Genomic DNA, 112,471 nt, shown 5'->3' with positions numbered 1-112,471 from the left:
CATCCGGGCACCGGCCTCGTCGATCAGGTCGATCGCCTTGTCCGGCAGGAACCGGTCGGAGATGTACCGGTCGGCCAGCGTCGCGGCCGCCACCAAAGCGGCGTCAGTGATCGAGACGCGGTGGTGCGCCTCGTAACGGTCCCGCAGGCCCTTGAGGATCTCGATGGTGTGCGCCAGCGACGGCTCACCCACCTGGATCGGCTGGAAGCGGCGCTCCAACGCGGCGTCCTTCTCCAGGTGCTTGCGGTACTCATCGAGGGTCGTCGCACCGATGGTCTGCAACTCACCACGCGCCAACATCGGCTTGAGAATGCTGGCGGCGTCGATCGCGCCCTCGGCGGCACCCGCACCCACCAGAGTGTGGATCTCGTCGATGAACAGGATGATGTCACCCCGGGTGCGGATCTCCTTGAGCACCTTCTTCAGGCGCTCCTCGAAGTCACCCCGGTAGCGGGAACCAGCGACCAGTGCACCAAGGTCGAGGGTGTAGAGCTGCTTGTCCTTCAGCGTCTCCGGCACCTCACCCTTGATGATCTTCTGGGACAGGCCCTCCACCACAGCCGTCTTACCGACGCCGGGCTCACCGATCAACACCGGGTTGTTCTTCGTACGGCGGGACAGCACCTGCATGACCCGCTCGATTTCCTTCTCCCGCCCGATCACCGGGTCGAGCTTGCCCTCCCGGGCGGCCTGGGTCAGGTTCCGGCCGAACTGATCCAGCACCAGACTGGTCGACGGCGCGGCCTCACCCGGCGCGGTACCCGCCGCAGCCGGCTCCTTGCCCTGGTAACCCGACAGCAACTGGATCACCTGCTGACGGACCCGGTTCAGGTCCGCACCGAGCTTCACCAGCACCTGGGCGGCAACGCCCTCACCCTCACGGATCAGACCCAGCAGGATGTGCTCCGTGCCGATGTAGTTGTGGCCGAGCTGCAACGCCTCACGCAGCGACAGCTCCAACACCTTCTTGGCCCGCGGCGTGAACGGAATATGCCCGCTCGGCGCCTGCTGACCCTGGCCGATGATCTCCTCGACCTGCTGACGGACGCCCTCGAGGGAGATACCGAGGCTCTCCAGGGCCTTTGCCGCGACACCCTCACCCTCATGGATCAGGCCCAGCAGGATGTGCTCCGTACCGATGTAGTTGTGGTTGAGCATCCGGGCCTCTTCCTGGGCCAGGACGACAACCCGTCGCGCTCGGTCGGTGAACCGCTCGAACATGCCCTCGTGCTCCTCACGTGCCGTGCGCCTTGATGGTCAAGATCTTGGCGGGGCCGGTGCGCGGACGTCCGGGACGGGCGTCCGTGCCTACTTACTCTATCGCCGCAGACCGACTCCGCTGAGGTCGTGTGTCCCCGCCGGAGGCCGCGTACGCGTCGTTTTACTCAACCGTCCGCGCTCAGGGGGTGTTCCGCGACCCCCGCCTGTACGCGCAGAGCGAAATTCGGCCACCGCCCGGACCGCGTCCGCAGGCCGGTGCCGGCGCCGACGCGGCCTGCGAACCCGGGCCGCCCAGGAGTCGTCCACAGGCTGTGGACAAATTCTCCACCGGCTGTGGACAACCTCCGTCGGGGCGGAATTCTTCCCGGTCCGGGCGCACCTGTGGGCGGATACGGCGACGCCGGCCCGGAGTCGTGCTCCGGCCCGGCGTCTGTCGCCCGTCGGCGGTCGGGTCAGTGACCGGCCTTGGAGTGGTACTCGTCGACGATCTCCTGCGGGATCCGGCCCCGGTCGGAGATGTCCTTGCCGGCCTTCTTGGCCCAGGCCCGGATCGCCTTGTTCTGCTCCCGGTCGGCGGTGGCGCCGCCCCGGCCGCGCGCGGCCCGGCCACCCACGACGACACCGCCCCGGCCCACCTTGGTGCCGTGGGCGATGTAGGGAGCGAATACGTCACGCAATTTCTCGGCGTTCGAGCTCGACAGGTCGATCTCGTACTGAACGCCGTCGAGCGCGAACTTGACGGTCTCGTCAGCGTCCCCGCCGTCCAGGTCATCGACCAGCTTATGAATGATCTGCTTGGCCACGTCCCACATTCCTTTCAAGCAGGGTGCTCCTGCAAACTTGAGAGCACAATAACCTGTGCGACGCTTGTCGCGTCAATAGGATGCGGTAACGACCCGGTGCGAGTACGCGACTACTCCGGCCGCACGAGGGGGAAGAGGATGGTTTCCCGAATTCCCAGGCCCGTCAGCGCCATCAAGAGCCGGTCGATTCCCATTCCCATACCCCCGGCCGGCGGCATTCCGTACTCCATCGACCGGAGAAAGTCCTCGTCCAGCCGCATCGCCTCGTCGTCGCCGCGGGCCGCGAGCTGCGCCTGGGCCAGCAGCCGCTCCCGCTGCACCACCGGGTCCACCAGCTCCGAGTACGCCGTGCCCAGCTCGAAACCGAGCACGTAGAGGTCCCACTTCTCGGCCAGCCCCGGCTCGCTGCGGTGCGCCCGGGTGAGCGGGCTGGTCTCCTCCGGGTAGTCGCGGACGAAGGTGGGTGCCTGGAGGCCGGGGACGACCAGTTCCTCGAACAGCTCCTCGGCCAGCTTGCCCGGCCCCCACTTCGGGTCGACCGCCAATCCGACCTTGTCGGCGTACTCGACGAGGCGGGCGTGCTCGGTGCGTACCGTGACCTCCTCGCCGAGCGCCTCGGAAAGCACCCCGAAGAGGGTCACCGAGCGCCACTCGCCGCCCAGATCGAACTCCCGGCCGTCGGCGTGGGTCACCACGGTCGAGCCGGCGACCGCGATCGCCGCCTGCTGCACGAGATTGCGGGTCAGCTCCGCCATCGTGTCGTAGTCGCCGTACGCCTGGTATGCCTCGAGCATCGCGAACTCCGGGGAGTGCGAGGAGTCGATGCCCTCATTACGGAAGTTGCGGTTGATCTCGAAGACCCGGTCGACGCCGCCGACGACGGCCCGCTTGAGAAACAGTTCCGGCGCGATTCGCAGATACAGATCGGTGCTCAGCGCATTGCTGTGGGTCACGAATGGCCGGGCCGCCGCGCCGCCGTGCAGCAACTGCAGCATCGGGGTCTCCACCTCGACGAAGTCCCGGTCGTGCAGCGAGTCGCGCAGGCTGCGGACGGTCGCGGCCCGGGTGCGCACCATCTGGCGGGCCTGCGGCCGGACGATCAGGTCGACGTACCGCTGCCGGACCCGCGCCTCCTCGCTCAGCGGCTTGTGCGCCACCGGCAGCGGGCGCAGCGCCTTCGCCGTGACCGCCCACTCGTCGGCCAACACGGACAGCTCGCCCCGGCGGCTGGTGATCACTTCGCCGGTCACCCCGACGTGGTCGCCGAGGTCGACGAGGCGCTTCCAGTCGTCCAGCCGCTCGGCGCCGACCCGGTCCAGCGAGAGCATCGCCTGCAACTCGGTGCCGTCGCCGTCCCTGAGGGTGGCGAAGCAGAGCTTGCCGGTGTTGCGTACGAAGATCACCCGGCCGGTGACCGAGGCGCGGTCGCCGGTGGCGGTGTCGGTGGGGAGCTCGGCGTACTTCTCGCGGATCTCGGCCAGCGTGCTGGTCCGGGGGAATCCGACCGGGTACGGCTCGACGCCCTCGGCGAGCATCCGGTCCCGCTTCTCCCGGCGGACCTTCATCTGCTCGGGAAGGTCGTCGGCGGGATCGACTGGCACGGGAGTCTGCTCGGTCACGGCACGCTTCCTCAGAAGGAGATTTCGGGCGGGGTCAGGCCCCGAGCGTACTCAAGGCGCCAGGGAGGCGTTACGGGATAACCTGCCCGCCATGACCGACCCCACTCACGCCCTGTCGTTCGGTGCGGCGGCGGGCGAATACGACCGGTTCCGGCCCCGCTATCCGGAGGAGGCGGTGCGCTGGGCGCTCGACGGGCTGGGCGCGCCCGCCCGCGTCGTCGACCTGGGCGCCGGGACCGGCATCCTCACCCGCGGGGTGCTCGCCCTCGGACACGAGGTGGTGCCCGTCGAGCCGGACCCCGGGATGCGGGCCCGCCTGGACGCCGTCACGCCGGGCACCACGGCCGTGGCGGGCAGCGCCGAGTCGGCGCCGCTGCCGGACGGCGCGGCCGACGCGGTGCTGGCGGGGCAGGCGTACCACTGGTTCGACCGGGAGCGGGCGCACGCCGAGATCGCCCGGCTGCTCCGGCCCGGTGGCGTCCTCGCGCCGATCTGGAACCTGCGGGACGAGCGGACCGGCTGGGTGGCGGAGCTGACGAAGATCGCCCGGATGGGCGGCAGCGCCGACGACCTGGCCAGCCGGGTCGGCGACTTCGGGCCGGCGTTCGCGCCGGCCGAGCAGGCCGTTTTCGCGCACCGCACCACGCTCACCCCGGACGAGCTGGTCGGGATGGTCCGGACCCGCTCGTACTACCTGACGGCCGACCCGCAACGGCGGCGGGACCTCGACCGGGAACTGCGCGACCTGCTGGACACCCACCCCGACCTGGCCGGGCGGGAGCGCTTCGACCTGCCGTACCGCACGCTCGTCTGCCGCGCCCGGCGGCGCTGAGGCCGGCGGCGGCGCCGGCCCCGGCGGCGCGGGACCGGGGCCGGCGGGTTCAGACGTTGCGCTCGTAGACCATTCGCAGGCCGATCAGAGTGATCATCGGCTCGTGGTGGGTGATCGCGCGGCACTCGTTGATCACCAGGCCGGCGAGCCCGCCGGTGGCGATGACGGCCCGCACCTCGCCCAGCTCCTCGGTCATCCGCTCGACGATCCGGTCGACCTGGCCGGCGAAGCCGAAGTAGAGGCCGGACTGGAGGCACTCGACCGTGTTCTTGCCGATCACCGAGCGCGGCCGGGTGGCCTCCACCTTGCGCAGCTGGGCGGCTCGGGCGGCGAGCGCGTCGAAGGAGATCTCGATGCCCGGCGCGAAGGCGCCGCCGAGGAACTCGCCCCGGTCGCTGATCACGTCGAAGTTGGTGGTGGTGCCGAAGTCCACCACGATCGACGGCCCGCCGTAGAGGGTGTACGCGGCCAGGGTGTTGACCACCCGGTCGGCGCCCACCTCCTTCGGGTTGTCGATGGCGAGCTGCACGCCGGTGCGCACCCCGGGCTCGACGATCACGCTCGGCAGGTCAGCGTAGTAGCGGGACAGCATGGTGCGCAGCGAGCGCAGCGCGGCCGGCACGGTGGAGCAGGCCGCGACCCCGGTGATCTCGACCGCGTCCCCGGCGAGCAGGCCCCGGAACTTCAGGCCCAGCTCGTCCGCCGTCGACCGCGCATCGGTCTTGATCCGCCAGGAGTGCACCAGCTTGTCGCCGTCGAAGGTCGCCAGCACGGTGTTGGTGTTTCCGATGTCGATGCAGAGCAGCACGCACGAAGCCTAGACAACGACCAGCCGCCGGTTCACTCGGTGCGCAGGTCCATGGCGATGTCGAGGATCGGCGAGGAGTGGGTCAAGGCGCCCACCGACAGGAAGTCGACGCCGGTCGCCGCGTACCGCGCCGCGACGTCGAGGGTCAGCCCGCCGGTCGCCTCCAGCTCCGCCCGGTCCCCCACGGCGGCAACCACCTCGGTGAGCATCTCCGGGGTCATGTTGTCCAGCAGCAGGAAGTCCGCCCCGGCCTCGACGGCCTCCACCGCCTCGGCCACCGTGTCCACCTCGACTTGCACCGGCACGTCCGGGAAGGTCTCCCGGACCCGGCGGAAGGCCGCCGTGATCCCGCCCGCCGCCAGCTTGTGGTTGTCCTTGATCATCGCGACGTCGTGCAGGCCCATCCGCTTGTTCGTGCCGCCCCCGGCGCGGACCGCGTACTTCTCCAGGGCGCGCAGGCCGGGGGTGGTCTTGCGGGTGTCCAGCACCAGCGCCTTCGTGCCGGCCAGCGCGTCCGCCCAGGCCCGGGTGTGGGTGGCCACCCCGGACATCCGGCAGAGCAGGTTGAGCGCCGTCCGCTCGGCGGTCAGCAGCAGCCGGGTCGGGCCGGTCATCGTGGCCAGCACGTCGCCGCGCGCCACCCGCGCGCCGTCGTGGGCGACCACCGACACCTCGACCGTACGGCCGGCGCCGGTCACCTCGCCGACCAACTCGAACACGGCCGCTGCCACGGCCAGCCCGGCCACCACGCCGTCGGCGCGGGCCACCAGGGCGGCCGTGTCGGTCTGCCCGGCGGGGATGGTGGCAACACTCGTGACGTCGAGGTAGTCGGGCCCCAGGTCCTCGGCGAGCGCGTTCCCGATCACCCGCCGCACCTGCGCCGGGTCCAGGCCGGCGTCCCGCAACGCCCGCTCCGTCGACTCCGTCATCGAATCCCCTCCCACTGAGACGTCAACCGGCCCTGCGCCCCGACCGCGCCGACGAGGTGGCCGAGCCACCGCTCGTCGGCCGTCGGGAAGTCCTCCCGCCAGTGGCAGCCCCGGGTCTCCCGGCGTGCGTACGCGGCGGCGACCAGCGCCGACGCCACGGTGATCAGGTTCGTCGCCTCCCAGTCGGCCGTCCGGGGCCGGCCCCGGCCCGTGCCGAGCCCGGTCAGCGCGTCGGCGGTCCCCGCGAGGGTCTGCGCCGAGCGGAGCACGCCCGCGCCCCGGGTCATCGCCCGTTGCATGGTCGGCGTCGCCTCGGCCGGCACCACCCAGCCCTCGCCGCCGACCCAGGCGCCGGTCGATGCCGGCTGGGCCTGCTCCGGCAGCCCGACGGCGACGTCCTCGGCGATCCGCCGGGAGAACACCAGCCCCTCCAGCAGGGAGTTGCTGGCCAGCCGGTTCGCGCCGTGCACGCCCGTGCAGGCGACCTCGCCGCAGGCGTACAGGCCGGGGATGGAGGTGCGGCCGCGCAGGTCGGTGCGGACGCCGCCGGAGGCGTAGTGGGCGGCCGGGGCCACCGGGATCAGGTCGGCCGCCGGGTCGACCCCGATGGCCAGGCAGGACGCGACGATGGTCGGGAAGCGCCGGGCCAGGAAGTCGCCGCCCAGGTGCCGGGCGTCGAGGAAGACGTGGTCCGCGCCGGTGGCCAGCAGCACCCGGTGGATGCCCTTGGCCACCACGTCCCGGGGTGCCAGCTCGGCCAGCTCGTGCTGCCCGACCATGAACCGCTTGCCGTCGCCGTCGACCAGGTGGGCGCCCTCGCCGCGCAGGGCCTCGGAGACGAGCGGCTGCTGGGCGTGCCCGGCGCCCGGCACGCCCGCACCGGCCGGGGTGATCAGCGCGGTCGGGTGGAACTGGACGAACTCCACGTCGGTCACCGCCGCGCCGGCGCGCATCGCCAGCGCCACCCCGTCCCCGGTCGAGACGGCCGGGTTGGTGGTGGCCGCGTAGATCTGGCCCATCCCGCCGGTGGCCAGGACGACCGCCCGGGCCAGGATGGCCCCCACCCCGTCCTCGCTGCCCTCGCCGAGCACGTGCAGGGTGATGCCGCAGGCCGCGCCGAGCCCGCCCGGGCCGTCGCCGGGCGCGCGCAGCAGGTCCAGCACCAGGGCGTGCTCGACCAGCCGGATCCACGGGTCGCGGCGGACGGCGGCGTGCAGGGCCCGCTGGACCTCGGCCCCGGTGGCGTCGCCGCCGGCGTGCACGATCCGGTCCGCCCGGTGCCCGCCCTCGCGGGTGAGCATCAGCGAGCCGTCCGGGTTGCGGTCGAACTCCGCCCCGATCCGCATCAGCTCGCGCAGCCGGGTCGGGCCCTCCTCGACCAGCACCCGCACCGCCGCCGGGTCGCAGAGCCCGACGCCGGCGATCTCCGTGTCCGAGGCGTGCGCGGCCGGGGTGTCGTGCGGGTCGAGCACGGCGGCGATGCCGCCCTGCGCCCAGCGGGTCGAACCCTCGTCGATGTTGACCTTCGTGACCACGGTGACGTGCAGGCCCGCCTCCCGCAGGTGCAGCGCGGCGGTGAGCCCCGCCACCCCGGAGCCGACCACGATCACGTCGGTGGTCTCCACCCAGCCGGGCGCGGGGGCGGCCAGCAGTCGGGGCAGCGCCGGCAGGTCCACGGTCGGAAGGTCCATGCCCACAGTCAACCCGAAGGGCCCTCGCGGGGGGCGGCGGGGGCGGGACGAGTGGTTCGGACCATCGCGTCCCCACTCCGGGTCGCCGTCGCTTCCGGCAGGCCCGGCGAAGGCCCCACCCGTCCGGAACCCGGGCGCTACCTCGTCCGGACCGGCAGGGCGGCCGGGCCCGCGCCCCTCAGGGAGCCGGTCACCGTACGGTCGTCGAGCCACAGGTAGCAGCGGACGCCGCGGTCGCCGACGCGCCAGCGCCCCGCCCCCGGCGGTCGCACCACCACCCCGCTGCGGAAGCGCAGGTCCGCGTCGTCGGGCACCCCCACGTAGCGGCCCAACACAGAGCGGCAGCCGGCGTAGAGCGGGGCCCAGTCGGCGGCCCGGGTCGGGTACGGGCGGTCCGGTGCCCGCCACACCCCGACGAACTCGGCGTCGTGCCGGGTGGCGCAGTCGACGGAAAGCAGCGTCCGCACCGCCCCGCCGCCGGCCCGCGTCTGCTGGCAGGCCAGCCGTAGCGGCGACGGCCCGCGCAGCGCGTCCCGCAGGCTGCCGGAGCGGGTGACCACCGTGGCGGCGGCCTCGACGCTGCTCACCTCGGTCAGGTCGCACCGGTACCAGCGGGAGCCGGCCGCCCAGCCGGGCCCGGACGGCAGGGCCACCGCCAGCCGGAGCCGCCCGGCCCGCCAGTCGTCGCCGACGTGCCCGGTGGCGCGGGCGTCGCAGTCGGCGAACGCGCCCCGCAGTTCGGCCGAGCCGCCCGGCGGCGGGGTGGCCCGCTCGGCCGGGAAGGCGCCCACGTGCACGGTCTCGACCCGGTGCGGCGCGGCACAGTCCACCGGCGCGTACGCCGCCAGGGTCACCACGTCGGTGAAGTCGGCGGCCTGGCAGACGCCGGCGGCCGGGGTGAACGGGCCGGGCGCGGGCAGGGCCGCCCAGTCGTCGGCCAGGTCACCGTCCAGCCCGGCGGAGCCGGCGCAGCCGACCAGGAGGACTGCCGCGCTCACGGCCGCGAGCAGGGTGGTGATCGAACGGCGCATCGCGGCCTCCCCCAGCCACCGCGTCTCCCCGACGGGCACCCAGACTACCCAGCGCCACCCCCCGGCAACAGACCGCGCTCCCACCCCTCCTCACCCCTTGTGCGCCGCGATCTTGCAGTTACCGCCCCGACAAATGGGACTGACGGCGACAAAAGCCGGGCCGAAAGTGCAAGATCGCGGGGCGGAGGGCGGGGAGGGCGGGAGGGGGCGGGTCAGACGGTGGCGTAGGGGTTGGGGATGGGGGTGCCGGCGGTGCCGGGGGCGGCGGTGGTGGGGTCGGTGTTCAGCTCGACGATCCGGTTGTCGGCGTCGACGTGCACGACCCTCGGCCGATAGGCCCGGGACTCGGCGTCGTCCATCTGCCCGTACGAGATGAGGATGACCAGGTCACCCGGGTGCACCAGGTGAGCGGCGGCACCGTTGATGCCGATCACGCCGCTGCCCCGCTCGCCCGGGATCACGTACGTCTCCAACCGGGCCCCGTTGGTGATGTCCACGATCGCCACCTGCTCGCCCGGGATCAGGTCGGCGGCGTCGAGCAGGTCCTCGTCGACGGTCACCGAACCGACGTAGTGCAGGTCGGCCTGGGTCACCGTGGCCCGGTGGATCTTCGACTTGAGCATGGTGCGCAGCATCGGGATGCCTTTCGCGGAAGCGTGGTGGGATCGGGTTCAGGAGCGGGGGGCGAGCCGGATCGCCGCGTTGTCGATCAGCCGGGTGCCGCCCACCCAGGCGGCGACGAGCAGCCGTGCCGGACCGGACACCGGCCCCGGCTCCAGGTCCGGGTCGGTGAGCACCAGGTAGTCGAGCCGCGCGCCGGGCGTACCGGCACCGAAGGCGGCGTGCGCGGCGGCGAGCACGGCCCCCGCGTCACCGCCCGCGTCGGCGGCCTCGGCACCGGCCCGCAGCGCCGCCGACAGGCTCAACGCGGCCTCCCGCTCGGCCGGGGAGAGGTAGCGGTTGCGGCTGGACAGGGCGAGCCCGTCGGGCTCCCGCACGGTGGGCACACCGACCACCTCGACCGGCACGTCGAGATCCCGGGCCATCCGCCGCACCAGGGTGAGCTGCTGGTAGTCCTTCTCGCCGAAGAACGCCAGGTCGGGGCGGGTGAGCTGAAGCAGCTTCAGCACCACCGTCAGCACCCCGTGGAAAAACCCGGGGCGGCTCTGCCCCTCCAGGTCCTCGCCGAGCGGACCCGGGTTGACCCGGACGCGGGGCTGGCCGTCCGGGTACATGTCCGCCACCGACGGGGCGAACACCACGTCGGCACCCGCCCGCCGGCAGATCTCCAGGTCGGCGTCGAGGGTGCGCGGGTAACGGTCGAAGTCCTCGTTCGGCCCGAACTGGAGCGGGTTGACGAAGATCGTGACGAGCACGTGGTCGGCCCGCTCCCGGGCCGCCCGCAGCAGCGTCTCGTGCCCGGAGTGCAGAGCACCCATGGTCATCACGACGCCGACGGTGCCCTTGAGCCCGTCCCGCGCCGCGGCCAGCTCGGCGCGGGTGTGCACCAACTCCGTCACGCGGTCCCCTCCGTCCACCGTCGGCCCGTTCACGCGGCCACCTCCCGCCGGGTCCCGGCCAGCACGCCGAGCAGCGACTCCGCGTCGACCGGGCGGAGCCGGCCGGCGGCGATGGCCCGGTCGGCCGTACGCCGGGCCAGGGCCAGGTAGGGCGCGACCGACTCGGGTGCGGTGGCGGCGAGCCGGGCCAGGTGCCGCTCGACCGTGCCGGCGTCGCCCCGGGACACCGGCCCGGTCAGCGCGTCGTCGCCGAGGCGCAGCGCGTTCTCCAGGGCGGCCCGCAGCAGCGGGGCGAGCACCTTCTCCGGCTGGGCCACCCCGGCGTCGCGCAGCCGGTCGGCCGCCTCGTTGACCAGGGTCACCAGGTGGTTGGCGCCGTGCGCCAGCGCCGCGTGGTAGAGCGGCCGGTCGGCCTCGCCGACCCACTCCGGCACGCCACCGAGGTCGGCGACCAGCCGGGCGGCCAGGGGGCGCAGCTCCGCCGGGGCCGTCACGCCGTACGAGATGCCGGCCAGCCGGGCGAGGTCGTCCGGCGTACCGGTGAAGGTCATGGCGGGGTGCAGGGCGAGCGGCCGGGCGCCCGCCGCGACGGCGGGGGCGAGCACGGCCAACCCGTGCGCGCCGGAGACGTGCGCCACGACCTGGCCGGGACGCAGCGCGCCGCTGTCGGCCAGGTCGGTGACGACCCCGGCGAGCGCGTCGTCCGGCACGGCGAGCAGCAGCAGGTCGGTGGCCGCGCGGGCCACGGCGGCGGCGGAGCGGCGGGGCACCCGGGGCAGCAGCAGCGCCAGCCGGGCCCGGGAGGCGCCGGAGCCGCCGGAGGCGGCGGCCACCCGGTGGCCGGCGGCGACGAGCGCGGCGCCCAGCGCCGTGCCGACCCGGCCGGCGCCGACGACGCCGACGGTGAGCGTGCGCGGGAAGGAGAGCGGGGCGCCGGATGTGGCGCCGCCCGACGGTACGGCGGCCGTACGCGGGGTGGCCGCCTGCGGGCGCAGCGGTGCGCTCATGGCAACGATCCAGTCCTCGGAGGGGGTACCGGTCGATCGCAAGTATGCGCCGCCGTGACGGAGCCGAAACAGGGTCTGTGAAAACCTTCACCGGGTGGTGCGCGGGGGCGTTCCCGGCGGCGCGGGCGGCCGGCTGCGGCTACAGTGCCGCCTGTGACGGAGCGGGTCGTGGTGGACGAAATCGGGATCCGGACGGAGGACGCCCGGCACAGCTTCGGCTGGCCCTGGTCGGAGATCCAACACGTCTCGGTCGCCGCCCTGCCCCCCGAGGAGCACCGGTTCCTGTACTTCGAGGTCACCCACGTGTCGGGCGAGTTCATGGAGGTCGGCGAGACGGTCGACGGGTTCCGGGAGGCGGTGGGCGTCATCTCCGCCCGCGCCGGGCGGGCGGCCCCCGACCTCGACGCGCTCCGACCGTCCGACCCCGTGCTGGAGATCTGGTCGTCCACGCGGGACGAGGGATGAACTGATGCCGGTCCGCTGGCGGGACGCCATGGACCGGGCGCTCTACGGGCCGGGCGGGTTCTTCGTCTCCGGCTCCGGCCCGGCCGACCACTTCCGCACCAGCGTGCACGCGTCCCCCGCCTTCGCCGCCGCGCTGCTGCGGCTCGTCGAGCAGGTCGACGCCGCCCTCGACCACCCCCCTGTCCTCTCCGTCGTCGACGTGGGAGCCGGCCGGGGCGAGTTGCTGCGCGCGCTCTCCGCCGCCCTGGGGGTTGCCGGGGAGCCCGCCGGCTCCGGGCGGTCAGGCTTGATCCCTCCGCGGGCGGGCTCCCCGGCAACCCCGACTCCCTCGGCCGCCGCCCGGCCCTCGCCCTCGTCCGGCCCGCCGTCCGCCGGTCCCGCCCCGTCCGCGCCGGTTGCGCTCGCCCGTCGGGTACGCCTCACCGCCGTCGAACTTGCCCCGCGCCCCGAGGACCTGCCCGGACAGATCGACTGGAGGAGCGACATCCCTGAGGGCATCACCGGGGTGCTCGTGGCAACCGAGTGGCTGGACAACGTCCCCTTGGACGTTGCCGTCCCCGCCGACGACGGATGGCGCTACCTCCTGGTTGACCCCACCTCCGGTGCGGAGGCCCTGGGTGATCCGGTCAGCCCGGACGACGCCGCCTGGCTGACCACGTGGTGGCCGCTGCCGGCGGAAGATGCCCCGGGCTTCCTGCCTCGGACCGTGACGGACGGTCGGGGCTCGACCGGGTCGGGGTTCCGGGCAGCCCGATCGGCGGAGGGATCAAGCCTGACCGCCCGGAGCCGGTCGGGCCGCCCGGAACCCCCTACGGCAGGGAGAGCCGAGATCGGCCGGACGCGTGACGAGGCCTGGGCGGACGCCGTGCGCCACGTCGGCCGGGGGCTGGCGTTGGCCGTGGACTACGGACACCTGCGAGGCGGCCGGCCCGTGGACGGGACGTTGACCGGGTACCGGGCTGGGCGGCAGGTGCCGCCGGTGCCCGACGGGACCTGCGACATCACCGCACACGTCGCCGTCGACTCCGTCGCCTCCGCCGGTGAGCGGGTCGCCCGGTGCGCGTACGACCTGGTGTCGCAGCGGGAGGCGCTGCGGGCGCTCGGGGCCGACGGCGGGCGACCGGCACTGAGCCTGGCCGCCAGCGACCCGGTCGGGTACGTGCGGGCACTCGCGGCCGCCTCGGCCGTGACGGAGCTGACCGACCCGGCCGGGCTGGGCGGGCACTGGTGGCTGCGGCAACCGGTCGGCGTCGACCCCGAGCGGTTCATGGCACGATGACGGACATGACCACGGACGCCGGCGACCTCCGCGAGCTGACCGTCGGCACCGGAGCGGGCCTGGTGGCGGGCACCGGCGGGGAGCAGCTCGGCACCGACATGGTGCTCAACATCGGGCCGCAGCACCCCTCCACCCACGGCGTGCTCCGGCTGAGGCTGGTGCTCGACGGCGAGCGCGTGGTGGCCTGCGAGCCGATCGTCGGCTACATGCACCGGGGCGCGGAGAAGCTCTTCGAGGTCCGCGACTACCGGCAGATCATCGTGCTGGCCAACCGGCACGACTGGCTCTCGGCCTTCTCCAACGAGCTGGGCGTGGTGCTCGCCGTGGAGCGGCTGATGGGCATGGAGGTGCCGGAACGGGCCACCTGGCTGCGGATGGCCCTCGCGGAGCTGAACCGGGTGCTCAACCACCTGATGTTCCTCGGCTCCTACCCACTGGAGATCGGCGCGATCACGCCGATGTTCTACGCGTTCCGCGAGCGGGAGACCATCCAGGCGGTGATGGAGGAGGTCTCCGGCGGCCGGATCCACTACATGTTCAACCGGGTGGGCGGCCTCAAGGAGGAGGTGCCGTCCGGCTGGACCGGCCGGGCGCGGGCCGCCATCGCCGAGGTCCGCGGGCGCATGCCGGACCTGGACAACCTGATCCGGCGCAACGAGATCTTCCTGGCCCGCACGGTCGGCGTCGGCGTGCTCACGGCGGCGGACGCCGCCGCGTTCGGCGCGTCCGGGCCGGTCGCCCGGGCCTCCGGCCTCGACCTCGACCTGCGCCGCGACGAGCCCTACCTGGCCTACGGCCAGTTGGACGTGCCGGTGGTGACGAAGACCGCCGGGGACTGCCACGCCCGCTTCGAGGTGCTGCTCGACCAGGTGTACGCCTCGCTCGACCTCGCCGAGCAGTGCCTGGACCGGGTGGACCGGCTCACCGGGCCGGTCAACACCCGGCTGCCGAAGGTGCTCAAGGCGCCCGAGGGGCACACCTACGCGTGGACCGAGAACCCGCTCGGCATCAACGGCTACTACCTGGTCTCCCGGGGCGAGAAGACCCCGTGGCGGCTCAAGCTGCGCACCGCGTCGTACGCGAACGTGCAGGCACTGGCCACCCTGCTCCCCGGCTGCCTGGTGTCGGACCTGATCGCCATCCTCGGCTCGATGTTCTTCGTGGTCGGCGACATCGACAAGTGACCGGCGCGGCCCGGTCGCCGGTCAGCGCCAGCGGTCGGCCGAACGCGAGCCGCCCGCGCGTGGGGCGTCGTCCTGCGGCGGGTAGCCGTAGCGCTCCTCCTGCCGCCGGCCGTACCGCTCCGGCTCGGGCTCCGGCTGGCGGGCGCGGTGCGACTCGGGCTGGTGCCCGCGCTGGCGGGGCGGGCGCCACTCCTCGGGCACCGGCACCCCGCCGGCCGGCAGCGCCGGCGCGTCCCCCGGCTCCGCCCAGCCGCCCCGCCATCCGTCGTCCGCCCGTTCCCGACGCGGCTCGTCCCGGCGGACCGTCGCCCAGCGGTCCGCGACCCGGTACTCGGTGCCGGTGGCGTCCGCGTGCACCTCGGCACGCCGCTCCCCGACCCGCAGTTCCCGGCCCCGGTCGTCGTCCCGCACGGCCGCCCACCGGTCACCGGCGCGCAGCTCCGACCAGTACTCACCGCTCTCCGGCCCCGCCTCGTCGGGCTGGTGCGGCCGGCCCCGCCCCGGCTGCTCGGCCGGCGCGGCCGAGGCCGCCGGCCCGCCCGTGCCGTCCCAGCCTTGGGCGTCCCACTGCTGCCCGCGCTCCTGCCGCTGCCCGCGTTCGTCCCGTCGGCCCGGCCACTCGCGGTCGGTTCCCTGCCCGGACCACTCGCCCCCGTCGCGCGACCGCGACCGGTCGTCGTCCCGGGGCACGCCCGCCGTCGCCCACGACCGGTCGTCGTTCCGCCGGGACCGGTCGTCGCCGCGCCGGGGCTGGTCGTCGCCGCGCCGGGGCCGGTCCGCCGGGTCGCCGTGGCCGGCCCGGGACCGGTCGTCCGACTCGCCGGACCACGGCCGCTCCTCCGGCGCCGGCGACCACTGTCCCGCGTACCCGTCGCCGTACCGGGTGCCGAGGTCGCCGGGCACGGACGCGCCACCGTCCACGATGGTGTGCCGCGTGGTGACGTGCACGGTCTCGGTGTGCCGCACCACCCCGAGCGGGCGCGCGGCGGGCTGGCTCTCGGGCTCCGCCGGCCGGGCCGCCCCGTACACCCCGGCCGCTCCGCCGGCGGGTCGGTCCCCGCCGTAGACCCCGGCGGACCCGGTGGTGGCGGGCCGCTCCCCGCCGTACCCGCCGGTGGGCCGGTCCGCGCCGTACGCCCCGGCCTGGGCCGCCGGACGCTCGGCGCGCGGGCCCGGCTGGGGCCGGCGGGCGGGCTCCTCGTCGTCCCGGTCGGCGCGTCCCCAGCGGGGCGCCGGATCGTCCTGGCCCGGCGCCCGCCCCCGGCCGGAGAACCCGTCGTCGGCGGCTCCCGGGCCCCGGCCGGCATCGGCCTGGTCGTCGATTCCGGCCAGCGCGGCGCTGCTGGCGTCCAGCCGCTGGCGCAGCGCGACGACCGCCTCCTGGGCCCGCTGGGCCTGGTCGAGCGCCTGGTTGCCGCGCTGGGCGGCCGCCACGATCTCCCCGCGCAGCTCGTGGCGGAGCTGCTCCATCTCGTCCAGCAGCTCCTCGGGCCGGGCCGGGCCGGCGCCGTCGGCGCGCAACGCGATCGACAGGCCGATCAGGACCACGGCCAGGATGGCGAGCACCGCGGCGACCCGCAGCGGACCGTTGCCGTCGGCGACGAGCAGGATCAGCGCCGCCACCGGCGCCAGCGCGACGCCGATCCAGAAGAGCACGGTGAGCAGCGGTGGATTGCGCTTGTCAGCGGGGGCGACCGGGGCTGGCATGGGTCCGCAGCCTACCGAGAGTTCCCCCGCCTGAAAACGGCTGGAGAGACCCGGCGGGACGGGACGGCGCAGCCGGTCGCCGGCGGCGCGGGGCCGCCGGCGACCGGCTGGGATCAGCTGGCGGCCAGCGCGCCGTCCGAGGAGAAGACCAGGCCCACGCTGGCGGCGCCGGTCTTCAGGGCGTTCTTGGTCTGCGGGCCGCCCTGGTCCAGCGAGCTGAACGAGCCGGCCTTGAAGTCGTAGACCTGGACCAGCCCGGCCTGGCACTTCGGCCGCTGCGGGCACTCCGGCGGCCCGGCCAGCACGGTGGCCTGGCCCGAGCACTTGGCCGCCAGGTCCGAGAGCGTGCGGACGCCGTACTTGTCGGCGAAGGCCTTCGTCACGGCGAAGGCGTTCTGGTCCTGGGCGGCGGCGGGGGCGCCGAAGACGAGGCCCACCTTGTCGCCGGCGGCCTTCAGCGCGGCGACGGTCTTCTCCAGCTCGGGCGAGGACACCGGCTGGGCGTCCTTGCCGTTGGCCTTGGTGTTGAGGAACTCGGCCATGGTCGCCGCGTACTCCGGGACCACCTGGATCTCGCCCCGCTCCAGGGCCGGCTCGTAGAGCTCGCGGTTGCCGATCTGCTGCACCTTGGCCTCGTAGCCGGCGGCGGTCAGCGCGATCTTGTAGAGCTCCGCCAGGATCTCGTTCTCCGTGAAGTTGGCCGCGCCGATCACGATCTGGCCGCCGGGCCCCTTGGCGATGCCCGTGGTGACGCCGTTGGCCGCGGCGAACTCCTCGGCCGCCTTCTGCGCCGTCTTGCGGTCCACGTCGACAGCCTTGTTGAGCTGGATCAGCTTCGGCGTGTCGAGCGCCACCGAGACCTTGTCCAGCGCCGCGAGCAGCTGCGGGTTGGCCGCCTTGGCGTTGACCGCCGGGATGACGTTGTCGGTGTTCTGGAGCTTCTTGTCGTCGTCGAGGACGACGAGCTGGTCACCGGCGACCGGGGCGCAGCCGGCCCCGGAGGCCGCCTGCTCCGGGGCGTCCGTGCCGGAGGAGCCGGCGTCGCCGCATCCGGTCAGCAGCCCCGCCGCGGCGAGGGCTCCCACCGCACCGACCGCCAGTCGTGTACGTGCGCGCATCAGTGCCCGCCTTCCGTGTCCCGGCGCGACCCGTCCGGGCCGGCCGCGTGTCCGACGGGCGATCCCTGTCCGGCCGCCCGCTGTGTCCGCCAGGCGACCCCCCTTTCCGGCCGCCCGCGATTTTCCACCCAACATCTTCCACACGCGTCCGACAACCCGAGGAAAGCTTTGTCACCGGATCGTCACCCGCCGACGACCACCAGGCGGCAGCGGGCGTCGGTGAGTGGCAGCGCGAGTCGGCGCGCACTCCCGGGTGTGGCGTCCCGCCCGGGGCGGACCGAAGCTCAGCCGCCGGCGAGCGCGTCCGCCGCGCGGCGGCGGGCCCGGCGGCGGGTGGCGCGCAGCGGGCGCGGGGTGACCAGCCGCTCGACCAGGGCCAGCACCAGCTCGACCAGGACGGCGAGCCCGGCCACCAGCACGCCGCCGGCGAGGATCTGGCCGCCGCCGGCGGCGATGTCCAGCCCGAACCCGGCGCGGATGATCTGCCCGAGGCCGCCGCCGTTGACGAAGGAGGCCAGCGCGGCGGTCGCCACCACCTGCACCGCCGCCGTGCGGAACCCGGCCGCCAGGTAGGGCACCGCCAGCGGCAGCTCGACCCGGCGGAGCAACTGCCACCCGGAGAAGCCCATGCCGCGCGCCGCGTCCCGGGCCTCCGGATCGACCTGCCGCACCCCCGTGTACGCGTTGGCCAGCAGCGGCGGCACCGCGAAGACGGCCAGCGCGACCACCACCGACGGCTGACCGAAACCGAGGAAGGTCAGCGGCAGGATGGTGAGCAGGGCCAGCGTCGGCACGGCGAGCGTGACATTCGACACCAGCACCACCAGGCCCCCGCCCCGACCCGTGTGCCCGAGCCAGAGCCCGATCGGCCAGGCGATCAGACAGCCCAGGGCTACCGCCGCCGCCGACATCGACAGGTGCTCGCCGAGCCGCTCCAGGATCCCGCCCGGATTGGTCCAGTTCAGCGGGTCGTTGAGCCAGACCAGCGCCGCCTCGACGGGGTTCATCGGGCCCGCCCTCCGTTCGCGACCAAGAAACTGCGCCGCGCGGCGTTCCGAGCGCTCACGCCGCCCTGCTCCGCAGCCAGGGGGTCAGCAGCCGGCCCACGCCGGCCAGGATCAGGTCGAGCACCAGGGCGAGCAGGACGCAGAGCAGCGTCCCCGTCATGATCTGCGCCTTGTAGAAGTTGTTCTGGAAGCCGGCGAAGATCAGCTGCCCGAGACCACCCCGCCCGATCACCACGCCCACGGTCACCAGAGCCACCGTGGAGACCGTGGCCAGCCGCAGGCCGGTGAGGATGCCCGGCAGGGCCAGCGGCAGCTCGACCCGGAACAGCCGGCCCCAGCGGCCGTACCCCATCCCCTCGGCCGCCTCACGCACCTCGGGAGGCACCTGGTTGAGCCCGGCGAGGGCGTTGCGGACGATCACCAGCAGCGCGTAGAGGACCACCACGCTCAGCGCCGTCACCGCCCCGATGCCCAGGTAGGGCGCGATGAACGCGAACAGCGCCAGCGACGGCACCGTGTAGAGCACCCCGGTGACGGCCAGCACCGGCCCGGCCAGCGAACGGAACCAGTACGCGGCCACGGCCAGCGGCACGGCGACCAAGGCGGCGATCAACACCGCGCGCACCGTCAGCGAGACGTGCTCCCGCACGGCGGCGAGGATCGTGTCAGAGTTGTCCCGCACGTACTGCCAGGAGAACCACGGGTTACCCGGGTCGGCCCGGTAGCTCAGGCGGAAGGACATGTGTGGACGTTACCCCGGCAACCACGGATCACGGCGGGCCGCGTGCGGCGTCCATCGCACTGGAGGGCATCCACAAGCGCTACCCGGACGGCACCGAGGCCGTACGCGAGCTGAGCCTCGACATCGCCGCCGGCGAGCTGGTGGTGCTCATCGGACCGTCGGGCTGCGGCAAGTCGACGGTGCTGCGGATGGTCAACCGGCTGATCGAGCCGACCGGTGGCCGCATCCTGCTCGACGGCGAGGACGTCACCCGGGTGGACCCGGTCCGGCTGCGCCGCCGGATCGGCTACGTGATCCAGAACGTCGGGCTCTTCCCGCACCAGACGGTCAGCGCCAACGTCGCCACCGTGCCCCGGCTGCTCGGCTGGCCCCGCGAGCGCAGCCGCCGCCGGGTCGACGAGCTGCTGGAGCTGGTGGGGCTCGACCCGGCGACGTTCGGCCGCCGCTACCCGCACGAGCTGTCCGGCGGCCAGCGGCAGCGGGTCGGGGTGGCGAGGGCCCTCGCCGCCGACCCGGTGGTGCTGCTGATGGACGAGCCGTTCTCGGCCGTCGACCCGATCGCCCGGACCCGGTTGCAGGAGGAGTTCCTGCGGTTGCAGGCCGAGGTGCGCAAGACGATCGTGCTGGTCACCCACGACCTCGACGAGGCGGTCCGGCTGGGCGACCGGATCGCGGTGCTCTCCCAGGGCGGTCGCCTGGAGCAGTACGACACCCCGGCCGCCGTGCTCGGGGCGCCCGCCACGCCCTTCGTCCGCGAGTTCGTCGGCACCGACCGGGGCATCCGCCGGCTGGCGGTCACCCCGCTGACCGGCGCGGCCGTCGAGCCGCTGCCGACGACCGGGGTGGCCGAGCTGCCGACGGTGTCGCGGGGCGGCTCGGCGTACGACGCGCTGGGGGCGCTGCTGACCTCGGCCGCGGACCGGGTGGTGGTGACCGACGAGGGGCGGCCGGTGGGCGTGCTCAGCCGGACGCGACTGCTCGAACTGGGCCGGCCCGACCGGTGACCGGCCCGGCCGCCCCGACGCCGGCCGGGAAGGGTCGCGGGCAGCGGGGCCGGGTCGGACGACAGGGGGATCGCGGGCCCGCGGGTCAGGCCCGGCCGCCGAGGCTGGCCGTGCCGACGATCCAGCCGGAGAGGAAACCGTACGTCGCGCCGGTGCCGGCCGACTGGATGGCGGTGAGCAGCGACGGATCGGGGCCGAGGAAGGCGGCGAGCAGCGAGGCGAAGCCGCCGGCCAGGACGTAGGCGGCCCAGCCGGAGAAGAACTGGCTCGCCGACCCCTGCACCCGGGCCACCTGCGTGGCGGGCAGCAGGTAGAGGAAGACCACCGCGAGGACCACCAGCAGGACGGCCCGCAGGTTCGCGACGAGCAGGCCGCCGGAGGCGTCACCGCCGTCGAACCGCCAGGCCGGCCAGGCGAGCAGTTGCAGGAACCAGCCGCCGGCGGAGTTGGGGTCGGTGCCGGCGGCCCAGCCGACGTACGCCGGGCTGCCGCAGACCGCGACCAGCAGGAACGCGGCGAGCGCGCCGGTGCCCGCCGCCGTCCCGTAGCGGGCGGCCCGGGGCGGGTTGGTGAGCGCCATGATCGGATCAGTTCCCGGCGGACCCCGGGGAGCAAACCTGCCGGGGCCCGTCGGCCACCGTCACTTCTGCGGGTGCGTCATCAGGTAGTCGATGAAGGCGGCCCGCAGCAGCGGCGCGGACTCCTCGTAGCCGTGCCCGGTCAGCTCCCGCCACAGCGCCACGGCCTCGTCGATCGTCGGCCCCACCGAGTTGGGCGCGCCGTCCAGTGCGGCTGCCTCGTCCGCGTTCGGCAGGTGCCGCAGCACCGACCAGAAGAAGCCCACGTCGCGGCGCTGCCGAGCGACCGCGAAGGCCCGCTCCCGCAGCTCCTCAGTGGACAGCGCGTCGAGCTCCCCGAACGACTGGCCGGCGGAGGTCGATGGTGTGTCGGTCATGCCGCCGAGCCTAACCGCCGAGATCACCGCCGGCAGGGTGGACGCGACACCGGCCCGCCCCGCGGCCGGTCAGGGGTGGCCGCTCAGCGGTCGTCGCTCTCCCACCGGCGGGGCCCGCTCTCCCACCGCGGCACGCTCCAGGGGTCCGCCGGGCTCTCGGTGGACTGCGCCGGCAGGGCGGGCGGCCAGTCGCCGACCGGGTCGGGCCGGGGCGCCGCCCAACCCGTGCCGATCCGGCCGTCCCCGACCGGGACCGGTTCCGCCGCCGCGCCGACCGCCGGCCGCCCGTACGCCTCGACCAGGCGGGTGACCAGCAGCCCCACGCCGAGCGCCGCCGCGCCGACCGCCCACCGGCTCACCGTCCAGCCCCGGGCCTGGGCGTACGCGACGAAGACCGCGACCAGGCACACCGCCAGCAGGGTGCCGAACACGCCGCCCCGCCGGCCGTAGGCGCTGGTGCCGGCGAGCAGCGCCATGCCGACCGCCAGCACCGTCCAGTCCAGCCCGGCGTCGGGCGCGACCGGCCCGGTGGCGTGGGTGGCGGTGAGCATGCCGGCGAGGGCGGCCAGCACGGTCGAGCAGACGAGCGCGCCGGAGACGACCACCGCCGCCACCACGCCGCGGCGGCGGGCCGGGTCGACGACCGGGCGGAAGCGGCCGACCAGCCGGCGGACCGCCCGCACCGCCCCTAACAAGCCGCCGAGCACGGCGACGGCCGCGAGCCCGGCGAAGAGGTGCAGCGCGCCGCGCCCCGGGTCGTAGTCACCCTGCGGGACGACCGGCGCGGAGCGCTGCTCGATATACACGACGACCCCCGCCGCACCGGCGAGGCTGGCGGCCCAGCCGGGGACGTGCAGCACCACCACGGCCAGCGCCAGGGCGAGCCCGCCCAGCGCGGCGACCGCCAGGGCTGGCCCGGTGGCCGCCGTGACGCCCCGGTCGCCCTGCTCGGCCATGTGCAGCGCGGCGGCGACCGCCACCGGGCCCACCGCCAGGTTCACCGCGGCGGTACGCAGGCTCAGCCCGGCGGCCAGGGCAAGCAGCCCGAGCACGACCGCGTCCAGCAGCAGCGAGCGCAGCCCGGCGCCACGCAGCGCGTCCGGGTTCTCCCGCCAGAGCAGGAACGTCCCGACGCCCAGCGTGACGAGGAGCAGCAACTCCCAGACGATGTGGACCGCGAACCGGTCTCGGCCGGGTTCCCCGTGCGCGGGGTCGTCGAAGACGTTCTCCAGGACGGCGGCCGGGATGCCGGACGACGGCTCGGTGGACGCGTCGCGCCCCGGTTCGTCGTACCCCATAGCCGCCGCCTCCCACGTGGCCGCTCGTCCAGGTCCGACGCGCGGGCGGGCCGGGGCGGCCGTTGCTCTCCGGTCGCAGGCACGCTACCCGTGCGGGAGGCCGGGCGTAACCCCCCGGATCAGCGCGGGCCGGAGCGGTTCTCCCGGTCGCCGGGCTCGCGGTCCTCGTCGTCCTCCTGCTCGGGGACGCGGCAGGCTCGCTCCAGCCAGAGCGCCGCCGCCACCAGGGCCAACCCGGCGAGCAGGCCGGCGCCGGCGACCGGCCGGTCGTCCATCGCGGCGTCCGTGCGCTCCACGAAGAGCCAGCCGGTCAGCCCGGCGTAGAAGCCGGCGAAGATCGCACCGGCCAGCGAGGACGCCTTGGCCAGCACCACGAACCGGGCGACCAGCAGCGGGTTGACCGGCTCGCGGCCCGGCCGGCGCTCGATCCGCCCCCGGGTGTTGACCGCGGCGTACCCCTCCAGCACGGCGAGCGCGGCCAGGGTGACCACCGGCAGCCACGGCAGGTCGGGCAGGTAGTCGTAGTAGAGGGTGCTGATCAGCAGCCAGGCCACCGCGGCGGCGCCGAGGCCGGCCACCACCAGGGTGGAGATCCGGGTGGGGCCCATCCGGAACCGGTCCGGACCCGTCCCGCCCGGGCGTGGGGATCGCGCCTGCGTCATGCCGGCCGGCTCCACTGGGTCATGCCGTCGACTCTATCGCCAGATCCGGCCGGGGGCGCAGATCCAGGGCGTCGGCGGCGGCCGGGCCGGTGTTGAGCAGGTCGGTCAGCCAGCCGTGCCCGGGCAGCCGCCCGTACGGCTGGATGTCGATCCACGGCCGCAGCACGAACGCCCGCAGGTGCGCCCGGGGGTGCGGCAGGGTCAGCTCCGGGTCGTCGCTGACCACCGGCTCGTCGTCGGCCCAGACGGCGATGACGTCGACGTCCAGGGTGCGCGGCCCGAAGCGCCGCTGCGGGTCGCGGGTCCGACCCGCGGCGCGCTCCGCCGCCCGGGCCCGCTCCAGCCAGTCGCGCGGCGTCGCGGCCGGGTCCTCGGCGAGCAGCACCGCGTTCAGGTACGCGGGCTGGTCCTGGTCCCCCCACGGTGGAGTCTCGTAGACGCCGGAGACCAGGAGCACGTCGTCGCCGAACGCCGACACGGCGGAGCGCAGGTGCGCCAGCCGGTCGCCGAGGTTGCTGCCGAGGGAGAGGACGGCCCGGGTCACCGGTCGCGCCGCCGGGTCATGGTGACGGCCACGTCGGTGAAGGCGTGCGGGACGGGCGCCTCCGGCTTGTGCACGGTGACCGTGGCGACCTCGACCCTGGGGTCGGCCAGGCAGACGGTCAACAGCCGGTCGGCGAGCGTCTCGATCAGGTTGACCGGCTCGCCGGTGACGACGGCGACCAGCCGCTCGGCCAGCTCGCCGTAGTGGACGGTGTCGCCCACCTCGTCGGAGCGCGCCGCCGGGGTCAGGTCCATCTCCAGGACGGCGTCGACGACGAAGTCCTGCCCCTGGGCGCGTTCGAAGTCGTACACCCCGTGCCGGCCGTGCGCCCGCAGGCCGGTCAGTTGGATGCGGTCGGTCATCGGTCTCCTCCGTGGTCGGCGGTGCCGCCCGCCCGGCCGGCGCCCGCGTGGGCCGCGCCGGTGGTCGGGGGCGTCAGGCGGGGCGCGCCGGTGGCCCGCCAGACGGCGAGCGCGTCCACGGTGGCGCGGACGTCGTGCACGCGGACGCCCCAGGCGCCGGCCGCCACCGCGAGCAGGCTGGTGGCGACGGTGGCCGCGTCCCGGCCGTCCGTGGGGCGGGGGGCGTCGTCGGGGCCGGCCAGCAGCCGGCCCAGGTACGCCTTGCGGCTGGACGCGAAGAGCAGCGGGAAGCCCAACTCCAGCAGCTCGGGCAGGCGGGCGCTCAGCTCCCAGTTGTGCGCGGCCGTCTTGGCGAAGCCGAGCCCCGGGTCGATCACGATGCGGTCGGCGGCGACACCGGCCCGCAACGCCTCGTCGACACGCCGGCCCAGCTCGGCGCGGACGTCGGCGACCACGTCGGTGTAGCGGGCCAGCTCGCCCATCTCGCGGGCGTGGCCGCGCCAGTGCATCAGCACCCAGGGGCAGCCGGCGTCCCGGACCACCCGGGCCATGTCGGGGTCGGCGAGACCGCCGGAGACGTCGTTGACCACCGCCGCGCCGGCGGCGAGGGCCGCCTCGGCGACCCGTGCGCGGGTGGTGTCGATGCTGATCGGCACGCCGGCGGCGGCCAGCTCCCGGACGACCGGCAGCACCCGGGCCGTCTCGGTGTCGGCGTCGACCCGGTCGGAGCCGGGCCGGGTGGACTCCCCGCCCACGTCCACCAGGTGGGCGCCGTCGGCCCGCAGCCGCACGCCGTGTCCGACGGCGGCGTCGAGGTCGGCGTACCGTCCGCCGTCGGAGAACGAGTCGGGCGTGACGTTGAGGACGCCCATCACCACCGGGGCCGAGGCCCGTACCAGATCGGTCACGACTAGACGGTACCGGTCGGCCGGAGCACCCCGGGCGGGCCGGGTCGAGGGCGGTGACATGCGCATTCGAACGGGTGTACGATCGGTCGTCCGGGCCGAATCGGGCAGACTCTTCGCGGCTTGTCGCATTGAGGGCCTGCCCGTACGCTTTGGAATTGCCCGGCATCGAGATGGCGAAGCCTGGAGGGAGGGCCGAAGCGGGAAAATCCGCCCAAAGCTCACCACCCTCCGTGGTGGGTAACGAACGCAGGGTCATCGACGCTGCGGCTAGTGAGCACCGTTCCCGCCAGGCATGCCTACTGCACCACCGCGGCGCCGCCGGCCGCGATTTGGGGAGGTTCCAGTGATCGCCATCGAGCTGATGGAGACGGTGACGTCCGCCGCCGCCCACACGCTCTCCACCCTGGCGTCGACTCCACTCGCCGAGCCCGCGCCCAAAGGCATCGACACCGAGGGTGTCGTCACGTTCTTCGCCAGCAAGATCGCGCCGATCCTGCTGGCCGTGCTGGGCGTCATCTTCATCGGGCGGGCCAGCCGGGGCGAGATCTCCAAGGTGCTGACCAGCTCGGCCATCGCGATCGTCGGGCTCGCCTTCATCGCCGGAGCCGCCACACTGTTCTTCATCGGCGACTACCTGATCGACCTGATCTTCGAATAGGCGCGGGCACGACATGCGGCTGCGCACCGACGACGACATCTACCGGGCTCGCCTGGTCTACCTCGGGCCGCCCGGCTACACCCTTCCGGTCCACCTGCCCTACGCCCAGTACGGGCTCTTCATGCTGCTCGTCCCCCTCTACATGTTCATCCACTGGTTGTTCACGCTGCGGGTCGAGCTCTTCCCGGCCTGGGAGATCGCGCTTGCCATCGTGACCACCTCGTTCATCTTCCGGTACGTCGACCCGGACCGGCCGGCGCGCATGGTGATCCGCACCGCGCTGACCGACTGGCGGCGGACCCGGGAGCCGGCCGCCGAGCAGCGGGACCCCCGCCTGGTCGGCAGCCGGATCAGGATCCGGGAGGAGCTGGCATGACCGGGCGTACGCCGATCAGGCAGTCGCACGACGCGGGTGAGGCGGTCGCATGAGTCGCTCTTCCACGCCGGGTTCCCCGGCCGGGCGCCCGATCGCCTCGCACGGTAACCGTGCGCGGTCGTTCGACTACCCGGACGAGCCCGAGCGGGACGAGGTCGCCCTCGACCCGGCCCTCGTGACCACCCCCGGGCACGGCGGCGTCGGCGTCTTCCAGGCGCCCCGCCCGGTGCAGCGCCGGACGCCGCCGGTCGACCCGGGGCCACCGGCCGACAGCGCCGACATCGACTCGCCCTTCCTCGACCTGTTCGGGGGGACGCGCCCCGGCACGCGGCCGGCCACGCCGCCGCGGGTCGGCGGGCGGGAGCACGCGGCCATCCCGCAGCAGCCGGCCGCCGTCGAGCCGGCCCCCGCCGCCCCGGCCCCGCCGCGTGCCGCCGCCCGGCCGCCCGCCCGTTCCACCGGCACGGCCGGCCGGGCGCCCGCCGTGGAGCCGCCGCCGGCGGACGCCGACGACGAACCCCCGGCCGTCGCGTACGAACCCCCGGCCGTCGCGTACGAACCCCCGGCCGTCGCGTACGAACCCCCGGCCGTCGCGTACGAGCAGCCGGCCGTCGCGTACGAGCCACCCGCCGTCGCGTACGAGCCCCCAGCGGTCGCCCACGAGCCGCCGGCCCGGTCGGCCCGGGTGCCGCACCAGCCCGGGGACCGGCTGCCGACGCTCCGCCCACCGGCCGACGAGGCGGCGGCCGACGTAACCCCGCCGCCGCCCGCACCGGCACCACTCGACCCGGCGCCCCCGGAGCGGCCGTCGCGGCGGGCCGGTGAGCGGCTGCCGGAGCGCACGGGGCGGGACGTGACGCCGCCGCGCCAGCGCTCCGCCGGCCGGCGCAACCAGCCCACCAAGCCGGTCCGCGTCAAGCCGCCAAAGATCAAGTTCGGCGACCGGGACCCGGCGGTCGAACTGGCCATCACCGAGATCGCCGGCCACCTCACCTTCACCCCGAACACCGTCACAGCCTGGTACTGGCTTCCGGAGGTGCGCTGGGCGTTCCGGCCGGACGCGGAGCGGGAGGCGCTGCTCTCGGCGATCTCCGAGCAGTACGCCGGCCTGGCCGGCTTCCGGCTGCACCTGCGGCGCACCACCCGACCCTTCCCGGCCGACGAGTGGGCCCGCACCATCGACGGGCACACCCGGTCCCCGCTGCCCGACGTCCCCGGCACCGCCGGCTGGGCCGACCACCTGGTGGCCGCGCAGCGGCACCTGCTCTCGGTCAACCACGCCGAGGGGCAGACCTACCTCGGCGTCACCTTCGCCCGGCGGTCCCTCGGCGACTCGTTCACCGAGCGGGTGCTGCGCACCTTCGGTCGCGGCGTGGCCGAGGGCGAGCGCCGCAAGCTCGGGCGCACCGTCGAGCAGTTCGACGAGGTGCTGGGCGCGTTCGGCATGCGCGGGCGGCGGGTCACCGCGCAGGAGCTGGAATGGCTGCTCTACCGCTCCGTGGCGCTCTGCATGGCGCCCCCCGGCCGGCTCTCCCCGATCACCGACGGCCGGTGGGAACGCGGCGACCTGCTCGCCCTCACCGAGCAGGTGGAGCGCTACCGCACCCCGTACGGTTCCACCGTCAAGCTGGTCAACCGCATGACCGGCGAGGAGCGGCACGTCGCCGTGCTGGCGGTGGGCCGGATGGAACCACTGGAGATCCCCGAGCGGCACGAGCCCTGGCTGCACTTCCACGAGCGGTTGCCCTGGCCGATGGAGCTCTCCACCCGGGTCGACATCCTCGGCTCCGGCGACTCCTTCCGTAACCTCGAGCACCGGCTCCGGATGATCCGCTCCCAGCAGCTCGACTACGCCGAACACGGCATCGACGCCCCGCCGGAGCTGGAGCGGCTGGCCAAGCGGGCCCTGGTGATCGGCGACGAGATGACGACCGGCCTGCCGGTCGACTCCGCCCGGGCGCACGGCTGGCACCGGATCGCCGTCGGCGGGCGGACCCGCGAGGAGTGCCTGGAGCGGGCCAGGCGGCTGATCCAGCTCTACTCCCGGGAGCTGCGCATCTCGCTGCAACACCCGAAGAACCAGGACTGGCTGGCCCGCGAGTTCATCCCCGGCGAGCCGATCGCCAACACCGGCTACGTCCGGCGGATGCCGGTCAACCTGCTCGCCGCCGCCCTTCCGCAGGCCGCCTCCACGGTCGGTGACCGGCGCGGCGACCTGATCGGGCGGACGGCGGGCACCTGCCGCCGGCCCGTCTTCCTCGACCTGCACTTCCCGATGGAGGTGCGCGAACGCTCCGGCCTCGCCGTCTTCGTCGCCGAACCGGGCGGCGGCAAGTCCACCCTGCTCGGCGCCCTCGGCTACCTCGCGGCCCGGCGCGGCGTCCAGGTGACGCTGCTCGACCCGTCCGGCCCGCTGGCCCGGCTGTGCGCCATGCCCGAGCTGCGGCCGTACTCGCGGGTGCTGAACCTGACCGGCTCCGAGCACGGCACCCTGGCGCCGTACTCGCTGATCCCGACCCCGCTGCGCACCGAGTTCAGCAGCGGGGCGGCGGGCGACCGGGAGTTCGAGATCGCCGTCTCCAACGCCCGCGCCGAGCGGCGGATGCTCGTACAGGACATCTGCATGATGCTGGTGCCGCCGCAGGTGGCCCGCGAGGCGTCCACCGCCACCCTGTTCCGGCACGCCGTACGCCAGGTGCCGGCGGAGGAGACCTCCACCCTGGACGACGTGGTCGCCTGCCTCAGCCAACTCGACGACGACGCCGGCAGGGAACTGGCCAACCTGCTGCTGGACACCGCCGAGATGCCGCTGGCCATGCTCTTCTTCGGCCGGCCGCCGGAGGGGCTGCTCGGCGCGGACGCGGCGCTCACCGTGATCACCATGGCCGGGCTGCGGCTGCCCGACCTGAAGATCGAGCGGGAGTACTGGTCGGCCGAGGAGGCACTCGCCCTGCCGATGCTGCACACCGCGCACCGGCTGGCCGTACGCCGCTGCTACGGCGGGTCGATGTCGTCCCGCAAGCTCGTCGGCCTGGACGAGGCGCACTTCATGGAGGGGTGGCGCTCCGGCCGCTCCTTCCTGGTCCGGCTCGCCCGCGACTCCCGCAAGTGGAACCTCGCCGCGCTGGTGGCCTCGCAGAACCCGCGCGACATCCTCGGCCTCGACGTGCAGAACCTGGTCTCGACCGTCTTCGTCGGCCGGATCGCCGAGGACGCGGAGATCGCCTCGGAAGCACTGCGCCTGCTGCGGGTGCCGGTCGACGACGGCTACGAGGCGACCCTCGCCTCGCTCTCCACCGCCGACGCGACCTCCGCCGCCCGGCTCGGCTTCCGCGAGTTCGTCATGCGGGACGTCGACGGTCGGGTGCAGAAGGTCCGGGTCGACGTCTCGTACGTCGACGGGCTGCTGGACCACCTCGACACCACTCCCGCCGCGATCGCCGCGGCCGCCGGGGTACTGCCGGCCGTCCTGCCGAACCTGGAGGCGTGAGATGGCGGGGGCCCGGGCACGGCTGGCGGCGTTCCTTCTCGCACTCGGCGTCCTCGCCGGGGCCACGATCGGCTGGCCGGCCCTCGGCGCCGCCGCAGCCGCCCCGACACCGCTGACCGCCCAGGCTTCGGCGGACCTCTGCACCACGCCGGAGTGGCAGGCCGACTTCCGCGCCTGCGTCACCAAGCTGAATGAGGTCGCCGAGAACGAAGTCCAGTGCCGTAACGCCCCGACCCCGAGCGCTCCGGACTCCGGGCTTGCTGGCTGGTTCGCCTCACGTCCGGAGTCGGCCACGAAACCAGGTCCCAAGGGCTTCTACAGCGACTACGGATATGCGGGTTACAGCTACTCGACGTACGACGTCGACAGCGGCTGCGCGACCGCGGTGCTGCACCCGGACTACAAGTTCACCAACACGGTGGCAAACGGCGAGTTCATGATGGCCACGGCGATCGTCGGCGCCTCGAACGCGCTCCGGGAGCGCGCCTGGGATCCGCGCTCGATGTGGGGCTGGGCGGACCCACTGGTGGACCAGGCGACCAAGGCCGTCTATCAGAAGGTGTTCAGCGTCTTCGGCATCGTCACGCTCTGCGTGGTCGGTCTCTACCTGCTCTGGCGCTCCCGCCAGTCCGACATGAGCAACGCGATGACCACGGCGGGCTGGGCGCTGCTGGTGATGGTGGCGGTGACTGCCCTGGCCGCCTGGCCCGTCAAGTCGGCGAACATCGCCGACGGCACCCTCGTCACCACCCTGGGTGTGGTGCACGACGCTGTCGGCCCGGCTTCCAAGGACACCCCGCCCAGTCAGTGCGACGACCCGAACCCCGAGGCGTGCAAGGACAACCGTCCGCCCGCCGTCCGGGCCAGTGACACGGCGACTGAGGCCATGCTCTACCGCAACTGGCTGCGGGGGGTGCTCGGCTCGGCCGACAGCGAGACCGCCAAGAAGTACGGCCCGGCTCTGTACGACGCGAAGTCGCTCTCGTGGGAGGAAGCGGCGAAGCTTCGGTCGAATCCGGCCACCCGCGAGGCCACCATCAAGGCGAAGCAGCAGCAGTGGGCCAGGGTGGCGCAGCAGATCGAGACCGAGGACCCGGAAGCGTACGAGTACCTCCAAGGGGTCCGGGACATGGACCGGATCGGGGCCGGGTTCATCGCGGTGCTCGCCGCCGTGCTCTTCGCGATGTTCGACCTGACCGCCTCGTTGCTGGTGCTGCTGGGATTCCTGATATTCCGCTGGGCGGTGATCGCCGCGCCGATCCTCGGCACGGTGGGCCTGCTGCGACCGGCCAGCGCCGGGCTGCGCCGGCTGGGAAACGCGGTGGTCGCCGCCGTCTTCAACATCGCCATCTTCGGCACCGGCGCCGCCATCTACCTCTTCGCGGTCGACCTGATCATGAGCACGCCGACGCTGCCGGGCTGGCTCCAGGTGGTGCTGGTCTGGCTCTGTGGTGTGGTCGGCTGGCTGCTGCTGCGTCCCTACCGCCGGATCACCCAACTCGGCGGCAAGGACAGCAGCGAGGCGGTCAGTTCGGCCGGCTCCTGGCACCGGCGCTTCTTCCGGGACATGCGCACGGCCGCCCGGCTCGACGTGGCGGAGCCCGGTGGCACGGCCGAGCCGGCGATGGGCCGGCGCCGCGCCGTCGTGGCGGAGAAGAGCACCCTGCGGCCGGAGGCCCGCCGGGAGGACCCGTCGCACGCCCACACGAGTGGCGATCAGGAGCGGCAGCGGCCGGACGGCCGCGAGTCGGCCTCCGAGGCACCGGAAACCGCGGAGCGGGAGACTCCCCGCCCGGCCGCGCCCCGGCCCCGCCGGCACCAGCCAGCCGCCTGGACCGAGCCGGACGTGCCCGACGAGAACCCGTCATTCGTCATCTACCGTCCGGGCTCGGCCGAGCGTGAGCCGGCACGGCCCGCGCCGCGGATCCGCTCCGAGGCGCGGTGAGTGCGGTGCGCCGGGCCGTCGAATTCCTCCTCACCCGGGTGCTGCGGTCCCGGTTCGGCATCGCGCTCGCCCTCGCCGTGGTCGTGTTCGGGGTCATCGGGGCGGCCCGGCTGATCTCCGGTCCCGGCGACCCGACGGACGGGCTCAGCAACCGTCCGAGCCGACCCATCACCACCGTCGCCCCGACCGCCGGTGACGACGGGGCGTTCTCGACGGGCGCACCCCCGTCCCCGGTCACCCGCGCGGGTGAGCCCACGCCGGAAGAGATCGCCGAGCGCTTCGTCGCGGCGTGGCTGGGCAAGCCGGGCGTCACGGCGGACCAGTGGCAGGAGGGGCTGCGTCCCCTGTCGACCCCGGCGCTGACCGAGAAACTGGCGGGCGCCGACCCGTCGGGGGTGCCAGCCGGGCAGGTCAACGGTGACGTCACGCTCCGGCCCCGGACCGAGAACTTCGTCGAGGTGCTGGTCCCGCTCGACGCGGGCCAGCTCCGCCTCGAACTGGTGGCGCCCGACGGGCGGTGGCTGGTGGACGCGGTGGACTGGGAGCAGAAATGAGCGACAAGACCCGATCGCGCCGTCGACAGCCCCGGCTCGGGGCCCTTGCCGCCGCGCTGACCGCGACGTTCGCCCTGCTCTGCTGCACCGGCGGCGCCGGCGCCTTCTTCCTCACCGAACTCGGCGGTGACGCGGGTGACCGGATGATGTCGGCCAGCCTGGACTGCACGGAGGACTTCCGGGTCGACATCCAGGGCAGCATGCCCCGAATGTCCCAGTACGGCGAAGTCGAACTCCGCAACGCCGCTCGGATCATCAAGGTCGGGCAGGAGATGAAGGTGCCGCCGCGCGGTTGGGTCATCGCCGTGGCGACCGCCATGCAGGAGTCCCGGCTGCGTAACCTGGCGAACCCGACCGTCGGCGAATCCGAGAACCTGCCCAACGAGGGCATGGGGGCCGACCACGACTCTGTCGGCCTCTTCCAGCAACGGGCCAGTTGGGGCAGCGTCACCCAGCGGATGACGCCCGAGTACGCCGCCCGGAAGTTCTACGAGAAGCTGGTCAAGGTACCCGGCTGGGAGCGGATGCCGCTGACGCGGGCCGCCCAGGCAGTGCAGATCAGCGCCTTCCCGGACGCCTACGCCAAGCACGAGGAAGTCGCCTCGCAGATCGTCAACGCCCTGGCCGGTGGGGCTGCCCGGACCGTGCTCGTCGGCGGGAAGCAGGCGTGTGACCGCGCCGCCGGCGGGGAGATCGCCGCCTCGGGTTGGACAGCACCCATCCCGGGCGGCGTCGGGTCGGGCTTCCGCACGGCGAGCCGGCCCGGGCACAACGGGGTCGACATCGCCGCCCCGAAGGGCACCCTGATCCGGGTCGCCGCCACCGGCCGCGTCCTGGTCTCCCGTTGCGACCCGGACAATCGCGGACGGCTCAGCTGCGACGCCGACGGTTGGCCGGACAAGGGCGGCTGTGGCTGGTTCGTCGACGTCCTGCACGCTGGCGGGTTCATCACGCGCTACTGCCACATGGTGAGCAAGCCCCGGGTCTCCGTCGGCCAGACCGTCCGAGCCGGCGAGGTCATCGGCGAGGTGGGCAGCAGCGGCAACTCCTCCGGCCCGCACCTGCACTTCGAGGTGCACAAGGACGAGGACCGCAGCAGCCGCGGCGCGATCGACCCGGTGCCGTTCATGCGGTCGCGGGGTGCGCCGCTCAAGGGCGCGGCGTGAGGCGCCGGCCGTCATGAACGAGCCGCTCCCCGACCCGTTCGCCGACCAGCCCGACTGGGCTCCCCGGCCGCCCCGGCCGATCGAGATCGTGCCGGCCACCGGGCGGGTCGAGCTGCGCGGGCGGCGGGTCCTGGTCGGCCTGCCCGGGCTCGGCTGGCGCGGTGACCTGCGGGCCGACGAGCGGGTGGTGCAGGGCAGCCGGACCTACGTCCCCGTGATCCCCGAGCACGAGTGGTATCGGGCGGAGTCCGACCAGGTGGAGGTGTTCGCGCCGCTGGTCCCGGTGGAGCGGGTCTGGGTGGAGACGGTGGGGAGCCGGCGGCCGGACACGTCGGTGGACCGCGAGGCAGGCGTCCGTCTCGTCTCCCTGGACGCCCCGGCGCACCGTCTGCCGACCCCGGTCTTCGAGGCGGACGCCGTCACCGGCCGCCGGGTCGTACACGTCGTGGAATCCGTCGAGCACCGGGACCTGCGGGCGGTCACCGAAACCTACTCAGGCGCCGACGGGGACATCTGCGTGCGGGTCACGCCTGAAGTGGAGTGGTACCGCTGGGCATGGCGGGGCCAGTCACCAACCACACTGGAGGTGCCGGTCCACCTGCTCTGGATCGAGTGACGGCTCAGGCCGTTTTCCGGCCAGCACAAACCCGCCATCCTTCTTCGCCATCCATCACGTCGAACACCCAGTCCTCTCGGCGACTGCTACGGGGCTGCCCGTTGGCGGAGCTGGAGATGGATAGAGTTGTGGCGACCGATTCGCCCTCTCCGGTCTCGGTCCGAGTGAGAGGTCCCCAGCTGACTCGCACCACGACACCGAAGTTGGCCTCGCGCTGCTCGATTTCCTTGCGCAGGCCGGACAACGTGCTCAGCCCGGTGTCTTCCTGGCAGGTGAAAAGCTCTGCGCGGGTGTCGTTGCGGTCCACGAGGAACGCCCGGAGGTAGTTGTCCACCAAGACGTCGGGCGCGCTGCGGTCGGGGGCGGCAGCTCGGTTGTAGAGGACGTATCCAGCGGCCACACCGCCGAAGCAGAGCGCCGCGAGGATGCTCGCGACGACCGTGAGCACAGTGCGCGCCCGGCGCCTCGGCCGCTCCGGCGCCGGGGCCGGCGACGGCGGCGCCAGGTGGTCGGAGGGGGGCCGTTGCGCCGGTACGCGGGAGACCTGGGAACCGGCGGGGGGCTGCACTGATTCCACCCTCTGAGGCTAGCGGCTGGGCGCCGGAGACCCAATGCCCCAGATGCAGCGGATCGTGACGGACCACTCCCCATTGGTGAGATCCACGACAACACCGGCGCAGCGCCGCCGCGCATCCCGGACGAGCTGCTCCGGCTGGGTTACCGTCTCTGCGCGGGGAGGGGTTGCCAACCTCGGGCAGAGGGGGTGGACGCGGTGACCGGTCCGAAGGCACGGACGAACCGCGCCGCCGCACTGCACCGGCAGGCCGCCGCCACCGCGACCGCCGCCGCCGGCATCCTCGACGACACCCGTCCCGTTCCCGCCGACCAGCACCGCCAGTACGAGCTGGCCGACCGCCTCCGGTCCGCGGCGGCGGTGCTGGCCCCCGGCTGGGCGGGGGCTCCCCTGGAGACGGTCGCCCCGACCGCGCCGGCCGGCGAGGGGCCGCCCGTCTTCGTCCGGGTCGGCACGGCGGCGCCGCTGGACGACGCGCGTTTCCCCGCGCTGGTGCCGCTGCTCGGCACGGGGCATCTCGCCGTGGACGCCGATGCCCGGGATCCCCGGGTGGCGGGGCTGCTCCGGGCCGTACTGCTGCGGCTGTTGGCAGCGACCCCGGCCGGGGCGCTGCTGGTCCGCGCGGTGGACGCGACGGGTGCGACCTTGGAGCCGTTCGCGGCGCTCGCCGACGCGGGCCTGCTGCCGCCCCCGGCGGTGGACGTCGCGGGCCTGCGGGCCGTGCTCACCGAGGCCGAGCAGTGGGTGGCCCCGGGGGCGAGCGGGCGTCGCCGGCACGACCGGACGCTGCTGCTGGTAATCGCGGCGCTGCCCGACCTGACGGGCCCCACCGACCTGGCCCGGGTGGAAGCGCTGGCCGAGCAGGGCCGGTCCGCCGGGCTGCACCTCGTGGTGGCCGGCTGGCCCCCGGCCGGCCCGTACGCCGATCGTGCCCCGCTGCCGCAGGCGACCACGCTGGCGATCCGCAACGCGTACGCGCTGCTGGGTGATCCGCCGGGCGGGTCGTTCGCGGGCCCCGGCGCGGAGCCTCCGGGCGGGTTGAACTCGCCGGTCTTCGTCGAGTCGGATCCGCCCGGCTACCTCGTCGACGCGGTGTGCCGCCGGTTGGCCGCGCAGGTCGAGGCGGGTTCCCGGCTGGCCCTGACGGACCTGCTGCCGCCACCCGACGGGGAGTTGTGGACGGCGACCGCGGCCGACGGGCTCGCGACGACCGTCGGCGACGCGGGCGGGCGGGCGGTGTCGCTCGGGTTCACCGAGCTGACCCCGCACTGGCTGGTCAGCGGCCGCTCCGGCGCGGGCCGATCCACCTTCCTCACCACGGCGCTGCTCGGCCTGGCCGCCCGGTACGGTCCCGAGGAGCTGGCCCTCTACCTGGTGGACCTCGCCGACGCCGAGTCCTTCGTGGAGTTCCTCCAGACCGAGCGGGACCGGTCGTGGATCCCGCAGGTCCGGGCCGCGGCGATGGCGGCCGACCGGGAGTACGTGTTGAGCCTGCTCGACGAGCTGACGGCGGAGGTGCGCCGCCGCGAGGAGGCCGGCGGCCGGGCGGGCGGGCAGCGCTTCGCCGAGCTGCGGCAGCACCGCGCGATGCCCCGGATCGTCTGCGTGCTGGACAATCTTCCGCTGCTCTTCGCCGAGCGGGACCGGCTGGCCGTGGACGCCGCCGCCCGGCTGGACGCGCTGGCGCGTACGGGGCGCGCGTACGGGGTGCACCTGGTGCTGGCCGGCGAGGGCGACCTGGGGTTGGGCTCGCGTACGGACCGCGACTCGGTGCTGGGGCAGTTCCCGGTGCGGGTGGCGCTGCCCGGCGGGGGCGCGGTGCTGGAGCCGACCAACGACTCGGCGGCGGGGCTGCCGGTGGGCAGCGCGGTGGTGAACACCGCGGGCGGCCTCGGCGGGCCCCGGGGCGCCATCCGGGGGCACGAGCGGATGGTCCGCTTCCCGGACCCGCAGGACCATCCCGACACGGTCGGGCAGCTGCGGCAGCGGCTCTGGTCGGCGCGACCGGAGGGGTCCGCCCCGCCGGTGGTCTTCGCCGGTTACGCCCGCCCGTTGCTGCGCAACGATCCGCGGCACCGGGCCGCGTTGGCCGGGCGGGCGCCCGGCCCCGCCGCCCTGCTGGGCCGGGCCGTGGACGTGCCCCGGACCACGGTCGCGGTGCCGCTGGGGCCGGCCCCGGGGCGCAACCTGGCTGTCCTCGGCCCCGGACCGGAGGCGGCCCGGCTGCTGGCCACGGCGGCGCGCAGCACCGCCGCCCACCACGCGCCGGGGACCGCCCGCTTCGTGCTCGCCGCACCGGACGACGACTGCCGGCCGCTGGCCGACGCGCTGGCGGCCGAGCTGGCCGGGCGGCACCCGGTCGAGACGGTGGACGCCGCCGGCCTGCTCGCCGCCGTGGACGCCGCCGAGCCGGCGTACCTGGTGGTCTTCGGCCTGGATGTGCCGTCGCCGGAGCAGTTGCCCCCGGAGCGGCTGCGCGCGCTGCTGCGGGAGGGCCCGCCCGCCGGGCGGCACCTGCTCGGCCGCTGGCGCACGGCGCCGTCCTTCGCGGCGCTGCTGGAGCCCGACGGCGAGGTCGACAAGCTCGCGGCGGTGGCGGTGGTGGACCTGCCCGGCGCCCAGCTCGCGTCGGTCTTCGGCCGGCCGGTGGAGTGGCGGCCCCGCCCGGGCCGGGCGGTGCTCTGGGACTCACCGGGTGAGCAGGGCACGGTGCTGGTTCCCTTCGCGGAGCAGGAGGAGCCGACATGACCCGCAGCGGGGCGCGGAGCAGGCCGGCGCACGCCGGGCCGGGACGCCAGCGGTCCGCCGCCGGTCCGCCGCCGGGTGGGCCCGACGCGGCGGCGCCGTCGGGGGCCGTCGCGGGCGGCGACCCGGTGTCCACCGCGTGGACCGACTACCTCGCCGCCGCCCGGCAGCTCGACGGGGTACGCCGGGACGCGGCCACCGCTGCCGGCGAGCAGGCCCGGTCGGTGCAGGCTGCCCGCGAGGAGTTGACCGCTGTCCGCACCCGGCTCGCGGCACAGGAGACCCGGCTACGCGAGCGGGGCGTACCACCGATCTCGCTGGTCCCGACGCCGCCTGAGCTGACCGAGGCGGCCAGGTCGATGGCGGGCGGGCCGGCCGCGGTGCTGTCCGCGCTCCGCGGCGCCCGGGGCCGCGCGGACGCCGCGGACGCCGCGCTGGCCGCGCGCGGCCTGCCCCGCCTGGCCGCCTGGCCGGCGCGCCCGCGCAACCTGCTGCTGTACGCGCCGCTGGCCCTGCTGGTACCGCTGATCCAGGTGGCGCTGTTCGTGGCGACCGGCCCCGGGGCGGCGAGCGTGGCGGCGCTGCTCTGCGGGCTGCCGATGCCGGCGGTGGCGTTCGCGGCGGGCTGGCTCGGCGTCGGGCGGCTCTTCCCGGCCGGGGAGGGTGGCCGGGTGGACCGCACGGCCCGGCTCGGCGCGCTGGTGTGCCTGGTCCCGGCGGTGCTGGTCAGCGCGGGCCTGCTGCTCGCGATGCTGGCCGGCTGAGCGGGGCCGTCGCGCGGCCCGGAGAGGCAAGATGCTGGCCGGCTGAGCGAGCCGCCACGCGCCCCGGAACCCCACTCGCGATGCCGGTCGGCTGGGCGGGGCCGCCGCGCGGCGTCCGGACACGCGAGCGGCCGGCCGGCCCGGGGTGCGGGCCGACCGGCCGGTCGGTCGGTTTGGTCGCGGTCAACGGGGGATGATCAGCGCCATCGCCTCGGCCCGCGACTTGGCGTCGTGCTGGAGGGTGCCCCGCACGGCCGAGGTGATGGTCTGGGCACCCGACTTCTGGATGCCGCGCATCGCCATGCACATGTGCTCGCACTCGAGCACCACCACCACACCGCGCGGCGCGAGCCGCTCCATCAGCAGGTCGGCGATCTGCGAGGTGAGCCGCTCCTGGACCTGCGGCCGGCGGGCGAAGACCTCGACCAGCCGGGCCAGCTTGGACAGGCCGGTGATCCGGCCGTCCGGCCCCGGAATGTAGCCGATGTGGGCGCTGCCCCGGAACGGCAGCAGGTGGTGCTCGCACAGGCTCATCACGTCGATGTCCCGGACCAGCACCAGCTCCTGGTGGTTGGCCTCGAAGGTGGTGCTGAGCACCTGGGCCGGGTCGACCCGAAGGCCGGCGAAGAGCTCGGCGTACGCGCGGGCCACCCGGGCCGGGGTCTGCCGGAGCCCGTCGCGGTCCGGGTCCTCCCCGACGGCGGTGAGGATCTCGCGTACCGCCTTCTCGATCCGCCCGAGGTCCACGGTCTCCTCGACGGGTCGGCCGGTGAGCTTGCCGCTGATCAGGCGCGCGGCCACGTAGTCGAGGCCGTCGTCGGGCTCGGTCGCGGAGACGGCCAGTCCCCGGTCGTCCCGGGAACTGGCCGTCGGGTCGGTGCTCAGTGCGTACCGTCCGAGTTGTTCGAGCTGGTCGAGGTGCCGCCGCCGACCGTCGCCTGGGTGCCGTCGGCCTGGGCCTGCACCTTGAGCGCCTCCTTCTCGGCCGGCGTGAGCACCGGCGGCTCGGTGGAGGGCTGGCGCTTGCCGAAGCCGTTGTACGGCGCCATCGGCGGCCGCTTGGCCACCCGGGCGCAGATCCGGGCCATGTCGGCGGTGGAGAGGGTCTCCTTCTCCATCAGCTCCAGCACGATGTTGTCCAGGACGTCCCGGTATTCCACCAGGATCTCCCAGGCCTCGTCGTGGGCCAGCTCGATCAGCGCCCGCATCTCGCCGTCGATCTCGGCGGCGACGGCGTCGGAGTAGTCCCGCTCGTGGCCCATGTTGCGGCCGAGGAACGGCTCGTCGCCGCTGGTGCCGTACTTGATCGCGCCGAGCTTGGAGCTCATGCCGTACTGCGTGATCATCGCGCGGGCCAGCTGGGTGGCCTTCTCGATGTCGTTGCCGGCGCCGGTGGTCGGCTCGTGGAAGACCAGTTCCTCGGCGGCCCGGCCACCCAGCGCGTACGCCAGGGTGTCGACCATCTCGGCGCGGGTCTGGGTGTACTTGTCCTCGGTGGGGAGCACCAGGGTGTGGCCCAGCGACCGGCCGCGGGACAGGATCGTCACCTTGTGCACCGGCGCGGCGTGCGGCAGCGCCCAGGCGACCAGCGCGTGCCCACCCTCGTGGTACGCGGTGATCTTCTTCTCCTGGTCGCTCATCACCCGGGTCCGGCGCTGCGGACCGGCGATCACCCGGTCGATCGACTCCTCCAGGGAGTCGTTGGTGATCGCACGCTGGTCCTTGCGGGCGGTGAGCAGCGCGGACTCGTTGATCACGTTGGCCAGGTCGGCACCGCTGAAGCCCGGGGTACGCCGGGCCACCGCGTCGAGGTCGACGTCGGGGGTGAACGGCTTGCCCTTGGCGTGCACCCGCAGGATCGCCTTGCGGCCCTCCATGTCGGGGGCGTCCACCGGGATCTGCCGGTCGAAGCGGCCCGGGCGCAGCAGCGCCGGGTCGAGGATGTCCGGCCGGTTGGTGGCGGCGATCAGGATGACCCCGCCCTTGGTGTCGAAGCCGTCCATCTCGACGAGCAGCTGGTTGAGGGTCTGCTCGCGCTCGTCGTGACCGCCGCCCATGCCGGCGCCGCGGTGGCGGCCGACGGCGTCGATCTCGTCGACGAAGACGATGGCCGGCGCGTTCGCCTTGGCCTGCTCGAAGAGGTCGCGGACCCGGCTGGCGCCGACACCGACGAACATCTCGACGAAGTCCGAGCCGGAGATCGAGTAGAAGGGCACCCCGGCCTCGCCGGCGACGGCGCGGGCCAGCAGCGTCTTACCGGTGCCGGGCGGGCCGAAGAGCAGGACGCCCTTCGGAATCTTGGCGCCCAGGGCCTGGTACTTCGCCGGGTTCTGCAGGAAGTCCTTGATCTCGTGCAGCTCCTCGACGGCCTCCTCGGCGCCGGCCACGTCCGCGAACGTGGTCTTCGGCGTGTCCTTGGTGATCATCTTCGCCTTGGACTTGCCGAAGTTGAGCACCCGGGAGCCGCCGCCCTGCATCTGCGACATGAAGAAGAGCAGCAGGAGCACCAGCAGGGCGATCGGGAGCAGGTTGACCAGCAGGCTCACCCAGATGCTGTCGGACGACACCTTGGCGTCGGCCGGGCCGGTGACCCGGTTGTTGGCCTTGGCCTCGAGGACCTCGTTCCAGACCTCGTCGCCGACCTCGTAGGGGAACTGCGCCTCGATCCGGTCGGTGGTGGTGTCACCGAACTTGGCCTTGTCCTTCAGGTCGAGCTGGAGCGTCTGCTCCTTGTCCTGGAAGACGACCTTCTCGATGCCGCCCTTGTTGAGCTGGTCGAGCGCGATGGACGTGTCCACCCGGTGGTAGCTGGGACCAGCGGTGAACAGTTGACTGAGCACAACGGCGCCGAGGATGACCAGGATGATCCAGACCACCGGTCGGCGGAAGAAACGCGTACGTTCCATACTGTTGTCGAGCGCCGAGACGCCCGCATCCTCCTGATCGACGTCCTGTCCGTCTGATGGTGTCGCCGCCTGCGGCGGCGGCCGGAGCCGCCGTGCGGGCCGACTCGACCCCGAGGCGCGAAGTTTGCCGCGCCGCGGTCATTCGACGGTACACCTTGTGCGCGAGGAGTGAGCTTGCGAGCCCCGCAGTCGCGCACGAACGGAACATCGTGCGCGCGGAGTGAGCTCGCGAGCCCAGCAGCTGCGCGTCGGGCGAACCGGGTCCAGCCGACGTGACGGAAGCTCCGCGCCCGGCCGCCCGACCGCCCAATCCCGCGGTTCGAGGGGTCGGGCGTGGAGGATGCCTCCACGCCACCGACCTATACCGTAGTCCGACTGGCTGAGAGCCCGCTGAACGTCCGCTCGATGGACGCCGATGCGAGAGGGGCTCAGGCCCGGGCGTAGACCTCGGGCTTGAGCACGCCGACGTACGGCAGCTCGCGGTAGCGCTCGTCGAAGTCGAGGCCGTAGCCGACGACGAACTCGGTGGGGATGTCGAAGCCGACGTACTTCACCGGCACCGGCACCTTGACCGCGTCCGGCTTGCGGAACAGCGCGACGACCTCGACGCTGGCCGCCGAGCGGGACTCCAGGTAGCGCAGCAGCCAGGAGAGGGTCAGGCCGGAGTCGACGATGTCCTCGACGACGACCACGTGCCGGCCGGCGATGTCCCGGTCCAGGTCCTTGAGGATGCGGACCACGCCGGAGGAGGTGGTGCCCTGGCCGTAGGAGGAGATGGCCATGAAGTCCAGTTCGGCGGGCGGTCCGTTGCGGCCCAGCGCCCGGGCGAAGTCGGCCATGAACATCACCGCGCCCTTGAGCACGCAGACCAGCAGGAGCCCGTCATCGACGTCGGCGTAGTCCGCCGAGACCTGCTTGGCGAGTTCCGCGGTCTTCTCGCGGATCTGCGCCTCGGAGATGATCACGTGGTCGATGTCGGCGTCGTACCAGGAGCCGTCAGCCATGGCTCCTAGCCTGCCGTACGCCGGATGGCCTCCGTCGGCGGGGCCGCCCCTTTTGGAGCGGTCCCGCACGGGATGAATTACGCGAAGGCCACCAATCACCTCAGCAGGCACGCGACCGCCAGCGGCGGCCGTCGTCGGTCGGCTTCCAGTCGGCCGAGTCCCGGCTGTCGGCGGTGAGGCCGACGGCCGAGGCCACGGCGAGGAGGAGGAAGAAGACGAGGAAGAACAGGAACTCCATGGCGGCGCTCACTTTCGCACGATTGCTGTCGGTTTCGCCGCCGGTGCGCACCGGACTGCATCCAGTCTGCGCCGAGCCCGACAGGCCGGACAGTGGCAGGAATGCCACTCCCCCTCGATTTTCTGCCACCCGTGCGGTTACCCTCGTCACATGCTCAGCTCGGTCGCCGTCCTCGCCCTGGACCGGGTCGCCGCGTTCGAGCTCGGCGTCCTCGCCGAGGTCTTCGGCACCGACCGCACCGCCGACGGGTTCCCCGGCTACCGGTTCCACGTGTGCAGCCCCGACGGCGGGCCGGTCCGCACCACGTCGGGCTTCCAGCTGACCCCGCACGCGGACCTCGGGCCGGCGGAGGAGGCGGACCTGGTCGCCGTGCCGGCCCACGAGCACGGCTCCACGGTGCCGGCCCCGGTGCTCGACGTGCTGCGCCGGGCCGCCGACCGCGGGGCGTACGTGTTCAGCGTCTGCTCCGGAGCGTTCGTGCTGGGCGAGGCCGGCCTGCTCGACGGCCGGGAGTGCACCACCCACTGGCGGTACGTCGACGAGCTGCAACGCCGCCACCCGACGGCGAAGGTTCGGTGCAACTCGCTCTACGTGCAGGACGACCGCCTCATCACCAGCGCCGGCACGGCGGCCGGCATCGACGCGTGCCTGCACCTGGTCCGGCAGGAGCACGGCTCGGCGACGGCCACCCGGCTGGCCCGCCGGATGGTGGTCCCCCCGCACCGCGACGGCGGGCAGTCCCAGTACGTCGAGGCCCCCATTCCGAGGACCCCCGAGGCGGCCACCCTGGAGCCGGTGCTGGAGTGGCTGATGAGACACCTGGACCGGCCGGTGACCGTGGACGAGCTGGCCGCCCGGGCCGGGATGGCCCCGCGCACGTTCGCCCGGCGGTTCCGGGCCGAGACGGGCACCACGCCACACGACTGGCTGACCAACCAGCGGGTGCTGCTGGCCCGCCGGCTGCTGGAGGAGACCCGGCTCAGCGTGGAGGCGGTCGCCGACCGGGCCGGCTTCGGCGACGCGGCGGCGCTGCGGCACCACTTCACCCGCCGCGTCGGTGCCACGCCGCAGACCTACCGGGCCACCTTCCGCGACCGGGTCGGGGTCTGAGCCGCCCCCTTCCCCGCGGCTGGCTCGTCAGCGGGGGACGGCGGGGGTGAGCCGGCCGTCGCGGCGGACCACCCGCAGCCCGCCCGGCAGGTACGCCGCCCCCTGCCCCCGCCAGCCGGTGACCAGCGTGTCCAGCGCGGTCACGTGCCGGTGCGACAGGGCGGAGGGCGGGGCGCCCAGCTCCCGGGCCCAGGCGTGCAGCACCCGGCCGCGCACCGCCGGCGGGAGGGCGGCCAGGGCACCCACCGAGAGCCCTCCGTCGGGGTGGCGGACGTCGGCCAGCGCGGCGACCGCCAACTCGTCGAGGACGGCGTTGTCCGCCGCCACCAGCCGGGCCGTCCGGGCCAGGTTGTCCAGCACCCCCGGCCCGAGCGCGCGGACCAGGGCGGGCAGCACGTCGGCCCGCACCCGGGCGCGGGCGTACGAGGGGTCGGCGTTGTGCGGGTCCTCCCACGGGCTCAGCCCGAGCACCGCGCACGCCTTGCGGGTCTGCTCCCGCCCCACCTCCAGCAGCGGGCGCAGCAGGGGCACCCCGTCGAGGTCCCGCCGGGCGGGCATCCCGGCCAGGCCGCGCGGGCCGGCGCCGCGGGCGAGCGCGAGCAGCACCGTCTCCGCCTGGTCGTCGCGGGTGTGCCCGGTGAGCAGCGCCGCCGCCCCGTACCGGCCCGCCACCTCGGCGAGCGCCCGGTAGCGGGCCTCGCGGGCGGCGGCCTCGGGCCCGCCCGGTCGCCCGGCGACGTCGACCCGCACCGACTCGACCGGCGCCAGGCCGATCTCGCGGGCCCACGCCGCCACCGCCGCGGCCCGCTGCGCCGAGCCCTCCTGGAGGCCGTGGTCGACCGTCACCAGGCCGGCGGCGCGACCCAGCCGGGGCGCCACGAACGCGGTCGCGGCGGCCAGCGCGAGCGAGTCCGCCCCGCCCGAGCAGGCGACCAGCACCGGGCCCCCGGGCGACAGGTCGGCCAGCGCGCGGCGGACCGCCACCCGGATCGCCGCCACCGGCGGGGAGAGCGCGGCCACGGGCGTACGGTCAGCCCGTGGCCTGGACCGGGCCGACCGGCCCGTGCACCCGGGCCACCCAGGCGTCCGGGTCGCCCAGCTCCTCCAGCCGGGGCAGGGTGAGCGGCGAGCCGAAGATCTTGTTGAAGCCGTCCATGCCGACCCGGTCGACCACCCCGTGCACGAACTTGCGGCCCTCGGCGTACTGGCGCATCTTGACCTCCACGCCGAGCAGCCGGCGGATGGCCTTCTCCAGCGGGTTGCCGGCCTCCCGGCGCCGGTTGAAGCCCGCCCGGATCCGCTCGACGCTCGGGATCACCTCCGGACCGACGCCGTCCATGACGAATTCGGCGTGCCCCTCCAGCAGGGTCATCAGCGCGGTGAGCCGGTCCAGCACGGCCCGCTGCGCCGGGGTCTGCACGATGTCCAGCACGCTGGTGCGGCTCTCCGGGTCCCGCACCGCCTCGGCGAGGGTGGCCACGCCCCGGCGCAGCCGCTCCAGCAGGTGCTCGCCGCCGCTCGACGACGCGTCCACGAAGGCCTGCACCTCGCTGAGGAAGTACGCCCGCATCCAGGGCACGGCGGTGAACTGGGTCCGGTGGGTCACCTCGTGCAGGCAGACCCAGAGCCGAAAGTCGCGGGGGTCGGCCTCCAGCTTCCGCTCCACCTCGACGATGTTCGGCGCGACCAGCAGCAACTGCCCGGGGTCGGCGGAGAACACCTCGTACTGGCCGAGGACCCGGCCGGAGAGGTACGCCAGCACGGTGCCGGCCTGCACGCCGGTCAGCCGGGAGCCGATCGCCTCGGTCAGCGGACCGGGCTGCTTGTCCTTCGTGAGCCGGCCGACCAGCGGCGTGATCACCTCGCGCAGCCCGGCGATGTTGGCGGCCGCCCAGTCCCGGCGGTCCACCACCCGCACCGGCGGGTGCGACACCTGCGAGCGCAGCCCCGTGTAGTCCGCGACGTGCCCCGCCGCCTCGTCGGTCAACCGCCGCAGGTCGCCGACCACGTCGGTGGCCTCGGCGTACGACACCCGGGGGCCCGACTTGCCCAGTGCCCCCGCGGTAGCGGCGGCCAGATCCCAGTCCACGAACTGCGCCATGCACCCACCGTACCCGCGCCGGGACACTCCGACCCGGGCTCGCGTCGGCGTGATCGACGCCGGTCGCGCCCTGCCCTGTCCGGTCAGCGGCAGCCGCAGCCGGCCAGGGCGGCGCCGATCCGGTCCAGCGCCACCCGGGCGGCCTCCAGGCCGTCCGGCGGCACCGCGTCGGTGAGCACCGCGAAGGTGAGCAGTCGCCCGTCGGCGGTGCTGACCACGCCGGCGATCGCGTGCACCTTGGTCAGGGTGCCGGTCTTGGCCCGGACCACCCCGGCACCGGCCTTCGTCGCCGCCGTGCCGTACCGGCCGGCGAGGGTGCCCGACCAGTCGGCCACGGGCAGGCCGCCGAAGATCGCGGCCAGTTCGGGGCGGCTGCCGTCGCCGGCGAGCGTGATCAGGTCGGTGAGCAGCGAGGGGCTGATCCGGTTGCTGCGCGACAGCCCGCTGCCGTCGGCGAGGGACAGCTCGTCGGCCGGCAGGCCCAGCTCCCCTGCCACCGCGTCCATCGCCGCACCGGCACCCTCGAAGGAGGCGGGCTCGTTGCGGGCCAGCGCGACCTGACGGGCCAGCGCCTCGGCGATGATGTTGTCGCTGTCGCTGATCATGATGTCGACCAGCCGGACCATCGGCAGCGACTCCACCTTGCCCAGCTCGGCGCCGGGCCCGGGCGTGCCGGTGGCGGCGCCGCCGTCCGCCGCGGGTGCGGTGCCGCGCTTCACCGTGTCGGCCGGCACGCCGAGCAGCCGGGCGAAGGCCCGGCCGGCCGCGAGGTCGGGCTGCTCCACCCGCTCGGCCCAGTGGTTGCCGGCCGCGTCGTCCTTCTTGGCGCGCGGCACGTCGCTGCGGGCGCCGTCGGTCATCAGCGCGGTGATCGCACCGCCGTAGCCGCCGGTGGGGATGTCCTCGTCCCACCCCGGCTCGTAAACGGGGCCGGAGTAGAGCGACGAGTCGACCGTCACCTTCGTCGGCTCCGTGCCACCGAGCGCCGTGCGCACCTGGCTGGCCAGGTCGTCGAGGCGCGCCGCTCCGGGATAGAAACCCTTCTTGTCGACCGCCAGCGTGGGGTCGCCGCCGCCGACGAGCACCACCTCGCCGGGGTTCGGGCCGGCGACCGCCCGGGTCGGGATGCGGTACGCGGGGCCGCGCGCGGCGAGCACCGTCACCCCGGTCACCAGCTTGGTCACCGAGGCGGGCACGGTGCCGTCGTCCTCGCCCCGGCCGAAGAGCGGCTGGCCGGTGGCCACGTCGGCCACCGAGACGTTGACCCGGTCGCCGAGCGCGGACACGCCCACCAGCGGGGCGAGCGCGGCGCGTACCCCCTCGGGGGTGGGCAGCGGGGCGTTCGCGTCCGCGCCGGACAGCACCGCCATGGGCGCCGGCTCCGCCGCCTGCGCGGCCCTCCGCTCGGCCGGCTCGTCGCCCAGCCAGTCGGCGACGGGGCCCGGTCGGACCACGGCGATCCCGACGGCGGCGAGCACGAGCACGAGCACCACGGCCAGGGCGACGGGCAGGACCCGGCGGCGCGCCGGGCCGGACGCCGGGGGCGGGGCGCCCACGTCGGGCGGCCCGCCGGCGGGGCGGGTCGCGGCGGCGGCCCAGAGGTCGGTCGGCGCGGGCCGGGGCGGCTGGCCGTACGCAGCCGGGCCGGCGTCGCCGGGGGACCCGGGCGTGCGGGGAAGGTGGGCGTCGGGCACCGGGAACCGCCCGGTGGCCCCGCCGGAAGCAGATCGCCCGGTACCCCGTCCAGCACCGCCCTCCGGGCGGTAGTGTGAATCTTCCCTCCCCACGACCCCCTCCTCCCCCCGCGAAATCTGCTTGGGTGACACTACTTCGGTCCGAACACTATGCGGCGGCCGGAGCCGGCGGGTGGGCATTCACCCGACGGGAGCGGCGTGCCGCTGGTTTCCGTTAGCCAGCGTGGGCAACGAGGGAGCGTGCAGATGGATTTCGACGTGACGGTTGAGATCCCGAAGGGTCACCGCAACAAGTACGAGGTCGACCACGCGACCGGCCGGATCCGGCTGGACCGCACGCTCTTCACCTCCACGCAGTACCCGGCGGACTACGGCTTCATCGAGGGCACCCTGGGCGAGGACGGCGACCCGCTGGACGCGCTCGTGCTGGTGCCCGAGCCCACCTTCCCGGGCTGCCTGATCCGGTGCCGCACCATCGGCATGTTCCGGATGACGGACGAGAAGGGCGGCGACGACAAGGTCCTCTGCGTCCCCTACGAGGACCCGCGCCAGGAGCACCTGCGCGACATCCACCACCTCGGCGAGTTCGACCGGCTGGAGATCCAGCACTTCTTCGAGGTCTACAAGGACCTCGAGCCGGGCAAGTCGGTCGAGGGCGCCACCTGGGTCGGCCGGCAGGAGGCCGAGGCGGAGATCGCGGCGTCGTACCGGCGCGCCAAGGAGGCCGAGGAGCGCGGCGAGTCCACGCACTGACCCTGCACCAGACGTCGACGGGCCCGGGGGCCGCTCAGCCGAGCAGCCCCCGGGCCCGTTCGTACAGGTCGAGCACCGCGCAGGCGACCGGCACCACGGAGACCACCAGGGCGGTGTCGGCCAGGTCGGCGACCCGACCGACGTACGGGGAGACCGGGCGACGGGCGTACGTGGTGCCGGCGGCCACCGCCAGCAGGGCCAGCGCCAGCCCGCCGACGACCAGCGCGAGCCGGCCGGCCGGACCGGAACGCTCGGCGAGGACGGCGCCCAGCACGGCGTACCCGGCGAGGCCGGCGACCACGGTCGGCACCCGGTGGCGCAGCGCCACGAACAGCCGGGAGCGGAGCAGCAGCACGGTCGCGGCGACCGCCACCAGCAGCCGGCCGGCCAGCCCGCCGGAGAAACCGAGGACCAGCGCGGCGGCCACCGCCAGCACGGCGTGCCCGAGCAGCATCCCGGTGAGCATCTCCTCGGTGCGGGCGACCGCCGCGTAGACCCGGTCCCGGTCGGGCAGGTCCCGGGCCCGGTCGGTGTCGCCCGGCTCGCCGGTCGGCAGGGTGATCGGGGGCAGCGGCACCTTGCCGAGCCGGATGGCCAGCAGCGGGACCGCCCCCACGGCCAAGACCAGCACGCAGAGCAGGACCGCCGCCGTCCCGGCGGGGCTGAGCAGCAGGCCGCCGAGCGCCGCCAGCGCGCCGGCGGACCCCGCGGTGGCGCCGGCCACGAAGACCCGGAGCCGGGTGGCGATGCCGACCAGCCCGAGCACCGACACCAGCAGCAGCGCCACCGAGCCGGCCAGCAGCTCGGGCGCCCCGAGCCAGCGCAGGCCGGCGACCGGCCCGACCGGGTCGCCGGAGCTGACCGCCAGGGCGCCCGCAACGGCCGCGTACGGCAGGGCGTAGCCGCCGAGGGTCGCGCCGGTCGAGGCGTCCCCGTGGGCGCGGGACGCCACCACCCCGGCGAGGACGAGCAGCAGCGCCACCACGGCGGCGGCCGGCCAGCCGGCCCGGTGCCCGGGCCCGCCGGCCGCCAGGGCGAGCAGCCCGACGGCCAGCGGCACGGCCGCCCCGGCCAGGGCGGCGGCCCGGGTGGCGGCGGGTGACCACGCGCCGCCGCGCCGCCGGGCCCCGTCGGCGATCGCCTCGACCACGTCGTCGTACTCCAGCTCGGGCCACTGCGCGCGGGCCGGCACGAGGTGCAGCACCTCCCCGTCGCGGACGCCCTGCGGCAGCAGCGCCTGCGCGGTGGCCAGCACAACGCCGTCGGTGCGCCGCAGCACCCAGCCGCCGTGCCGCTCGCCGTCGTCGGCGAGGCCCTCGCCGGCGTGCCGCAGCACCTCGGGCAGCAGCTCGACCAGGGGCACCTGCTCGGGCAGGGCGACGTCGACCCGCCGCTGGGGGGCGCTGATGGTGACTCGGGCCAACCCGATTGTCATCGACCAGTCTCCATATCGAACGGGGTTGGTGGCTGCGCGGACGACAGGACTTTACCTACCATGTGTCGGGCTCGGGTTACCGAGCGCTGTCAGGAGGTCGAGTGTCCACTGTCGTCATCAAGCGGCCACCCCGACGTCCGGCGCCGGAGATCCCGGTCGGCGAGCTGCCGGTGGACGCGCCGCCGGAGATCCCCGCCGTCACCGGCGGGCGCTGGCAGCAGCTGCTGATGGTGCTGCCGATGCTCGGCGGCACGGTGGCGATGGCCATGATGTTCGGTCGCGGCGGCGGGGCGTACTCGTACGTGGTCGGGGGCATGTTCGGGCTCTCCTCGCTGGCCATGCTGGTGACCTCGTGGGGCAGCGCCTCGGGCACCCCGAAGAAGTCGGAGATGATGGCCGCCCGGCGGGAGTACCTGCGGCACCTGACCGCGCTGCGGCGCCGGGTCCGGCACACCGCCGGGCAGCAGCGCGCCGGGCTCTACTACCGGCACCCGGATCCCGGCCGGCTCTGGTCGACCGTCGACAGCCACCGGGTCTGGGAACGGCGCCCCGCCGACCCGGACTTCGCGGTGGTCCGCGTCGCCGTCGGCCCGCAGACCCTCGCGACCCCGCTGGTCCCGCCGGTCACCCGCCCGCTGGAGGAGCTGGAGCCGATGACGGCGGGCGCGCTGCGCCGGTTCCTGGACGCGTACTCCGTGGTGCCCGACCTGCCGGTGGCGCTCTCGCTGCGCAGCTTCGCCCGGGTCTTCGTCCGGGACGCCACCGGCGGTCCGGGCGACGGGTCGGCCGGCCAGGCGCTGGCCCGGGCGATGCTCGCCCAGCTCGCGGTCTTCCACGCCCCGGACGAGCTGCTCGTCGCGGTCTGCGCCGGGCCGGAGCGGCGAGCCGCGTGGGAGTGGGTCAAGTGGCTGCCGCACGCCCACCACCCCACCCGCACCGACGCCCTCGGCCCGGTGCGGCTGGTCACCAGCGCGGCGCCCGAGCTGGAACGGCTGCTCGACGAGGTGCTGGCCAGCCGGTCCCGGTTCAGCCCGGCCGGGCCCGCCACCGACGGCCCGCACGTGGTGGTGGTGCTCGACGGGGGCGACCTGACCGGCGCCACCGACCTGACCGGGGACGGCGGCATCGACGCGGTGACGGTGATCGACCTGGACACCCCGCCGCCGCGCCTGCTCGACCGGTTCGCGCTGCTGCTGGAGCTGCGCCACGGCCGGCTGCACTCCCACTCGGCCGAGGGGCACGCCGAGGTGGGCACGGCGGACCGGCTCGACCCGGTCGACGCCGAGGCCATCGCCCGGCGGCTGGCCCCGCTGCGGCTGGCCACCGCCGTACGCGGCCCGGACGCCCCGCCGGGCGCCGAGCCGGGCCTGCCCGAGCTGCTCGGTCTCGGCGACCCGGAGGGCTTCACCGCCGAGCAGGGCTGGGCGCCCCGCTCCGCCCGGGAGCGGCTGCGGGTGCCGATCGGGGTGGGCGCCGACGGCGGCGCCATCGAGCTGGACCTCAAGGAGTCGGCGCAGGACGGGATGGGGCCGCACGGCCTGCTGATCGGGGCGACCGGCTCCGGCAAGTCGGAGCTGCTGCGCACGCTGGTGCTCGGGCTGGCCGCCACGCACAGCTCGGAGCAGCTCAACCTCGTGCTGATCGACTTCAAGGGCGGCGCCACGTTCGCCTCCTTCGACCGGCTCCCGCACACCGCCGCGGTGATCACCAACCTGGCCGACGCGCTCCCGCTGGTCGACCGGATGGTCGACGCGATCAACGGCGAGCTGGTGCGGCGCCAGGAGCTGCTGCGCCGGGCCGGCAACTTCGCCAGCCTGCGCGACTACGAACGCGCCCGCGCCGCCGGCACCCCGCTCGCCCCGCTGCCGTCGCTGCTGCTGATCTGCGACGAGTTCTCCGAGCTGCTCTCGGCCAAGCCCGACTTCATCGACCTCTTCGTGCAGATCGGCCGGCTGGGCCGGTCGCTCGGCGTACACCTGCTGCTGGCCTCGCAGCGGCTGGAGGAGGGGCGGCTGCGCGGGCTGGACACCCACCTGTCGTACCGGATCGGGTTGCGGACCTTCTCCGCGCTGGAGTCCCGGACGGTGCTCGGCGTGCCGGACGCGCACGAGCTGCCCCGCTCCCCCGGGCACGGCTACCTGCGCTTCGGCACCGAGCCGCTGGTGCGGTTCAAGGCCGCGTACGTCTCCGGGGCGCTCCGCCGGCGCGGCGAGGCACCGGGCGCGGGCGGCGCGGGAGCCCCACGCCTGCTCGCCTTCTCCACGCACCTCGTGCCGAAGCCGGAGCCGGTCGGGCCGCCCGCCCTGCCCGCCTCGGCCGACGAGGGCGAGACCGGGAGCCTGCTGGAGCTGATGGTCGACCGGCTGGCCGGCCAGGGCCCGCCCGCGCACCAGGTCTGGCTGCCCCCGCTCGGGCGGGCGCCGGCGCTGGACGAGCTGCTCGGGCCGGTCGCCGCCGACCCGGCGCGCGGGCTCGCCTTCGGCAACCCGGAGCTGCACGGCGCGTTGCAGGTGCCGGTGGCGGTGGTCGACAAGCCCTTCGAGCAGCGCCGCGACCTGCTCTGGTTGTCGCTGGAGGGCGCCGCCGGGCACGTCGCGGTCGTCGGCGGGCCGCAGAGCGGCAAGTCGACGGCGCTGCGCACGCTGATCTGCGCGCTGGCGCTCACCCACACCCCGGCCGAGGTGCAGGTCTACTGCCTCGACTTCGGCGGCGGCGGTCTGGCCGCGCTGCGCGACCTGCCGCACGTCGGGGGCGTCACCGGCCGCGCCGACCCGACGGCCGTCCGGCGTACGGTCGGCGAGATCGCCACCCTACTGGTCGACCGGGAACGCCGCTTCGCCGAGCTGGGCGTGGAGTCGATGGCCGCCTGGCGACAGCGGCGGGCCGCGACGGCCGGCACCGGCCAGCCGGGCGCCGACCCGTTCGGCGACGTGTTCCTGGTGGTGGACGGCTGGGCCACCCTGCGCGGCGAGTACGACGACCTGGAGCCGCTCATCACCGACCTGGCCACCCGCGGCCTGTCGTACGGGGTGCACGTGGTGGCGACGGCGGTGCGCTGGCTGGACTTCCGGCCGGCGATCCGGGACCTCTTCGGTTGCCGGCTGGAGCTGCGCCTCGGCGACCCGTCCGACTCGCTGGTGGCCCGCCGGGCGGCGGCGAACGTGCCGGAGAAGACCCCCGGCCGGGGCGTCACCGCGGAGAGCCTGCACTTCCTCACCGCGCTGCCGCAGCTCGCCGCCTCCGGCGGGGACACCACCGATCTCGTCAAGCAGGTCGCCGGGAGCTGGACGGGGCCGGCCGCGCCCCCGGTGCGGCTGCTGCCGCCGGTGCTCCCGTACGCCGAGCTGGACCTGACCTCGACCACCGGCCTGCGCATCCCGGTCGGGATCGCCGAGGCGGACCTGCGCCCGGTGGTGCTGGACTTCGCCACCGAGCCGCACTTCGTGGTCTTCGGCGACGCCGAGTGCGGCAAGTCGTCGTTCCTGCGCACGCTGGCCACCTCGATCATCACCCGGTTCACCCCCGAGCAGGCCCGGGTGATCCTGGTCGACTACCGGCGCAGCCTGTCGGACCTCACCGAGGCCCCGCACCTGATCGGGTACGGCTCCGCCGCGGCGCACACCACCGAGCTGATCGATTCGGCCGCCGGCTACATGCACGGCCGGGCTCCCGGGCCGGAAGTCACCCCCGCGCAACTGCGGGAGCGGTCGTGGTGGTCCGGGCCGGAGCTGTTCGTGCTCGTGGACGACTACGACCTCGTGGCCGGTGGGCCGGCCAACCCGCTGCGTGCGCTGGAGGAGCACCTGCCGCACGCCCGGGACGTCGGGCTGCACCTGGTGCTCGTCCGGCGCTCCGGCGGCGCCGGCCGGGCCCAGTACGAGCCGATCGTGCAGCGTCTCCGCGAGCTGTCCACGGCCGGGCTGGTGATGGCGGGCAGCCCGGACGAGGGGGCGCTGGTCGGTCCGGTCCGGCCCGGGCCGCTGCCCCCGGGACGCGGCCGGCTCGTCACCCGGCGCGAGGGCGTACGGCTGGTCCAGCTGGCGTATCTGCCGTCGCCGTGACGGGTGTCCCCGGATCGCCCCGCAAGGCCGCGGGGAACCGGTAATCTCCGATCGTCATGTTTGCGTCTGGGATGAACGGCTTGAGGATGTGACCACGGTGCGGCACAGCTGTCCGCCGGCGGGCCGGCGGATCGCCGGACGCGCGTTGCTCGGGGTGGCGGCGGCCGTCGCCTCGGTTGCCGGTCCGGTCACCCCGGCCGACGCCGCCGCCCGGCCGGCCGCCGCCGTCCCGGTGCCGCTCGCGCCCACCGACAGCCAGAGCCGCCCCGACCAGATCCGCGACGAGCAGTGGCAGCTCGACGCGTTGCGGGCGAAGGCGGCCTGGCGCAGCTCGACCGGGCGCGGGGTCACCGTCGCGGTGATCGACTCCGGGGTGGACGCCTCCCACCCCGACCTGGCCGGCCAGGTGCTGCCCGGCCTCGACATGGTCGACCCCGGGGGCTCCGCCGACGTGCCCGACCCGGTCGGCCACGGCACGACCGTGGCCGGGCTGATCGCCGGGCGGAACGACGACAAGCGCGGCGCGGTGGGCCTCGCGCCCGACGCCCGGATCCTTCCGGTCCGCGTCCTCGACGCCGAGAACCGCTACGACGACGCGATGATCGTCGCCAAGGGCGTGCGCTGGGCCGTGGACAACGGCGCCCAGGTGATCAACCTGTCCCTCGGCGGCAGCGGCGACAGCGCCGCCCTGGCCGCCGCGATCGACTACGCCTTCGCCCGGGACGTGGTGGTGATCGCCTGCACCGGCAACGTGGCCGCCTCGTCCAGCTCAAAGGTCTGGTACCCGGCCCGGGAGCCCGGCGTGATCGCGGTCGCCGGGCTGGACGGCGACAGCGACAACCTCTGGTCCGGGTCGATCACCGGGCGGACCACGGTGCTCGCCGCCCCGGCCACCGGCCTGGTCGGAGCCCGCCCCGGCGGCTACTGGCGCGTGCAGGGCACGAGCTTCGCGGCGCCGCTGGTCGCCGCCACCGCCGCGCTGGTGCGGGCCCGCTACCCGCAGCTGTCCGCCGGCGACGTGGTGAACCGGCTGCTGACCACCGCCCGCGACATCGGCCCGACCGGTCGTGACGACCGCTTCGGGTACGGCCTGGTCGACCCGGTCGCCGCGCTGGACGCCGAGGTGACCCCGGTGGGCCGCAACCCGCTCGACGACCAGTCCTCCCCGGGCGTGGTCGGGTTCGGTCCCGCGCCCGCCTCGGCGCAGGCCGACGTCTCCGGGGCCGGCAGCGACCAGCTCGGCCTCACCGTGCCGCGCGGGCAGACCCGCTGGGCGGCGCAGCCGGCGGGCACGCACGAGGAGGCCACGCCGGAGCGGCTCTGGACCGGGGCCGCCCTCTTCGTCGCCCTGCTCACCGGGGCGGCGCTGATGGTGCGCCGGTTCCGCCAGCGGACCCCGCTGGCCGCCCCGCGTCGCCCGGCCCGGGTGGAGCGCCGCCGGCCCGCGAGCTGAGCCGGCGATCCGAGCCGGCGGGCGAGTTGGCAGCCCGAGCCGACGGGCCGCGCCGGCAGCCCCGAGCCGACGGTCAGGCCGACCCGCACCGCGAGTGCGTTCCGACTGTCCGATCCGGGTCTGACCTGGCCGCGTCCCGGGTAGAACTGATGCCATGAGCACGCCGGGCCCGCGTACCCTCGCCGCGCCACCGCGACCCTCGTGGCGCAGCCGCCGCCTGCACCCGGACCACTCCCGCGGCCTGCGGCTCACGCTCGCCGTCGGGGCCGCGTTCCTGGTGGTGGTGCCGTTCACGCTGCTGGCGCTCCTGGTCCTGGGAGACTGGCCCCCGCTGCGCCGGCTGGACACGGCGGTGACCGACGCGCTGGCCGGCTACGCCGCCGAGCACCCGGCGTGGGTACGCCTGATGTCCCTCTGGACCGACGTGTTCGCCCCGATGCCGCTGCGTGTCGGCGCGCTGCTCCTGGTCCTCTGGCTGGTGGGGCGGGGGGCCCGGCAACTGGCGGTCTGGGTCGCCGTCACGATGACGGTGGGCGGCCTGCTCAGCCCGCTGCTCAAGCTGCTCTTCGGCCGGTCGCGGCCCGACCTGCCCGACCCGGTGGCCCAGGCGCCCGGCCTGGCCTTCCCGTCGGGGCACGCGCTCAACGCCGCCCTGGCCGCCGGGGTGCTGCTGGTGGTGTTCCTCCCGCACGCCGGGCCGGTCGCCCGCCGGGTGGTGGTCGCGGCCGCGCTGCTGCTCGCCCTGGTGACCGGCTTCAGCCGGGTGGCCCTCGGCGTGCACTGGACCAGCGACGTGCTGGCCGGCTGGCTCCTCGGCGTGGCCGTGGTCGCCGCGACCGCCGCCGCCCTCACCGTCTGGCGGGCCACCCCGCCCGGCCGCCCGGCCCGACCCGGGCAGCGCCCGCCGGGCGCGGACCGCCCGGGGCGGCCGGCTGAGCCCGACCCATCGGGCGCCGACCGCCGGGAACCGCCGTCAGGACATGGGGCGGCGCGCGCCGGGCGCCCGGGACCGTCGTCGGAGCCCGGGCCGGCGGGCGGTGCGGGCGGTATGGGCGGTATGGGCGGTATGGCACCGCGCTGACGGGTCTGCGCGCCGACGCCGACCGGGAGACCACGCAACTGCCTCCCGTCGCCCCGCGACCCGGCGGACAGCGGTCAGGTGCACTCGCCGGTGCCGACGGCGCGGGTGCGCTCGGCGCCGGCCAGGGCGACCGGGCGGGCCTCGGCCGCGGTCACCGCGAACCCGGTGTTCGGGTCGTCGGCCGCCGCCGCGAAGATCACCCCGAGGACCAGGCCGTTCGACGAGACCAGCGGGCCGCCGGAGTTGCCGCTCTGCACGAGCGCCCGGATCGTGTAGATCTCCCGGGTCACGTTGCCGGCGGAGTAGATGTCCGGCCCGGTGATCCGGTCGACGTCCCGGACCCGCGCCGACTGGGCGTTGTACGGCCCGTCGAGCGGGAAGCCCAGCACGATGGCGTCCGCGCCGCTACCCGCGTTGCCGGCGGCGAAGCGCATCGAGGGGCCGGGCAGCCCGGGCACGTGCAGCACGGCCAGGTCCCGGTCGGGGTCGTAGACGACCACCTTGCTGTCGTACCGGTCGCCGTTCAGCTCGACGACCGTGGAGCGGGTGCCGGCGACGACGTGCGCGTTGGTCATGACCCGGTCGTCCGCGTAGACGAAGCCGGAGCCCTCGATGCGGCGCGAGCAGCTCGGGGCGGAGCCGAGCACCTTGACGACCGACCGCTGGCTGTTGACCACCACCTGCGAGCCGGCGAGCGCCGGGTCGGGCGGGGACACCTGCCGGGCGCGGGTGGGCGCCAGGTCGCCGAAGACGTCGGGGAAGCCGTTCGTGTCGACGGTGTCCCGCAGCGCCGTGGAGAGCTGCTGCGCCTGGTCCGGCAGGACCCGGTCCACCACGGTGAGCAGCGCGCTGTTGCGGACCGAGGAGGCCAGCCAGGGCAGCGACGACGAGCCCAGCGGCACCGCGACGAGCCAGGCGACCAGCAGCACGGCGAAGAGCGAGACGAACGCCCCGCCGATGTCGTCGGCCCGCCTGCCCACGTCGCTGGTGATCACCTTGCGCAGGTGGGAACCGACCCAGCCGGCGAGCGCCTGGCCGACCACCGCCAGCCCGAAGACCGCCACCAGGGAGATCAGCACGCGGGTGCCGCTGTCGACGAACTGCTGCGCCAGCAGCGGCCCGACCTGGAGACCCACCAGCGCGCCCAGGAAGAAGCCGCTGAACGACAGCACCCCGATGACGAAGCCCTGGCGGTATCCGCTGATCGCGAACACGAGCATGAGCAGCAGCAGTACGAGATCCACGGCGGACACGCGTCAAGCGTACGGGCACCCGGCCCGCGAAATGACCATCGCGTGCGGAAGGTGACCGTCCGTTCAGCGCACCGGAGTCTCGTCCGCCGCGTCCGTGCCGGCCGAGGGCGCCGGGGTGGCCCCGGTCGGCGGCAGGTCGACGACCCGGTCGCGCGGCCACGGGCGGGCCCAGCCGCCCATCTCCAGCAGGGCGGCCAGGACCCCGGCGGTGAAGCCCCAGACGAGCATCCCGCGCGCCGAGAATGCCGGGCCGATCCAGCCGCTCGGATGACGTACGCGCATCCGGTTCTCCGGGTCGACCAGCTCGCTGACCGGCAGCCGGGCCACGTGTGCCACCTCGGCCGGCTCCCGGGGGTGCACCGGGTGCGGGGCGTGCCACCAGGCGAGCACGGGGGTGACCACGAAGTCGCTGACCGGGATCCAGAGTTTCGGCAGCTCGGCCAGGACGGTGACGCTGGCCGGGTCGAGGCCGACCTCCTCGTTGGCCTCGCGCAGCGCGGTCGCCAGGGCGTCCGCGTCCTCCGGGTCGGCCGCGCCGCCGGGGAAGGCCGGCTGGCCGGCGTGGTTGCGCAGGGTGGCCGCCCGCTGGAGGATCAGCACGTCCGGGCCGGCACCGGGCTCCTCGCCGAGCAGCACCAGCACGGCGCTCTCCCGCCCGCCGTTCTCCGGCGTGGCCAGCCTGGTGAAGTCCTCGCTGCGCGCGCTGCCGAGCCGGGCGAGCAGCGGGTCGAGCCAGCCCGGTGGCTGTCGGCTCACGCCGGCACCTCCGCGCCCCACCGCGCGCACCGGCGGCGCATGCCCGCACCTGCCCGCCCGCGGCTCACGCCGGCACCTGCCCGCCCGCGGCTCACGCCGGCACCGTCAGGCCGAGGTGCTGCCGGACCAGTTCCGCCAGGCGGGCGTCGTCGAGCGTGCCGGAGGAGTCGACGTGCCGGACGTTGCCCTGGCCGTCGACGAAAACGGTCAGGGGGATGGCCTTGCGCCTCAGCTCCTGCTTCAGCCGCTCGCCCCGGTCGACCAGCACCGGGAAACGGATCCCGAAGTCCTCGCCGATGGCCTGGGCGCCCTCGCGGCTGTCCCCGCTGTTCACCCCGATCACCCGGAGCTGGCCGGCGGCCCGGTCGCTGAGCCGCTCGAAGGCAGGCAGCTCGTCGCGGCAGGGCGGGCACCAGGAGGCCCAGACGTTGACCACGGCCGGGCCGCGCAGCTCCCGGAGGGCGACCGGCGCGCCGCCGGTGAAGCAGTCCAGGGTCAGGTCGGGCAGGGTCTTCCCCGCACCCCCGGACGCCGACGCCGGGGCGCCGGACGCGGGCGGGGTGCCGAGCGCCGAGCAGTCCTGGAACGGCGACGGCCGGTTCGCGGCGGCCTCCTGCCGGCCGGTCGGGCCGCTCTCCTCCTCGGTGCCGTTGCCGGCGGTGCACCCACCCACGGCCAGCAGCACGGGTACGAGCAGGGCGGCGAGTCGGCGGTTCATCGGTTCACCGTGGTTCGCGACTGCGGGGCTCGCAACACCGGCTCACTCCTCGCGCTCATCGGTTCACCGTGGTTCGCGACTGCGGGGCTCGCAACACCGGCTCACTCCTCGCGCTCACGGTGCCTCCGCCACGACGGCCTGGACGGGCACCAGCTCCGGGTCGACCCCGGCGGCCACCGCCAGGTCCCGGGCGCGGGGGCCCTTGAGCAGCCGCGCGGCCGCCGCCGGCTCCGTCGGCCCGGTGCCGTACGACGGGCAGAGCTTCGTCAGCGTGCACGCGCCGCAGGCCGGCTTGCGGGCGTGGCAGACCCGCCGGCCGTGGAAGATCACCCGGTGCGACAGCATCGTCCAGTCCCGCCGGGGGAAGAGCGCCCCGATCGCGTGCTCGATCTTCACCGGGTCGGTCTCGGCGGTCAGCCGCCAGCGCTGCACCAGCCGCCCGAAGTGGGTGTCGACGGTGATCCCGGGCACACCGAAGGCGTTGCCGAGGATGACGTTGGCGGTCTTGCGGCCGATGCCGGGCAGCGTCACCAGGTCGGCGAGCCTGCCGGGAACCCGGCCGTCGTACCGCTCGACGAGGGCCTGGCCGAGCTTGATCAGGGAGTCCGTCTTGTTGCGGTAGAAGCCGGTGGGCCGGATCAGCTCCTCCATCTCCGCCCGGTCCGCCCCGGCGTAGTCGGCGGCGGTCGGGTAGCGGGCGAAGAGCTTCGGGGTGACCTCGTTGACCTTCTTGTCCGTGCACTGCGCGGAGAGGATCGTCGCGACGGCCAGCTCCAGGGGGCTGGAGTGGTCGAGTTCACAGTGCGCGTCGGGGTGGGTCTCGGTCAGCGCCCGGCCGATCCGCCGGGCGCGGCGCGTACGCCCGAGGTCGGTCTCGGTGGAGCCGGAGGAGCTGGTGGTCACGCCGGCCAGCCTACGTCGCCGGTGTGACCGGACGCCGGGGCCACGCGCCGCGCCGCCCCGGTCAGCCGCCCTGCGGCGGGCTGATCGCGCCGGAGTCGTCGAACCGGGCGCCGGTCTCCGGGAAGTCGCTGCGGGTGAGCTGCTTCACGAGGCCCAGGCCGCGGTCGTCGCCGTCCATCGTCGGCTTGCCGGCGGAGTTCATGTACGTCGAGGCGAACGACCCCCCGGCCCAGCTGCCGTCCGGCTTCAGCGACACCTTGAGCACCCCGCCCCAGCCGAGCCGGCCGGCGTTGCTCAGCGAGTTGCCCCCGCCGGCGAAGTTGCCCAGGCTGTACGCGATCAGCCGGCCCTTGTAGAACTCCATGCCGCGCAGCACGTGCGGGCCGTGCCCGACGATCAGGTCCGCCCCGGCGTCGATCATCGCCTTGGAGAACTTGACGGGGTCGCCCCGGTTCTCGCCGAGAAACATCTCGGTGCCCGGCCGCACCCGGGTCTTGTCGGCCCCCTCGCCGCCCATGTGCACCTGCACCACGACCACGTCGGCCTGACCGGCCGCCTTGGCGATAACCTGCTTCGCCTCGGCGATGTCGGTGAGGCTGTTGGACCAGACGTACGACGAGAAACCGGCGACCGCGACCTTGACCCCCTTGACGTCGACCACGGTGATCTGGTCGGGCGCCCCGGTGTGCGCGAGTTCGTACTTCTCCAGTGCCTTCTGGGTGTTCTCGTAACCCTTGGGGCCGTAGTCGTAGCCGTGGTTGTTGGCCTGGTTGAGCAGGTCGAACCCGGCGTCGCGCAGGTGCGCCGCGTACTCCGGCGGGGCGCGGAACTGGAAGCAGCGGGTCGAGTTCGGGCCGCACTTGCCGGTGCCGGTGTCGACGGTGAGCGGTTCCTCCAGGTTGCCCATCACCAGGTCGGCGGCGAGCGCCTTCTCGACCGAGTCGAAGAAGCCCTTCCCACCGTTGGCGGGCAGCCGATTCGGCGCGTTGCCCATGATGATGTCGCCGGTCGCGGAGAGCGAGATCGCCTGCTCGGCGGGCTGCGTGGGCTCGCCGGACCGGACCGGGGCGCCGGTTGTGCCGCCACCCGTGCCACGCTGCCAGACAGGGTCACCCTTGGACCCGGGCTGGCCGCAGCCGGCGGCGAGCAGGACGGCGAGCAGCGCGCCCAGGGCGAGCGCGACGCGGCGGGGCGAGGTGAAGGCGGCAGCGTACATCGAGCGCGACCCTATCGGGTATGCAACGCCGGGACGAGACCCGATCGGACGGATGTTCAGCCAGTCGGCCGATCGGACCACGGGACCACGGTGCCCGCCCCGCCGGCCGTCACGGCGGCGTGCACGGCCCGGGCCAGCGGGGCTCCCCAGGTGGAGCGCGGTCCGCCGTACGCCGACTCCGGGCCGTCGAGCGGGCAGAGCACGGTGACGGCGTCGGTGGGGGTGCCGGTGCCGGGCACGCCCAGCTCCGCGATCGCCTGCGCCTTCGCCTCGGTGGCGGTCGCCACCGCGTTGACCAGGGCGGCGTCGCCGAGCCGGGCCGGGACGTACACCACGATGTTGACCGTGCCGACCCGCTGGCCGGGCGCCGCCGGGGCGGGCTCGGCCGCCCAGACCGGGGTGCCCAGGCCAACGGTGGCCCAGACCCGCACCCCGGTGTCCGTCCGGGCGACCACCTCGGCGACGTCCACCCCGGTCAGCAGGCCCACCCCGGGTCCGTCGAGGTCGAGCCCGCCGGCCAGTCCGGCCAGGTGGTCGGCGGGGTCGTCCCGGTCGTACGTCATGGGTACGGTCGCGTTGACGACCCAGCGCCGGACGCCGATCCCGCCGCCCAGCGGCGCGGAACTCACCGCGCGCAGCGGGCGGTCGGCGCGCCAGACCAGCAGCGGGACGTCCCGACCGTCCTCCCGACGGGCGGTCAGCACGGGTTCGCTCAGCACGCGGTGACCCTACGACCCGGCGCCCGCCGGGCCGCCGGCGCCCGGGGCGGGGCGCGCGATCTTACTGCTTGATCACGTCGGGCGGGTTACGCCCAACGATCAAGATTCCAGGGGTGCACCTCTGATTCCAGCTCACGTGCGCCTAGACTGGCCACGCGCGAGGGATCAGCGGACGGCGGACCCGGCCGACGGACGGCACGCGCAGGTGGAGGTGCGCGATGGACGAGGTACTGGCCCGCAGCGGGATCTTCCAGGGCGTCGACCCGGAGGCTGCCGAGGCGCTCGCCAAGGAGATGGAGACGCTCGAGGTCCGCAAGGGCGAGATCGTCTTCAACGAGGGCGAGCCCGGCGACAGTCTCTACATCCTGCTGTCCGGCAAGATCAAGGTGGGTCGCCGGGCGGCCGACGGCCGGCAGAACCTGATCGCCGTGATGGGCCCGTCGGACATGGTGGGCGAGCTGTCGCTCTTCGACCCCGGCCCGCGTACGGCGACGGCCACCGCGGTCACCGACACCCGGCTGGTGCGGCTGCGCAAGCAGGCCCTGCGCCCGTGGCTGAACAACCGGCCGGAGATCGCCGAGCAGCTGCTCCGCGTGCTCGCCCGCCGGCTGCGGCGGACGAACGACTCGCTGGCCGACCTGATCTTCACCGACGTGCCCGGTCGCGTCGCCAAGAACCTGCTCCAGATGGCCGGCCGCTTCGGCACCCGCGACGGCGGCGTGCTCCGGGTGACCCACGACCTCACCCAGGAGGAGATCGCCCAGCTCGTCGGCGCCTCCCGGGAGACCGTCAACAAGGCGCTGGCCGACTTCGCCTCGCGCGGGTGGCTGCGCCTGGACGGCAAGAGCATCATCATCCTCGACCCGGAGCGCCTGGCCCGCCGCGCCCGCGTCTGACGCCGCCGCGGCCGGGGTCCACCCCGGCCGCCTCGGCACCACCGGTCCGGACCGCACGCCCGCGGCCGGGCCGGTTCGCGTTCGGGGCCCGCGGCCACCGAAGCCCCCGACTGCCGGTCTGCCCGACTGCTTGTCTGCCCGTCTGCCGGTCTGCCGGTCTGCCGGGGGCAGAATCGCTGGACTCCGGCCGGGTCGGTGGGCATGGTGGAGCGATGCTGGAACGCGTCGCCGTCCTCTCCGACATCCACGGGGTGCTGCCCGCGCTGGAGGCCGTGCTGGCCGAGCCGGACGTCGCCGCCGCCGACCTGATCGTGCTCACCGGCGACATCGCCGCCGGACCACAGCCGGTCGAGGTGCTCGACCTGCTCGCCGGCCTCGGCGACCGGGTCTGCTGGGTGCGCGGCAACGCCGACCGCGAGCTGGTCGAGGCGCGCGCGGGCGGCAAGTCGCCGATCGACGTCTCGAACTGGGCCGCCGAGCAGCTCCGCGCCGACCACCTCGCCCGGCTGGCGGCGTTGCCGCTGACGGTGACCCTGGAGGTCGCCGGCCTGGGTCCGGTGCTCTTCTGCCACGCCACGCCCCGCGACGACGAGGAGGTCGTGCTCGTCGACTCCCGGATGGAGCGCTGGGCGGAGGTGCTCGCCGCGGTGCCGACCGAGGTGGGGACGGTGGTCTGCGGACACACCCACATGCCGTTCACCCGGCTGGCCGACCGGCGGCTGATCGTCAACCCGGGCAGCATCGGGATGCCCTACGGCGGCCCCGGCGCCTTCTGGGCGCTGCTCGGGCCCGGGGTACACCTGCGCCGTACCCGTTTCGACGTGGACGCGGCCTGCGCCCGGGTGGCCGCCGAGTCGGGCTTCCCCGACGCCGCCGAGTGGGCGGACGAGTACCTGCGCTCCCGCCACAGCGACGCCGACGCGCTCGCGGTGTTCGCCCCCCGCGACGGCCGCTGAGCAGTCCGGCCCGTCGGCCCGCCGATGGGCCGCGTGGGCCGACGGGCCGGCAGGCACCTTCCACCCGCGACCACCATCCCAGCCGACCCCGCCGGTGCCACGGGCCGGGCGCCGCCGGCCCATGGATCGTCGCGGGCGGGCGGTGCGCCGGTCGACCTCGGCCTTGGCGCCCGCCGCCCGCCGCCCGCCGCACAGAAAAAGTCAGTCTTGACTGTTTGTTTCGGTGGCGGCACGCTGTCCCCGTGCCCGCCGCATCGACCCGCGTCCCTCAACAGGAGCGCAGCCGCGCCACCCAGGCCCGGCTGCTGGAGGCGACCGTCGAGTGCCTGGTGGAGCACGGCTGGGCCGGCACCACCACCACCGTCGTCGCGGCCCGCGCCGGCGTCTCGCGCGGCGCGCAGCTCCACCACTACCCCACCAAGGCCGCGCTGGTCACCGCCGCCGTCGCGCACCTCACCGAACGCCGGGCCGAGGAGCTGCGCAGCGAAGCCGAGGCGCTGCCGCCCGGCCCGCAGCGCCTCGACCGGGTGATCGACCTGCTCGGCGCGGCCTTCACCGGCCCGCTCTTCGTCGCCGCCCTCGAACTGTGGGTCGCCGCGCGCACCGACCGGGAGCTGCGCGAGGCCCTGCTGCCGCTGGAGGCCAGGGTCGGCCGCGAGATGCACCGACTCACCGTCGCGCTGCTCGACGTGGACGAGCGCCGTCCGGGCGTACGGGAGGCGGTGCAGGCGACCCTGGACCTGCTCCGCGGGCTGGGCGTGGCCAACCTGCTCAGCGACGACTCGTCCCGCCGTGCCGCCCTGCTGCACACCTGGAAGCGCCAGCTCGCCGCACTGTTCACGCCCTGACCGCCGCCCTGACCGGCCCGTCCCGCACCGGAGGCACCATGGTCGACCTGAAGGACCTGCTCGCTGATCTGGCCGACGAGGCCGAGCAGCTGGACGACCTGGTGGACGGCCTGTCACCGGGCGACTGGGCGCGGCCCACCCCGGCACCCGGCTGGAGCATCGGGCACCAGATCGCCCACCTCGCCTGGACCGACCAGGTGGCGCTGCTTGCCGCCACCGCCCCCGAGGCGTTCTTCGCATCCGTGGCCGCCGCTCCCGACCCGGCGCGGCTCGTCGATGCCGGCGCGGAGGAGTTCCTCGCCCCGCCGACCGAGCTGCTGCCCCGCTGGCGTGCCGGCCGGGCCGCCCTCGCCGCCGCGCTGGCCGGAGTGCCGGCGGGCGGGAAGCTGCCCTGGTTCGGCGCCCGGATGTCGCCCGCCTCGATGGCCACCGCCCGGATCATGGAGACGTGGGCACACGGTGCTGACGTGGCGGACGCGCTCGGCGTCGTCCGCCCCGCCACGGCCCGGCTGCGGCACGTCGCACACCTCGGCTTCCGCACCCTCGGCCACAGCTTCGCCGCCCACGGTCGGCCGGTGCCGGCGGCGCCGGTGCGGGTCGAGCTGGCCGCGCCCGACGGCGACACCTGGACGTACGGGCCGGCCGAGGCCACCGACCGGGTCACCGGCCCGGCGCTCGACTTCTGCCTGCTGGTCACCCAGCGGCGGCACCGCGCCGACCTGGCCCTGGCGGCGACCGGCCCGGTCGCCGACGAGTGGCTGGACGTCGCGCAGGCCTTCGCCGGCCCACCCGGCGCCGGCCGCCCGCCAGGGGCCGTCGGAGCCGGCGCGACCGGAACGGCTGGCGACATGGGCGCGGGCGCGGCCACCGGCACCGGCACCAGCACCGGCACCGGCACCGGCACCGGCACCGGCACCGGCACCGAGATGGTGCCGGCATGAGCGGCGTGCTACGCGTCGGCAACGCCTCCGGCTTCTACGGGGACCGGTTCAGCGCGTGGCGGGAGATGCTCGACGGCGGCGAACTCGACGTGCTGACCGGCGACTACCTGGCCGAGCTGACCATGCTGATCCTCGGCCGCGACCGGCTGCGCGACCCGTCCCTCGGCTACGCGAAGACCTTCCTCCGCCAGCTCGAGGGGTGCCTCGGCACCGCCCTGGACCGGGGCGTGCGGATCGTCACCAACGCCGGCGGGCTGAACCCGGCCGGCCTGGCCGCCGCGATCGGGTCGCTCGCCGACCGGCTCGGCCTGGCCGTGCGCGTCGGCCACGTCGAGGGCGACGCCCTCCCGCGCCCGGACGCGCTGACGGCCAACGCCTACCTGGGGGCGTACGGCATCGCCGCCTGCCTGGACGGCGGGGCCGAGGTGGTGGTCACGGGCCGGGTCACCGACGCGTCCCTGGTGGTCGGGCCGGCCATCGCCCGGTTCGGCTGGGGGCGCGACGACCTGGACGCGCTGGCCGGGGCGACCGTCGCCGGCCACCTCGTCGAGTGCGGGGCGCAGGTGACCGGGGGCAACTTCAGCTTCTTCACCGAACTGCCCGACGGCGGGCACCGCCCCGGCTTCCCGATCGCTGAGCTGCACCCGGACGGCTCCTGCGTGATCACCAAGCACCCCGGCACCGGCGGCGCGGTCACCGTGGAGACCGTCACCGCCCAACTGCTGTACGAGGTCGGCGGGCCGGCCTACCTCGGGCCGGACGTGGTGGCCCGGCTCGACACGGTCGAGCTGAGCGCCGCCGGGCCGGACCGGGTGCGGGTGAGCGGCGTCCGGGGCGCCCCGCCGCCGGACACCCTCAAGGTGGGCGTCAACGAGCTCGGCGGCTTCCGCAACTCGATGACCTTCGTCCTCTGCGGGCTCGACATCCCCGCCAAGGCGGCCCTGGTCCGGGGTCAGGTCGAGGAGGCGGTCGGCACGGAGGGGCTGGAGTTCACCCTGGCCCGCACCGACCACCCCGACGCCACCGACACCGAGGCGGCAAGCGCGCTGCTGCACGTACACCTGCGGGACGGCGACAGGGCGCGGGCCGGGCGGGCCTTCTCGGCGGCCGCGGTGGAACTGGCCCTGGCCTCCTACCCGGGCTGCACGCTGACCACGCTGCCCGGCGACGCGACGCCCTACGGGGTGTTCACCGCCGACACCGTGCCGCAGGACGCGGTGCCGCACGTCGCGGTGCTGCCCTCCGGGGAGCGGCTGCCCGTCCCGCCGCCGCCCCGCACCGCCGGCGCGCCCGATCGACCGGCGCCCGCCGCCGACCCGCCCCCGCCCGGGTCGGCCGACCCGGCAGCGGCCGGTGACCGACGCGGGGTCGACCCGGGGCGGCCCGCCGCGCCGGCAGACCGACCGACCCGGCGCGCGCCGCTCGGCGAGCTGGTCGGGGCCCGCTCCGGCGACAAGGGCGGCGACGCCAACCTCGGCGTCTGGGCCCGCACCGACGCGACGTGGTCGTGGCTGCGCGGCTGGCTCACCGAGGCCCGCCTGCGCGAGCTGCTGCCGGAGACCGCCCCGCTGGCCGTGGAGCGGTACGAGTTGCCGAACCTGCGGGCGGTCAACTTCGTCGTCCGGGGGCTGCTCGGGCAGGGGGTGGCCGCCTCCACCCGGTTCGACCCGCAGGCCAAGGCGCTCGGCGAGCTGCTCCGCTCCCGGGTCGTCGACCTGCCGGCGGACCTCGTGCCCGGGGCGGCCGGCACGACCACCACCCGGGAGGAACCGTGACCATCGTCGACACCCCGGAACGGCGGCAGCTCCGGGAGCTGACCCGGGCCTTCGTCACGCGGGAGGTGCTGCCGCACCTAGACGACTGGGAGCGGGCCGGCGAGGTGCCCCGCTCGCTGCACGAGACGGCCGCGAAGATCGGCCTGCTCGGCGTCGGTTTCCCGGAGGCGGTCGGCGGCAGCGGCGGCGACCTGCTCGACTCGATCATCGTCACCGAGGAGGTGATCCGCTCCGGCGGCTCGTCCGGGCTGATCGCCGCGCTGTTCACCCACGGCATCGCGCTGCCGCACATGGTGGCCTCCGGTGACGGCGAGCTGATCGACCGGTACGTCCGGCCGACGCTGGCCGGGACGATGATCGGCGCGCTGGCGATCACCGAGCCGGACGGCGGTTCGGACGTGGCGGCCGTCCGCACCTGCGCGCGTCGGGACGGCGACCACTACGTGGTCAACGGGTCGAAGACCTACATCACCAGCGGGGTCCGCTCCGACTTCGTGACCACCGCCGTCTGCACCGACTTCCCCGGATCCGGGTCGCTCAGTCTGCTGGTGATCGAGAAGGGCACCCCGGGCTTCACCGTGGGCCGGCGGCTGGAGAAGCTGGGCTGGCACTGCTCGGACACGGCCGAGCTGTCCTTCGTGGACGTGCGGGTGCCGGTCGCCAACCGGATCGGCCCCGAGGACACCGCCTTCCTGGCGATCATGCAGAACTTCGCCAGCGAGCGGCTGTCGCTGGCGACCCAGGCGTACGCGACCGCGCAGCGCTGCGTCGAACTGGCCGCCCGCTGGTGCCGGGACCGGTCCACGTTCGGCCGTCCCCTGGCGAGCCGGCAGCTCGTCCGGCACCGGCTGGCCGAGATGCACACCCGCAGCGAGGCGGCGCGGGCGTACGTGCACCAGGTGGCGGCACGGGTGGCGGCGGGCGAGCCGGTGGTGACCGAGGTGGCGATGGCGAAGAACGTCGCCGTGGCGGCCTGCGCCGAGGTGGTCGACCAGGCGCTCCAACTGCACGGCGGCTACGGCTACCTGCGCGACGCCGAGGTGGAGCGGCACTACCGGGACTCGCGGATCCTCGGCATCGGTGGCGGCACCACCGAGATCATGAACGAGATCATCGCGAAGGGCATGGGCCTGTGACGACGCTGCGGAGCGCGGTCGACCCGTCCTCGCCCGGCCACCGGGCCAACCGGGAGGCCCTGCTGGAGCGCCTCGCCGAGCTGGAGGCCGCCCTCGGCCAGGCCCGGGCCGGCGGCGGGGAGAAGTACGTGACCCGCCACCACCGGCGGGGCAAGCTGCTGCCCCGGGAACGGATCGAGCTGCTGCTCGACCGGGACAGCCCGTTCCTGGAGCTGTCCCCGGTGGCGGCGTACGGCACCGACTTCCCGGTCGGGGCGAGCGTGGTGACCGGCATCGGGGTGGTCGAGGGCGTCGAGTGCCTCGTCGTCGCGAACGACCCGACGGTACGCGGCGGCGCGGTGAACCCGTGGTCGCTGGCCAAGACCCGCCGGGCCGGCGAGATCGCCCTGGCCAACCGGCTGCCGATGGTGAACCTGGTCGAGTCGGCCGGCGCCGACCTGCCCACCCAGGCGGAGATCTTCATCCCGGGCGGCCGGGTGTTCCGCGACCTGACCCGGCTCTCGGCGGCGAAGATCCCCACGGTCAGCGTGGTCTTCGGCAACGCGACCGCCGGGGGCGCGTACGTGCCGGGGATGTCCGACCACGTGATCATGATCCGGGACCGGTCGCAGGTCTACCTGGCCGGGCCGCCGCTGGTGAAGATGGCCACCGGCGAGGTCACCGACGACGAGTCCCTCGGCGGGGCGGCGATGCACGCCAGCACGTCCGGCCTGGCCGACTTCCTCGCCGCCGACGAGCGGGACGGCATCCGGCTGGCCCGGCAGTGCGTACGCCGGCTCAACTGGCGCAAGCAGGGGCCACCGCCGCGCAGCCCGTTCCCGCCGCCCCCGAGGTACGACCCGGAGGAGCTGCTCGGCATCGCCAGCGCCGACCTGAAGGTGCCGTTCGACCCGCGCGAGGTGCTGGCCCGGGTGCTCGACGACAGCGCCTTCGACGAGTTCAAGCCCGACTACGGCACCGCCCTGGTCACGGGCTGGGGCGAGCTGCACGGGTGGCCGGTCGGGGTGCTGGCCAACGCGCGGGGCGTGCTGTTCAGCGAGGAGGCGCAGAAGGCGGCGCAGTTCATCCAGCTCGCCAACGCCGCCGACACCCCGCTGGTCTTCCTCCAGAACACCACCGGCTACATGGTGGGCACCGAGTACGAGCAGCGCGGCATCATCAAGCACGGCGCACTCATGATCAACGCGGTGTCGAACTCGACCGTGCCGCACCTGACGGTGAACCTCGGCGCCTCCTACGGCGCCGGCAACTACGGCATGTGCGGCCGGGCGTACGAGCCGAGGTTCCTGTTCACCTGGCCGAACGCCAAGTCGGCGGTGATGGGGCCGGCGCAGCTCGCCGGCGTGCTGTCCATCGTGGCCCGGCAGGCCGCCGCCGCCCGGGGCCGGGTCTACGACGAGGAGTCCGACGCCGCGATGCGGATGATGGTCGAGCAGCAGATCGAGTCCCAGTCCGGCGCGCTCTTCCTCTCCGGCCGGCTCTACGACGACGGGGTGATCGACCCCCGGGACACCCGTACCGTCCTCGGGCTCTGCCTGTCGGCGATCCACAACGCACCGGTGCGGGGCGCCGACGGCTTCGGCGTCTTCCGGATGTAGGGAGCGCGCTCATGATCACCCGACTCCTCGTGGCCAACCGGGGCGAGATCGCCCGCCGGGTCTTCGCCACCTGCCGGGCGCTCGGCATCGGGACGGTGGCCGTGCACTCCGACGCCGACGCCGACGCGCCGTTCGTCGCCGAGGCCGACCACGCCGTCCGGCTGCCCGGGAACACGCCCGCCGAGACGTACCTGCGGATCGACCTGGTCCTCGACGCGGCCCGCCGGGCCGGCGCGGACGCGGTCCACCCCGGCTACGGCTTCCTCGCCGAGAGTGCCGGGTTCGCCCAGGCCGTGACCGACGCGGGGCTGACCTGGGTCGGTCCGCCACCCAAGGCGATCGCCGTCATGGGCGACAAGGTGGCGGCGAAGGCGCTGCTCGCCGAGACGGGCGTGCCGATGCTGCCCACCTGGACCGACGCCGACGAGATCACGGACTTCCCGGTGCTGGTCAAGGCGTCGGCCGGCGGCGGCGGGCGCGGCATGCGCGTCGTCCGCGACGCCGCCGCACTGGCCGAGGCCGTCGCCTCCGCGCGCCGCGAGGCGGCGGCGGCGTTCGGCGACGGCACGGTCTTCGTCGAGCGGTACGTCGAGCAGGGCCGGCACGTCGAGGTGCAGATCTTCGGCGACACGCACGGAACGGTGGTCGCCCTCGGCGAGCGGGAGTGCTCGATCCAGCGCCGGCACCAGAAGATCGTCGAGGAGGCCCCGGCGATCGTTCCGGCGGACCTGCGCCGGCGGCTGCACGAGGCGGCGGTCGCGGCCGGCCGGGCGGTCGACTACGTCGGCGCGGGCACGGTGGAGTTCCTGCTCGCCCCGACCGGGGAGTTCTTCTTCCTGGAGATGAACACCCGGCTCCAGGTCGAGCACCCGGTCACCGAGGCAGTCACCGGGCTGGACCTGGTGCGCCTGCAGCTGCTCGTCGCCGAGGGCGGGCCGCTGCCGCTGGCGGCGACACCGCCGACAAGCGGCCACGCGATCGAGGTACGCCTCTGCGCCGAGGACCCGGCGCAGGGCTGGCGGCCGGCGACCGGCACCCTGCACCGGATCGCGGTGCCCGGGGTGTCCGCCGAGTTCGGCCCGCTGCCCGGCCCGGGCCTGCGGCTCGACTCTGGCGTGGTCGACGGCTCGCCGGTCGGCGCGCACTACGACTCGATGCTGGCCAAGCTGGTCGCCTGGGGGCAGACCCGGGCCGAGGCGGCCCGGGCGCTGGCGGGCGCGCTGGCCCGCGCCGAACTGCACGGCGTCACCACCAACCGGGACCTGCTGGTCCGGGTGCTGCGTAGCGACGACTTCCAGGCCGCCGAGATCGACACCGGCTTCCTCGAGCGGCACCCCGAGGTCCTCGCCCCGCTGCTGCCGGCCGACCGGCTGCCGCTCGCGGCGCTGGCCGCCGCGCTCGCGGGTGCCGCCGGCCGCCGCGCCGCCGCGCCGGTGCTGGCCGGGCTCCCCTCCGGCTGGCGGAACGTGCCGGCGTTTCCCCAGGTCGCCCGCTTCGCCGGCCCCGGCGGCGGCGAGATCGAAGTCCGCTACCGGCTGGACCGCGCCGGCGCGCTCGCCGAGTGGTCCACGGATCCCGCGACCGACCACCCGGTCAGCCTGGTCGAGGCCGCCCCCGACCGGGTGGTGCTCGACGTCGACGGGGTGCGGCGGACCTACCGCGTACGCCGGGCCGGGTCGGCGGTCTTCGTGGACGGCCCGGACGGGGCGGCGGGCCTGGCCGAGCTGCCGCGCTTTCCGGAGCCCACCGCGGAGCTGGCGGCCGGGTCGCTGGTCGCGCCGCTGCCCGGCGCGGTGACCCGGGTGCACGTCGAGGTCGGCCAGCGGGTGGCGGCCGGCGACCTGCTGCTGACCCTGGAAGCGATGAAGCTCGAACATCCCGTGCTCGCCCCGGCCGACGGTGTGGTCGCCGAGCTGCCGGTGCCCGCCGGCGGGCAGGTCGACACGGGCACCGTGCTGGCCGTGGTCGACCCCGAGTGATCCTGGAGGCCCCGCGATGAACTTCGACCTCACCCCCGAGCAGGACCAGCTCCGCGACGCGGTCCGCGCGCTGGGCCGGCGGTACGGCCACGACTACTTCGTCACCCGGGCCAAGGCCGGCCAGCACACCACCGAGCTGTGGGACGAGGCCGGCCGGCTGGGCTACCTGGGGGTCAACGTGCCCACCGAGTACGGCGGCGGCGGGGGCGGGATCACCGAGCTGGCCATCGTCTGCGAGGAGCTGGCGGCGGCCGGCTGCCCGCTGCTGCTGCTCGTGGTCTCCCCCGCCATCGCCGCCACGGTGATCGCCAGGCACGGCACCGAGGAGCAGCGCAAGCGCTACCTGCCCGGCTTCGCCGACGGCTCGCTGAAGGTGGTCTTCGCGATCACCGAGCCGGAGGCCGGGTCGAACTTCCATCGGCTGGGCACGGTGGCCCGCCGCGACGGCGACGACTGGTTGGTCTCCGGCCGCAAGTGCTACATCTCCGGCGTCGACGAGGCGTCGTACGTGCTGGTGGTGGCGCGGGTCGCTGTCGAAGACGGCCAGGCCGGCGCAGGGGATGCGGCTCCGCGGAAACTGAAGCCGGCGCTGTTCATGGTGCCGACCGACGCGCCGGGGCTGACCCGGTCCAAGCTGGACATGGAGATCGTGTCCCCGGAGAACCAGTTCCTGCTCTACCTCGACGACGTGCGGGTGCCCGCCGACGCGCTGGTCGGCGAGTCCCTGGACGCCGGCCTGCCGGCGCTGTTCGCCGGGCTCAACCCGGAGCGGATCACGGTCGCCGCGATGGGTGCCGGCACCGGCCGGTACGCCATCGAGCGGGCCTCGGAGTACACCGCCGCACGCAAGGTCTGGGGTGGCCGGAGCATCGGCTCACACCAGGGCGTCGCGCACCCGTTGGCGCACGCGGCCGTGCAGGTCGAGCTGGCCCGGCTGATGATCTACAAGGCGGCCACCCTCTACGACGCCGGCCGGGACCTGGAGGCCGGGGTGGCCGGCAACATGGCCAAGTACGCGGCCGGGGAGGCGGCGGCGCTGGCCGTCGACACCGCCGTCCAGGTGCACGGCGGGGCCGGCATGACCACCGAGTACGGGGTGGCGACGCTGCTCGGCGCGGTGCGGGCCGGCCGCATCGCCCCGGTCAGCCGGGAGATGATCCTCAACTTCGTCGCCCAGCACGTCCTCGGCCAGGACAAGTCGTACTGACGGTGGGGCCGGGGTACGGCGGGCGCCCGATCGCCCGCCGTACCCCGGGTCCTCAGCGGATGGTCAGCGAACCGACCGCCGGCAGCGGCGCGACCACCGGCGGGAGCCGCTTCGGCTCGCCCCGGCCCGGCGCGCCCTCGGCCGCGAGGGCACTCTTCGACGACTCCGCCCGCCGCATCGCCCCCGGGTTCTCGGGCAGCTCGGCGAACGGCTGGACGTCACCCGTGCAGACCGTGCCCTTCGCCGGCAGCGTGCCCCGGACCAGGTACGCGTCCACCGCGCCGGTCACGCAGGCCGAGGTCCCGTACGCGGTGTGCCCCCAGCTGTCGCTGCTCAGCAGGCGGCTGTTCGGCAACAGCCTGGCCGTGCCGACCGCGCCCCGGTAGTTGGTCGACGGGTCCCAGTAGTTGCCGACCACCAGCACCGGCGCGGCGGTCCGCCGGTTGAACGGGCCCGGGTAGGCGTCCTCGTCCCGCACCGTCCACGTCTTACGGGCGCAGGGCGAGGTGCCCCAGGTCCACAGCCGGCCGAAGTACGGGTCCCGCTTGTCGGCCTTCGCCGCCAGCGCCGGGAACGAGGCGGCGTCCGCCGGGTGGTAGGCATCGGTGCAGTCCACCCCGAGGAACGTCTCCAGCCCGTTGTCGTACGGGAAGTCGTACCGGCGGGCCTGCTCGCGGGCCGTGGCGGCTCGCCGCACCACGTCGGCGCGCGCCTGCTGGCGGGCGGTCGCGCCCGACGCCGGATCGGTGAGCACCAGCAGCTCGGCGGTGAGGCCGACGACCTGGTCGTAGCCGGCGGGGCTGTAGAGCGCGCCCAGGGTGGCGGAGAGGAAGTCGGCGTAGCTGACGCGGACGAGGCCCAGGTCGGGATCCTCGATCACCAGCGGCTTGGCCCGCAGCCGCTGCGCCACCAGCTCGAACGACGCGAGGGGGTCGCCCTGGGCCAGCGGGCAGACCTCGGCGCCGGCCCTGTCGCAGCGCACGAGGATCTCCCGCAGCGCCTTGTACGCGCCCTGCGCGCTGCGCAGCCGGTCCTCCTGGGACAGCGTGCGCGCCTTGCCCCGGCCGACCCAGGCGTCCGCGTCGAGCACCCCGTCGATGGCCAGGGCACGGACCCGGTCCGGGAACATGTTGGCGTAGTACTGGCCGAGCGCGCTGCCGTAGCTGAAGCCGAGGTAGGTCAGCTTCGGGTCGCCGACGGCGCGGCGCAGCACGTCCATGTCCCGGGCGACCTCGGCGGTCGACATCGCGCCGGTCAGCGGCCGGCCCGTGCTGGAGCAGCCCTTCCCGACGGCCTTCGACGACGCGACGTACGCCTTCTCCTCGGCCCTCGTCCACGGGAACGCCACGTTGAGCCCGGCGTACGCCCGGGTCTGTTCCTTGACCGACGGGAAGCACCTGACCTGCTGGCTCGCGCCGACGCCGCGCGGATCCACGCCGACGATGTCGAACCGGTCGAGCACCTCGTCACCGAGGAAGTGCGGCGCGGCGAGCGCGACGTCGGTGCCGGAGCCGCCGGGGCCGCCCGGGTTCAGGAAGAGGCTGCCGATCCTGCGCTGCTGGTCGCGGGCCTTCACCCGCAGCACGGCGATCTCGGTCGTCGGGCCGTTCGGCCTGTCGTAGTCCAACGGGAGTCGGACGGTGGCGCACTCGGCGTAGTCGTAGCAGGCGTACCAGTCCAGGTCGGGCGTGGGCACCCGATCGACTCGGCGTGCCTCCTCGGGGCTGGTCCGGTCGGACGTGACCGGGCGACCCCAGCCGGTCGGGGACGGTGCGGCGGTGGCGGGCGCGACCGCCGATCCGGCGAGGATGACGCCGGCGATGCCGGCGGCGGCGAGGGACCGGGTTCGTCGTGGCATGTGGACCCTTCCGGTGGACGACAGGACGGGTCGGGGCGAGGCCCGACCTTTCGCACTCTAGGGATCGCGGGCAATGAATACCGCCCGAAGTGCGGCCACATATCCGACAATCCGCCGAACCGGTGTAACGAGTTCCCGACGACCGACACTGTTCCCGCCTGACCCGGCCGACGGCCACAACTCCCACGGGCCGGGCCCGACCGCACCGGGCCCGGCCGCCCGGCAGGTCCGGCTAGTCGAGGCCGGCCATCCAGGTGGGTATGGACGCGTCCGGCTCGCCCGGCACGTGGTCGTCCACCACCCGCCAGCCGTCGGGCCCCTCGCGGAGCAGCAGGAAGCCGACGACCTCGCTGGACGGGGCCCCCACGCCGTAGACGTCGCCTTCGTCCACAGTGGCCATCTTGATCGCACAGACCGCGTCCGGGTCGGGTTTCGCCTGCGCGCACTGCCCCACGTAGCGGGCCCCGGAGGCGGCCGAGAGGTGGCGGGCCACCGCCTGGTCCACGCTGGCGAACCCACCGCCGCCCGGGGACGACGACGCCCCGGGCGCGGTGACGCCCCCGGCGGTCGGCGTCGGCACGGTCACCGTCTCGGGTGGACGGTCGGACCCACAGGCGGCGAGCACGCCCGACACCAGCACGGCGGCGACGATCCGGCAGAACCGGGACACCGGCGCTCCTCTCTCCGGGAAACGACCTGCACCGGAGATCATCGCACCGGCGGTGGCGCCTCCGGTTGACAGCGGCCCGGGGGTGGACATGCTGGACGGGTGAGGTTTCCCAGACCCGACGCGCGGAAGAAGGCGGTCGTCGCGGCGCTGGCTGCGGTCTCGCTGCTGGCGACGCTGGTCGTGCGCGGTCGTCAGGATCTCCTCGGAGTGGCCCTGGCGCTGCTCTGCGTCCTGATGGCGATGATCGCGGCGGTGTCGGTGGCGGCGGCCCGCCAGGAAGGCGGGCGGCGACCGGCGGTCACGCCGACCGTCCCCGGGCAGCCGGCGGGCGGCCTGTACGGCATCGACGCCGACACGCTGGAGACGCTGGACGGCCGGGAGGCCATCCGCGCGATGCGGGAGCGTCACCGGGGGCGCGGCTCAGCGACCGGTGAGGGTGGGTGACGCGAGCGCGTCCAGCCCGCGCCCGGCCAGGCAGCGGTACGTCCGGTCGGCGTCGACCCCCGTCGGGGGCAGCACCTCCAGGTTCCAGCCGTCGGCGTAGCCCATCCCGCTGGTGAGCCGGAAGGTGGTCTCGTTGCAGACCCGGCGCACCGCCGGGGCCTCGCTGACCCGGGTGTGGTCCGCGCCGACCAGGGTGTCGGGGAGTTTGCCCTCGGCGTAGCTCTCCCAGGTGTGGTCGCCGTCGCAGGGCACCCGGGCCGCCCTGGCCCACGCGCCGCGCACCTCCATCGGCCCGAAGCACTCCAGCTCGTCGGCGCAGCCCGCCCCGTCGGGCAACCCGGTGGCCGCGGCGCAGGCGGGCAGCACCCCGCTCGTCGCGGCCACGTCGGCCGTCGGGGACGGGGCCGGGGTGGACGCCGGGCCGGCGAGCCAGGCGCCGGCGCTGGCCGAGGCGGCCAGCGCGACCATCCCGGCGCCGCCGAGGAACCAGCGCCGCCGGCGCCGCCGGCCGGAGGTGGGCACCGTCGGGTGCATGTCCTCCACCGGCGGCCGGGGCGCGGGCCGGGTCGTGCGGCCGGCGGCGTACGGACCGGAGGCGGCGGGACCGCCGCTGACCAAGGAGCCCGGCACCGGTGCGCCGCCGACCGGCGGGCCGGCCGGGTCGAGCGGCAGGCCGACCAGCAGGTCGCGCAGCTCGACGGCCGACGGGCGCTCCCCCGGGTCGTTGGACATGCCGACCCGGAGCACGTCGATCAGCTCGTCCGGCACGCCGGGCAGGCCGGGGACCGGCTGGTGGAACATCTCCAGCACCGTCACCAGGCTGGGATTGCGCTCGGACTGCCAGCGCGGCGGGCGCCCGTGCATGACCGCGTAGAGGGTCGCGCAGAGGGCGTAGACGTCGACGGCGGGGGACGGCGGCGCGTGGTTGAACATCTCCGGCGGGGCGTACGCCGGGGTGAGCACCTCCAGGGCGACCGAGGCGTCGCGCATCTCGGCCACCACGGCCAGCCCGAAGTCGGCCAGCACCGCCGAGTTGAAGTGCGAGTAGAGGATGTTCGCCGGCTTGACGTCGCGGTGCAGCACGCCGGCCGCGTGCGAGTGGGCGACCGCGTCGGCGATCTTGACGCCGAGGTCGCGGGCCTCGGCCGGCCCGAGCGGCGACGTCCGCATCCGCTCCGCGTACGAGCCGTCGCAGAGTTCCATGATCAGGTAGGGGTGCTGGTCGACCGTGACCCCGACGTCGAAGAGGTCCACCACGTGCGGGTGGGACGACATCCGCCCGGCGGCCCGCGCCTCGCGCAGGAACCGGGCCTGGTCCCGCTCGCTGTCCAGGGTGCGATTCTCCACCTTGACCGCGACCTCGCGCCCCACCGAGATCTGGGTCGCCTTGTAGATGGTCGCGTAGCCTCCCCGGGCGAAGACCCTCAAATCAGTCAGACCGGGCACGATGGGCAACGGCAGGGCGCCGGGCGGAGTCTCGGTCACAGTTCTAGAAAATACCCAACCGGACGGGCCGCTCAGTGCACCGCGTCGGGGGCCGGGGCGGCACCAGCGGAAAGACGGCTCGCGCCCCCGCCGGCCGCCGGGCCCGCGCGCCGTGCGTCCCACCAGAGCCCGGCGGCAGTCGCCACCGCGCCGAGGCCCTCCCAGGCGGCCACCCCGAAGAACCGGCCGGGCGCGATGTCCGCCAACACCGCGATGGCGAACACGGTGAACGTGACCAGCCGGAACACCACCGTGAAGCGGTAGAACGGGCGCCACTCGGTCGCGGTGGCGAGCAGGTAGTAGACCCCCATGTTGAACGAGGCCATCGAGGACGCCAGGAGGAAGGTGCCGGTGTGGTCGCCGGCCGCGCGGGTCGCCGGCACCTCGAAGCCGAGCAGGCGCAGCAGCGCCTCGGGCCAGAGCAGCCCGGCGACGCCCATGAGCAGGGCCAGCACGCCGAAGACCGCGATCGTCCATCCCGCGGCCGAACGCGGCAACCTCATCCCTGCCCCTCCCAGACCCGGCGCGGTCGACACTGGACCGCCCCTCAGGCCTGACACGCTATCGGCCACCCCCGACAGGCGACATCACCGGAACCGCCAGACCTGCCCGGGCGGGCCCCGCCGAGCCGGCCAGGGGTCAGCCGGTGGCGAGGCGGGCGCGGAGGGCGTCGGCGGCGGCGCGCTCGCTGCGCTGCTCGGTCCCGTACGCCAGGCGCACCGCCTCCTCGGCGGCGGCCAGCGCCTCCGCCGGCCGGCCGCACGCGGCCAGCGCCTCAGCGAGCACCATCGCGCCGACCACCTGGCTGCGCACGTCCTCCGCCGGGGCGGCGACCGCCCGCCGGGCCCAGTCCAGCGCCTGCTCGCGCTGGCCGTGGGCGAGCAGCGCGGCGGCGTACCGGGCCATCGTCTGGCGGCGGGAGAAGAGCAGCGAGGGCACGGTCGCGGCGACGGTGGCGACCGGGGCGAGCAGCCCGACCGCGGTGGCGGAGTCGCCCGCGGCCAGCCGGGCGGTGGCCAGCAGCACCCGGGGCGCCACCTGGGCGGGCGCCTGCGGGTTGTGCGGCTCGACGGCGGTCAGCACCGAGCGGGCGGCGCGTTCGGCCGTGTCGTAGTCGCCCATGTCCAGCGCCACGAACCCCCGCAGCGTGCCGGCCATGCCGGTGAGCAGCGGGTGCGACGTCCGATGGGCGTACCGCAGCGCGTCGGTGAGCAGGTCGGCGGCGTGTTCCGGCTCGCCCAGCCCGCGCGCCACCACCCCCCGGACGACCAGCGCGAAGCCCTGCCCCCAGTCGTCGGAGGCGGCGGCGAACTCCCGGTACGCGCGGCGGGCCCCCCGGTCCGCCTCGCCCAGCTCGCCCAGCTCGGCGGTGGCGTACGCCTCCACCGCCCGCAGCGTGCCCACCGCCCACGCCTCGCCGACCCGCTCGCCGAACGGCAGGAAGACCCGCGCCATCCGGCACGCCTCCCGCAGCCGGCCCGCCAGCAGCCGGGCGAACGCGGTGGTGCCTCGCAGCCACGCCCGCCCGTACGGGTCCTTCAGCTCGGCGAAGAGGCGGGCGGCCCGGCCGAGCACCGCGTCGGTCCCGGCGAAGTCGCCCCGGGTGGTGGTGACCCAGGCCAGGTTCTGCAACGACCACGCCTGCCCCCGGCGGTCCTGCGCCTGGCGGCTCACCTGGTACGAGGCGGCGAGCCGGCTGCTCGCCTGCCCCAGCCGCCCGGCGATGAAGTCGCCCATGCCGAGGCGGCGCATCGCCGAGGCGCGCAGGGTCGGCAGGCCGCCGTCGGTGGCCACCTGCAACGCCTCCTGCCAGCAGGCCGCCGACCGCGCCTGGTCGCCCATGGTCTGGTGGGCCTGCCCGGCGAGCAGCAGCGCGCTGGCCCGGACGGCCGACTCGTCGCCGGCGTTGGCCGCGATCTTCTCGGCGGAGGCGAGCGCGTCGGCGGGCCGGCCGATCTGGAGCAGCGCCCGGGCGTGCACCACCCGGTCGGCCGCCGGCACCCCGTCGCGGGCCAGCTCGGCGGCGCGTTCGGCGTACTCCACGGCGAGCGCGGGCTCGCCCGCCTGCAGCGACCGGCGGGCGGCCCCGCCGAGCGCGGCGACGCCCAGCGGGACGACGGCCCGCGCCGGGGCGTCCGGCCGCAGCCCGACCGCGTCGGCCAGCGCGGCGGCCCGCTCCACGTGCTGGGCCACGAAGACGTCCCGGGCCGCCCCGGTGAAGCCGCCCGGCGCGCCCGCCCCGGCCGGCGGGTCGGTCGCGGCCCAGCGGGCCAGCGCCGCGTGCCGCTCGGCCAGCTCGGCCTTGCTCACCCCGGCGTACGCGGCCTCCCGCATCAGCGGGGTGGCGAAGGCGTACCCGGTGCGGGTGCGGTGCAGCATCCGGCGTTGCAGCAGCTCCTCGACGGCCCGCTCCAGCTCGACGGCGACCACCGCCGCCGGGCGGCCGTCCCGGCCGGCCCGCTGCTCACGCAGCGCCTCCAGCGCCCCGGCCGGCACGGTGTCGCCGACCACGGCCGCGTCCCGCAGCACCGAGCGGGCGTCGACGGGCAGCGCGTCGATACGCGCGGCGAGCACCGCGGCCAGGTCGCGGGAGAGCAGGCGGCTGCCGAGCGAGCCGGGTGCCAGCCGCCAGGCTCCCGGGCTCGGGGCGTTCCGGTCGGCGACGGCGGTCAGGGCGCCCCGCTCCATCAGCAGGGTGACCAGCTCGGCCAGGTAGAACGGGTTGCCCTGGGCGGTGGCGAGCAGCCGGTCGGTGTCGGCCTGCGGCAGCTTGCCCCCGCCGAGATAGCTGGTGAGCAGCCGGGCCGCGTCGGCGCCGCGCAGCGGTGGCAGCGCGTGCACCTCGGCGTCGGCCACCCGGGTCAGCGCCCCGGCGGTGCGCACCAGCTCGGGGCGGCCGAGCAGCAGCACGAGCACCGGGCCGGTGAGCCGGGACAGGGCGAGCCCGAGCGCCCGGATGGTCTCCGCGGTCGCGTCGTGCAGGTCGTCGACGACAACCACCAGGGGCGCCTCCGCGGCGAGGGCGCTGAGCAGGTCCGCGACCGCGTTCGGCACGGCGTCGGCGTCGGCGGGCTGCTGGGGGTTGCTCCACTCGCCCTGGTCCGCCGGGCCGCCGCCGGGCAGTTCGGCGTAGCCGAGCAGGGCCATCAACTGGTCGGTGGCGACCGGGGCCGGGTCGCCGCCCGCACGGCCGAGCCGCTGGTTGAGCCGGCGCAGCCGCTCCTCGACGGCCGGGCGGGTCAGCGCGGTGGCGGCGTCGTTGGGCAGGCCGACCGCCGCCCGGACCAGGTCGGCCAGGGGCGCGAGCCGGCGCCGCTCGCCGAACGCGGCGCAGCGCACCGACAGCACCCGGGCGCCGGTGTGCGCGGCGTACCGGCCGGCGCCCACGTCGTATCCGGCGGCGAGGCGTTCCACCTCGGCGGCGAACCGGGACTTGCCGAGCCCGGCCTCGGCGGTCATCAGGAGCACCCGGGGCTCCCCGCGGTCGATCACCTCGGCCAGCCGGCCGGCGACCCGGCCGATCTCGGTCTCCCGGCCGACGAACGGGGCCTCGTCACCGAGGCCGGACCGGGTGCCCGGCGCGTCCAGGAGGCCCAGCAGCTCGTACGCCTCGACCGGCTCGCGCTTGCCCTTGAGCCGCAGCGGTCGCAGCGCGCGCCAGGAGGCGACGTGCCGGGTGGCGGCGGAGGTACGGGCACCGGCGTAGACCGCGCCGACGGCGGCGGCGTCGGCCAGCCGGGCGGCGGTGTTCACGGTGTCGCCGATGACCGTGTACTCGATCGCGGCCTGGATGCCGGCGATCACGTCGCCGGTGTTCAGCCCGACCCGCAGGCCGAGCGGCGCGCCGCCGCCCCGCTCGTCGTCGAGCACCCGGCGGACCGCCCGCTGCATGGACAGCGCGGCGCGGACCGCCCGCTCGGCGTCGTCCTCGTGCGCCACCGGCGCGCCGAAGACCGCCATGATCCCGTCGCCGGTGAGCTTGTCGACGTGCCCGCCGAAGGTCTTGACCGCGCCGGCCAGGGCGGCGAGCACCCGGTCGGTGACCGCGCCGACCCGTTCCGGGTCGAGGTCCTCCGACCAGGAGGTGAAGTCCGACAGGTCGCCGAAGAGCACGGTGACCACTCGGCGCTCGGCGGCCGGCAGCGTCGCGGCGGCCGGCAGGGCGGCCCCGCAGTTGTGGCAGAACCGGGCGCCGGGGACGGCTACGGTTCCGCACACCGGGCAGGTCACGCTTGCTCCAACCCCGCGGCGCCCGCGCCGGATTCCCGCCCGAGGTGTTCCAGTTGGGCCCGCACCGACCACTCGGCCGCCCACCACAGCGACCGGTCGACGTCCGCGTAGACCTTCGCGACCACCTCCGCGGCGGTGGTGGCCCCCTCGGCGACCGCCGCCCGGACCTGGTCGAGCCGGGCCCGCCGGTGGGCGAGGTAGAACTCCGCGGCGGCGGCGCAGTCGGCCAGCGCCGGGCCGTGCCCCGGCAGCGCCGGGATCCCCCGGTACGTCGAGAGCAGCTCCAGGCTGGCCAGGTAGTCCCCGAGGTGCCCGTCGGGGTGGGCGACCACGGTGGTGCCCCGGCCCAGGATGGTGTCGCCGGTGAGCACGACCCGCTCGTCGCCGTGCGCGACGACGAAGCAGACCGAGTCGCCGGTGTGGCCGGGGGTCGGCACGAGCCGGATGTCCAGGCCGGGGCCGCCGAGGCCGTCGCCGGGCGTGGTCAGCGGGTCCCCGCCGAGGGTGTGCGCCGGGTCGGCCGCGCGCACGGGCACCCCGTCGAGCAGGTCGCGCAGGCGGGGCGAGCCCTCGGTGTGGTCCGGGTGGCCGTGGGTGATCAGCACCAGCCCGATCGGCCCCCGCGCGGCGATCGCGGCCAGGTGCTCCTCGTCGGCCGGGCCCGGATCGACGACGACGGCGTGCTCCTGGCCGGGGGCGCGCAGCAGCCAGGTGTTGGTGCCGTCGAGCGTCATCGGCCCCGGATTCGGGGCACGCAGCAGCGTCACCCAACCCGGCAGCTGGTCGGCGAGCGCCGCTGCCGGCGCGGTGAAGTGCCCGGTCATGGCTGCGATCGTACGGCCCCCGCCGCCACTCCCCGCGATCTTGCAGTTTCCGCCCGGGATACGTCCCACTTCACGGCTTTTGCCGGGGCGGTCAGTGCAAGATCGCGGGGTGGGCGCGGGTCAGGCGACCTCGACGATGACCTCGACCTCGACGGGGGCGTCGAGGGGGAGTTCGGCGACGCCGACGGCGCTGCGGGCGTGGCGGCCGGCCTCACCGAAGACCGCGCCGAACAGGTCGGAGGCGCCGTTGATCACGCCGGGCACGGCGGTGAAGCCGGGGGCGGCGGCGACGAAGCCGGTCACCTTGACGACCTTGACGACGTTCTCCAGGCCGACCAGCGAGTCGATCGCGGCCAGCGCGTTGAGCGCGCACCGCTCGGCCAGGTCCTTCGCCTGCTCGGCGGAGACGCCGGCGCCGACCTTGCCGGTGGCGAGCAGCTTGCCCTCGGCCATCGGCAGTTGCCCGGAGACGTAGACGTGCTGCCCGGACTGCACGGCCGGCACGTAGCTGGCCACGGGCGGGACCACCTCGGGCAGCGCGTGCCCGAGCTCGGCGAGCTTCCCGTGCGGACCGTTGCTCATGCCGCCACCTCGCTCCGCTCGGCGGCGCCATGCGGCACCGACACGCTGAACCCGATGACTCGCTCGCTCCGCTCACTCATGCCGCTCACGCCTTCGGCCGCTTCAGGTACGCGACGAGCTGCTCCGGGTTCGGGCCGGGAACCACGGAGACGAGTTCCCACCCGTCCTCGCCCCAGTTGTCGAGGATCTGCTTGGTCGCGTGGACCAGCAGCGGGACCGTGGCGTATTCCCACTTCTGCATCGGTGGAGGGCTCCCTCGGATGGAGTACGACTCTTCGACGCACAGCCTACGGTCCGGCGGACGGTCGGGGCGCGGGACGCTGCTCCGGGGCGGTGGGCACTTCCCCGCAGGGGCCACTGTGCTCGTACGGCTGCGGGCAGCGCGACCGGTCCGGCAGCAGCAGGTCGCAGAAGACCCTGTGCCGGTTGTTCTGGTCGTCCGCGGTGGACACGGTCGTCTCGCCCGCGTCCAGTTCCGGCAGGAAGCTCAGCGACGTGGCGACGGTGCCGGCCAGCGCGGTGGCCGCCGCCAGGTCGGCGACCCGGATCGGCAGGTGGATGACGTACCCGGGCTCCTCCTCGTCCCGGCCGCGCACGCCGGGCCGGCCAGCCGTGCGCACCACCTCGACGGGCTGGGCGAACCGCCGGTACGACCGCTCGTTGATCGGCAGGCCGCCGGCCACGCCCTCGGCCTCGCCGAAGGAACCGGCCCCGGTCCGCCACGCCCGGTCACCCGCCGGGAACTGTGCTCGGGGGATGCTGTCCACGTCGCGCATGCCTTGCCTCCGGACGTCGTACCTGGTCACGTCATCGCCTTGCGGGCCCGGGCCCCGGTGCCCGACCTTTCCCCCGCGCCGGTGAGAACGTAGGACCGGAGGAAGAGTCCCGCCAACAGGACGCGCACGCCCGGTCACGACGAGTCACATATGCGACACATCCCTGGTCAGGGACGAGGCCCCACCTGCCGCCCCGCGAAACCAGCCGACCGACCGCTACCCTTCCGGTCGGACGGGCGCTCGCCGGCTCGCCGCCAGCTCGATCACGCTCGTCGCCGGGGCAGGCGACGACGTCGCACCCCGGGGGGAAGAGATGACCCAACCACCCAGTGGCGGCCCCACCGGATCGCCGGCCGGCCAGCCGGACGTCCCGGTCGCTCCCGGCGCCGCCGTGCCGCCCGCGCCGGCAGCAGCCCCGGACCCGTCGATCCCGGCCGGGTACCCGCCGTACCAGCCGCCCGTGCCGGCAGCAGCCCCGGACCCGTCGATCCCGGCCGGGTACCCGCCGTACCAGCCGCCCGCGCCGGCAGCAGCCCCGGACCCGTCGATCCCGCCGCCCCCGGCCGGCTTTTCGCCGTACCAGCCGCCCGCCGCACCGAAGAAGAAGCGCGGCGTGCTGATCGCCGCCATCGCCCTGGCCGTGATCCTGCTGCTCTGCGCCGGCGGCGGCGTCGTCACCTTCCTGACGCTGCGCAACGCCGAGAGCGGCGAGGGCGCCAAGGAGCCGACGGTCGCCGTGGACCAGTTCCTCACCGCCGTCTACAAGGACCGCGACGCGGGCCGGGCGGCCGCGCTGGTCTGCTCCTCGTCCCGCGACGAGAAGAAGATCGCCGCCAAGGTCGCCGAGGTCGAGAAGTACGTCTCGGCCCACCAGAACCCCCGGTTCCGGTGGAGCAGCCCGAAGGTGGACAACCAGACCGGCGACCGCGCCACGGTCACCACCAAGGTCACCATGACCACCGCCGACGAGAAGGTCGCCGACCAGGACCTGCGGTTCACCGTGGTGAAGAAGACGGGTTGGTGGGTCTGCGAGGTCGCCTGAGCCCGGCCGCTGGATAGGCTCGACGGGTGCGAGCAGCAGAGCGGCCGGCCGATCCGGCCGGCACCCAGTGGCCGGCCCGCCTCCACGTCGTGACCGGCAAGGGCGGCACCGGCAAGACCAGCGTCGCGGCCGCCCTTGCCCTGGCCCTGGCCGCCGGTGGCCGCCGCACGCTGCTGGTGGAGGTCGAGGGGCGGCAGGGCATCGCCCAGCTCTTCGGCACCGACCCGCTGCCCTACGAGGAGCGGCACCTGACCGACGCGCCGGGCGGCGGCGAGGTGCGGGCCCTGGCGGTGGACGCCGAGGAGGCCCTCCTCGAGTACCTGGACATGTTCTACAAGCTCGGCGCGGCGGGCCGGGCGCTGCGCAAGCTCGGGGCGATCGACTTCGCCACCACCATCGCCCCGGGCCTGCGGGACGTCCTGCTCACCGGCAAGGTGAAGGAGGCGACCACCCGCACGGTCGACCAGCGGCGCGCGTACGACGCGGTGGTGCTGGACGCCCCGCCGACCGGTCGGATCGGCCGCTTCCTGAACGTCACCGCCGAGACGGCCCGGCTGGCCAAGGTCGGCCCGATCAAGACCCAGAGCGAGGGGGTCGCGGCGCTGCTGCGTTCCCCGATCACCGCCGTGCACGTGGTGACCCTGCTGGAGGAGATGCCGGTCCAGGAGACGGTCGACGCGATCGCCGAGCTGACCTCGCTCGGCTTCCCGGTGGGCCGGGTGATCGTCAACGGCGTCCGGCCGCCGCTGCCCGCGGGTCGCGCGGTGGGCCCGGCCGAGCTGGAGCGGGGGCTGCGCGCCGCCGGGCTGCCGGCGGACCGGGACACCGTCGCCGGGCTCGCCGTGGAGGCACGCGACCAGGCGATCCGCCGCGAGCTGGAGGATTCGCTGAGGGCCGACCTGGTGGAGCTGGGGCTGCCGCTGACCGAGCTGCCGCTGCTGCCCGACGGCGTGGACCGCGCCGGGCTGGACCGGCTGGCCGACGCCCTCCGCCGGGCGGATTGACTCACACCTGCCACCGGCACGGGCGCGGCGACCGACCCGGCCCGATACGCTCGATTGGTGCCTTCCGAAGACGCGGCGCCGCAGCTGGACGTCGACCAGATCCTCGCCGATCCCGGCGTGCGGATCGTGGTCTGCTGCGGGGCGGGCGGGGTGGGGAAGACGACCACGGCCGCCGCGCTCGCGCTGCGGGCCGCAGAGCAGCACGGCCGGCGGACGGTGGTGCTCACCATCGACCCGGCCCGCCGGCTGGCCCAGTCGCTCGGGCTGACCGAGCTGGACAACACCCCCCGCCAGGTCAAGGGGATCGACGTCGAGGCCAGCGGCGGCGAGCTGCACGCCATGATGCTGGACATGAAGCGCACCTTCGACGACGTGGTGCTCCAGCACACCGATCAGGCGAAGGCGGCGGAGATCTTCGCCAACCCCTTCTACCAGGCGATGAGTTCGACCTTCGCCGGCACCCAGGAATACATGGCGATGGAGAAGCTGGGCCAGTTGCACGCCCGGGGCGAGTGGGACCTGATCGTGGTGGACACCCCGCCGTCCCGCTCGGCGCTGGACTTCCTGGACGCCCCGGCCCGGCTGTCCCGCTTCCTCGACGGGCGGATGCTACGGCTGCTGCTCGCCCCGGCGCGCACCGGCGGGCGGAGCATGTTCAGCCTGGTGACCGCCTCGTTCGGGATGTTCTCCAAGGTCGTGCAGAAGGTGCTCGGCGCCCAGTTGCTGACCGACCTCTCCGGCTTCGTCGCCGCGCTCGACTCGATGTTCGGCGGTTTCCGGCAGCGCGCCGAGCAGACGTACCGCATCCTCCAGGCGCGGGAGACGGCGTTCCTGCTGGTCGCGGCACCGGAGCCGGACGCGGTCCGGGAGGCCGCCTACTTCGCGGGCCGGCTGCGCGAGGAGCGGATGCCGCTGGCGGGCCTGGTGCTCAACCGGGTGCACCGGCCGGCGGTGCCCGGCCTCGGCGCGGCGGAGAGCCTGGCCGCCGCGGAGCGCCTGGCCGACCTGGGTGGCCACGAGGGCACCGTCGACGTGCTGCGGGCCCACGCGGCCCTGGCCCAGCAGGCGGTACGCGAGCGGCAGGTGGCGGCCCGGTTCACGGAGGCGTTCCCGGCGGTGCCGGCGGTGTCCGTGACGGCGCAGCCCGCCGACGTGCACGACGTCGACGGGCTGCGGACGATCGGCGCGGCGATCAGCCGGCCGTGACGGCGTTCAGCCGGCGGCGGTGACGAGGATCTTGTCCTTGCCGGCCTTGTCCTTGGCGTTCTTCTTCATCGCGGCCTCGAACATCTTGCGCCAGCTCGTCACCTGGGGGTGACGGCGCAGCAGCGCGCGGCGTTCGCGCTCGGTCATGCCACCCCACACGCCGAACTCGATCCGGTTGTCCAGCGCGTCGGCCAGGCACTCGTACCGGACTGGGCAGCTCCGGCAGATCCGCTTGGCCACGTTCTGTTCGGCGCCCTGTACGAACAACGCGTCCGGGTCCCCGTTCTGACACGCCGCCAGCGACGGCCAGTCAGTGATCATGCCCATGTGTACTCGTCCCCCCTTGCAGTACCTACCGACCCCGTCGCGGACCAGCCGGCAATTCCCCCCGATCGCCCGGCGCGCCTTCCCCAAGGCCGCACGGACGACATGTGGCTCGGTCGCCGCCCCCATCATGCTCTGTAGTCGCCTGATTACGCAACGTTGTCGGCTAAATCCATCATTCCGGACACTCCCGGCTTCCCGGGCTTCGCGACCGCCGGTTACCCCGCCGGAGTCCGTGAAAACGCTGCGGGCCCCCTCGGGAAGGAGGGAGACTCGACGCCGGATTCACGCAACCACGCACCGGGGGTCGTGCGTTTAGCACAACGAGGTCGGCGCGCGCAGGAAATGGGGAAAGAAGCCCCGGCGCCCCTCGTTCCCTACTCGCGTACCCTGTCGAGGTGACCTGGATGCGGAAACGTGACCACAATGTGCTGACCAACGCCGCATCGCTGCTCATATGTGGCCTGTTGGCCGGCGTGGTGGTCGCGGCGGCGGCCTTCCCCGCGGTGGCGATGTCCGGCCTGGCCGCCAAGGCCGGCGCCGAGACCTTCGGCGCGTTGCCCAAGGAGCTGACCGTGGCCCGCGCGCCGCAGATCAGCTACCTGTACGCCGCCGACGGCAAGACCCCGCTGGCGACCATGTACGACGAGAACCGTCGCGACGTGAAGCTGGCCGACATCGCGCCCATCATGCAGAAGGCGATCATCGCCGCCGAGGACCACGACTTCTACAAGCACAACGGCGTTGACCTCAACGGCATCGCCCGGGCCTTCGTCAACAACCAGTCCGGCGCGTCCAGCCAGCAGGGCGCCTCGACGCTGACCATGCAGTACGTCCGCCTGGCCATCGCCTACTCGGCGACCCACCCGGCCGACGTGGTCGCGGCCACCGAGGACACCAGCGCCCGCAAGCTGCGCGAGATGCGCTACGCCATCCAGATCGACAAGGAGCTCTCCAAGGACGAGATCCTGGAGCGCTACCTGAACATCGCCGCGTTCGGCAACGGCGCGTACGGCATCTACGCCGCCAGCCAGGTCTACTTCAACAAGCCGCCGAGCAAGCTCAAGATCGAGGAAGCCGCCATGCTCGCCGGCATGGTGAAGGCGCCGAGCACCAACGACCCGACCACCAAGAGCGGCTACAAGGCGGCGGTCGAGCGGCGCAACTACGTCATCGACAACATGGTCGAGATCGGCGCCATCACGCAGCAGGAGGCGGACGCGGCGAAGGCCGTCCAGCTCAAGGTCACCGGCAAGCGGGCGCCCAACGGCTGCGTCTCGACCAACGAGAAGGGCTGGGGCTTCTTCTGCGACTACTTCTACCGCTGGTGGATGCAGCAGGAGACCTTCGGCTCGACCTCGTACGACCGGGAACGGCGGCTCAAGAGCGGCGGCTACAGCGTGGTCACGACGCTCGACCCGCAGGCCCAGCGGGGCGCCGACAAGGCCGTCCGCAAGGCCAAGTCGGTGAACAGCAAGGAAGCCGCCATGGTCGCGGTGGTCGAGCCGGGCACCGGCCGGGTCCGGGCGCTGGCGGTCAACCGCACCTTCAAGCTCGACGACCCGAAGAAGCCGGCGAACAAGCCGCACAGCGACCCGAAGCAGCGCAAGAAGGGCAAGCTCGGCAACTACCCGAACACGGTGAACCCGCTGCTCTCCGGCGGTGACGGCATCACGGGTTACCAGGCCGGCTCGACCTTCAAGATCTTCACGATCGTGGCCGCGCTGGAGAAGGGCATCCCGCTCGGCTACACGATCAACGCCCCGCAGCAGTTCAAGTCGGAATACATCATCGACAGCGGCAGCCCGGCGGCGTGCCCCGGCACCCACTTCTACTGCCCCACCAACTCGGGCAAGAAGGCCGGCGGCGTGCAGACCATGTGGAGCGCCTTCGCCTCCTCCATCAACACGTACTTCGTGCCGTTGCAGCAGCAGGTCGGCGCGGAGAACGTGGTCGACGTGGCCAAGCGGCTCGGCATCCAGTTCCGGCAGAGCGAGGACGCGAAGTTCGCCGGCACCAAGGACTACGCGCACCAGTGGGGCGCCTTCACCCTCGGCGTCTCGCAGACCACCCCGCTGGAGCTGGCCAACGCCTACGCCACCCTCGCCGCCGACGGCAAGTACTGCGAGCCGATCCCGGTGCAGGAGATCAAGGACCCGGACGGCAAGAAGCTCGACATCGCCAACCCGCGCTGCGAGAAGCGGGTCAGCACCGAGGTGGCCCGCGCCGCCGTGGACGCGGCCCGCTGCCCGGTCGGCGACAACTCCTCCACCAGCAGGTGCGGCGGCAGCCGTACGGCCGCCGAGGTCAAGGGCATCGTCGACGCCCCGGTGGCCGGCAAGTCCGGCACCACCGACTCGGAGAAGACCGCCTCGCTGGTCGCGATGACCAAGCAGTACGCGGTGGCCGGCATCATGGCCGACCCGGACTGGCCGCAGACCAACGTCAAGATGAAGCACAAGCAGCGCGACGGCATCAACCCGCCGGTCTACGAGACGCTGCGCGACGCCATGAAGGGCAAGAAGCGCATCAACTTCGAGCCCCCGGGCCAGAAGATCTCCGAGGGCGACCAGCGCCGGATCCCGGACGTGAAGTGCCTGGACGTGGAGCAGGCGAAGTCCCGGATCGAGGCGGAGGGCTTCGACGCGGTCGTCTCCGACATCCGGGTCCCGTCGAGCTGCGCCCCGGGCAAGGCCGCCGGCACCAGCCCCGACGGCCGGACCATCAAGGGCGGCGTGGTGACCATCCAGATCAGCGCCGGCGGCGGCACCGCCCCGGGCAGCGACACCAAGCCGACCAACCCGGGCCGTCCGCCGGGCCGCAACGGCGGCTGAGCCGCCCGGACCGACGGGAACGGGCGGGCACCCCTCGCGGGGGTGCCCGCCCGTTTCGCGTACGCGGGTCGGGTCGCGCGGCAGTTCAGAGGCCGAGCTGTCGGCGTACCTCCGCGGCCACCCGACCGCCCTCGGCCCGGCCGGCCACCGCGGCCTGGGCCGCCTTCATGGCCGGACCCATCTGCGCCGTGCCGGTGAAACCACCCGCGGCGAGCGCCCCCGCGACCAGTTCGGTCAGCTCGGCCTCGGAGAGCTGCTTCGGCAGGTAGCGCTCCAGCACCTCGCCCTCGGCGGTCTCCTTCGTGGCCTGCTCGGTGCGGCCGGCGTCGGCGAAGGCCGTCGCGGCCTCCCGGCGCTTCTTCGCCTCCTTGGTCAGCACCGCGAGCACCTCGTCGTCGGTGAGCTCGCGCTTGGCCTTGCCGGCGACCTCGGCGGTGCCGACGGCGGCGAGCGCCATCCGCAGGGTGGAGGTGGTCAGCTCGTCGCGCGCCTTGAGAGCGGCGCGCATGTCGGCGGTCAGACGGTCCTTCAGCGTGCTCATGGACGGTGAAACTACCCTGAACTCCATGCGAAAGCGCACACTATTCCGGCTTGCGACCGGGACCGCCGCGTTGGGCGCGGCGACCCTGGCGTACGCGTCGCTCGTCGAGCGCAACATGTTCACCCTGCGGCGGTACGACGTGCCGGTGCTGCCGGCCGACGCCGAGCCGCTGCGCGTCCTGCACCTGTCCGACCTGCACATGACGCCCAACCAGGGGCGCAAGCAGCGCTGGGTGGCGTCGCTGGCCGCGCTCGACCCCGACCTGGTCGTGGTGACCGGGGACAACATGGCGCACCCCGGCGCCGTGCCCGGCGTGCTGCGCGCCCTCCAGCCGCTCCTCGACTACCCGGGGGCATTCGTCTTCGGCTCCAACGACTACACCGGGCCGGTCTGGAAGAACCCGTTCACCTACTTCCTGCCCGACCGCGAGTACACCGAGGGCGCGGAGTTGCCGCACGAGGAGCTGCGCGACGTCCTCACCGGGGCCGGCTGGGCGGACCTGAACAACGCCCGCACCGTCGTCAAGGCCGGCGGCCGGGCGGTCGAGCTGCTCGGGGTCGACGACCCGCACATCGAGCGGGACGACTACGACTCCGTCGCCGGGCCGGTGTCGCCCGCAGCCGACCTGTCGATCGCGCTGACCCACTCTCCCGAGCCGGCCGTGCTCGACCGGATGGCCGCCGACGGCTTCGGGCTGCTGCTCGCCGGGCACACCCACGGCGGCCAGGTCTGCGTGCCGGGCGTCGGGGCGCTGGTCACCAACTGCGGCCTGCCCCGCTCCATGGCGCGCGGCCTGCACCGCTGGCCCGGGTCCGACTCCTGGCTGCACGTCTCCGCCGGCCTCGGCACCCACCCGACCGCGCCGGTCCGGTTCGCCTGCCCGCCGGAGGTGAGCGTGCTCACCCTGATCCCCCGCTGATCCGCACGCCGGGCGGCACGCCGGCTCACGGGCGGCACGCCGGCTCACGGACAGTCGTGAGCCGGCGTGCCGCCGCCTGTCGAGCTGCCCCGTCGGTGCGACCGATCGGGGTCGCCGCCACCGGTGGGGGTACCGAGTTTGACCACCGGACCGGGTGGGCTAGTATTTGTCCGCACGCCTCGGGGTGTGGCGCAGCTTGGTAGCGCGCTTCGTTCGGGACGAAGAGGTCGTCGGTTCGAATCCGGCCACCCCGACCAGAGGTAACAGCAGGTCAAGGCCCCTCCACGGAGGGGCCTTGATTCGTTTCCGCCGATCACCGCTCTCCCGGAGGCAGCGAGACGGCCGCGAACGACGCGAGTGCCCTGCGATCCCGGTCACGAGTCGAGTGCTTGTAGCGGTCCAGGGTTGTTGACGGTGAGCGCCTGGCCGACGAACGGCGGAGGCGGAACGCTCCGCCGGCCAGCTCGTGACCTTGGATATGACCAGGGCGCGGTGCAGCTCCGAAACGGAGTTCGACATTGAGGACGAGGCCCGGTCGATGATGCGGCGTCTCGTCCGGGCCGAGGGCGGCCGGTGGCGCGTAGCAAAACCGGCGACGCGGCCACGCAACCGCCGAACTGAGCGGTATTCGACGATGATGGCCGAATGGAACACCTCCAAGAGCCGGAGACAGCCTTCGCGTAGGGATGATCACGCGGCAATGGCGCCACTTGGATGGCGCGCTGGACAACGAGATCAGCGTTGCGGCAGAGAACGGCGATCCTCGCCAGGCCGTGCGGGCAGCGACCGGCATCCGGAGAGCAGGGTGGGTACGGCCTCCGGCTGTCGGCGGCGTCGTTCTGTACGTCTTCAGGCAGCCCTGAACGGGCCGCACGCGTCCCCGACTGGGCGCGCGCCGATCGCTGCCGCTGTCACTCTGCGGCCGTCACGCCTGATACCCGCATTACCTGCCCGTCCTGGCGGCGCATGTCATGCAGCCACGCCGTCCACACCAGACCTTCCCGCACCCGCCCTCATACCGCGTCAACCTTGATCCACCTTTTCGTCTTCATGTCGAATCCACGCAGGGTATCGTGTTTCTGCAGGATGCAATCGAGGTGGTAGTCTTTTCCGCCCAGTTCCTCGAATCGATCTGCGAACCATGGGTAGAGGTAATTCCTGGTGAATTTACTTAGCTGCTCACGCAGGCTCATGCTGCTTGTGTTCACATCACATCCTTCAAGCACGTAGAAGCTGAAGCCAAAGTGGAGGAAGCGGGTACTGTACAGATTTTCTCCGTTCGCATTTATTCGAACATCGTCCCCCGTGTTCGTCCACCGCCAGCAGGTTCATGCCGAATCCGGCATAGTCACCTTCCACCCGGAAGATCAGCGCCCTGGTGTCGGGGTGGTAGGGATATCCCAGAACCTCCCGCAGGTCCGACAGCGTTTTGTCTCGCTTTTTGTCGACATTCTTGATGATCTGCTGCTTGATTTCGTCAGGTATCACAGTTCTCTCATTTCTGATCGAGCGCGCGGCAGTGCGCGCAACTGCGGAATCCGCATCGGGCACCCGCCGCCGCTGAGCCCGCCACCGCCGAGGGCCGGCCGCGCGACAGTCGCCGAGACCGGCTGGGGCGGCGCGCTCAGTCGTGGCGTTCGGTGCGGGCGATCTCGGCGAACGCGGCGGTCAGGTAGCCGTCGAGCGGCCGGCCGGTCGCGGCGAGCAGGTCGGCCACGAGCAGCGGCACGTGCCGCGCCACGGCCGGCGGGTCGGGCGGGGACTCGTCGCCGTCCGGGTCGTAGACGCCTAGGGCGCCCGCCAGCAGGACGAGCACCACGTGCGGGTCGACGTCGGGCCGCCACTGCACCGCGCCCCGGACGCAGCGTTCGAGCACCTGCCGGACGTCGTCGCCGTCCAGGCCGTCCGGGTGGCCCTCCTCGAGCAGCAGCCGGACCACCGCGCCGAGGACCAGGCCGGACCGTTCGGCCGCGGCGAGCCGGGCCACCGAGACGTCGTACGCTTCGGGGTCGCGTTCACGCACGGCGGCGACCGCGTCGGCGGCGGCGGTGGCGATCTCGCGGGCCGGTGCGGGCAGGTGTCGCCAGGTCGTGGTCATCCCGGCCAGCATCGCAGACGGGCCCGACAGCGCGCCGGCCCCGGCACCACGGCGCGGGCCGGTCGGCGCGAACGTGGCCTTGGTCACCGGGCGGCGTCGGGCCGCGCGGGGCGGGTCGTAAACGGCTCGCCTGTCGTCGTACCCGGCGCACAGAATCGCGGCATGCTCAGTCGTGCCCTGCCCCGCCGTCCGGAAGCCCGGCGGATCCTCGTCGGCACCCTGCTGTCGGCGGTCGGGCGCGGCCTCACCCTGCCGTTCCTGTTCATCTACCTGACCGACGTCCGCGGCCTCACCGACGCCCGCGCCGGCCTGGTGATCGGCTGGTACGGCGCCGTCACCCTGGCCCTGTCACCGCTCGGCGGCACGCTCATCGACCGCTTCGGCGCGCGTCGGATCGTCATACCGTGCCTGCTCGTCGAGGCGGTCGGCACCGGCTCGCTGGCGCTGGTCGACTCGACCGCGTCGGCCTTCGTGGTGATCACGCTGATCGCGATCGGCAGCTCGGCCATCTGGTCCGGGCAGAACACCATCCTCGCCTCGCTCACCGACGACGACGAGCGGCAGCGGGTCTACGGGCTGAACTTCGCCCTGCTCAACCTCGGCATCGGCATCGGCGGCCTGATCTCCGGCGCGATCGTCGACACCGCCCGCCCGGTCACCTTCCAGGCGATCTACGTGCTCGACGCGGTCAGCTACCTGATGCCCGCGCTGATCCTGCTGAGCCTGCCCCGGGTGGGCCACCGGCTCGCCGCCGGGCCGACCGGGGACCGGCCGTCGGCCGGCGGCTACCTCACCGTGCTGCGGGACCGGCCGTTCCGCCGGCTGGTCGTCTTCGGCCTGGTCCTGACCACCTGCGGGTACGCGCAGATCGAGGTGGGCTTCGCCGCGTACGCCGTGCGCGTGGTGGAGGTGACGCCGCGCGTGGTGGCCTGGGCGTTGGCCGGCAACACGGTGATGATCGTGCTCGCCCAACTGCTGGTCATCCGCCGGATGGAGGGGCGCAGCCGGACGGGCGGGCTGGCCGTGGTGGGCGCGGTCTTCGCGACCGCCTGGCTGGTCCTCGGCGCCGCCGGCCAGGTCGGTCCGGGCAACGCGCTGGTCGCCGCCCTCGGCGTGGTGGCCTGCTCGGCCATCTTCGGCTTCGGCGAGACGCTGTTGTCGCCGGTGATGCCCGCGCTGACCAACGCGCTCGCCACGGACGAGCTGCGCGGACGCTACAACGCCATGAGTTCGATGATCTTCGGCATCAGCGGGGTGATCGGCCCGGTGACGGCGGGTCCCCTGATCGGGGCGGCCGACGGCCGGATCTGGGTCGCGGTGGTGGTCGGCGGCTGCCTGGTGGCCTCGCTGCTCGCGCTCTCCCTGCGCCCGCTGCTCACGGCGGTCCAGGACGGCCGCGTGCCAGCTGCCCCGCCGGCCGCCGAGCCGGCCCCCGCCCACGTCTGACCGACCCCGGGGCGCAAGCGGAGACGGGCCCCCGGAGCAGCTGCTCCGGGGCCCGTCGGGTGCGTACGCCGACTCAGGCGGCGGGGACCTCCGCGGTGGTGCGGTGGCGGCGGGGGGGGACCGCCGCCGCGTCGGGGACGGCCTCTCATCGCCGGCCGCCGCCGGTCGACCGGGGCGGGCCCCGCAGACCTGGGAATATGTCTCCGATCGGGGAACGTCTGGACGAGCGTTTCCGACATGCCCGGCCGGCGCTGGCCGGTCGTCGCGGTTGTCGGTGGGCTGGTCTAGAAAGGACCGGACGGACGGCGTACGACGGGAAGGATGATCGGATGAGCGGGGGCCTGGCAGTGGAGACGGTGCGGTCGGCCGACGGCACCCGGATCGCGTACGAGCGCGCGGGCGACGGGCCACCGATCATCCTGGTCGGCGGTGCCTTCAACGACCGGTCGACCACCCGGGCGCTGGCCGGGGCGCTCGCGCCGGACTTCACCGTCGTCGGCTACGACCGGCGCGGTCGGGGCGACAGCGGCGACACCGCGCCCTACGCGGTCGACCGGGAGATCGAGGACATCGCGGCGCTGGTCGCTGCGGTCGGCGACACGGCGCACCTCTACGGCGTCTCGTCCGGCGCGATCCTCGCCGCGCTCGCCACGGCGCACGGGCTGCCGGTCGGCGGGCTCGCCCTGTTCGAGCCGCCGTTCCAGGTCGACCCGCAGGCCGGCCCCCGGCCGGACGTCTCGGCCCGGACGGCCGCGCTGATCGCCGCCGGCGACCGGGCCGGTGCGGTCGAGGCGTTCATGCTGCACGCGGTGGGGCTGCCGGCCGAGGCGGTGGCCGGGATGCGCGGCGAGCCGGTGTGGCCCTACCTGGAGTCGCTGGCGCACACCCTCCCGTACGACACGCTGATCAGCGCCGGCGGCGTGCCGCCGGTCGACCGCCTGGCCACGATCACCGTCCCCACCGTGGTGGTGGACAGCACGGGCAGCCCGCAGTGGTTGCGCGACGGCGCCCGTGCGGCGGCCGAGGCGATTCCGGGTGCCCGCCACGTCAGTCTCGACGGCGGCTACCACGAGGTGCCGGCCGAGGCGCTCGCCCCAGTGCTGCGCGATGTCCTCCTCGGCTGACGCCCATCCGCCTCACCGGCGGCAGCGGCACGCCGGGCGCTATTGACGGCCGCTGATACACCGGAGTGGGTGAGCGCCGGAGGAGGCAGGGTGTCGGAGGAGCAGAAGGACCGGGCCCTCGAGGCGGCCCTGGCGGACGCGGCGGCGATCCGGACGACGATCGAGCGCAAGGCCAACCACAACCAGGCGCTCGTCGGGGCGAACCTGACCGCGGTCGCGGCGGTCGCCGGCTTCGTCCTCTCGGAGAAGGCAGACCTCCGGATGTTCCTGCTCCTGCCGGTGCTCAGCACCGCCCTGGGGCTGAGCGTCGTCTCCCAGTACCGGGACATCCGCATCGCCGGTCAGTACCTCGAGCAGGTGTTGCGCCCCGCCATCGCGCGCTACACCGGCGAGCCCAGCCTCTTCGGCTGGGAGGTCTTCTACTGGCGGCGCAAGCACGACGGGCACGTGGCGCAGGCGCTCGCCATGGGGGTGATCTTCCCGGGGGTGTCCACCCTCGCCCTGGCGGTCACGCTCCCCGGCATCCGCACGACCGCCGACAAGCTGGCCTGGGCCGTCGGGGCGGCCATGCTCCTGCTGCTGCTCGGCGCGTGGTCCAACCGTCTCCACGAGATGGTCCGCGCCCGTTGGGCCCGGTTCCGCCGCGCCTCTCCGCGCCGGGCGTCCGACGAACCGGCCCGGTCCGGCGACGACGGCACCCGCACGACGACGGCGGCCTGACCAGCCCCGAGCGTCCTGGTCCTCCCGGTTGTCCGGGCCCGCAGGAGAGACGGTGCGCCGGTCAGCCCGGTGCCCGGCGTCAGCGCCCGGGTCAGAATCCGCAGGTCTTGCCGGCGGCGTGGCTGACCTGCACCAGGTGGGTGACGCAGCCGCCCGCGGCGACCCGGTGCAGCAGGAAGCCGGTCGGCTCGGTGACCCAGCCGATCTGCTCGTCGGCGCTCATGGTGAGCGTGCTCTGCCGCCAGGTGCTCGGCGCGGTGGTGAGCACCGTGCCGGCGAAGGTCACCGTGACCGGGCGGTGGACGTTCCCGGCGACCACCCGGGCGACGTGCGGGTGCCGGGCGATCACCTCGGCCAGCGCGTCCCCGTCGGTCAGCCGGATGTCGTCGACGACGGGGATGCCGACCGGCGCCGGCGGGTGGTGCAGGCAGACCACGGCCGGCACCTCCGGCCGGCCGGCCAGCACCCCGTCCAGCCAGCCGAGTTGGTCCTCGCCGAGGCAGCCGGCGCCGTCGCCGGCCGGCATCAGCGAATCCAGCACCACGATCGTCGCCTCGGGGTGGTCGACGTGGTAGTAGGCCGAGAAACCGCCACCGAGCCACGGCGTGCCGCCGAAGGTGTCGAGGAGCGACTCCCGGTCGTCGTGGTTGCCGGCGACCAGGTGCACCGGCAGCGGGAACCGGCCGATGATCTCGCGCAGCGCGGCGTACTCGTCGGGGCGGCCGTGGTCGACGAGGTCGCCGGTGATGACCACGCACTCCGGCCGGGGGTTCAGCGCCAACACCCGGCCGAGGGCACGGTGCAGGCCGACGGCCGGTTCGGCGGCGAGCACGCCGGTGGTCACGTGCGGATCACTGAGCTGGGCGATGAGCATCCGTGCCTCCACTCGACCGGGACCCTCACGCTATCGCCGCGAGCCCCGCCGCGCGGCCCGCCCGAACCCACAGGCCGTGTCCACAGGCTGTGGATAGCACATGTGTACGAAGGCTGTGGACGATCTTGCTTCCGGGTGGCACGGCGCCTCGCTGAGTACCCTTGGTGCGGGCCCGCCCGCCGGCCCGCACCCCTCCCAACCTGGAACGACGTGCCCAGTGGATCACGAGCGAGTCATCCGTGACGTGACGGTCCGCCTCCCCATGGCGTCGACCGCCCTGGAGGCGTGCCAGTGGACCGTCACCGCGCTCGCCCGGTACGCGCCGGCCACCATCTCCGTCCTGCTCCAGGTGCACGACCGGCTCCGCTGCGTCGCGGCGACCGGCTCCTGGCAGGTCTTCTCGACCGTGCCGCCGAAGACCGGGATCGTCGGGCGGGTGTACGCCTCCGGTGAGACCGCCGTCGTGCCCGACGTCGCCGACGACCCCGACTACATCCCGGTACGCCCCGACGTCACCGCCGAGGTCTGCGTACCGGTGCTGGACCCGGCGGGGCGGCCGATCGGCGTGCTGGACCTCCAGTGGCGCGGGCCGGCCGACCTGGCCCGGTGGGGGAAGACCGCCGAGCGGCTGGCCGCCCGGCTCGGCGCCCGGATCGTGGCGCTCGGCGGGCCGCCCGCGGAGAGCCGCAGCGAGAAGCTGCTCCGGCACGCCACCGCGCTGACCTCCGCGTCGACGGAGTGGGACCTGTTTGCCGCCGCGATCGCCGCGGCCCGGGACGTCTCCGCCCTCTCCGCCGCCGTGCTGGTGCTCGCCGGGCCGGAGGGGCCCCGGCTGGGCGCGCCCACCGCCACCCCCGGCGAGTTCGAGTCCCGGATCCGGGCGGAGCTGGCCGAGGCGGGCCCCGCCGCGCTGGGCCGGATGGTCAGCCACGCCCACCACCACGGAGTGGGGTACACGCTCGGCGAGGCGGGGCACCCGCCGGTCCCCGACCACCGGCCGCTGTCCCGGGCCGGGGTGCGCACCCTGGTCGCGGTGCCGGTCGGCCCACCCGGCGACGGCGGGGTGCTGCTGGTCGCCGACGAGCGGCTGCTGCGCCCCGACCCGACCACCGTCAACCTGCTGGAGCTGCTCGCCGGCCAGGCATGGAGCTGCCTGGACCGGCTGCGCACCGTCGCCCGGCTGCGTGAGCAGGCCAACTCCGACCCGCTGACCGGGCTGCGCCACACCGGCCCGTTCGGCCGACGCATCGCCGTGGCCACCCCCGGTCGTACGGCCCTGCTGGCGATCGACGTGGACGGCTTCAAGAGCGTCAACGACACGTACGGCCACCAGGCCGGTGACCGGGTGCTGGTCCGGCTGGCCCGGGCCCTGGAGGGGGCGCTGCGGCACGGCGACGAGCTGTACCGGATCGGTGGCGACGAGTTCGTGGCGGTGATCGAGGTGAACCGCCCCGACGAGGCCGTCCGGATCGCCGAGCGCCTCACCGAGGCGGCGCGGCAGATCGGCCGTACGATCAGCGTGGGGGTGGCCCTGCCCCGCCCCGGCGAGTCCCCCGAACTCACCCTGCGCCGCGCCGACCAGGCGCTCTACGCGGTGAAGCGGCACGGCCGCGACGGCGTCCGCCTGGCCGCCGCCTGACCGCACCCGTCAGCGGGGGGTTAGTTCCTTGGCGAGGAGTTCGGCGATCTGGGCCGTGTTGAGGGCGGCACCCTTGCGCAGGTTGTCGCCGGTGACGAAGAAGTCGAGGGCGCGCGGGTCGTCGACGGCGCGGCGGATCCGGCCCACCCAGGACGGGTCGGTGCCGACCGCGTCGATCGGCATCGGGAACTCGCCGTCGCCCGGGTCGTCGACCAGGATCACCCCGGGGGCGTTGCGCAGCACCTCGCGGGCGCCCTCGGCGTCCACCTCGGTGGCGAAGACCGCGTGCACCGCGACGGAGTGGCCGGTCACCACCGGCACCCGTACGCAGGTGGCCGAGACCTTGAGGTCCGGCAGCCCGAGGATCTTGCGCGACTCGTTGCGCAGCTTCATCTCCTCGGACGACCAGCCCGCCTCGGCCAGCGAGCCCGCCCAGGGCACCACGTTGAGCGCCAGCGGCGCCGGGAACGGGCCCAGCTCGTCGCCGACCGCCTGGCGTACGTCGCCGGGGCGGGAGCCGAGGGCCCGGTCACCGGCGATCTTGGTGAGCTGGGTGTGCAGGGTGTCCACGCCGGCCTGACCGGCGCCGGAGACCGCCTGGTAGGAGGCGAGCACCAGCTCGCGCAGCCCGTACTCGCGGTGCAGCGGGGCGACCGCGACGATCATCGCGAGGGTGGTGCAGTTGGCGTTGGCGATGATCCCCTTCGGCCGGTTGCGCACCTGCTCGGGGTTGATCTCCGGCACCACCAACGGGACGTCGCGGTCCATCCGGAAGGCGCCGGAGTTGTCCACCGCGACGGCACCCCGGCCCACCGCGACCGGGGCCCACCGCGCGGAGACGTCGTCCGGCACGTCGAACATCGCCACGTCGACGCCGTCGAACGCCTCCGGGGTCAGCGCCCGGACGGTCAGCTCCTCGCCCCGGCAGCGCACCCGCCGCCCGGCCGAGCGCTCGGAGGCGAGCAGCCGGATCTCTCCCCAGACGTTCTTCCGCCCGGTGAGCAGCTCGCACATCACGGTGCCGACGGCACCGGTCGCTCCGACCACGGCCAGGGTGGGCAGCGACGACACGGGGGCTACCGTCCCGTCCCCGCGTAGACGACGGCTTCGGTGTCGCCGCCGAGGTCGAACGCCTCGTGGATGGCGCGCACGGCGGCGTCCAGGTCGGTGTCGCGGCAGACCACGGAGACCCGGATCTCCGAGGTGGAGATCATCTCGATGTTCACGCCGGCCGCGCCCAGGGCGGCGAAGAAGCCGGCCGCGACGCCGGGGTGCGAGCGCATGCCCGCCCCGATCAGCGACACCTTGCCGACGTGGTCGTCGTAGAGCAGGCCCTTGAACTTGACCGACTCCTGGATCTTGCTGAGCGCGGCCATGGCCGTCGGGCCGTCGGTCTTCGGCAGGGTGAAGGAGATGTCCGTGCGCCCGGTGCCCTCGGTGGAGACGTTCTGCACGATCATGTCGATGTTGATCTCGGCACCGGCCACGGTGTCGAAGATCCGCGCGGCGGCGCCCGGCTCGTCGGGCACCCCCACGATCGTGATCTTGGCTTCGCTGCGGTCGTGGGCGACCCCGGTGATCAGTGCTTGCTCCACAGGAAGGTCCTCCATCGATCCGGTGACCATCGTGCCGGTGTTGGTCGAGTATGACGAACGGACGTGGATCGGCAAGCCCGCCCGGCGGGCGTACTCCACGCTGCGCAGGTGCAGGACCTTGGCGCCGCAGGCGGCCAGCTCCAGCATCTCCTCGTAGGTGATCTGCTTGATGTGCCGCGCGTCGGGGACGATCCGCGGGTCGGCGCTGAAGACGCCGTCGACGTCGGTGTAGATCTCGCAGACGTCCGCGTGCAGGGCGGCGGCCAGCGCCACGGCGGTGGTGTCGGAACCGCCCCGGCCCAGCGTCGTGACGTCCTTGGTGTCCTGGGAGACGCCCTGGAAGCCGGCCACGATCACCACCGCGCCCTCGTCGAGCGCGCCCTTGAGCCGGCCCGGCGTGACGTCGATGATCCGCGCCCGGCCGTGCACGGACGTGGTGATCACGCCGGCCTGCGAACCGGTGAACGAGCGGGCCTCGTACCCCAGGTTGTGGATGGCCATGGCGAGCAGCGCCATGGAGATCCGCTCCCCGGCCGTGAGCAGCATGTCCAGCTCGCGGCCCGGCGGCAGCGGGCTGACCTGGTTGGCCAGGTCGAGCAGCTCGTCGGTGGTGTCCCCCATGGCGGAGACCACCACCACGACGTCGTCGCCGGCCTTGCGCGCGGCGACGATGCGCTCGGCCACGCGCTTGATCCGCTCGGCGTTGGCGACGGAGGACCCGCCGTACTTCTGCACCACGAGTGCCACGACAGTGCGCTCCCTCCCAGCGACGACCCTGAGCGTGCCGACGCCGCCGGTCGGGGCCGGCGGCGCGTGTCAGACGCCTTCAGGGTATCGGTCGACCGGCTCGGTCGGGTCAGGTGATCCCACGATCCGGCCCGGCCGACGCGGGGGGCGTGGCGCGCGACACGCCGGGCGGACGGGGCGGCAGGGGTCCCCGTGCGCCGTTCCCGGGCCGCAGAATGACCCGGTGCACGCCCACCTGACTCCGGCCGGCCCCCGCGGGCGCGATCGTCAGTCCGCCCGGGCCGGGAAGGCCGCCGCCGAGGAGGTCCGCGCCCCCGTCGCCGGCCTCCGCACGCCGGCGCGGCCGGCCCGACGCCTCGCCGGCCCGCTGGCGCTCGCCCTGCCGGCGCTCCTCGTCGCCTGCACCGCCGACGAGCCGGTCCCGCCACCACCCGCCACCTCGACGCCCGTCCCGGCGGGGATGGACGCGGCGCGCGACGCGCTGGCCGCGCTGGCCGCGGCGGCGCAGGACCGGCACCTGGTCGCCGGCTACACGCTGCGCAGCCCGGACGCCCCGGACCGCACGATCATGGTGACCAGCGCGAACGACGGCACCTGGCGGGTCGACATCCCGGGTGGCGCGCTCGGCGGCACCGCGGACGTCTCGCTCGCCGCCACCGCCGACGGGCTGTTCCAGTGCGCCCTGCCGTCGGCAGCCCGGCCCGAGCCGGCGAGCTGCGTACGCCTCGGCGACCCGGACGACGCGGTGCCCCGCCGGCTGGACCCCCGGGTGCAGCACCCGTTCACCGACTGGCTGGACGTGCTGACCGACCGGCGCGCCCCGCTCGCCGTGTCACCCGCCCAGCCCCTGCCCGGGGCGTCGGGCACCTGCTACTCGGTGGAGACCACCTCGGCCTCGATCAACGCCCCGCTGGACGTGGGCATCTACTGCTACGGCCCTGACGGCACGCCCACCGCGGTGCGCACGGCGTTCGGCACCCTCACCCTGGCCGGGTCGCCCGGGCCGGCCCCGGCGACCGTGCAGCTCGCCGGTCCCGTGGTAGACGGCGAGCCGCTCGGCACGGCGGCGCCGGAGCCGGCCGACAGCCCGAGCGCGGGAACGCTCTGACCCAGCCGCACGTTACGGGTGCTTTTCGCCACATTCGGACATACCGCCCTTAGTTGTCGAACCGCCCGTACGGGACACTCGTCGCATGGTCGACCTCACCCCGCTGCTCGCGTTCCGCTGGAGCCCCCGCGCCTTCGACCCGACGGCGGAGCTGGCCGCCGACCACGCGTCGACGCTGCTCGAGGCGGCCCGCTGGGCGCCCTCGGCCGGCAACGTCCAGCCGTGGCGGTTCGTCCTCGGGCACCGCGACGACGAGACGTTCAAGCGGATCCTGGTGAACCTGCCGGAGCCGGACCAGCGGTGGGCCCAGCGCGCCTCCGCCCTGCTGCTGGGCACCCACCTGACCGGGGCCGCCGGACACCTCTACGACCTGGGGCAGGCCATCGCCCACCTCACCGTGCAGGCCACGGCGCTCGGCCTGCACGTGCGCCAACTGCGCGGCCTGGACCGCGCCGGCCTGGCCGCCGACCTCGACCTGCCGGACGGCGTACGGCCGCACGTGGTGGTGGCCGTCGGGCAGCTCGGCGACCCGCTCAGCCTGCCCGCCGACCTGCTCGGGTCGGAAACCGGCCTGCGCCGCCGCCTCCCCCTGGCCGAGATCCTGCTGACCAGCGGAGATGCGAAGTGCGTCTCATAGTCCGGACCGTCCTTCCCGCGACTCGTCCCACCACGTAGGGTTACCTGGTCATGTGGCAGGCGTACCTCCTCCTTGGTCGCCGCGACGAGGCCTGAAGGCCGGCACCTCGTCGCGGAGTCGAACCGCGCCGTCCAGCACATCCGAACTTCCCATCGGCACCGCCCGGGCACCGTCGCCCCGGCACCTGGCCGACACCTTCCGATTGCTGACGCCACATGTTTCAAGGGGAGCACTTCGTCATGGCTCAACCCGTCACCGACGCGGAGACCGATCCGATCGCCCGGCAGCGCCCCAGCGGGATGCCGTACCACCGCTACGAGCCCTACCAGCAGCAGTTCCGCATCGACCTGCCGGACCGCACCTGGCCGACCCGGCACGTCGAGACCGCGCCGCGCTGGTGCGCGGTGGACCTGCGCGACGGCAACCAGGCGCTCATCGACCCGATGTCGCCGGAGCGCAAGCGGCGGATGTTCCAGCTCCTGGTGCAGATGGGCTACAAGGAGATCGAGGTCGGCTTCCCCTCGGCCAGCCAGACCGACTACGACTTCGTCCGGCAGCTGATCGAGCAGGATCTGATCCCCTCCGACGTCACGATCCAGGTGCTCACCCAGTGCCGGGAGCACCTGATCGACCGCACCTTCGAGTCGCTGCGCGGCGCGCGGCGCGCGATCGTGCACTTCTACAACTCGACCTCCACGCTCCAGCGCCGGGTGGTCTTCGGGCTGGACCGCGACGGCATCGCGGACATCGCCACCCAGGGCGCGCGGCTCTGCCAGAAGTACGCGGAGATCCACACCCCGGACACCGACGTCCACTACGAGTACTCGCCGGAGTCGTACACCGGCACGGAGCTGGAGTACGCGCTGGAGGTCTGCGCCAAGGTCATCGAGGTGGTCGACCCGACGCCGGACCGGAAGCTGATCGTCAACCTGCCCGCCACCGTCGAGATGGCGATGCCGAACGTCTACGCCGACTCGATCGAGTGGATGCACCGGCACCTGCCCCGGCGGGACAGCCTGGTGCTGAGCCTGCACCCGCACAACGACCGGGGCACCGGCGTGGCCGCCGCCGAGCTGGGCCTGCTGGCCGGCGCGGACCGGGTCGAGGGCTGCCTGTTCGGCAACGGCGAGCGCACCGGCAACGTCGACCTGGTGACGCTGGGCCTGAACCTGTTCTCCCAGGGCATCGACCCGATGATCGACTTCTCGAACATCGACGAGGTGAAGCGGGCCGTCGAGTACTGCAACCAGCTCCCGGTGCACGAGCGCCACCCGTACGCGGGTGACCTGGTCTACACCGCCTTCTCCGGCTCCCACCAGGACGCGATCAAGAAGGGCTTCGACGCCCTGACGGCGGACGCGGCGGCGGCCGGGGTGCCCGTCGACAACTTCACCTGGGCGGTGCCCTACCTGCCGATCGACCCGAAGGACCTGGGCCGCACCTACGAGGCGGTCATCCGGGTCAACTCGCAGTCCGGCAAGGGCGGCGTCGCGTACATCATGAAGAGCGAGCACCAGCTCGACCTGCCGCGCCGGCTCCAGATCGAGTTCTCCGGCGTGGTCCAGCAGGTCACCGACCACGACGGCGGCGAGGTCGACCCGGGCACGATGTGGGAAATCTTCGCCGGGCACTACCTGCTCGACCACCAGGTCGACCCGGCGCTCACCCTGGACGGCTACGCCATCGGCACCCCCGAGGGCAAGGTCGAGATCGAGGCCCGCGTCGGCCTGGGCGGCGAGGCCCACTCGCTGACCGCGGTCGGCAACGGCCCGATCGACGCGTACGTCAACGCGCTCCAGTCGGTGGGCGTGGCGGTGCGGGTGCTCGACTACCACGAGCACGCGCTCTCCTCCGGCGGGGACGCGCAGGCCGCCGCGTACGTGGAGTGCGAGGTCGACGGTCGTACGGTCTGGGGCGTGGGCACCGACGCCAACATCGTCACCGCCTCGATCAAGGCCGTGACGAGCGCCGTCAACCGCGCCCGCGCCTGACGCGCGAGGAAGGGCCCCCTGCCAACGCCTGGCGATCGCAGGGGGCCCTTCCGCACGTCGCCCACGCGCCCGAGCCGCCGCAGGCGTCGTACGCCCGGCGGGTCGCGCCGTCGGCGCTGCCGTGGTCAGACGGGAGTGATGTCGGCCGCCCAACCGTCCGCGAGCACCACCGCCTGGGCGACCACGACCCGCTCACCGTCGAAGGTCATCGCGGGCGAGCCGTGCAGCCGGTACCCGTCGGCGAGCGCCTCGCTGACACGCCGGCAGAAGTCGGCGTCGTCCGGCCCGGTGAGCAGGCGGTAGCGCAGGCGCGGCGACGCCTTGTCCTGATCCGTCACGCGGCGACCGTACCGCCTTCGCGGGGCGGGCGGTGGATGAGCAGGGCGGCCAACGCCGCGCCGGCCAGCAGCAGGCCGGCACACCAGAGCATCGCGTCCCGGTAGGCGCCGGTCAGCTCGCCCGCCTGCTCGTAGCCGGTGCCGGAGAGCCCGACCAGCAGCGGGAGCGCCGCCACCGCGAGCAGGCCGCCGGCCCGGGACGCCGCGTTGTTGAAGCCGCTCGCCACGCCGGCGAACCGGTCGTCGACCGCCGCCAGCACCGACGCGGTCAGCGGCGCCACCACCAGGGTCAGCCCGACCCCGAAGAGCACCACCCCGGGCAGCACGTCCCGCCAGTACGACGCGTCGGGGTCGACGCCCCGCAGCAGCACCAGCCCGGCGGCGGCGACCACCGGCCCGACGGTCAGCGGCAGCCGTGGCCCGATCCGCGCCGACAGCGCGCCGGCCCGCGCCGAGCCGACCAGCAGCAGCACCGTCATCGGCAGCAACGCGACCCCGGTGAGCAGCGCCGACCAGCCGACCACGTTCTGCAGGTAGACGGCGAGGAAGAAGGTGAAGCCGCCGAGCGCCGCGTAGACCAGCACGGTGAAGACGTTCAGCACGGAGAAGAGCTGGCTGCCGAACAGCCCGGTGGGCAGCATCGCGGTGTCGCCCCGGCGCCGCTCGACGAGCACGAAGGCCACCGCGCCGGCCACCCCGAGCAGCGCCGCGACCAGCACCGGCGCCGAGTCGAAGCCGCGCGCCGGGGCGTCGATCAGCGCGTACGTGACGCCGGCCAGGGCGAGCGCGCCGAGCAGCGCGCCGGCCACGTCGAAGCGGCGGCGCCGGCCGGCCGCCCGGGTGCGGGAGGTGGCCTCGTCCCGGCTCTCCGGCACCCAGCGCAGCGCGGCGAGCACCACCAGCACGGCCAGCGGCAGGTTGAGGAAGAAGATCCACCGCCAGGAGAGCGCGTCGATCAGCCAGCCGCCGATGAACGGGCCGAGCGCGGTGGAGACGCCGGACAGCCCCGACCAGGCGCCGATCGCCCGCCCCCGGTCGTCGGGGTGGAAGCTGGCCTGGAGCACCGACAGCGAGCCCGGGGTCAGCAGCGCGCCGCCGGCGCCCTGGAGGAAGCGGGCCGCGATCAGCCACTCCGTGCCCTGCGCCAGGCCGCAGAGCAGCGAGGCGGCGGTGAACCAGACCACCCCGAGCAGGAAGACCCGCCGCCGCCCGAAGCGGTCGCCGAGCGCGCCGCCAAGCAGGACGAAGGCGGCGAGCATCAGCAGGTACCCGTTGACCGTCCACTGGAGACCGGCGACGGTGGCCTCTAATTCCGCGCCGAGCCGGGGCAGCGCCACATTGACCACCGTGCTGTCCAGGAAGACCATGCCGGAGGCGAGGACGGCGGCGACCAGGGTGCCCCGACCGTGGGCGGTGCCCAGCCGGAGCGCGGGCGTGGAGTCGGTCATGGCGTCCAATCTTCCCCGCACCATATGAGAGACGCCACGAAACGCCGAAACCATGCCCGGGTACTGTGCGGGATCGCCGGGAGCCCGCAAGCTGGAGAGGTGTCGTCTGTGCGTACCAGATCAGGACCGCGCGTCGCGGTGGCGGCCGCGCTGGCCGCGGCGCTGGCGCTCGGCGCGGCCGGCTGCGTCCCCGTCGACGAGCCGGACGCCCCGCCGAGCAGCAGCGGCGGCAACGCCGCGCAGAAGCTGGCCCAGCTCAGCGTCGCCGGCGCGGGGTCGATGAAGGGCTACAGCCGGGAGCGTTTCCCGCACTGGCGGGACACCGGCAAGAACTGCGACGTGCGGGACAGCGTGCTGAAGCGCGACGGGGAGGACATCGAGCTCTCCGGCTGCAACGTGGTCGGCGGCCGGTGGGAGAGCGTGTACGACGACCGCGCCCTGACCGATCCGTCCGACGTGGACATCGACCACATGGTGCCGCTGGCGAACGCGTGGCGCTCCGGCGCCGACGAGTGGGACGACGCCAAGCGCGGCGACTTCGCCAACGACATGGACCGACCCCAGCTCATCGCGGTTTCCAAGAACTCCAACCGGGCAAAGGGTGATCAGGACCCGTCCCAGTGGAAACCGGCGAACCGGTCGTTCTGGTGCCAGTACGCCGAGAACTGGGTGACGGTCAAGCACCACTGGCGGCTCACGGTGACCAACGCCGAGAAGGCCGCCCTGACCGACATGTTGGAGGGCTGCACATGGGCGAACAAGCCGTGACCGGGGCCGGGGCGACCCCCGCCCCCGAGCAGATGCCGGACTCCGGCGGGGAGGACGCGGCGGCGGCCGCCGGTAGCGCGCCGGCGGGGCCGACCACGGCCGGCATGACGGCGGACGGGACGGCCGCCACGCAGACCGTGGTGCCGGGGGCGGGCATGGCCGCCGACGCCGGCGGCGCGTCGGCCGCCGCCCAGGAACGCACCGCCGACCTCGTGGCCGGCCCGGGCGGGGTGATGACCGACGAGGTCGGCGTGGTCACCGGCGAGCTGACCCTGCGCACCGGCTACGCCGACGGCCAGGTCACGCTGTCGGTGCAGTACAAGGACACCGACGAGTGGTACGCGGTGACCGGCGGCAGGGTAGCGCTGGCCGATCCGGCCGGGCTCGACGCGGTGCACGGCATCGCCGTCGCCCTGCTGAACCGCCCCGAGGGCTGACCGCACGGACGCGGCCCCGCTCGCGGGACCGCGTCCGTGGCGCGGGTCAGACGTACGAGCCGGGCTCGCTGGGGGCGGAGACGGTGTGCGGCTCCTCGCCCTCGCCCACCGGCCGGGTGAGCTGCACGCTGACCTTGTGCGGGCGCAGCTCGCCGCTGGCGATCCGCTCCGCGAAGTGGCAGGCGACCCGGCTTCCGCCGATCTCCCGCAGCACCGGCCGCTCGTCGGCGCAGCGGGTCGGCTGCGCCCACGGGCAGCGGGTGTGGAACCGGCAGCCCGCCGGCGGGTTGGCCGGCGAGGGCAGGTCGCCGGCGAGCAGGATGCGCTCCCGCCGGTCCTCCACGTCCGGGTCCGGCACCGGCACCGCCGACATCAGCGCCCGCGTGTAGGGGTGCAGCGGCTCCGTGTAGAGCCGGTCGCTCGGCGCCTCCTCGACCAGCGCGCCGAGGTACATCACGCCGACCGTGTCGGAGATGTGCCGCACCACGGCGAGGTCGTGCGCGATCACCAGGTAGGTCAGGCCGAGGCTGTCCTGGAGCTCGTCGAGCAGGTTCACCACCTGGGCCTGGATCGACACGTCGAGCGCGGAGACCGGCTCGTCGGCGACGATCAGGTCGGGCCCGAGCACCAGCGCCCGGGCGATGCCGATGCGCTGCCGCTGTCCGCCCGAGAACTCGTGCGGGTAGCGGGAGAGCGCCCAGCGGGGCAGGCCGACCTTGTCCAGCGTCTCGCTGATGATCCGCCGCCGCTCGTCGCGGTTGCCGCCGATGCCGTGGGTCTGCAACCCCTCGGTGAGGATCGACTCGACGTTCTGCCGGGGGTCCAGGCTCGACATCGGGTCCTGGAAGATCATCTGCATCCGGCGGCGCATCGACCGCAGCTTGCCCGCCGGCAGCTTCGTCAGCTCGACGCCGTCGAAGGCGACCTCGCCGCCGGTGGGCGGGGTGAGCTGGAGCAGCGCCCGGCCGAGCGTCGACTTGCCGCACCCGGACTCGCCCACCAGGCCGTACGTCTTGCCGCGCGCGATGCGCAGGTCGACCCCGTCGACCGCCTTCACGTGCCCGACCGTCCGGTCGAGGATCACCCCCCGCCGGATCGGGAAGTGCACCTTCAGGTCGCGGACCTCGACGAGGATGTCGCTCTCGGTCACGGCTTCTCCTCCTCGCGCGGGGCGGGCACCGGGCCCGCGGTCGCCTCCGCCGCCGGTGCGTCCGCCGGTGCGCCGGCGTCGGGTGCCGGTGCCGGGGCGTCGGCCGCCGGCGCCGTGGCGGCCGGCGGGGGCACGGTGCCGGGCAGCGGCGCCGGGTTCACGCAGCGGTAGCTGCGCCCGTCGTGCGCGAGCACCAGCGTCGGCGGCTCCCCCACGCACTCGTCGACCCGCCGGGCGCAGCGCGGCGCGAAGGCGCAGCCGTCCGGCCAGGGCAGCAGGTCGCGGACCGAGCCGGGGATCGGGTTCAGCCGCTCGCCGCGCCCCGCGTCCAGGCGGGGCACCGAGCCGAGCAGCCCCACCGTGTACGGGTGCCGCGGCTCGCGGAACAGCGGACGACGCCGGGCCGTCTCCACCACCCGGCCGGCGTAGAGCACGTTGATGGTGTCGCACATGCCGGCCACCACGCCCAGGTCGTGCGTGATCATGACGAGCGCGGTGCCGGAGTCGCGGACCAACTCCTTGAGCAACTCCAGGATCTGCGCCTGGATGGTGACGTCCAGCGCCGTGGTCGGCTCGTCGGCGATCAGCAGCCGGGGCTTGCAGGCCACCGCCATCGCGATGAGGGCGCGCTGCCGCATGCCGCCGGAGAGCTGGTGCGGGTACTCCTTCAACCGCCGCTTCGGGTCGGGGATGCCGACCCGGTCCAGCAGCGCCGCCGCTTCCTTCTCGGCCGCCGCGCCCCGCATCCCCCGGTGCCGCGCGAGCACCTCGGTGACCTGCAACCCGATCGGGATGACCGGGTTCAGGGAGGAGAGCGGATCCTGGAAGATCATCGCAACGTCCCGGCCGCGGATGTCCCGCCGGGACCGGTCGTCGAGCTGGAGCAGGTCGGTGCCGTCGAAGACCGCCTTGCCGCCGACGCGCAGGCCCGGCTGCTTGGGCAGCAGGCCCATGATCGCCAGCGAGGTGACGCTCTTGCCACAGCCGGACTCGCCCACCAGGCCGACCACCTCGCCGGCGTCGACGGAGAAGGAGACCCCGTCGACGGCGTGCACGGTGCGCTGACCGCGCCGGGCGAAGGTGACGGAGAGGTCGTCCACTTCGAGCAGTGCCATCATCGACCTTCCGTTCGCGACCGCGGGGCTCGCAACGCTTCACACATGCCGACCTACTTCCGCAGCTTCGGGTCGAGGGCCTCGCGCATCGCCTCACCGAGCAGGGTGAAGCCGAGCGCGGTGATGATGATCGCGACCGCCGGATAGACCGCCAGGCCCGGCCGGATGCCCAGGTACGGCTGCGCGTCGGCGAGCATCACGCCCCACTCGGGCACCGCCGTGTCGGGGTTGCCCAGGCCGAGGAAGGAGAGCGCGGCGGCCTCGATGATCGCCGTGGCCAGGGTCAGGGTGGCCTGCACGATCACCGGGGCGAGGGAGTTCGGCACCACGTGGGTGATCGCGATCTTCGACTTCTTCACGCCCAGCGAGGTGGCCGCCAGCACGTAGTCGCTGTTGGCCTGGGAGATCATCGAGCCGCGCAGCAGCCGGGCGAAGACCGGCACGGACACCACGCCGACCGCGATCATCACGGTGGTCAGGCTCGCCCCGAGCAGCGCGGCGATGCTCACGGCCAGCAGCAGGCTGGGCAGCGCCAGCATCATGTCGATGATCCGCATGAGCGCGGTGTCGATCGCCCGCCCCCACCGGCCGCCCAGGCCGGCGGCCGCGCCGGCGACCCCACCGATCAGGGCACCGATCGCCAGACCGATCAGCGTGGAGACCACGCCGACCAGCAGGGTCTGCCGGGCGCCGACGATCATCCGGCTGAACACGTCGCGGCCCTGGTGGTCGAAGCCGAGCCAGTGGTCTCCGGAGGCCCCCGGGATCAGGCCCTGGCCCGACTTGACCAGGCCCTCGCGAATGCCGATCGCGTCCGTCGGCCCGTACGGGACGAAGAACGGCCCGACCACCGCGACCAGGACGAAGAGCACCAGGATGACCGCGCCGATGATCGCCGCGGGGTTGCGCCGCAGCCGGCGGAACGCCTCCTGCCAGAGGCTGACGCCGCGCTCGTCGTCGCGGGCGGCCAGCTCGGAGAGCCGGTCGATCTTTTCCTTCTTCTTGCCGCTGGTGATCGTCACCGGACCCTCACCCTCGGGTCGATCAGGCTGTAGGAGAGGTCGACCAGGAGGTTCACCAGCACGTACACCACCGCAATGATCATGATGAAGCCCATCAGCACCGGGTAGTCCCGCTGGCCGATGGCGTCGTAGATGAACGCTCCGATGCCGCTGAAGGCGAAGACGGTCTCGGTCAGCACCGCGCCGGAGAGCAGGCCACCGGTGAGCAGGCCGATCGAGGTGACCACCGGCAGCATCGCGTTGCGCAGCACGTGCCGCCGACGGACGGTCCGCTCGGTGAGGCCCTTCGCCTCGGCGGTACGGACGAAGTCCTCGTTGAGCACCTCGAGCACGCTGGCCCGGGTGATCCGGACGATGATCGCCAGGGGGATGCTGGCCAGCGCGACGCCCGGCAGCACGAGGTGCCAGATCGCGTCGGCGGCGGCGTCCCACTCCCGGGTCATCAGGCCGTCGAGGACGAAGAAGTTGGTGATCCGGGTGGCGCCGAGCGTCGGGTCCTGCCGGCCGCTGGACGGGAACCAGCCGAGGTTCTCCGAGAAGATCGCCTTCAGCACGTAGGCCAGGAAGAACACGGGGATGCAGATGCCGATCAGCGAGCCGCCGACCGAGGCGTGGTCGAGCAGCCGGCCGCGACGGCGGGCGGCCAGGTAGCCGAGCGGGATGCCGAGCCCGATCGCGATCACCAGCGCCATGACGGTCAGCTCGACGGTGCCCGGGAAACGCTCCAGGAACTCCGTGGTGACCGCGCGCTTGGTGGAGGTCGAGGTGCCGAGGTCGAGGCGGAGCAGCCGCCGCACGAAACGGCCGTACTGCACCAGGATCGGCTCGTCGAGGCCCATGTTGCGCCGGATCGCGGCACGCATCTCGGGCGTGCCGCGCTCGCCGAGGATGGCGGTCTCGGGGCCGCCGGGCAGTCGGCGGAGCCAGATGAAGAGCAGGAGGGAGAGCCCGAACAGCGTGGGTATCAGCTGGAGCAGGCGTCTGACGATGAACCGGAACACGGTGGCCTCGAAAGGGGTACGGAGGGTCGCGGGCGGACGCTGTCGAAACAGCGCCCGCCCGCGGTCCTTGCGTCAGGTCAGGACTTGAACTCGGCCGTTTCAAGCCGCTCGTCGGTCAGCGGGCTGGCCTTGACCCCGGTCACGTCCTTGCCG

101 protein-coding genes, 1 tRNA gene and 2 pseudogenes (1 of these 104 cut by a window edge) are annotated in these 112,471 nt (G+C 74.3%); 44 read left to right on the top strand and 60 right to left on the bottom strand.

What is annotated here, in order from left to right; genetic code table 11:
- The 3 genes from ACGF5C_RS21430 to lysS all read right to left on the bottom strand — a co-directional run.
- Positions 1 to 1,221: Clp protease N-terminal domain-containing protein (locus ACGF5C_RS21430; protein ID WP_393304061.1), on the bottom strand; the 1,221-nt coding region annotated here is incomplete at its 3' end.
- A 452-nt stretch (positions 1,222 to 1,673) separates the two neighbouring features.
- Positions 1,674 to 2,024 carry an Lsr2 family protein gene (locus ACGF5C_RS21425; protein ID WP_342672168.1) on the bottom strand — a complete coding sequence of 117 codons (351 nt, stop codon included), beginning with the start codon at positions 2,022 to 2,024 and terminating at the stop codon, positions 1,674 to 1,676.
- Positions 2,025 to 2,134: 110 nt separating this feature from the next.
- Positions 2,135 to 3,643 carry a lysine--tRNA ligase gene (gene lysS, locus ACGF5C_RS21420; protein ID WP_393304059.1) on the bottom strand — a complete coding sequence of 503 codons (1,509 nt, stop codon included), beginning with the start codon at positions 3,641 to 3,643 and terminating at the stop codon, positions 2,135 to 2,137.
- 91 nt (positions 3,644 to 3,734) lie between these two features.
- Here lysS and ACGF5C_RS21415 point away from each other — a divergent pair, with 91 nt between their 5' ends.
- The gene (locus ACGF5C_RS21415) at positions 3,735 to 4,475 is read left to right on the top strand and encodes a class I SAM-dependent methyltransferase (protein ID WP_393304057.1); all 741 of its coding nucleotides are present in this window, start codon (positions 3,735 to 3,737) and stop codon (positions 4,473 to 4,475) included.
- Between the two features lie 49 nt (positions 4,476 to 4,524).
- On the opposite strand, the gene ACGF5C_RS21410 is transcribed toward ACGF5C_RS21415, so the two are convergent.
- The 7 genes from ACGF5C_RS21410 to ACGF5C_RS21380 form a co-directional block, all read right to left on the bottom strand.
- Positions 4,525 to 5,283, bottom strand: a complete 759-nt coding sequence (locus ACGF5C_RS21410) for a type III pantothenate kinase (protein WP_393304055.1) — start codon at positions 5,281 to 5,283, stop codon at positions 4,525 to 4,527.
- Positions 5,284 to 5,315: 32 nt separating this feature from the next.
- Positions 5,316 to 6,212 carry a carboxylating nicotinate-nucleotide diphosphorylase gene (gene nadC, locus ACGF5C_RS21405; RefSeq protein ID WP_393304054.1) on the bottom strand — a complete coding sequence of 299 codons (897 nt, stop codon included), beginning with the start codon at positions 6,210 to 6,212 and terminating at the stop codon, positions 5,316 to 5,318.
- Complete coding sequence (locus ACGF5C_RS21400; RefSeq protein ID WP_393304052.1) at positions 6,209 to 7,903, bottom strand: L-aspartate oxidase; 1,695 nt, start codon at positions 7,901 to 7,903, stop codon at positions 6,209 to 6,211. Before ACGF5C_RS21400 ends, nadC begins: the two co-directional genes overlap by 4 nt.
- A gap of 137 nt (positions 7,904 to 8,040) precedes the next feature.
- A complete protein-coding gene (locus ACGF5C_RS21395; RefSeq protein WP_393304050.1) occupies positions 8,041 to 8,934 on the bottom strand; it encodes a septum formation family protein in 894 nt (297 codons plus the stop codon).
- A gap of 212 nt (positions 8,935 to 9,146) precedes the next feature.
- Positions 9,147 to 9,569 (bottom strand): aspartate 1-decarboxylase, encoded by a 423-nt coding sequence (gene panD, locus ACGF5C_RS21390; protein WP_393304048.1) that lies wholly within the window; start codon positions 9,567 to 9,569, stop codon positions 9,147 to 9,149.
- A 36-nt stretch (positions 9,570 to 9,605) separates the two neighbouring features.
- Entirely contained in the window at positions 9,606 to 10,454 is an 849-nt protein-coding gene (gene panC, locus ACGF5C_RS21385; RefSeq protein WP_393304046.1) for a pantoate--beta-alanine ligase, read from the bottom strand.
- 29 nt (positions 10,455 to 10,483) lie between these two features.
- Positions 10,484 to 11,461, bottom strand: a complete 978-nt coding sequence (locus tag ACGF5C_RS21380; protein ID WP_393304044.1) for a Rossmann-like and DUF2520 domain-containing protein — start codon at positions 11,459 to 11,461, stop codon at positions 10,484 to 10,486.
- A 153-nt stretch (positions 11,462 to 11,614) separates the two neighbouring features.
- On the opposite strand from ACGF5C_RS21380, the gene ACGF5C_RS21375 reads away from it, so the two are divergent.
- From ACGF5C_RS21375 to ACGF5C_RS21365, 3 genes are read left to right on the top strand one after another with little or no spacing between them, the layout of a single operon-like run.
- Positions 11,615 to 11,926 (top strand): hypothetical protein, encoded by a 312-nt coding sequence (locus ACGF5C_RS21375; RefSeq protein WP_393304042.1) that lies wholly within the window; start codon positions 11,615 to 11,617, stop codon positions 11,924 to 11,926.
- A 4-nt stretch (positions 11,927 to 11,930) separates the two neighbouring features.
- Positions 11,931 to 13,205 (top strand): SAM-dependent methyltransferase, encoded by a 1,275-nt coding sequence (locus ACGF5C_RS21370; RefSeq protein WP_393304040.1) that lies wholly within the window; start codon positions 11,931 to 11,933, stop codon positions 13,203 to 13,205.
- Complete coding sequence (locus tag ACGF5C_RS21365; RefSeq protein ID WP_393304039.1) at positions 13,202 to 14,389, top strand: NADH-quinone oxidoreductase subunit D; 1,188 nt, start codon at positions 13,202 to 13,204, stop codon at positions 14,387 to 14,389. Before ACGF5C_RS21370 ends, ACGF5C_RS21365 begins: the two co-directional genes overlap by 4 nt.
- Positions 14,390 to 14,410: 21 nt before the next feature.
- Here ACGF5C_RS21365 and ACGF5C_RS21360 read toward each other — a convergent pair whose 3' ends face one another.
- The 4 genes from ACGF5C_RS21360 to ACGF5C_RS21345 all read right to left on the bottom strand — a co-directional run bounded on the left by ACGF5C_RS21360 (position 14,411) and on the right by ACGF5C_RS21345 (position 18,963).
- Positions 14,411 to 16,096: a hypothetical protein gene (locus ACGF5C_RS21360; RefSeq protein ID WP_393304037.1), complete on the bottom strand. Its 1,686-nt coding sequence runs from the start codon at positions 16,094 to 16,096 to the stop codon at positions 14,411 to 14,413.
- A 113-nt stretch (positions 16,097 to 16,209) separates the two neighbouring features.
- A complete protein-coding gene (locus ACGF5C_RS21355; protein WP_393304035.1) occupies positions 16,210 to 17,214 on the bottom strand; it encodes a glycine betaine ABC transporter substrate-binding protein in 1,005 nt (334 codons plus the stop codon).
- A 284-nt stretch (positions 17,215 to 17,498) separates the two neighbouring features.
- On the bottom strand, positions 17,499 to 18,221 hold the full coding sequence (locus ACGF5C_RS21350) for an ABC transporter permease subunit (RefSeq protein WP_357703475.1): 723 nt from the start codon (positions 18,219 to 18,221) through the stop codon (positions 17,499 to 17,501).
- A 55-nt stretch (positions 18,222 to 18,276) separates the two neighbouring features.
- Positions 18,277 to 18,963: an ABC transporter permease gene (locus ACGF5C_RS21345; RefSeq protein ID WP_393304033.1), complete on the bottom strand. Its 687-nt coding sequence runs from the start codon at positions 18,961 to 18,963 to the stop codon at positions 18,277 to 18,279.
- 2 nt (positions 18,964 to 18,965) lie between these two features.
- Here ACGF5C_RS21345 and ACGF5C_RS21340 point away from each other — a divergent pair, with 2 nt between their 5' ends.
- Positions 18,966 to 19,967: an ABC transporter ATP-binding protein gene (locus ACGF5C_RS21340; protein WP_393268353.1), complete on the top strand. Its 1,002-nt coding sequence runs from the start codon at positions 18,966 to 18,968 to the stop codon at positions 19,965 to 19,967.
- 85 nt (positions 19,968 to 20,052) lie between these two features.
- On the opposite strand, the gene ACGF5C_RS21335 is transcribed toward ACGF5C_RS21340, so the two are convergent.
- The 7 genes from ACGF5C_RS21335 to folP all read right to left on the bottom strand — a co-directional run bounded on the left by ACGF5C_RS21335 (position 20,053) and on the right by folP (position 24,696).
- Positions 20,053 to 20,547 (bottom strand): hypothetical protein, encoded by a 495-nt coding sequence (locus ACGF5C_RS21335; RefSeq protein WP_393304031.1) that lies wholly within the window; start codon positions 20,545 to 20,547, stop codon positions 20,053 to 20,055.
- A 60-nt stretch (positions 20,548 to 20,607) separates the two neighbouring features.
- Complete coding sequence (locus tag ACGF5C_RS21330) at positions 20,608 to 20,922, bottom strand: hypothetical protein (protein ID WP_393304029.1); 315 nt, start codon at positions 20,920 to 20,922, stop codon at positions 20,608 to 20,610.
- 83 nt (positions 20,923 to 21,005) lie between these two features.
- Positions 21,006 to 22,220, bottom strand: a complete 1,215-nt coding sequence (locus tag ACGF5C_RS21325; protein ID WP_393304027.1) for an ABC transporter permease — start codon at positions 22,218 to 22,220, stop codon at positions 21,006 to 21,008.
- Positions 22,221 to 22,339: 119 nt separating this feature from the next.
- A complete protein-coding gene (locus ACGF5C_RS21320; RefSeq protein ID WP_393304025.1) occupies positions 22,340 to 22,882 on the bottom strand; it encodes a DUF3180 domain-containing protein in 543 nt (180 codons plus the stop codon).
- A 19-nt stretch (positions 22,883 to 22,901) separates the two neighbouring features.
- Positions 22,902 to 23,426 (bottom strand): 2-amino-4-hydroxy-6-hydroxymethyldihydropteridine diphosphokinase, encoded by a 525-nt coding sequence (gene folK / locus ACGF5C_RS21315; RefSeq protein WP_357703490.1) that lies wholly within the window; start codon positions 23,424 to 23,426, stop codon positions 22,902 to 22,904.
- Positions 23,423 to 23,788, bottom strand: a complete 366-nt coding sequence (gene folB / locus ACGF5C_RS21310) for a dihydroneopterin aldolase (RefSeq protein WP_393304023.1) — start codon at positions 23,786 to 23,788, stop codon at positions 23,423 to 23,425. The genes folK and folB overlap by 4 nt, the downstream gene beginning before the upstream one ends.
- A complete protein-coding gene (gene folP, locus ACGF5C_RS21305; RefSeq protein ID WP_393304021.1) occupies positions 23,785 to 24,696 on the bottom strand; it encodes a dihydropteroate synthase in 912 nt (303 codons plus the stop codon). Before folP ends, folB begins: the two co-directional genes overlap by 4 nt.
- A gap of 343 nt (positions 24,697 to 25,039) precedes the next feature.
- Between folP and ACGF5C_RS21300 the strand changes: the two genes are divergently transcribed.
- The 7 genes from ACGF5C_RS21300 to ACGF5C_RS21270 are packed head-to-tail and all read left to right on the top strand — an operon-like array spanning position 25,040 to position 33,501.
- Positions 25,040 to 25,354: a hypothetical protein gene (locus tag ACGF5C_RS21300; protein ID WP_091101477.1), complete on the top strand. Its 315-nt coding sequence runs from the start codon at positions 25,040 to 25,042 to the stop codon at positions 25,352 to 25,354.
- Positions 25,355 to 25,367: 13 nt separating this feature from the next.
- Positions 25,368 to 25,730, top strand: a complete 363-nt coding sequence (locus ACGF5C_RS21295; protein WP_393304019.1) for a hypothetical protein — start codon at positions 25,368 to 25,370, stop codon at positions 25,728 to 25,730.
- Between the two features lie 49 nt (positions 25,731 to 25,779).
- The gene (locus ACGF5C_RS21290) at positions 25,780 to 29,220 is read left to right on the top strand and encodes an ATP-binding protein (RefSeq protein WP_393304017.1); all 3,441 of its coding nucleotides are present in this window, start codon (positions 25,780 to 25,782) and stop codon (positions 29,218 to 29,220) included.
- Position 29,221: 1 nt separating this feature from the next.
- Positions 29,222 to 31,165, top strand: coding sequence for an MFS transporter (locus ACGF5C_RS21285; protein WP_393304015.1), 1,944 nt, complete (start codon positions 29,222 to 29,224; stop codon positions 31,163 to 31,165).
- Positions 31,162 to 31,719, top strand: coding sequence for a hypothetical protein (locus ACGF5C_RS21280; protein WP_393304013.1), 558 nt, complete (start codon positions 31,162 to 31,164; stop codon positions 31,717 to 31,719). The genes ACGF5C_RS21285 and ACGF5C_RS21280 overlap by 4 nt, the downstream gene beginning before the upstream one ends.
- Positions 31,716 to 32,885 carry a M23 family metallopeptidase gene (locus tag ACGF5C_RS21275; protein WP_393304011.1) on the top strand — a complete coding sequence of 390 codons (1,170 nt, stop codon included), beginning with the start codon at positions 31,716 to 31,718 and terminating at the stop codon, positions 32,883 to 32,885. The genes ACGF5C_RS21280 and ACGF5C_RS21275 overlap by 4 nt, the downstream gene beginning before the upstream one ends.
- A 13-nt stretch (positions 32,886 to 32,898) precedes the next feature.
- Positions 32,899 to 33,501, top strand: coding sequence for a hypothetical protein (locus ACGF5C_RS21270; RefSeq protein ID WP_393304009.1), 603 nt, complete (start codon positions 32,899 to 32,901; stop codon positions 33,499 to 33,501).
- A gap of 4 nt (positions 33,502 to 33,505) precedes the next feature.
- Here ACGF5C_RS21270 and ACGF5C_RS21265 read toward each other — a convergent pair whose 3' ends face one another.
- Positions 33,506 to 34,069, bottom strand: coding sequence for a hypothetical protein (locus tag ACGF5C_RS21265; RefSeq protein ID WP_393304079.1), 564 nt, complete (start codon positions 34,067 to 34,069; stop codon positions 33,506 to 33,508).
- Positions 34,070 to 34,264: 195 nt separating this feature from the next.
- Between ACGF5C_RS21265 and ACGF5C_RS21260 the strand changes: the two genes are divergently transcribed.
- Both ACGF5C_RS21260 and ACGF5C_RS21255 read left to right on the top strand, forming a co-directional pair.
- Positions 34,265 to 36,823 (top strand): FtsK/SpoIIIE domain-containing protein, encoded by a 2,559-nt coding sequence (locus tag ACGF5C_RS21260; protein ID WP_393304007.1) that lies wholly within the window; start codon positions 34,265 to 34,267, stop codon positions 36,821 to 36,823.
- A complete protein-coding gene (locus ACGF5C_RS21255) occupies positions 36,820 to 37,584 on the top strand; it encodes a hypothetical protein (RefSeq protein WP_393304005.1) in 765 nt (254 codons plus the stop codon). Before ACGF5C_RS21260 ends, ACGF5C_RS21255 begins: the two co-directional genes overlap by 4 nt.
- Before the next feature lie 183 nt (positions 37,585 to 37,767).
- Here the strand turns inward: ACGF5C_RS21255 and folE are convergent, their stop codons facing one another.
- The 4 genes from folE to ACGF5C_RS21235 form a co-directional block, all read right to left on the bottom strand.
- Complete coding sequence (gene folE, locus ACGF5C_RS21250; RefSeq protein ID WP_393304077.1) at positions 37,768 to 38,427, bottom strand: GTP cyclohydrolase I FolE; 660 nt, start codon at positions 38,425 to 38,427, stop codon at positions 37,768 to 37,770.
- A 38-nt stretch (positions 38,428 to 38,465) separates the two neighbouring features.
- Positions 38,466 to 40,490 carry an ATP-dependent zinc metalloprotease FtsH gene (ftsH, locus tag ACGF5C_RS21245; RefSeq protein WP_393304003.1) on the bottom strand — a complete coding sequence of 675 codons (2,025 nt, stop codon included), beginning with the start codon at positions 40,488 to 40,490 and terminating at the stop codon, positions 38,466 to 38,468.
- 428 nt (positions 40,491 to 40,918) lie between these two features.
- Positions 40,919 to 41,494 carry a hypoxanthine phosphoribosyltransferase gene (gene hpt / locus ACGF5C_RS21240; RefSeq protein WP_357456518.1) on the bottom strand — a complete coding sequence of 192 codons (576 nt, stop codon included), beginning with the start codon at positions 41,492 to 41,494 and terminating at the stop codon, positions 40,919 to 40,921.
- A gap of 100 nt (positions 41,495 to 41,594) precedes the next feature.
- Entirely contained in the window at positions 41,595 to 41,744 is a 150-nt protein-coding gene (locus ACGF5C_RS21235) for a hypothetical protein (protein ID WP_393304085.1), read from the bottom strand.
- Positions 41,745 to 41,882: 138 nt separating this feature from the next.
- Here ACGF5C_RS21235 and ACGF5C_RS21230 point away from each other — a divergent pair, with 138 nt between their 5' ends.
- A complete protein-coding gene (locus tag ACGF5C_RS21230) occupies positions 41,883 to 42,842 on the top strand; it encodes a GlxA family transcriptional regulator (protein WP_393304001.1) in 960 nt (319 codons plus the stop codon).
- A 27-nt stretch (positions 42,843 to 42,869) separates the two neighbouring features.
- Here ACGF5C_RS21230 and tilS read toward each other — a convergent pair whose 3' ends face one another.
- The 3 genes from tilS to dacB form a co-directional block, all read right to left on the bottom strand.
- Complete coding sequence (gene tilS, locus ACGF5C_RS21225; protein ID WP_393303999.1) at positions 42,870 to 43,862, bottom strand: tRNA lysidine(34) synthetase TilS; 993 nt, start codon at positions 43,860 to 43,862, stop codon at positions 42,870 to 42,872.
- 10 nt (positions 43,863 to 43,872) lie between these two features.
- Entirely contained in the window at positions 43,873 to 44,943 is a 1,071-nt protein-coding gene (locus ACGF5C_RS21220) for a zinc-dependent metalloprotease (RefSeq protein ID WP_357696127.1), read from the bottom strand.
- An 83-nt stretch (positions 44,944 to 45,026) separates the two neighbouring features.
- On the bottom strand, positions 45,027 to 46,499 hold the full coding sequence (gene dacB / locus ACGF5C_RS21215) for a D-alanyl-D-alanine carboxypeptidase/D-alanyl-D-alanine-endopeptidase (protein ID WP_393304075.1): 1,473 nt from the start codon (positions 46,497 to 46,499) through the stop codon (positions 45,027 to 45,029).
- Positions 46,500 to 46,883: 384 nt separating this feature from the next.
- On the opposite strand from dacB, the gene ACGF5C_RS21210 reads away from it, so the two are divergent.
- Positions 46,884 to 47,390, top strand: a complete 507-nt coding sequence (locus tag ACGF5C_RS21210; protein WP_091107853.1) for an inorganic diphosphatase — start codon at positions 46,884 to 46,886, stop codon at positions 47,388 to 47,390.
- Positions 47,391 to 47,424: 34 nt separating this feature from the next.
- Here the strand turns inward: ACGF5C_RS21210 and eccD are convergent, their stop codons facing one another.
- Positions 47,425 to 48,825 (bottom strand): type VII secretion integral membrane protein EccD, encoded by a 1,401-nt coding sequence (gene eccD, locus ACGF5C_RS21205; RefSeq protein ID WP_393303997.1) that lies wholly within the window; start codon positions 48,823 to 48,825, stop codon positions 47,425 to 47,427.
- A 101-nt stretch (positions 48,826 to 48,926) separates the two neighbouring features.
- Here eccD and eccCa point away from each other — a divergent pair, with 101 nt between their 5' ends.
- From eccCa to ACGF5C_RS21190, 3 genes and pseudogenes are all read left to right on the top strand, one after another.
- Positions 48,927 to 52,886, top strand: coding sequence for a type VII secretion protein EccCa (gene eccCa / locus ACGF5C_RS21200; RefSeq protein ID WP_393303995.1), 3,960 nt, complete (start codon positions 48,927 to 48,929; stop codon positions 52,884 to 52,886).
- Positions 52,887 to 52,983: 97 nt separating this feature from the next.
- Positions 52,984 to 54,339 carry a type VII secretion-associated serine protease mycosin gene (gene mycP / locus ACGF5C_RS21195; RefSeq protein ID WP_393303993.1) on the top strand — a complete coding sequence of 452 codons (1,356 nt, stop codon included), beginning with the start codon at positions 52,984 to 52,986 and terminating at the stop codon, positions 54,337 to 54,339.
- A gap of 154 nt (positions 54,340 to 54,493) precedes the next feature.
- Positions 54,494 to 55,219 (top strand): annotated as a pseudogene (locus tag ACGF5C_RS21190) (phosphatase PAP2 family protein); the annotation flags it as partial.
- A 275-nt stretch (positions 55,220 to 55,494) separates the two neighbouring features.
- Here the strand turns inward: ACGF5C_RS21190 and ACGF5C_RS21185 are convergent.
- The 6 genes from ACGF5C_RS21185 to ACGF5C_RS21160 form a co-directional block, all read right to left on the bottom strand.
- Positions 55,495 to 56,673 carry a MarP family serine protease gene (locus tag ACGF5C_RS21185; protein ID WP_357696118.1) on the bottom strand — a complete coding sequence of 393 codons (1,179 nt, stop codon included), beginning with the start codon at positions 56,671 to 56,673 and terminating at the stop codon, positions 55,495 to 55,497.
- 63 nt (positions 56,674 to 56,736) lie between these two features.
- On the bottom strand, positions 56,737 to 57,429 hold the full coding sequence (locus tag ACGF5C_RS21180) for an NUDIX hydrolase (RefSeq protein ID WP_393303991.1): 693 nt from the start codon (positions 57,427 to 57,429) through the stop codon (positions 56,737 to 56,739).
- 91 nt (positions 57,430 to 57,520) lie between these two features.
- Positions 57,521 to 58,147 (bottom strand): TlpA family protein disulfide reductase, encoded by a 627-nt coding sequence (locus ACGF5C_RS21175; protein ID WP_393303989.1) that lies wholly within the window; start codon positions 58,145 to 58,147, stop codon positions 57,521 to 57,523.
- 114 nt (positions 58,148 to 58,261) lie between these two features.
- Positions 58,262 to 59,050, bottom strand: coding sequence for an endonuclease III (gene nth / locus ACGF5C_RS21170; RefSeq protein WP_393303987.1), 789 nt, complete (start codon positions 59,048 to 59,050; stop codon positions 58,262 to 58,264).
- 61 nt (positions 59,051 to 59,111) lie between these two features.
- A complete protein-coding gene (locus ACGF5C_RS21165; protein ID WP_393303985.1) occupies positions 59,112 to 60,266 on the bottom strand; it encodes a CapA family protein in 1,155 nt (384 codons plus the stop codon).
- A 56-nt stretch (positions 60,267 to 60,322) separates the two neighbouring features.
- Positions 60,323 to 60,985: an adenosylcobinamide amidohydrolase gene (locus ACGF5C_RS21160; RefSeq protein ID WP_393303983.1), complete on the bottom strand. Its 663-nt coding sequence runs from the start codon at positions 60,983 to 60,985 to the stop codon at positions 60,323 to 60,325.
- A 218-nt stretch (positions 60,986 to 61,203) separates the two neighbouring features.
- On the opposite strand from ACGF5C_RS21160, the gene ACGF5C_RS21155 reads away from it, so the two are divergent.
- The 9 genes and pseudogenes from ACGF5C_RS21155 (at position 61,204) to ACGF5C_RS21115 (ending at position 72,321) form a co-directional block, all read left to right on the top strand.
- Positions 61,204 to 61,881: a Crp/Fnr family transcriptional regulator gene (locus tag ACGF5C_RS21155; RefSeq protein ID WP_089003062.1), complete on the top strand. Its 678-nt coding sequence runs from the start codon at positions 61,204 to 61,206 to the stop codon at positions 61,879 to 61,881.
- Positions 61,882 to 62,093: 212 nt separating this feature from the next.
- The gene (locus ACGF5C_RS21150; protein ID WP_393303981.1) at positions 62,094 to 62,837 is read left to right on the top strand and encodes a metallophosphoesterase family protein; all 744 of its coding nucleotides are present in this window, start codon (positions 62,094 to 62,096) and stop codon (positions 62,835 to 62,837) included.
- A 242-nt stretch (positions 62,838 to 63,079) separates the two neighbouring features.
- On the top strand, positions 63,080 to 63,685 hold the full coding sequence (locus ACGF5C_RS21145; RefSeq protein WP_393303979.1) for a TetR/AcrR family transcriptional regulator: 606 nt from the start codon (positions 63,080 to 63,082) through the stop codon (positions 63,683 to 63,685).
- A 38-nt stretch (positions 63,686 to 63,723) separates the two neighbouring features.
- A pseudogene (locus ACGF5C_RS21140) lies at positions 63,724 to 64,512 on the top strand (TIGR03084 family metal-binding protein); the annotation flags it as partial.
- Positions 64,513 to 64,622: 110 nt separating this feature from the next.
- Entirely contained in the window at positions 64,623 to 66,401 is a 1,779-nt protein-coding gene (locus ACGF5C_RS21135; RefSeq protein WP_393303977.1) for an acyclic terpene utilization AtuA family protein, read from the top strand.
- Entirely contained in the window at positions 66,398 to 67,537 is a 1,140-nt protein-coding gene (locus ACGF5C_RS21130) for an acyl-CoA dehydrogenase family protein (protein WP_393303975.1), read from the top strand. The genes ACGF5C_RS21135 and ACGF5C_RS21130 overlap by 4 nt, the downstream gene beginning before the upstream one ends.
- The gene (locus ACGF5C_RS21125; protein WP_393303973.1) at positions 67,534 to 69,135 is read left to right on the top strand and encodes an acyl-CoA carboxylase subunit beta; all 1,602 of its coding nucleotides are present in this window, start codon (positions 67,534 to 67,536) and stop codon (positions 69,133 to 69,135) included. Before ACGF5C_RS21130 ends, ACGF5C_RS21125 begins: the two co-directional genes overlap by 4 nt.
- 11 nt (positions 69,136 to 69,146) lie before the next feature.
- A complete protein-coding gene (locus tag ACGF5C_RS21120; RefSeq protein ID WP_393303971.1) occupies positions 69,147 to 71,114 on the top strand; it encodes a biotin carboxylase N-terminal domain-containing protein in 1,968 nt (655 codons plus the stop codon).
- Positions 71,115 to 71,130: 16 nt separating this feature from the next.
- Positions 71,131 to 72,321: an acyl-CoA dehydrogenase family protein gene (locus ACGF5C_RS21115; RefSeq protein WP_393303969.1), complete on the top strand. Its 1,191-nt coding sequence runs from the start codon at positions 71,131 to 71,133 to the stop codon at positions 72,319 to 72,321.
- 52 nt (positions 72,322 to 72,373) lie between these two features.
- On the opposite strand, the gene ACGF5C_RS21110 is transcribed toward ACGF5C_RS21115, so the two are convergent.
- Entirely contained in the window at positions 72,374 to 74,179 is a 1,806-nt protein-coding gene (locus ACGF5C_RS21110) for an alpha/beta hydrolase (RefSeq protein WP_393303967.1), read from the bottom strand.
- A gap of 232 nt (positions 74,180 to 74,411) precedes the next feature.
- Positions 74,412 to 74,849, bottom strand: coding sequence for a hypothetical protein (locus ACGF5C_RS21105; RefSeq protein ID WP_393303965.1), 438 nt, complete (start codon positions 74,847 to 74,849; stop codon positions 74,412 to 74,414).
- Between the two features lie 99 nt (positions 74,850 to 74,948).
- Between ACGF5C_RS21105 and ACGF5C_RS21100 the strand changes: the two genes are divergently transcribed.
- Positions 74,949 to 75,293 (top strand): hypothetical protein, encoded by a 345-nt coding sequence (locus ACGF5C_RS21100; protein ID WP_393303963.1) that lies wholly within the window; start codon positions 74,949 to 74,951, stop codon positions 75,291 to 75,293.
- On the opposite strand, the gene ACGF5C_RS21095 is transcribed toward ACGF5C_RS21100, so the two are convergent.
- The 7 genes from ACGF5C_RS21095 to ACGF5C_RS21065 all read right to left on the bottom strand — a co-directional run bounded on the left by ACGF5C_RS21095 (position 75,270) and on the right by ACGF5C_RS21065 (position 83,190).
- Entirely contained in the window at positions 75,270 to 76,778 is a 1,509-nt protein-coding gene (locus ACGF5C_RS21095; RefSeq protein ID WP_393303961.1) for a protein kinase, read from the bottom strand. The genes ACGF5C_RS21100 and ACGF5C_RS21095 overlap by 24 nt on opposite strands.
- A 32-nt stretch (positions 76,779 to 76,810) precedes the next feature.
- Positions 76,811 to 77,281, bottom strand: a complete 471-nt coding sequence (locus ACGF5C_RS21090) for a hypothetical protein (protein ID WP_393303959.1) — start codon at positions 77,279 to 77,281, stop codon at positions 76,811 to 76,813.
- Positions 77,282 to 77,417: 136 nt separating this feature from the next.
- On the bottom strand, positions 77,418 to 81,008 hold the full coding sequence (locus tag ACGF5C_RS21085; protein WP_393303957.1) for an adenylate/guanylate cyclase domain-containing protein: 3,591 nt from the start codon (positions 81,006 to 81,008) through the stop codon (positions 77,418 to 77,420).
- Positions 81,005 to 81,832 (bottom strand): MBL fold metallo-hydrolase, encoded by an 828-nt coding sequence (locus ACGF5C_RS21080; protein WP_393303955.1) that lies wholly within the window; start codon positions 81,830 to 81,832, stop codon positions 81,005 to 81,007. The genes ACGF5C_RS21085 and ACGF5C_RS21080 overlap by 4 nt, the downstream gene beginning before the upstream one ends.
- 120 nt (positions 81,833 to 81,952) lie before the next feature.
- The gene (locus ACGF5C_RS21075) at positions 81,953 to 82,414 is read right to left on the bottom strand and encodes a RidA family protein (RefSeq protein ID WP_393303953.1); all 462 of its coding nucleotides are present in this window, start codon (positions 82,412 to 82,414) and stop codon (positions 81,953 to 81,955) included.
- 85 nt (positions 82,415 to 82,499) lie between these two features.
- On the bottom strand, positions 82,500 to 82,655 hold the full coding sequence (locus tag ACGF5C_RS21070) for a DUF4177 domain-containing protein (RefSeq protein WP_013736319.1): 156 nt from the start codon (positions 82,653 to 82,655) through the stop codon (positions 82,500 to 82,502).
- 46 nt (positions 82,656 to 82,701) lie between these two features.
- On the bottom strand, positions 82,702 to 83,190 hold the full coding sequence (locus ACGF5C_RS21065; protein WP_393304073.1) for a hypothetical protein: 489 nt from the start codon (positions 83,188 to 83,190) through the stop codon (positions 82,702 to 82,704).
- A gap of 460 nt (positions 83,191 to 83,650) precedes the next feature.
- Between ACGF5C_RS21065 and ACGF5C_RS21060 the strand changes: the two genes are divergently transcribed.
- From ACGF5C_RS21060 to ACGF5C_RS21050, 3 genes are read left to right on the top strand one after another with little or no spacing between them, the layout of a single operon-like run.
- Positions 83,651 to 84,232: a hypothetical protein gene (locus ACGF5C_RS21060; RefSeq protein ID WP_393304071.1), complete on the top strand. Its 582-nt coding sequence runs from the start codon at positions 83,651 to 83,653 to the stop codon at positions 84,230 to 84,232.
- A gap of 26 nt (positions 84,233 to 84,258) precedes the next feature.
- Positions 84,259 to 85,236 carry an ArsA-related P-loop ATPase gene (locus ACGF5C_RS21055; protein ID WP_393303951.1) on the top strand — a complete coding sequence of 326 codons (978 nt, stop codon included), beginning with the start codon at positions 84,259 to 84,261 and terminating at the stop codon, positions 85,234 to 85,236.
- Between the two features lie 54 nt (positions 85,237 to 85,290).
- Entirely contained in the window at positions 85,291 to 86,442 is a 1,152-nt protein-coding gene (locus tag ACGF5C_RS21050; protein WP_350679355.1) for an ArsA-related P-loop ATPase, read from the top strand.
- 6 nt (positions 86,443 to 86,448) lie between these two features.
- Here ACGF5C_RS21050 and ACGF5C_RS21045 read toward each other — a convergent pair whose 3' ends face one another.
- Entirely contained in the window at positions 86,449 to 86,769 is a 321-nt protein-coding gene (locus ACGF5C_RS21045) for a WhiB family transcriptional regulator (protein WP_319460489.1), read from the bottom strand.
- Positions 86,770 to 87,173: 404 nt separating this feature from the next.
- Between ACGF5C_RS21045 and ACGF5C_RS21040 the strand changes: the two genes are divergently transcribed.
- A complete protein-coding gene (locus ACGF5C_RS21040; protein ID WP_393303950.1) occupies positions 87,174 to 89,600 on the top strand; it encodes a penicillin-binding protein in 2,427 nt (808 codons plus the stop codon).
- A gap of 85 nt (positions 89,601 to 89,685) precedes the next feature.
- Here ACGF5C_RS21040 and ACGF5C_RS21035 read toward each other — a convergent pair whose 3' ends face one another.
- On the bottom strand, positions 89,686 to 90,141 hold the full coding sequence (locus ACGF5C_RS21035; RefSeq protein ID WP_393303948.1) for a GatB/YqeY domain-containing protein: 456 nt from the start codon (positions 90,139 to 90,141) through the stop codon (positions 89,686 to 89,688).
- A gap of 25 nt (positions 90,142 to 90,166) precedes the next feature.
- Here ACGF5C_RS21035 and ACGF5C_RS21030 point away from each other — a divergent pair, with 25 nt between their 5' ends.
- Positions 90,167 to 91,060: a metallophosphoesterase gene (locus ACGF5C_RS21030; protein ID WP_393303946.1), complete on the top strand. Its 894-nt coding sequence runs from the start codon at positions 90,167 to 90,169 to the stop codon at positions 91,058 to 91,060.
- A gap of 180 nt (positions 91,061 to 91,240) precedes the next feature.
- Positions 91,241 to 91,317, top strand: a tRNA-Pro gene (locus ACGF5C_RS21025).
- 756 nt (positions 91,318 to 92,073) lie between these two features.
- Here the strand turns inward: ACGF5C_RS21025 and ACGF5C_RS21020 are convergent.
- The 3 genes from ACGF5C_RS21020 to ACGF5C_RS21010 form a co-directional block, all read right to left on the bottom strand.
- On the bottom strand, positions 92,074 to 92,268 hold the full coding sequence (locus ACGF5C_RS21020; protein WP_393303944.1) for a hypothetical protein: 195 nt from the start codon (positions 92,266 to 92,268) through the stop codon (positions 92,074 to 92,076).
- Positions 92,269 to 92,278: 10 nt separating this feature from the next.
- Positions 92,279 to 92,548: a hypothetical protein gene (locus tag ACGF5C_RS21015; RefSeq protein WP_393303942.1), complete on the bottom strand. Its 270-nt coding sequence runs from the start codon at positions 92,546 to 92,548 to the stop codon at positions 92,279 to 92,281.
- 136 nt (positions 92,549 to 92,684) lie between these two features.
- Positions 92,685 to 93,158, bottom strand: coding sequence for a hypothetical protein (locus ACGF5C_RS21010; RefSeq protein WP_393303940.1), 474 nt, complete (start codon positions 93,156 to 93,158; stop codon positions 92,685 to 92,687).
- Positions 93,159 to 93,320: 162 nt separating this feature from the next.
- Here ACGF5C_RS21010 and ACGF5C_RS21005 point away from each other — a divergent pair, with 162 nt between their 5' ends.
- The 3 genes from ACGF5C_RS21005 to ACGF5C_RS20995 all read left to right on the top strand — a co-directional run bounded on the left by ACGF5C_RS21005 (position 93,321) and on the right by ACGF5C_RS20995 (position 96,448).
- Positions 93,321 to 94,604, top strand: a complete 1,284-nt coding sequence (locus tag ACGF5C_RS21005; RefSeq protein WP_393303938.1) for an MFS transporter — start codon at positions 93,321 to 93,323, stop codon at positions 94,602 to 94,604.
- Between the two features lie 329 nt (positions 94,605 to 94,933).
- Entirely contained in the window at positions 94,934 to 95,728 is a 795-nt protein-coding gene (locus tag ACGF5C_RS21000) for an alpha/beta fold hydrolase (RefSeq protein ID WP_393303936.1), read from the top strand.
- A 90-nt stretch (positions 95,729 to 95,818) separates the two neighbouring features.
- Entirely contained in the window at positions 95,819 to 96,448 is a 630-nt protein-coding gene (locus ACGF5C_RS20995; RefSeq protein WP_393303934.1) for a hypothetical protein, read from the top strand.
- A 91-nt stretch (positions 96,449 to 96,539) separates the two neighbouring features.
- Here the strand turns inward: ACGF5C_RS20995 and ACGF5C_RS20990 are convergent, their stop codons facing one another.
- The gene (locus tag ACGF5C_RS20990) at positions 96,540 to 97,322 is read right to left on the bottom strand and encodes a phosphodiesterase (RefSeq protein ID WP_393303932.1); all 783 of its coding nucleotides are present in this window, start codon (positions 97,320 to 97,322) and stop codon (positions 96,540 to 96,542) included.
- A 217-nt stretch (positions 97,323 to 97,539) separates the two neighbouring features.
- Between ACGF5C_RS20990 and ACGF5C_RS20985 the strand changes: the two genes are divergently transcribed.
- Positions 97,540 to 98,961 carry a diguanylate cyclase gene (locus ACGF5C_RS20985; protein WP_393303931.1) on the top strand — a complete coding sequence of 474 codons (1,422 nt, stop codon included), beginning with the start codon at positions 97,540 to 97,542 and terminating at the stop codon, positions 98,959 to 98,961.
- 9 nt (positions 98,962 to 98,970) lie between these two features.
- Here ACGF5C_RS20985 and ACGF5C_RS20980 read toward each other — a convergent pair whose 3' ends face one another.
- Positions 98,971 to 100,032 carry an aspartate-semialdehyde dehydrogenase gene (locus ACGF5C_RS20980; protein WP_393303929.1) on the bottom strand — a complete coding sequence of 354 codons (1,062 nt, stop codon included), beginning with the start codon at positions 100,030 to 100,032 and terminating at the stop codon, positions 98,971 to 98,973.
- A 5-nt stretch (positions 100,033 to 100,037) separates the two neighbouring features.
- On the bottom strand, positions 100,038 to 101,303 hold the full coding sequence (locus ACGF5C_RS20975; RefSeq protein WP_357456383.1) for an aspartate kinase: 1,266 nt from the start codon (positions 101,301 to 101,303) through the stop codon (positions 100,038 to 100,040).
- Positions 101,304 to 101,526: 223 nt separating this feature from the next.
- Between ACGF5C_RS20975 and ACGF5C_RS20970 the strand changes: the two genes are divergently transcribed.
- From ACGF5C_RS20970 to leuA, 3 genes are all read left to right on the top strand, one after another.
- Positions 101,527 to 102,411: a hypothetical protein gene (locus tag ACGF5C_RS20970; protein WP_393303927.1), complete on the top strand. Its 885-nt coding sequence runs from the start codon at positions 101,527 to 101,529 to the stop codon at positions 102,409 to 102,411.
- Positions 102,412 to 102,496: 85 nt separating this feature from the next.
- Entirely contained in the window at positions 102,497 to 103,048 is a 552-nt protein-coding gene (locus ACGF5C_RS20965; RefSeq protein WP_393303925.1) for a nitroreductase family protein, read from the top strand.
- A 239-nt stretch (positions 103,049 to 103,287) separates the two neighbouring features.
- Entirely contained in the window at positions 103,288 to 105,039 is a 1,752-nt protein-coding gene (leuA, locus tag ACGF5C_RS20960; RefSeq protein ID WP_393303923.1) for a 2-isopropylmalate synthase, read from the top strand.
- 125 nt (positions 105,040 to 105,164) lie between these two features.
- Here leuA and ACGF5C_RS20955 read toward each other — a convergent pair whose 3' ends face one another.
- Together ACGF5C_RS20955 and ACGF5C_RS20950 are read right to left on the bottom strand one after the other, a co-directional pair.
- Positions 105,165 to 105,377, bottom strand: coding sequence for a DUF1737 domain-containing protein (locus ACGF5C_RS20955; protein ID WP_357456368.1), 213 nt, complete (start codon positions 105,375 to 105,377; stop codon positions 105,165 to 105,167).
- Entirely contained in the window at positions 105,374 to 106,825 is a 1,452-nt protein-coding gene (locus tag ACGF5C_RS20950; RefSeq protein ID WP_393303921.1) for an MFS transporter, read from the bottom strand. Before ACGF5C_RS20950 ends, ACGF5C_RS20955 begins: the two co-directional genes overlap by 4 nt.
- A 108-nt stretch (positions 106,826 to 106,933) precedes the next feature.
- On the opposite strand from ACGF5C_RS20950, the gene ACGF5C_RS20945 reads away from it, so the two are divergent.
- Both ACGF5C_RS20945 and ACGF5C_RS20940 read left to right on the top strand, forming a co-directional pair.
- Positions 106,934 to 107,593 carry an HNH endonuclease family protein gene (locus ACGF5C_RS20945; RefSeq protein ID WP_393303919.1) on the top strand — a complete coding sequence of 220 codons (660 nt, stop codon included), beginning with the start codon at positions 106,934 to 106,936 and terminating at the stop codon, positions 107,591 to 107,593.
- Complete coding sequence (locus ACGF5C_RS20940; protein ID WP_393303917.1) at positions 107,575 to 108,030, top strand: hypothetical protein; 456 nt, start codon at positions 107,575 to 107,577, stop codon at positions 108,028 to 108,030. The genes ACGF5C_RS20945 and ACGF5C_RS20940 overlap by 19 nt, the downstream gene beginning before the upstream one ends.
- A gap of 46 nt (positions 108,031 to 108,076) precedes the next feature.
- Here ACGF5C_RS20940 and ACGF5C_RS20935 read toward each other — a convergent pair whose 3' ends face one another.
- From ACGF5C_RS20935 to ACGF5C_RS20915, 5 genes are all read right to left on the bottom strand, one after another.
- The gene (locus ACGF5C_RS20935) at positions 108,077 to 109,180 is read right to left on the bottom strand and encodes an ABC transporter ATP-binding protein (protein WP_393303915.1); all 1,104 of its coding nucleotides are present in this window, start codon (positions 109,178 to 109,180) and stop codon (positions 108,077 to 108,079) included.
- Positions 109,177 to 110,295, bottom strand: a complete 1,119-nt coding sequence (locus ACGF5C_RS20930; protein ID WP_393303913.1) for an ABC transporter ATP-binding protein — start codon at positions 110,293 to 110,295, stop codon at positions 109,177 to 109,179. The genes ACGF5C_RS20935 and ACGF5C_RS20930 overlap by 4 nt, the downstream gene beginning before the upstream one ends.
- Positions 110,296 to 110,348: 53 nt before the next feature.
- Complete coding sequence (locus ACGF5C_RS20925) at positions 110,349 to 111,317, bottom strand: ABC transporter permease (protein WP_393303911.1); 969 nt, start codon at positions 111,315 to 111,317, stop codon at positions 110,349 to 110,351.
- On the bottom strand, positions 111,314 to 112,318 hold the full coding sequence (locus ACGF5C_RS20920; RefSeq protein ID WP_393111548.1) for an ABC transporter permease: 1,005 nt from the start codon (positions 112,316 to 112,318) through the stop codon (positions 111,314 to 111,316). Before ACGF5C_RS20920 ends, ACGF5C_RS20925 begins: the two co-directional genes overlap by 4 nt.
- A gap of 77 nt (positions 112,319 to 112,395) precedes the next feature.
- A protein-coding gene (locus ACGF5C_RS20915) for an ABC transporter substrate-binding protein (protein ID WP_393303909.1) crosses the window boundary here: on the bottom strand, positions 112,396 to 112,471 show its 3' end. Its footprint extends 1,589 nt past the window's final position; 76 of the gene's 1,665 nt are visible here — the last part of the coding sequence; the start codon falls outside the window, past its right edge; it ends in the stop codon at positions 112,396 to 112,398.

The sequence above is a fragment of the Micromonospora sp. NPDC047620 genome (genome assembly GCF_043205005.1).
Lineage (GTDB): Bacteria > Actinomycetota > Actinomycetes > Mycobacteriales > Micromonosporaceae > Micromonospora.
Note: the sequence above shows the minus strand (reverse complement) of the source record. Positions and strands in the feature narration are given on the sequence as shown.

Coding starts and splice junctions, on each gene's coding strand:
- ACGF5C_RS21220 (WP_357696127.1), bottom strand. CDS start 44,943: ATGGCGCAGTTCGTGGACTGGGATCTGGCCGCCGCTACCGCGGGGGCA.
- ACGF5C_RS21150 (WP_393303981.1), top strand. CDS start 62,094: ATGCTGGAACGCGTCGCCGTCCTCTCCGACATCCACGGGGTGCTGCCC.
- ACGF5C_RS21365 (WP_393304039.1), top strand. CDS start 13,202: ATGACGGACATGACCACGGACGCCGGCGACCTCCGCGAGCTGACCGTC.
- ACGF5C_RS20940 (WP_393303917.1), top strand. CDS start 107,575: ATGGGCGAACAAGCCGTGACCGGGGCCGGGGCGACCCCCGCCCCCGAG.
- ACGF5C_RS21135 (WP_393303977.1), top strand. CDS start 64,623: ATGAGCGGCGTGCTACGCGTCGGCAACGCCTCCGGCTTCTACGGGGAC.
- ACGF5C_RS21335 (WP_393304031.1), bottom strand. CDS start 20,547: ATGGCGCTCACCAACCCGCCCCGGGCCGCCCGCTACGGGACGGCGGCG.
- ACGF5C_RS21210 (WP_091107853.1), top strand. CDS start 46,884: ATGGATTTCGACGTGACGGTTGAGATCCCGAAGGGTCACCGCAACAAG.
- ACGF5C_RS21320 (WP_393304025.1), bottom strand. CDS start 22,882: ATGACGCAGGCGCGATCCCCACGCCCGGGCGGGACGGGTCCGGACCGG.
- ACGF5C_RS21065 (WP_393304073.1), bottom strand. CDS start 83,190: ATGCGCGACGTGGACAGCATCCCCCGAGCACAGTTCCCGGCGGGTGAC.
- ftsH (WP_393304003.1), bottom strand. CDS start 40,490: ATGGAACGTACGCGTTTCTTCCGCCGACCGGTGGTCTGGATCATCCTG.
- ACGF5C_RS21400 (WP_393304052.1), bottom strand. CDS start 7,903: ATGGACCTTCCGACCGTGGACCTGCCGGCGCTGCCCCGACTGCTGGCC.
- ACGF5C_RS21075 (WP_393303953.1), bottom strand. CDS start 82,414: ATGAGCAACGGTCCGCACGGGAAGCTCGCCGAGCTCGGGCACGCGCTG.
- ACGF5C_RS21290 (WP_393304017.1), top strand. CDS start 25,780: ATGAGTCGCTCTTCCACGCCGGGTTCCCCGGCCGGGCGCCCGATCGCC.
- ACGF5C_RS21165 (WP_393303985.1), bottom strand. CDS start 60,266: ATGTACGCTGCCGCCTTCACCTCGCCCCGCCGCGTCGCGCTCGCCCTG.
- ACGF5C_RS21275 (WP_393304011.1), top strand. CDS start 31,716: ATGAGCGACAAGACCCGATCGCGCCGTCGACAGCCCCGGCTCGGGGCC.
- panD (WP_393304048.1), bottom strand. CDS start 9,569: ATGCTGCGCACCATGCTCAAGTCGAAGATCCACCGGGCCACGGTGACC.
- hpt (WP_357456518.1), bottom strand. CDS start 41,494: ATGGCTGACGGCTCCTGGTACGACGCCGACATCGACCACGTGATCATC.
- ACGF5C_RS21230 (WP_393304001.1), top strand. CDS start 41,883: ATGCTCAGCTCGGTCGCCGTCCTCGCCCTGGACCGGGTCGCCGCGTTC.
- ACGF5C_RS21355 (WP_393304035.1), bottom strand. CDS start 17,214: ATGCGCGCACGTACACGACTGGCGGTCGGTGCGGTGGGAGCCCTCGCC.
- ACGF5C_RS21045 (WP_319460489.1), bottom strand. CDS start 86,769: ATGGGCATGATCACTGACTGGCCGTCGCTGGCGGCGTGTCAGAACGGG.
- ACGF5C_RS21120 (WP_393303971.1), top strand. CDS start 69,147: ATGATCACCCGACTCCTCGTGGCCAACCGGGGCGAGATCGCCCGCCGG.
- ACGF5C_RS21330 (WP_393304029.1), bottom strand. CDS start 20,922: ATGACCGACACACCATCGACCTCCGCCGGCCAGTCGTTCGGGGAGCTC.
- ACGF5C_RS21115 (WP_393303969.1), top strand. CDS start 71,131: ATGAACTTCGACCTCACCCCCGAGCAGGACCAGCTCCGCGACGCGGTC.
- folB (WP_393304023.1), bottom strand. CDS start 23,788: ATGACCGACCGCATCCAACTGACCGGCCTGCGGGCGCACGGCCGGCAC.
- ACGF5C_RS21040 (WP_393303950.1), top strand. CDS start 87,174: ATGCGGAAACGTGACCACAATGTGCTGACCAACGCCGCATCGCTGCTC.
- ACGF5C_RS21345 (WP_393304033.1), bottom strand. CDS start 18,963: ATGTCCTTCCGCCTGAGCTACCGGGCCGACCCGGGTAACCCGTGGTTC.
- ACGF5C_RS21175 (WP_393303989.1), bottom strand. CDS start 58,147: ATGAACCGCCGACTCGCCGCCCTGCTCGTACCCGTGCTGCTGGCCGTG.
- ACGF5C_RS21255 (WP_393304005.1), top strand. CDS start 36,820: ATGACCCGCAGCGGGGCGCGGAGCAGGCCGGCGCACGCCGGGCCGGGA.
- ACGF5C_RS20950 (WP_393303921.1), bottom strand. CDS start 106,825: ATGACCGACTCCACGCCCGCGCTCCGGCTGGGCACCGCCCACGGTCGG.
- ACGF5C_RS21155 (WP_089003062.1), top strand. CDS start 61,204: ATGGACGAGGTACTGGCCCGCAGCGGGATCTTCCAGGGCGTCGACCCG.
- ACGF5C_RS21325 (WP_393304027.1), bottom strand. CDS start 22,220: ATGGGGTACGACGAACCGGGGCGCGACGCGTCCACCGAGCCGTCGTCC.
- ACGF5C_RS21005 (WP_393303938.1), top strand. CDS start 93,321: ATGCTCAGTCGTGCCCTGCCCCGCCGTCCGGAAGCCCGGCGGATCCTC.
- ACGF5C_RS21415 (WP_393304057.1), top strand. CDS start 3,735: ATGACCGACCCCACTCACGCCCTGTCGTTCGGTGCGGCGGCGGGCGAA.
- ACGF5C_RS21110 (WP_393303967.1), bottom strand. CDS start 74,179: ATGCCACGACGAACCCGGTCCCTCGCCGCCGCCGGCATCGCCGGCGTC.
- ACGF5C_RS21285 (WP_393304015.1), top strand. CDS start 29,222: ATGGCGGGGGCCCGGGCACGGCTGGCGGCGTTCCTTCTCGCACTCGGC.
- eccD (WP_393303997.1), bottom strand. CDS start 48,825: ATGACAATCGGGTTGGCCCGAGTCACCATCAGCGCCCCCCAGCGGCGG.
- nadC (WP_393304054.1), bottom strand. CDS start 6,212: ATGACGGAGTCGACGGAGCGGGCGTTGCGGGACGCCGGCCTGGACCCG.
- ACGF5C_RS21000 (WP_393303936.1), top strand. CDS start 94,934: ATGAGCGGGGGCCTGGCAGTGGAGACGGTGCGGTCGGCCGACGGCACC.
- ACGF5C_RS21350 (WP_357703475.1), bottom strand. CDS start 18,221: ATGAACCCCGTCGAGGCGGCGCTGGTCTGGCTCAACGACCCGCTGAAC.
- ACGF5C_RS21380 (WP_393304044.1), bottom strand. CDS start 11,461: ATGAGCGCACCGCTGCGCCCGCAGGCGGCCACCCCGCGTACGGCCGCC.
- ACGF5C_RS21080 (WP_393303955.1), bottom strand. CDS start 81,832: ATGACCGGGCACTTCACCGCGCCGGCAGCGGCGCTCGCCGACCAGCTG.
- ACGF5C_RS21270 (WP_393304009.1), top strand. CDS start 32,899: ATGAACGAGCCGCTCCCCGACCCGTTCGCCGACCAGCCCGACTGGGCT.
- leuA (WP_393303923.1), top strand. CDS start 103,288: ATGGCTCAACCCGTCACCGACGCGGAGACCGATCCGATCGCCCGGCAG.
- ACGF5C_RS21395 (WP_393304050.1), bottom strand. CDS start 8,934: ATGCGCCGTTCGATCACCACCCTGCTCGCGGCCGTGAGCGCGGCAGTC.
- ACGF5C_RS21360 (WP_393304037.1), bottom strand. CDS start 16,096: ATGCCAGCCCCGGTCGCCCCCGCTGACAAGCGCAATCCACCGCTGCTC.
- ACGF5C_RS20930 (WP_393303913.1), bottom strand. CDS start 110,295: ATGGCACTGCTCGAAGTGGACGACCTCTCCGTCACCTTCGCCCGGCGC.
- ACGF5C_RS21370 (WP_393304040.1), top strand. CDS start 11,931: ATGCCGGTCCGCTGGCGGGACGCCATGGACCGGGCGCTCTACGGGCCG.
- ACGF5C_RS20965 (WP_393303925.1), top strand. CDS start 102,497: ATGGTCGACCTCACCCCGCTGCTCGCGTTCCGCTGGAGCCCCCGCGCC.
- ACGF5C_RS21030 (WP_393303946.1), top strand. CDS start 90,167: ATGCGAAAGCGCACACTATTCCGGCTTGCGACCGGGACCGCCGCGTTG.
- ACGF5C_RS21070 (WP_013736319.1), bottom strand. CDS start 82,655: ATGCAGAAGTGGGAATACGCCACGGTCCCGCTGCTGGTCCACGCGACC.
- ACGF5C_RS21010 (WP_393303940.1), bottom strand. CDS start 93,158: ATGACCACGACCTGGCGACACCTGCCCGCACCGGCCCGCGAGATCGCC.
- ACGF5C_RS21035 (WP_393303948.1), bottom strand. CDS start 90,141: ATGAGCACGCTGAAGGACCGTCTGACCGCCGACATGCGCGCCGCTCTC.
- ACGF5C_RS21295 (WP_393304019.1), top strand. CDS start 25,368: ATGCGGCTGCGCACCGACGACGACATCTACCGGGCTCGCCTGGTCTAC.
- ACGF5C_RS20990 (WP_393303932.1), bottom strand. CDS start 97,322: ATGCTCATCGCCCAGCTCAGTGATCCGCACGTGACCACCGGCGTGCTC.
- ACGF5C_RS21090 (WP_393303959.1), bottom strand. CDS start 77,281: ATGAGGTTGCCGCGTTCGGCCGCGGGATGGACGATCGCGGTCTTCGGC.